At 74.5% G+C, this 110,665-nt stretch carries 99 protein-coding genes and 2 pseudogenes; 50 read left to right on the forward strand and 51 right to left on the reverse strand.

Annotated features, from left to right (window positions below; all coding sequences use genetic code 11):
• Positions 1–178: 178 nt before the first annotated feature.
• Positions 179–1,888, reverse strand: a complete 1,710-nt coding sequence (locus tag ACFVGY_RS03170; protein ID WP_385670107.1) for a SulP family inorganic anion transporter — start codon at positions 1,886–1,888, stop codon at positions 179–181.
• 230 nt (positions 1,889–2,118) lie between these two features.
• On the opposite strand from ACFVGY_RS03170, the gene ACFVGY_RS03175 reads away from it, so the two are divergent.
• Positions 2,119–2,826: a response regulator gene (locus tag ACFVGY_RS03175; RefSeq protein WP_385670110.1), complete on the forward strand. Its 708-nt coding sequence runs from the start codon at positions 2,119–2,121 to the stop codon at positions 2,824–2,826.
• Positions 2,827–2,987: 161 nt separating this feature from the next.
• On the forward strand, positions 2,988–3,653 hold the full coding sequence (locus ACFVGY_RS03180; RefSeq protein WP_385670113.1) for a CBS domain-containing protein: 666 nt from the start codon (positions 2,988–2,990) through the stop codon (positions 3,651–3,653).
• A gap of 107 nt (positions 3,654–3,760) precedes the next feature.
• Here ACFVGY_RS03180 and ACFVGY_RS03185 read toward each other — a convergent pair whose 3' ends face one another.
• The 5 genes from ACFVGY_RS03185 to ACFVGY_RS03205 form a co-directional block, all read right to left on the reverse strand.
• On the reverse strand, positions 3,761–4,210 hold the full coding sequence (locus ACFVGY_RS03185) for a universal stress protein (protein WP_385670115.1): 450 nt from the start codon (positions 4,208–4,210) through the stop codon (positions 3,761–3,763).
• 84 nt (positions 4,211–4,294) lie between these two features.
• Positions 4,295–6,778, reverse strand: a complete 2,484-nt coding sequence (locus tag ACFVGY_RS03190) for a glycoside hydrolase family 65 protein (RefSeq protein ID WP_385670118.1) — start codon at positions 6,776–6,778, stop codon at positions 4,295–4,297.
• Positions 6,775–7,542: an HAD family hydrolase gene (locus tag ACFVGY_RS03195; RefSeq protein WP_385670121.1), complete on the reverse strand. Its 768-nt coding sequence runs from the start codon at positions 7,540–7,542 to the stop codon at positions 6,775–6,777. The genes ACFVGY_RS03190 and ACFVGY_RS03195 overlap by 4 nt, the downstream gene beginning before the upstream one ends.
• Entirely contained in the window at positions 7,542–8,234 is a 693-nt protein-coding gene (locus tag ACFVGY_RS03200; protein WP_385670124.1) for a helix-turn-helix domain-containing protein, read from the reverse strand. The genes ACFVGY_RS03195 and ACFVGY_RS03200 overlap by 1 nt, the downstream gene beginning before the upstream one ends.
• Positions 8,231–9,307, reverse strand: coding sequence for a zinc-dependent alcohol dehydrogenase family protein (locus tag ACFVGY_RS03205; protein WP_385670127.1), 1,077 nt, complete (start codon positions 9,305–9,307; stop codon positions 8,231–8,233). Before ACFVGY_RS03205 ends, ACFVGY_RS03200 begins: the two co-directional genes overlap by 4 nt.
• A 200-nt stretch (positions 9,308–9,507) precedes the next feature.
• Between ACFVGY_RS03205 and ACFVGY_RS03210 the strand changes: the two genes are divergently transcribed.
• Positions 9,508–9,654 (forward strand): hypothetical protein, encoded by a 147-nt coding sequence (locus ACFVGY_RS03210; RefSeq protein WP_385670130.1) that lies wholly within the window; start codon positions 9,508–9,510, stop codon positions 9,652–9,654.
• A complete protein-coding gene (locus ACFVGY_RS03215; protein WP_385670133.1) occupies positions 9,651–10,304 on the forward strand; it encodes a CBS domain-containing protein in 654 nt (217 codons plus the stop codon). The genes ACFVGY_RS03210 and ACFVGY_RS03215 overlap by 4 nt, the downstream gene beginning before the upstream one ends.
• 20 nt (positions 10,305–10,324) lie before the next feature.
• Here the strand turns inward: ACFVGY_RS03215 and ACFVGY_RS03220 are convergent, their stop codons facing one another.
• The gene (locus ACFVGY_RS03220) at positions 10,325–11,515 is read right to left on the reverse strand and encodes an acyl-CoA dehydrogenase family protein (RefSeq protein WP_385670136.1); all 1,191 of its coding nucleotides are present in this window, start codon (positions 11,513–11,515) and stop codon (positions 10,325–10,327) included.
• A 153-nt stretch (positions 11,516–11,668) separates the two neighbouring features.
• On the opposite strand from ACFVGY_RS03220, the gene ACFVGY_RS03225 reads away from it, so the two are divergent.
• Positions 11,669–12,448, forward strand: coding sequence for a hypothetical protein (locus ACFVGY_RS03225; protein WP_385670139.1), 780 nt, complete (start codon positions 11,669–11,671; stop codon positions 12,446–12,448).
• A gap of 37 nt (positions 12,449–12,485) precedes the next feature.
• On the opposite strand, the gene ACFVGY_RS03230 is transcribed toward ACFVGY_RS03225, so the two are convergent.
• Both ACFVGY_RS03230 and ACFVGY_RS03235 read right to left on the reverse strand, forming a co-directional pair.
• Positions 12,486–13,325, reverse strand: a complete 840-nt coding sequence (locus tag ACFVGY_RS03230; protein WP_385670142.1) for a class II fructose-bisphosphate aldolase — start codon at positions 13,323–13,325, stop codon at positions 12,486–12,488.
• Positions 13,322–14,233, reverse strand: a complete 912-nt coding sequence (locus ACFVGY_RS03235) for an SIS domain-containing protein (protein WP_385670145.1) — start codon at positions 14,231–14,233, stop codon at positions 13,322–13,324. The genes ACFVGY_RS03230 and ACFVGY_RS03235 overlap by 4 nt, the downstream gene beginning before the upstream one ends.
• 209 nt (positions 14,234–14,442) lie before the next feature.
• Between ACFVGY_RS03235 and ACFVGY_RS03240 the strand changes: the two genes are divergently transcribed.
• A complete protein-coding gene (locus ACFVGY_RS03240) occupies positions 14,443–15,222 on the forward strand; it encodes a DeoR/GlpR family DNA-binding transcription regulator (RefSeq protein WP_385670857.1) in 780 nt (259 codons plus the stop codon).
• Positions 15,223–15,751: 529 nt separating this feature from the next.
• Here ACFVGY_RS03240 and ACFVGY_RS03245 read toward each other — a convergent pair.
• The 3 genes from ACFVGY_RS03245 to tdh form a co-directional block, all read right to left on the reverse strand.
• Positions 15,752–16,666, reverse strand: a complete 915-nt coding sequence (locus ACFVGY_RS03245; protein WP_385670148.1) for a LysR family transcriptional regulator — start codon at positions 16,664–16,666, stop codon at positions 15,752–15,754.
• Between the two features lie 12 nt (positions 16,667–16,678).
• Positions 16,679–17,887: a glycine C-acetyltransferase gene (locus ACFVGY_RS03250; RefSeq protein WP_385670151.1), complete on the reverse strand. Its 1,209-nt coding sequence runs from the start codon at positions 17,885–17,887 to the stop codon at positions 16,679–16,681.
• Positions 17,888–18,225: 338 nt separating this feature from the next.
• Positions 18,226–19,254, reverse strand: coding sequence for an L-threonine 3-dehydrogenase (gene tdh / locus ACFVGY_RS03255; protein ID WP_385670860.1), 1,029 nt, complete (start codon positions 19,252–19,254; stop codon positions 18,226–18,228).
• A 226-nt stretch (positions 19,255–19,480) separates the two neighbouring features.
• Here tdh and ACFVGY_RS03260 point away from each other — a divergent pair, with 226 nt between their 5' ends.
• Positions 19,481–20,392, forward strand: coding sequence for an alpha/beta hydrolase fold domain-containing protein (locus ACFVGY_RS03260; protein ID WP_385670153.1), 912 nt, complete (start codon positions 19,481–19,483; stop codon positions 20,390–20,392).
• Positions 20,393–20,419: 27 nt separating this feature from the next.
• Here the strand turns inward: ACFVGY_RS03260 and ACFVGY_RS03265 are convergent, their stop codons facing one another.
• Positions 20,420–21,145 (reverse strand): class I SAM-dependent methyltransferase, encoded by a 726-nt coding sequence (locus tag ACFVGY_RS03265; protein WP_385670156.1) that lies wholly within the window; start codon positions 21,143–21,145, stop codon positions 20,420–20,422.
• A gap of 436 nt (positions 21,146–21,581) precedes the next feature.
• Between ACFVGY_RS03265 and ACFVGY_RS03270 the strand changes: the two genes are divergently transcribed.
• Positions 21,582–23,762 carry a SpoIIE family protein phosphatase gene (locus ACFVGY_RS03270; protein WP_385670159.1) on the forward strand — a complete coding sequence of 727 codons (2,181 nt, stop codon included), beginning with the start codon at positions 21,582–21,584 and terminating at the stop codon, positions 23,760–23,762.
• A gap of 203 nt (positions 23,763–23,965) precedes the next feature.
• Here the strand turns inward: ACFVGY_RS03270 and ACFVGY_RS03275 are convergent, their stop codons facing one another.
• Positions 23,966–25,777, reverse strand: coding sequence for a glycoside hydrolase family 15 protein (locus ACFVGY_RS03275; RefSeq protein WP_385670162.1), 1,812 nt, complete (start codon positions 25,775–25,777; stop codon positions 23,966–23,968).
• A gap of 272 nt (positions 25,778–26,049) precedes the next feature.
• Positions 26,050–26,607 carry a DoxX family protein gene (locus tag ACFVGY_RS03280; protein ID WP_385670164.1) on the reverse strand — a complete coding sequence of 186 codons (558 nt, stop codon included), beginning with the start codon at positions 26,605–26,607 and terminating at the stop codon, positions 26,050–26,052.
• Between the two features lie 113 nt (positions 26,608–26,720).
• On the opposite strand from ACFVGY_RS03280, the gene ACFVGY_RS03285 reads away from it, so the two are divergent.
• Positions 26,721–27,182 (forward strand): MarR family winged helix-turn-helix transcriptional regulator, encoded by a 462-nt coding sequence (locus tag ACFVGY_RS03285; protein WP_385670167.1) that lies wholly within the window; start codon positions 26,721–26,723, stop codon positions 27,180–27,182.
• A gap of 48 nt (positions 27,183–27,230) precedes the next feature.
• Positions 27,231–27,530: a YkvA family protein gene (locus ACFVGY_RS03290; RefSeq protein ID WP_385670170.1), complete on the forward strand. Its 300-nt coding sequence runs from the start codon at positions 27,231–27,233 to the stop codon at positions 27,528–27,530.
• Between the two features lie 92 nt (positions 27,531–27,622).
• Here ACFVGY_RS03290 and ACFVGY_RS03295 read toward each other — a convergent pair whose 3' ends face one another.
• The gene (locus tag ACFVGY_RS03295; RefSeq protein ID WP_385670173.1) at positions 27,623–28,267 is read right to left on the reverse strand and encodes an alpha-ketoglutarate-dependent dioxygenase AlkB; all 645 of its coding nucleotides are present in this window, start codon (positions 28,265–28,267) and stop codon (positions 27,623–27,625) included.
• Positions 28,268–28,439: 172 nt separating this feature from the next.
• Here ACFVGY_RS03295 and dhaK point away from each other — a divergent pair, with 172 nt between their 5' ends.
• From dhaK to ACFVGY_RS03310, 3 genes are all read left to right on the forward strand, one after another.
• Positions 28,440–29,438 (forward strand): dihydroxyacetone kinase subunit DhaK, encoded by a 999-nt coding sequence (dhaK, locus tag ACFVGY_RS03300; protein ID WP_385670176.1) that lies wholly within the window; start codon positions 28,440–28,442, stop codon positions 29,436–29,438.
• Between the two features lie 101 nt (positions 29,439–29,539).
• Positions 29,540–30,136: a dihydroxyacetone kinase subunit DhaL gene (gene dhaL / locus ACFVGY_RS03305; protein WP_385670179.1), complete on the forward strand. Its 597-nt coding sequence runs from the start codon at positions 29,540–29,542 to the stop codon at positions 30,134–30,136.
• Entirely contained in the window at positions 30,133–30,537 is a 405-nt protein-coding gene (locus ACFVGY_RS03310) for a PTS-dependent dihydroxyacetone kinase phosphotransferase subunit DhaM (protein ID WP_385670182.1), read from the forward strand. Before dhaL ends, ACFVGY_RS03310 begins: the two co-directional genes overlap by 4 nt.
• A gap of 177 nt (positions 30,538–30,714) precedes the next feature.
• Here ACFVGY_RS03310 and ACFVGY_RS03315 read toward each other — a convergent pair whose 3' ends face one another.
• Entirely contained in the window at positions 30,715–31,098 is a 384-nt protein-coding gene (locus ACFVGY_RS03315) for an RNA-binding S4 domain-containing protein (protein WP_385670185.1), read from the reverse strand.
• Between the two features lie 134 nt (positions 31,099–31,232).
• Between ACFVGY_RS03315 and ACFVGY_RS03320 the strand changes: the two genes are divergently transcribed.
• The 3 genes from ACFVGY_RS03320 (at position 31,233) to ACFVGY_RS03330 (ending at position 34,939) form a co-directional block, all read left to right on the forward strand.
• Complete coding sequence (locus ACFVGY_RS03320) at positions 31,233–31,628, forward strand: molybdopterin-binding protein (protein ID WP_385670188.1); 396 nt, start codon at positions 31,233–31,235, stop codon at positions 31,626–31,628.
• Between the two features lie 169 nt (positions 31,629–31,797).
• Complete coding sequence (gene modA / locus ACFVGY_RS03325) at positions 31,798–32,625, forward strand: molybdate ABC transporter substrate-binding protein (RefSeq protein WP_385670191.1); 828 nt, start codon at positions 31,798–31,800, stop codon at positions 32,623–32,625.
• 253 nt (positions 32,626–32,878) lie between these two features.
• On the forward strand, positions 32,879–34,939 hold the full coding sequence (locus tag ACFVGY_RS03330; RefSeq protein WP_385670194.1) for an ABC transporter permease: 2,061 nt from the start codon (positions 32,879–32,881) through the stop codon (positions 34,937–34,939).
• Between the two features lie 6 nt (positions 34,940–34,945).
• On the opposite strand, the gene ACFVGY_RS03335 is transcribed toward ACFVGY_RS03330, so the two are convergent.
• The 3 genes from ACFVGY_RS03335 to ACFVGY_RS03345 all read right to left on the reverse strand — a co-directional run bounded on the left by ACFVGY_RS03335 (position 34,946) and on the right by ACFVGY_RS03345 (position 40,765).
• Positions 34,946–35,449: an FBP domain-containing protein gene (locus tag ACFVGY_RS03335; protein WP_385670197.1), complete on the reverse strand. Its 504-nt coding sequence runs from the start codon at positions 35,447–35,449 to the stop codon at positions 34,946–34,948.
• 34 nt (positions 35,450–35,483) lie between these two features.
• Complete coding sequence (locus ACFVGY_RS03340) at positions 35,484–38,462, reverse strand: phosphodiester glycosidase family protein (protein ID WP_385670200.1); 2,979 nt, start codon at positions 38,460–38,462, stop codon at positions 35,484–35,486.
• A gap of 221 nt (positions 38,463–38,683) precedes the next feature.
• A complete protein-coding gene (locus ACFVGY_RS03345) occupies positions 38,684–40,765 on the reverse strand; it encodes a SpoIIE family protein phosphatase (protein WP_385670203.1) in 2,082 nt (693 codons plus the stop codon).
• A gap of 62 nt (positions 40,766–40,827) precedes the next feature.
• Between ACFVGY_RS03345 and ACFVGY_RS03350 the strand changes: the two genes are divergently transcribed.
• Positions 40,828–41,328, forward strand: a complete 501-nt coding sequence (locus ACFVGY_RS03350; RefSeq protein WP_385670206.1) for an SRPBCC family protein — start codon at positions 40,828–40,830, stop codon at positions 41,326–41,328.
• A 57-nt stretch (positions 41,329–41,385) separates the two neighbouring features.
• Here ACFVGY_RS03350 and ACFVGY_RS03355 read toward each other — a convergent pair whose 3' ends face one another.
• Complete coding sequence (locus ACFVGY_RS03355) at positions 41,386–42,777, reverse strand: DUF6777 domain-containing protein (protein WP_385670209.1); 1,392 nt, start codon at positions 42,775–42,777, stop codon at positions 41,386–41,388.
• 263 nt (positions 42,778–43,040) lie between these two features.
• On the opposite strand from ACFVGY_RS03355, the gene ACFVGY_RS03360 reads away from it, so the two are divergent.
• Positions 43,041–44,330 (forward strand): streptophobe family protein, encoded by a 1,290-nt coding sequence (locus tag ACFVGY_RS03360; protein ID WP_385670212.1) that lies wholly within the window; start codon positions 43,041–43,043, stop codon positions 44,328–44,330.
• A 43-nt stretch (positions 44,331–44,373) separates the two neighbouring features.
• On the opposite strand, the gene ACFVGY_RS03365 is transcribed toward ACFVGY_RS03360, so the two are convergent.
• From ACFVGY_RS03365 to ACFVGY_RS03375, 3 genes are all read right to left on the reverse strand, one after another.
• Positions 44,374–45,066, reverse strand: coding sequence for a hypothetical protein (locus tag ACFVGY_RS03365; protein WP_385670215.1), 693 nt, complete (start codon positions 45,064–45,066; stop codon positions 44,374–44,376).
• 11 nt (positions 45,067–45,077) lie between these two features.
• Positions 45,078–47,504, reverse strand: a complete 2,427-nt coding sequence (locus tag ACFVGY_RS03370) for an FHA domain-containing protein (RefSeq protein WP_385670217.1) — start codon at positions 47,502–47,504, stop codon at positions 45,078–45,080.
• 118 nt (positions 47,505–47,622) lie between these two features.
• The gene (locus tag ACFVGY_RS03375; RefSeq protein ID WP_385670220.1) at positions 47,623–47,769 is read right to left on the reverse strand and encodes a hypothetical protein; all 147 of its coding nucleotides are present in this window, start codon (positions 47,767–47,769) and stop codon (positions 47,623–47,625) included.
• 3 nt (positions 47,770–47,772) lie between these two features.
• Here ACFVGY_RS03375 and ACFVGY_RS03380 point away from each other — a divergent pair, with 3 nt between their 5' ends.
• From ACFVGY_RS03380 to ACFVGY_RS03400, 5 genes are all read left to right on the forward strand, one after another.
• Positions 47,773–48,717, forward strand: a complete 945-nt coding sequence (locus ACFVGY_RS03380; RefSeq protein ID WP_385670222.1) for a cation diffusion facilitator family transporter — start codon at positions 47,773–47,775, stop codon at positions 48,715–48,717.
• 99 nt (positions 48,718–48,816) lie between these two features.
• Complete coding sequence (locus tag ACFVGY_RS03385) at positions 48,817–49,302, forward strand: NUDIX domain-containing protein (RefSeq protein ID WP_385670225.1); 486 nt, start codon at positions 48,817–48,819, stop codon at positions 49,300–49,302.
• Positions 49,303–49,350: 48 nt separating this feature from the next.
• Positions 49,351–50,610: a Tm-1-like ATP-binding domain-containing protein gene (locus tag ACFVGY_RS03390; protein WP_385670228.1), complete on the forward strand. Its 1,260-nt coding sequence runs from the start codon at positions 49,351–49,353 to the stop codon at positions 50,608–50,610.
• Positions 50,611–50,723: 113 nt separating this feature from the next.
• Entirely contained in the window at positions 50,724–52,418 is a 1,695-nt protein-coding gene (locus tag ACFVGY_RS03395) for a serine/threonine-protein kinase (RefSeq protein WP_385670231.1), read from the forward strand.
• Positions 52,415–52,993, forward strand: coding sequence for a hypothetical protein (locus tag ACFVGY_RS03400; RefSeq protein WP_385670234.1), 579 nt, complete (start codon positions 52,415–52,417; stop codon positions 52,991–52,993). Before ACFVGY_RS03395 ends, ACFVGY_RS03400 begins: the two co-directional genes overlap by 4 nt.
• Positions 52,994–53,081: 88 nt before the next feature.
• On the opposite strand, the gene ACFVGY_RS03405 is transcribed toward ACFVGY_RS03400, so the two are convergent.
• Positions 53,082–54,374, reverse strand: a complete 1,293-nt coding sequence (locus ACFVGY_RS03405; RefSeq protein WP_385670237.1) for an ATP-binding protein — start codon at positions 54,372–54,374, stop codon at positions 53,082–53,084.
• Positions 54,375–54,550: 176 nt separating this feature from the next.
• On the opposite strand from ACFVGY_RS03405, the gene ACFVGY_RS03410 reads away from it, so the two are divergent.
• Together ACFVGY_RS03410 and ACFVGY_RS03415 are read left to right on the forward strand one after the other, a co-directional pair.
• Positions 54,551–56,023 carry a hypothetical protein gene (locus tag ACFVGY_RS03410; protein ID WP_385670240.1) on the forward strand — a complete coding sequence of 491 codons (1,473 nt, stop codon included), beginning with the start codon at positions 54,551–54,553 and terminating at the stop codon, positions 56,021–56,023.
• Between the two features lie 90 nt (positions 56,024–56,113).
• Positions 56,114–56,878 (forward strand): trypsin-like serine peptidase, encoded by a 765-nt coding sequence (locus ACFVGY_RS03415; RefSeq protein WP_385670243.1) that lies wholly within the window; start codon positions 56,114–56,116, stop codon positions 56,876–56,878.
• A 234-nt stretch (positions 56,879–57,112) separates the two neighbouring features.
• Here the strand turns inward: ACFVGY_RS03415 and ACFVGY_RS03420 are convergent.
• From ACFVGY_RS03420 to ACFVGY_RS03430, 3 genes and pseudogenes are all read right to left on the reverse strand, one after another.
• Positions 57,113–57,583 (reverse strand): annotated as a pseudogene (locus ACFVGY_RS03420) (NUDIX domain-containing protein); the annotation flags it as partial.
• 49 nt (positions 57,584–57,632) lie between these two features.
• Positions 57,633–59,285 (reverse strand): apolipoprotein N-acyltransferase, encoded by a 1,653-nt coding sequence (gene lnt / locus ACFVGY_RS03425; RefSeq protein ID WP_385670245.1) that lies wholly within the window; start codon positions 59,283–59,285, stop codon positions 57,633–57,635.
• A 118-nt stretch (positions 59,286–59,403) separates the two neighbouring features.
• Entirely contained in the window at positions 59,404–59,919 is a 516-nt protein-coding gene (locus ACFVGY_RS03430; protein ID WP_385670248.1) for a hypothetical protein, read from the reverse strand.
• Positions 59,920–59,944: 25 nt separating this feature from the next.
• On the opposite strand from ACFVGY_RS03430, the pseudogene ACFVGY_RS03435 reads away from it, so the two are divergent.
• Positions 59,945–60,283, forward strand: a pseudogene (locus ACFVGY_RS03435) (hypothetical protein); the annotation flags it as partial.
• Positions 60,284–60,394: 111 nt separating this feature from the next.
• The gene (locus ACFVGY_RS03440; protein WP_385670863.1) at positions 60,395–61,405 is read left to right on the forward strand and encodes an ADP-ribosylglycohydrolase family protein; all 1,011 of its coding nucleotides are present in this window, start codon (positions 60,395–60,397) and stop codon (positions 61,403–61,405) included.
• Here the strand turns inward: ACFVGY_RS03440 and ACFVGY_RS03445 are convergent.
• Complete coding sequence (locus ACFVGY_RS03445; RefSeq protein WP_385670251.1) at positions 61,345–62,148, reverse strand: glutamate racemase; 804 nt, start codon at positions 62,146–62,148, stop codon at positions 61,345–61,347. The genes ACFVGY_RS03440 and ACFVGY_RS03445 overlap by 61 nt on opposite strands.
• Positions 62,149–62,442: 294 nt before the next feature.
• Here ACFVGY_RS03445 and ACFVGY_RS03450 point away from each other — a divergent pair, with 294 nt between their 5' ends.
• The 5 genes from ACFVGY_RS03450 to ACFVGY_RS03470 all read left to right on the forward strand — a co-directional run bounded on the left by ACFVGY_RS03450 (position 62,443) and on the right by ACFVGY_RS03470 (position 68,748).
• On the forward strand, positions 62,443–63,612 hold the full coding sequence (locus ACFVGY_RS03450) for a glycosyltransferase (RefSeq protein ID WP_385670254.1): 1,170 nt from the start codon (positions 62,443–62,445) through the stop codon (positions 63,610–63,612).
• Positions 63,613–63,859: 247 nt separating this feature from the next.
• On the forward strand, positions 63,860–64,387 hold the full coding sequence (locus ACFVGY_RS03455; protein WP_385670257.1) for a DUF6643 family protein: 528 nt from the start codon (positions 63,860–63,862) through the stop codon (positions 64,385–64,387).
• Between the two features lie 157 nt (positions 64,388–64,544).
• A complete protein-coding gene (locus ACFVGY_RS03460; protein ID WP_385670260.1) occupies positions 64,545–65,369 on the forward strand; it encodes an MOSC domain-containing protein in 825 nt (274 codons plus the stop codon).
• A gap of 132 nt (positions 65,370–65,501) precedes the next feature.
• The gene (locus ACFVGY_RS03465; RefSeq protein ID WP_385670263.1) at positions 65,502–66,122 is read left to right on the forward strand and encodes a hypothetical protein; all 621 of its coding nucleotides are present in this window, start codon (positions 65,502–65,504) and stop codon (positions 66,120–66,122) included.
• Between the two features lie 148 nt (positions 66,123–66,270).
• Entirely contained in the window at positions 66,271–68,748 is a 2,478-nt protein-coding gene (locus ACFVGY_RS03470; protein WP_385670266.1) for a right-handed parallel beta-helix repeat-containing protein, read from the forward strand.
• Here the strand turns inward: ACFVGY_RS03470 and ACFVGY_RS03475 are convergent.
• Positions 68,699–71,281, reverse strand: a complete 2,583-nt coding sequence (locus tag ACFVGY_RS03475; RefSeq protein WP_385670269.1) for a hypothetical protein — start codon at positions 71,279–71,281, stop codon at positions 68,699–68,701. The genes ACFVGY_RS03470 and ACFVGY_RS03475 overlap by 50 nt on opposite strands.
• A 232-nt stretch (positions 71,282–71,513) precedes the next feature.
• Between ACFVGY_RS03475 and ACFVGY_RS03480 the strand changes: the two genes are divergently transcribed.
• The gene (locus tag ACFVGY_RS03480) at positions 71,514–72,008 is read left to right on the forward strand and encodes an SRPBCC family protein (protein ID WP_385670271.1); all 495 of its coding nucleotides are present in this window, start codon (positions 71,514–71,516) and stop codon (positions 72,006–72,008) included.
• Positions 72,009–72,099: 91 nt separating this feature from the next.
• On the opposite strand, the gene ACFVGY_RS03485 is transcribed toward ACFVGY_RS03480, so the two are convergent.
• Complete coding sequence (locus ACFVGY_RS03485) at positions 72,100–73,236, reverse strand: PLP-dependent cysteine synthase family protein (RefSeq protein ID WP_385670274.1); 1,137 nt, start codon at positions 73,234–73,236, stop codon at positions 72,100–72,102.
• A 197-nt stretch (positions 73,237–73,433) separates the two neighbouring features.
• On the opposite strand from ACFVGY_RS03485, the gene ACFVGY_RS03490 reads away from it, so the two are divergent.
• On the forward strand, positions 73,434–74,090 hold the full coding sequence (locus ACFVGY_RS03490; protein ID WP_385670277.1) for an ATP-binding protein: 657 nt from the start codon (positions 73,434–73,436) through the stop codon (positions 74,088–74,090).
• A gap of 142 nt (positions 74,091–74,232) precedes the next feature.
• Here ACFVGY_RS03490 and ACFVGY_RS03495 read toward each other — a convergent pair whose 3' ends face one another.
• Positions 74,233–75,504 carry an ROK family protein gene (locus tag ACFVGY_RS03495; protein ID WP_385670280.1) on the reverse strand — a complete coding sequence of 424 codons (1,272 nt, stop codon included), beginning with the start codon at positions 75,502–75,504 and terminating at the stop codon, positions 74,233–74,235.
• A gap of 110 nt (positions 75,505–75,614) precedes the next feature.
• Positions 75,615–76,301: an alpha-ketoglutarate-dependent dioxygenase AlkB family protein gene (locus tag ACFVGY_RS03500; RefSeq protein ID WP_385670283.1), complete on the reverse strand. Its 687-nt coding sequence runs from the start codon at positions 76,299–76,301 to the stop codon at positions 75,615–75,617.
• A gap of 37 nt (positions 76,302–76,338) precedes the next feature.
• Between ACFVGY_RS03500 and ACFVGY_RS03505 the strand changes: the two genes are divergently transcribed.
• Together ACFVGY_RS03505 and ACFVGY_RS03510 are read left to right on the forward strand one after the other, a co-directional pair.
• Complete coding sequence (locus ACFVGY_RS03505; RefSeq protein WP_385670286.1) at positions 76,339–77,079, forward strand: maleylpyruvate isomerase family mycothiol-dependent enzyme; 741 nt, start codon at positions 76,339–76,341, stop codon at positions 77,077–77,079.
• A gap of 63 nt (positions 77,080–77,142) precedes the next feature.
• Entirely contained in the window at positions 77,143–77,406 is a 264-nt protein-coding gene (locus ACFVGY_RS03510) for a DUF6332 family protein (RefSeq protein WP_385670289.1), read from the forward strand.
• Positions 77,407–77,422: 16 nt separating this feature from the next.
• On the opposite strand, the gene ACFVGY_RS03515 is transcribed toward ACFVGY_RS03510, so the two are convergent.
• Positions 77,423–78,121 carry a TetR/AcrR family transcriptional regulator gene (locus ACFVGY_RS03515; RefSeq protein ID WP_385670292.1) on the reverse strand — a complete coding sequence of 233 codons (699 nt, stop codon included), beginning with the start codon at positions 78,119–78,121 and terminating at the stop codon, positions 77,423–77,425.
• A gap of 128 nt (positions 78,122–78,249) precedes the next feature.
• On the opposite strand from ACFVGY_RS03515, the gene ACFVGY_RS03520 reads away from it, so the two are divergent.
• On the forward strand, positions 78,250–78,711 hold the full coding sequence (locus tag ACFVGY_RS03520) for a nitroreductase/quinone reductase family protein (RefSeq protein ID WP_385670295.1): 462 nt from the start codon (positions 78,250–78,252) through the stop codon (positions 78,709–78,711).
• 25 nt (positions 78,712–78,736) lie between these two features.
• On the opposite strand, the gene ACFVGY_RS03525 is transcribed toward ACFVGY_RS03520, so the two are convergent.
• Both ACFVGY_RS03525 and ACFVGY_RS03530 read right to left on the reverse strand, forming a co-directional pair.
• Positions 78,737–79,048 (reverse strand): hypothetical protein, encoded by a 312-nt coding sequence (locus ACFVGY_RS03525; RefSeq protein WP_385670298.1) that lies wholly within the window; start codon positions 79,046–79,048, stop codon positions 78,737–78,739.
• 249 nt (positions 79,049–79,297) lie between these two features.
• A complete protein-coding gene (locus ACFVGY_RS03530; RefSeq protein WP_385670866.1) occupies positions 79,298–80,515 on the reverse strand; it encodes a geranylgeranyl reductase family protein in 1,218 nt (405 codons plus the stop codon).
• Between the two features lie 266 nt (positions 80,516–80,781).
• Between ACFVGY_RS03530 and ACFVGY_RS03535 the strand changes: the two genes are divergently transcribed.
• Together ACFVGY_RS03535 and ACFVGY_RS03540 are read left to right on the forward strand one after the other, a co-directional pair.
• Positions 80,782–82,146 (forward strand): dipeptidase, encoded by a 1,365-nt coding sequence (locus ACFVGY_RS03535; RefSeq protein WP_385670301.1) that lies wholly within the window; start codon positions 80,782–80,784, stop codon positions 82,144–82,146.
• Between the two features lie 129 nt (positions 82,147–82,275).
• Positions 82,276–82,980 (forward strand): MBL fold metallo-hydrolase, encoded by a 705-nt coding sequence (locus ACFVGY_RS03540; RefSeq protein ID WP_385670304.1) that lies wholly within the window; start codon positions 82,276–82,278, stop codon positions 82,978–82,980.
• A gap of 183 nt (positions 82,981–83,163) precedes the next feature.
• On the opposite strand, the gene ACFVGY_RS03545 is transcribed toward ACFVGY_RS03540, so the two are convergent.
• Positions 83,164–84,204 (reverse strand): NUDIX domain-containing protein, encoded by a 1,041-nt coding sequence (locus ACFVGY_RS03545; protein WP_385670307.1) that lies wholly within the window; start codon positions 84,202–84,204, stop codon positions 83,164–83,166.
• 271 nt (positions 84,205–84,475) lie between these two features.
• Between ACFVGY_RS03545 and ACFVGY_RS03550 the strand changes: the two genes are divergently transcribed.
• The gene (locus tag ACFVGY_RS03550) at positions 84,476–85,468 is read left to right on the forward strand and encodes a LacI family DNA-binding transcriptional regulator (RefSeq protein ID WP_385670869.1); all 993 of its coding nucleotides are present in this window, start codon (positions 84,476–84,478) and stop codon (positions 85,466–85,468) included.
• 3 nt (positions 85,469–85,471) lie between these two features.
• On the opposite strand, the gene ACFVGY_RS03555 is transcribed toward ACFVGY_RS03550, so the two are convergent.
• Positions 85,472–85,678, reverse strand: coding sequence for a hypothetical protein (locus ACFVGY_RS03555; RefSeq protein ID WP_385670310.1), 207 nt, complete (start codon positions 85,676–85,678; stop codon positions 85,472–85,474).
• Positions 85,679–85,877: 199 nt separating this feature from the next.
• Here ACFVGY_RS03555 and ACFVGY_RS03560 point away from each other — a divergent pair, with 199 nt between their 5' ends.
• Positions 85,878–88,331: a PQQ-binding-like beta-propeller repeat protein gene (locus ACFVGY_RS03560; protein WP_385670313.1), complete on the forward strand. Its 2,454-nt coding sequence runs from the start codon at positions 85,878–85,880 to the stop codon at positions 88,329–88,331.
• Between the two features lie 51 nt (positions 88,332–88,382).
• On the opposite strand, the gene ACFVGY_RS03565 is transcribed toward ACFVGY_RS03560, so the two are convergent.
• The 5 genes from ACFVGY_RS03565 to ACFVGY_RS03585 all read right to left on the reverse strand — a co-directional run bounded on the left by ACFVGY_RS03565 (position 88,383) and on the right by ACFVGY_RS03585 (position 93,156).
• The gene (locus ACFVGY_RS03565) at positions 88,383–89,681 is read right to left on the reverse strand and encodes a DUF6986 family protein (protein WP_385670316.1); all 1,299 of its coding nucleotides are present in this window, start codon (positions 89,679–89,681) and stop codon (positions 88,383–88,385) included.
• 185 nt (positions 89,682–89,866) lie between these two features.
• Positions 89,867–90,829 carry an electron transfer flavoprotein subunit alpha/FixB family protein gene (locus ACFVGY_RS03570; RefSeq protein ID WP_385670319.1) on the reverse strand — a complete coding sequence of 321 codons (963 nt, stop codon included), beginning with the start codon at positions 90,827–90,829 and terminating at the stop codon, positions 89,867–89,869.
• 61 nt (positions 90,830–90,890) lie between these two features.
• The gene (locus ACFVGY_RS03575; protein ID WP_385670322.1) at positions 90,891–91,676 is read right to left on the reverse strand and encodes an electron transfer flavoprotein subunit beta/FixA family protein; all 786 of its coding nucleotides are present in this window, start codon (positions 91,674–91,676) and stop codon (positions 90,891–90,893) included.
• Between the two features lie 203 nt (positions 91,677–91,879).
• On the reverse strand, positions 91,880–92,464 hold the full coding sequence (locus tag ACFVGY_RS03580) for a flavin reductase family protein (RefSeq protein WP_385670872.1): 585 nt from the start codon (positions 92,462–92,464) through the stop codon (positions 91,880–91,882).
• A gap of 350 nt (positions 92,465–92,814) precedes the next feature.
• Entirely contained in the window at positions 92,815–93,156 is a 342-nt protein-coding gene (locus ACFVGY_RS03585) for a thioredoxin family protein (RefSeq protein WP_385670325.1), read from the reverse strand.
• Positions 93,157–93,437: 281 nt separating this feature from the next.
• On the opposite strand from ACFVGY_RS03585, the gene ACFVGY_RS03590 reads away from it, so the two are divergent.
• Positions 93,438–94,160: a lysophospholipid acyltransferase family protein gene (locus ACFVGY_RS03590; protein ID WP_385670327.1), complete on the forward strand. Its 723-nt coding sequence runs from the start codon at positions 93,438–93,440 to the stop codon at positions 94,158–94,160.
• A gap of 93 nt (positions 94,161–94,253) precedes the next feature.
• Here ACFVGY_RS03590 and ACFVGY_RS03595 read toward each other — a convergent pair whose 3' ends face one another.
• A complete protein-coding gene (locus ACFVGY_RS03595; RefSeq protein ID WP_385670329.1) occupies positions 94,254–94,871 on the reverse strand; it encodes a CGNR zinc finger domain-containing protein in 618 nt (205 codons plus the stop codon).
• A gap of 99 nt (positions 94,872–94,970) precedes the next feature.
• Between ACFVGY_RS03595 and ACFVGY_RS03600 the strand changes: the two genes are divergently transcribed.
• On the forward strand, positions 94,971–96,248 hold the full coding sequence (locus ACFVGY_RS03600) for an MFS transporter (RefSeq protein ID WP_385670332.1): 1,278 nt from the start codon (positions 94,971–94,973) through the stop codon (positions 96,246–96,248).
• Here the strand turns inward: ACFVGY_RS03600 and ACFVGY_RS03605 are convergent.
• From ACFVGY_RS03605 to ACFVGY_RS03620, 4 genes are all read right to left on the reverse strand, one after another.
• The gene (locus ACFVGY_RS03605) at positions 96,193–96,837 is read right to left on the reverse strand and encodes a transglutaminase family protein (protein ID WP_385670335.1); all 645 of its coding nucleotides are present in this window, start codon (positions 96,835–96,837) and stop codon (positions 96,193–96,195) included. The two genes, ACFVGY_RS03600 and ACFVGY_RS03605, sit on opposite strands and share 56 nt — an antisense overlap.
• 89 nt (positions 96,838–96,926) lie before the next feature.
• Positions 96,927–98,006, reverse strand: a complete 1,080-nt coding sequence (locus ACFVGY_RS03610) for a threonine aldolase family protein (RefSeq protein ID WP_385670338.1) — start codon at positions 98,004–98,006, stop codon at positions 96,927–96,929.
• Positions 97,985–98,755: an SDR family NAD(P)-dependent oxidoreductase gene (locus ACFVGY_RS03615; protein ID WP_360624493.1), complete on the reverse strand. Its 771-nt coding sequence runs from the start codon at positions 98,753–98,755 to the stop codon at positions 97,985–97,987. Before ACFVGY_RS03615 ends, ACFVGY_RS03610 begins: the two co-directional genes overlap by 22 nt.
• Positions 98,756–98,781: 26 nt before the next feature.
• Positions 98,782–100,188, reverse strand: a complete 1,407-nt coding sequence (locus ACFVGY_RS03620; RefSeq protein WP_385670341.1) for a DUF6421 family protein — start codon at positions 100,186–100,188, stop codon at positions 98,782–98,784.
• Positions 100,189–100,570: 382 nt separating this feature from the next.
• Here ACFVGY_RS03620 and ACFVGY_RS03625 point away from each other — a divergent pair, with 382 nt between their 5' ends.
• Positions 100,571–101,263 carry a glycerophosphodiester phosphodiesterase gene (locus ACFVGY_RS03625; protein WP_385670344.1) on the forward strand — a complete coding sequence of 231 codons (693 nt, stop codon included), beginning with the start codon at positions 100,571–100,573 and terminating at the stop codon, positions 101,261–101,263.
• Between the two features lie 113 nt (positions 101,264–101,376).
• Here ACFVGY_RS03625 and ACFVGY_RS03630 read toward each other — a convergent pair whose 3' ends face one another.
• A complete protein-coding gene (locus ACFVGY_RS03630) occupies positions 101,377–101,919 on the reverse strand; it encodes a GNAT family N-acetyltransferase (RefSeq protein WP_385670347.1) in 543 nt (180 codons plus the stop codon).
• A gap of 154 nt (positions 101,920–102,073) precedes the next feature.
• Here ACFVGY_RS03630 and ACFVGY_RS03635 point away from each other — a divergent pair, with 154 nt between their 5' ends.
• From ACFVGY_RS03635 to ACFVGY_RS03650, 4 genes are all read left to right on the forward strand, one after another.
• Entirely contained in the window at positions 102,074–102,598 is a 525-nt protein-coding gene (locus ACFVGY_RS03635; RefSeq protein ID WP_385670350.1) for a DUF5134 domain-containing protein, read from the forward strand.
• Positions 102,599–102,721: 123 nt separating this feature from the next.
• On the forward strand, positions 102,722–103,660 hold the full coding sequence (locus tag ACFVGY_RS03640) for a M56 family metallopeptidase (RefSeq protein WP_385670352.1): 939 nt from the start codon (positions 102,722–102,724) through the stop codon (positions 103,658–103,660).
• 96 nt (positions 103,661–103,756) lie between these two features.
• The gene (locus ACFVGY_RS03645) at positions 103,757–104,404 is read left to right on the forward strand and encodes a phosphatase PAP2 family protein (protein WP_385670355.1); all 648 of its coding nucleotides are present in this window, start codon (positions 103,757–103,759) and stop codon (positions 104,402–104,404) included.
• A gap of 102 nt (positions 104,405–104,506) precedes the next feature.
• Positions 104,507–105,139, forward strand: a complete 633-nt coding sequence (locus tag ACFVGY_RS03650; protein ID WP_385670357.1) for a TetR/AcrR family transcriptional regulator — start codon at positions 104,507–104,509, stop codon at positions 105,137–105,139.
• 38 nt (positions 105,140–105,177) lie between these two features.
• On the opposite strand, the gene ACFVGY_RS03655 is transcribed toward ACFVGY_RS03650, so the two are convergent.
• On the reverse strand, positions 105,178–106,806 hold the full coding sequence (locus ACFVGY_RS03655) for an MFS transporter (protein ID WP_385670360.1): 1,629 nt from the start codon (positions 106,804–106,806) through the stop codon (positions 105,178–105,180).
• A 67-nt stretch (positions 106,807–106,873) separates the two neighbouring features.
• Positions 106,874–108,373 (reverse strand): LVIVD repeat-containing protein, encoded by a 1,500-nt coding sequence (locus ACFVGY_RS03660; protein WP_385670363.1) that lies wholly within the window; start codon positions 108,371–108,373, stop codon positions 106,874–106,876.
• A gap of 77 nt (positions 108,374–108,450) precedes the next feature.
• Between ACFVGY_RS03660 and ACFVGY_RS03665 the strand changes: the two genes are divergently transcribed.
• On the forward strand, positions 108,451–109,149 hold the full coding sequence (locus ACFVGY_RS03665) for a DUF305 domain-containing protein (protein WP_385670366.1): 699 nt from the start codon (positions 108,451–108,453) through the stop codon (positions 109,147–109,149).
• A 52-nt stretch (positions 109,150–109,201) separates the two neighbouring features.
• Complete coding sequence (locus tag ACFVGY_RS03670) at positions 109,202–110,587, forward strand: FAD-dependent oxidoreductase (RefSeq protein WP_385670369.1); 1,386 nt, start codon at positions 109,202–109,204, stop codon at positions 110,585–110,587.
• Positions 110,588–110,665 lie beyond the last annotated feature (78 nt).

Genomic DNA, 110,665 nt, shown 5'->3' on the forward strand with positions numbered 1-110,665 from the left:
TCTCGCGGGCGCGCTCTTCTGTGAACCGCCCCCGCTAGCCCCCCCCCCCCCCGCCGCCCGCCGCGGCGCGCCGCGGCCCCCCCGCCGCCGCCCCCCCGCCGGTGGCGGGCCTGCGCCGCGGCGGCCGGGCGGGCACGGTCGGCGCCGGGCCGCTGACACAGCGCGAGGACGCGGCCCGTCATCCCGGCGGCGAGGACTCCGTGCCCGGGTCGTCCCGCCGGGTGCGGTAGGCGGCGACGGCGGTGGGGAGGGTGGCGAAGATGCGGTCCTCTCCGACGGACGCGGTGAGGCCGTAGGCGTCGAGGGGCGCGCGGAGGTCCTGCTTGACCCGGGCGAGGGCGAAGACGATGCCCCGGTCGGTGAGTTCGGCGCGCAGGGCCTCGACGGCGTCGAGGGCGGTGATGTCGACCTCGACGTTGGCCTCGGTGTTCAGGACGAACCAGCGGACCGGTTCGTCCTGCGCGTCGACTGCGGCCAGGGCCCGGCGGCGGAAGTCGTCCGCGTTGGCGAAGAAGAGCGGGGAGTCGTAGCGGTAGACGAGCAGGCCGGGGATGGTGCGGGCGGTCGGGTAGTCGTCGACGTCGTGCATGCCGGCCAGGCCGGGGACGATGCCCTGGACGGCATCGTGCGGGCGGGCGACCCGGGTGAGCAGTTCGGCGACGGACAGGGCCACGGCGACGAGGACGCCGTACAGGATGCCGAGGGCGAGGACGCCGAGCGTGCAGCCGAGGGCCAGGAGGAGTTCGCGGCGGCGGAAGGCCGCGAGCCGGCGGAACTCGCCGAACTCGACCAGGCGCAGCGCGGCGTAGACGACGATGGCGCCGAGGGCGGCGGACGGGGTGTGGGCGAGCAGGGGGCCGAGGAAGAGCAGGACGGCGACGACGCAGACGGCGCCCACGAGCGAGTACACCTGGGTGCGGGCGCCCGCGGAGTCCGCGAGGGCGGTACGGCTGGCGCTGCTGCTGACAGGGAATCCCTGGACGACGCCGGCGCCGAGGTTGGCCACGCCCAGGCCGAGCAGTTCGCGGTCCGCGTCCAGGGGCTGCGGGTCGCCGCGGCGGGCGAAGGCGCGCGCGGTCAGGACGACGTCCGAGTAGCCGACGAGGAGCACTCCGAGGGCCGGCAGGACCAGGCCGGCGTAGTCGGACGGACGGGGCAGGGCGAAGCCCGGCAGCCCGGTGGGGACGGCGCCGATGACGTCGATGCCGTACCGGGCGTCGAGGCCGAACCCGGCCACCACGGCCGTGGAGAGGACGAGGACGACGAGGGGTCCGGGCACGGTGCGCCCCAGCAGGGGCAGGGTGAACAGCAGAGCCAGGCATCCGGCGGCCAGCACGGCCGTGGGCCGGTGCACGTCGCCGAGGTCGCGGAGGAACGAGAACAGCTGGGGGAAGAACCCCGACCCGCTGCCGCTGACCCCGGTGAGCTTGGGCAGCTGGTCCACGATCATGATGCAGGCGACGCCGGCCATGTAGCCGACGAGCACGGGGTGGGAGAGCAGGTCCGCGAGGAAGCCGAGCCGGACGACCCACGCGACCGTGCAGAGCAGGCCGACCACGACCGCCAGGGCTGCCGCGAGCACCGCGTACCGCGCGGGGTCACCGCCCGCGAGCGGGGCGACGGCCACGGCGGTCATGAGGGCCGTGGTCGACTCCGGTCCGACGGACAGCAGCCGGGACGACCCGACCAGGGTGTAGAGCGCCATGGCCGGAAGGACGGCCCACAGCCCGGTGACCGGCGGCAGGCCGGCCACCCCGGCGTAGGCCATGACCTGGGGCACGAGATAGGCGGCGACCGTGACCCCCGCCAGGAGGTCACCGCGCAGCCATGTCCTGCGGTAGCCGCGGAACACGGGCGGAAGCACAGCGATCGGCCGGCGCTCCGGCATGGCACCTCCGGGACTCCCTGCGGGCGTGTGCCGCACCATCGTGCCGTGCGGGCGGGCGCAGACGCGTGAAGCGCGCGAGCGCGGCCCGACCCGGTGCCCGCCACCGGCTGCTCACGGGGGGCGGGCCGCCGGGACCCCAGGGCCCGTGGCCGCGCTTCCTGAGACAATTCGGGTGAAAGCGCACGGCGCAGACCGAACCAGGGGCGACGCAGACCGAACCAGGGGCGATCATGTCCGACGATCCGGCCACCTCCGCCGGGGCACCGATCAAGGTGTTCCTCCTCGACGACCACGAAGTCGTCCGGCGCGGACTGCGCGACCTCCTCGACGCCGAGCCGGACATCACCGTCGTGGGTGAGGCGGGCACGGCCGAGCAGGCGCTGACCCGCGGGCCGGCGCTGCGCCCGGACGTCGCCGTGCTCGACGTACGGCTGCCCGACGGCGACGGCATCGGCGTCTGCCGGGAGCTGCGGTCGCGCATGCCGGGGCTGGCCTGCCTGATGCTGACGTCGTTCGACGACGAGGACGCCCTGCTGGACGCGATCATGGCGGGTGCCGCCGGCTACGTGCTGAAGCAGATCAAGGGCTCCGACCTGGTGGCCGCCGTGCGGACGGTCGCCACCGGCCAGTCCATGCTGGACCCGGCCACCACCGCCCGTCTGATGCACTCCCTGCGCGACCCGGAGCCGCCCGGGGAGCCGGCGGACCCGCGCCTGGCGGCGCTGTCGGAGCGGGAGCGGGCCGTCCTGGAACTCATCGGCGACGGCCTCACCAACCGGCAGATCGCCAAGCGGCTGTACCTCTCCGAGAAGACGGTCAAGAACCACATCTCCCGGCTCCTGGGCAAACTCGGAGTCGAGCGCCGGGTCCAGGCGGCCGTGATCGCCGCACAGGTCCACGACCACGACCACGACCACGGCCACGGCCACGGCGGCTGACCGCGCGAGGGCCGCCCGGGCCCCCGGACGGGACCGTTCGGCCCTCGTCCCCCTCTCCGCTGCGGCGGATGGTGAGGGGCACACGCACCGGAAATCAGCCACGGGCACGAAACGTCACGGCACGGCGGCGCGGCACGGGCAGGGTGGAGCAGGAGGGCCTCATGAACCGGATCAAGGTGGCGGACCTGATGACCGACGAGGTCGTCTCCGTGACGCCCGGCACCACCTTCAAGGACGTCGCGAAGCTGCTCGCCCAGTACGACATCAGCGGGGTTCCCGTCCTGGACGACGAGGACCGCGTGGTGGGCGTCGTCTCGCAGACCGACGTGCTGGAGCACGCCGCACCGGGCCCGGACGCACCCCGGCAGGATCGGGGTACGGCCCGGCCGCCCACGGCCGGCGGGATCATGACGGCACCCGCGGTCACCGTCCACGCCGAGGCGACGGCCGCCGACGCCGCCCGCCTGATGTCGCGCCGCGGCATCGAACGGCTGCCCGTCGTGGACGTGGAGGACCGGCTCGTCGGCATCGTCACCCGCCGGGACCTGCTCCGCATGTTCCTGCGTCCGGACGCCGAGGTGCGCCGGCGCGTCCAGGACGTCCTCGGGTACGTTCTGGGTGGGTCGGCCGACGCCGTCGACGTTCACGTGGTGGACGGCATCGTGACCCTGGACGGCTGCGTGCCGCTCCGCAGCCAGCTGCACGTGCTCCTCGGCCTCGTCGAACGGCTCGACGGAGTCGTGGCCGTGACCGGGCACGTCAGGGCCCGCACCGACGACGGGGCGAGCGCGCACGCCGGCCGCTCCCGTCACGCGATGCCGTGGTGAGCGCAGCCGAGCACGCGGAGGAACGGCTCGCCGCGCGAGCCGGAGTGCGGCTCTGGTCGTGGTGGGACGCCACCGCCGTCGCTCCCCCCTCGGTGCGCGACGGGGGCTCAGTCGACGGGCACGTCCGGACGGACGATGGTCACCGGGCACGGGGCGTGGAGCGCCACCTGCTGGCTCACCGAACCGAGCAGGGCCCGGCGGAAGCCGCCGCGGCCACGGCTGCCCACGACCAGCACGTCGGCTCCCTCGGCCTCGGCCACCAGGACCTCGGCCGGATGGCCGTGGACCAGGCGCTCGTGGATCAGGGAGGCGCCGTCCTCGCCGAGAACGGTGCGGACCTCCTCGACCAGCTGCCGTTCGGCCTCTTCCTCGTCGAACGTGGCGTCCACCGCCGGAGCCGACCACGACGCGCTGCCGGGTACCTCCCATGCCGTGACCGCCACGACGTGCCCGCCGACGAGGCCGGCGTACCGCACCGCCCAGCGCAGCGCGGCCTGGGAGGAGGGCGATCCGTCGAGGCCCACCACGATCCGCGGCGTCCCGTTCTGCGCGTCCATGCCCTTCACTCCTTCCGGCGCTCTCCCTCCAGCGTGTACGAGGCGCGTACGCCCCGCCACGCGAGGGGGCCGTACGGCGGGGTCTCAGCGTGCCGGCAGGCGGAACCACCGCTCCCCGCCCGCCGCGACCCGCTCCCGCCGGCCGCCGGGCAGGACGAGGGGCACCGGGCCGAGGGGCGACGGCGGGACGCGGATGCCCAGCCGGCCCGGCCGGAAGCGGATGCGGATGTCCCGGTGCCCGAGGTACGAGAAGGAGAACGCGGAGCCGGGGATCTCGGTGAGCGGCACCGGGTCGATGTGCAGCCCGTCGGTACCGGGGTCGAGCCCGGTGATGCCGCGTTCGACGAGGTCGAGGGTGCCGGCCATGGCGCCGAGGTGGATGCCCTCGCCGGTGGTGCCGCCCTGGATGTCGGTGACGTCGCCGATCAGGGCTTCCCGGGAGAACCGCCACGCCTCGGGGCCCTGCTGCCGGGCGAGGACCCAGCCGTGGACGAGGCTGCTGAGCGTCGAGCCGTGACAGGTCCGCCGCAGGTAGTACGCCACCGTCCTCGCCCACAGCTCGTCGTCGAGGGCGTAGCCCAGTCGGCTGAACAGCCGGGCGAGTTCCGCGGGCCGGAAGAGGTAGCCGAGCATCAGGGTGTCGGCCTGCTTGGACGCCTGGTAGCGGTTGGGGGTGTCGCCTTCGGCCTCCAGGATCCGGTCCAGGCGGCGGATGTCGCGGTAGCGGGCGCGGTACGTGTCCCAGTCGAACTCGGCGAGGTCGCCGTAGCCGTGGAACTGGCTGATCACCTCGTGGTGGAAGGGCACGTACATGCGGTGCGAGAGTTCCTCCCAGCTTCCGAGGTCGTCCGCGTCGAGGCCGAGGTGTGCGAGGAGCTCGGTGCGCCGGGCGGCGGGGATCTCGCCGTACAGGTCGAGGGCGCGGGCGAGCACCCAGGCCGCGGTGACGTTGGTGTACGCGTTGTCGTCGATGCCGGGAGCGGCGGCGTCCGGGTAGGCGTCGTGGTATTCGTCGGGGCCGACGACGCCGCGGATCCGGTAGCGGCCAAGGCCGGCGTCCCAGGTGGCGGCGCCGGCCCAGAAGTGGGCGACGTGCAGGAGGAGTTCGGCCCCGGGTCCGTGCATGAAGCCGGTGTCGCCCGTGGCGAGGCCGTACTGCCACGCGTTCCAGGCGACGGCCGAGCCGACGTGGTGCTGGAGGTGGGAGTGGTCGGGCAGCCAGCGGCCGGAGCGGGGGTTGAGGTGGAACCGCTGTGTCTCCTCGGTGCCGGAACTGCCGCTCTGCCAGGGGAACATCGCCCCCTGGGCGCCGGCGCGGCGCGCCGACTCCCGGGCGGCGGGCAGCCGTCGGTACCGGTACATCAGGAGGGCGCGGGCGGTCTCCGGGAAGTGCAGGGCGAGGTAGGGCAGGACGAACAACTCGTCCCAGAAGACGTGCCCCCGGTACGCCTCCCCGTGCAACCCCCGGGCGGGGACGCCGACATCGAGGTCGGCGGTGTGCGGCGAGAGGGTCTGCAGCACGTGGAAGGCGTGCAGGCGCAGGATCCTCCCGGTCTCGCCTTCCGTCCTCAACTCCCCCTCGCTCCAGATCCGCTGCCAGGACGCCCGGTGGGACGCCAGCAGGGACGGGAAGTCCGGGGCGTGCCCGGCGTGCTCGATGCCGCGTCGTACGGGATCGGCGAGGGGACGGTCGAGCGAGGTGAACAGGGCGGCGGTCTTGACGACGACGACCGGCCGCCCCCGCCGGATCGGCACGACGGACGTCTGTGTCGTGGCGGTGGCGGTGGCGGTGACGGCGGACGCCCTGTCCGCGGCCGCCAGGGGCCGCACGGAGGTCCGTACGGCGAGCCCGATCCGGACGTCCGAGGCGGAGGTGCTGCAGGACAACCAGGCGGTGCCTTCCGCTTCCACTCCCGCCCGGTGCGCGACGAGGTGCCGCCCGGCCAGGGCGCGGTAGCGGTCCACTCCCGCGTTGGTGACGTCCCCGTCGAGCACGGCGGCGACCTCGATCCGGCCGCTCCAGCCGTACGCGCGGAAGACGGTGCGCTGCGCGGCCAGGTGCGGGTCTCCCATGTGGACGAGGCGGGTGTGGGTGACGCCGAGGCGGTGGCCTCGGGCATCGTGGAAGAGCATGTGACGGGTGAGCGTGCCGGTGCGCAGGTCGAGCGAGACGCGGTGGTGGCGCAGGGTCGGGTGGTCCGGGCCGAGCCAGTCCCCGGGCGGCGCGTCGCCCGATGCGTCGCCCGCCGGCGCGTCGCCCGATGCGTCGCCCGCCGGCACGTCACCGGGCCGTACGTCGTCGTCGGGCAGGCAGCGGTAGCGCAGGGCGGTCCAGTCCGGCAGCCGGACCATGTCCTCGTTGGAGACCGTCCGTCCGGCGACGGTGGAGGTGAGGCGGTCGTAGCAGCCGGCCAGGTAGGTGGCCGGGTAGTGGACGCCGTCGGCGGTGCTCTCGGGGGCTGATCCGCGGGTGGCGAAGCGGCCGTTGCCGAGGGTGCACAAGGACTCGGCCAGCCGCTCGGTCTCGGGGGCGTAGGCCCGGTACTCCCAGCGCCAGGAGGTGGTCACGGCCGGTCGCCTTCGAGGGCGGCAAGGGCGGCGGGCAGCCCGCCGAGGTCGGGCAGGACGAGGTGGGCGCCGTGCGCCCGCAGGGCGTCCCCGGTGTGCGGGTCACCGTCGCGGTCGATTCCCACGACGAAGCGGAAGCCGCCCCGCCGTCCCGCGTCGACGCCGACGAGCGCGTCCTCCACCACGGCGGTGTGTTCGGGGCCGGAGCCGAGCCGGTCGGCCGCCTCGAGGAAGAGGGCGGGCGCGGGCTTGCCGGGGAGGGCCAGCGCTTCCGCGTCCGTCCCGTCCACCAGGACGGCGAAGAGGCCGGTGATGTCTGCGGTTGCCAGGAGGGAGCGGGCGTGCCGCGAGGCCGAGGCGGCCGCGCATCCGACCTGCATCTCCCGGAGGCGCAGGAGCGCGGGCCGGACGTCTTCAAAGACCTCCACGCCTTCGGCCCGCACCATCGCGGAGAAGATCTGCTCCTTGCGGGCGGCGACCGCGTGCGCACTGCCGCACCCCGGCGGGTCCTGCGGGCTTCCGCCGGGGAGGTCGATGCGGCGCGCCGTGAGGAAGGCCCGTACGCCGTCGAGCCGGGACCGGCCGTCCACCAGCTCCCGGTAGTCGCGGACGGCGTCGAACGCGCGCGGCGGTCCACCGGTGTCCCGGTGCTGCCATGCGGCGAGGCACCCGTCGAAGGTCTCCTTCCAGGCGGCCGCGTGACGGGCCGCCGTGGCCAGCAGCACCCCGTCGGTGTCGAAGACGACCGCGCGGACGGCGTCCATCAGCCGTGCACCACGCGGCGGCCGGTGAGCCGGACGGGGGTGAGCTTCATCCAGTGGGTGCGGTCGCCGCCGGCCCACGGGTGGGACCGGGTCTCGGCGCTCAGGTGCCGGAGTTCGTCGGCGTCGGTGACGGCCGCGAGTTCGCCGACGGCCAGGACGCTCCAGCCTTCGGCGGTCACGTCGTCGATGCGGTCGATCTCGAAGGCGGCCTCGGTTCCCGCGGCTCTGGCGGCAACGGCGTGCGCGTGCGTACGGAAGGCGATTCCGGTCCCCGTGACCAGGTAGTTGACGGGGAGGACGGCCGGGCCGTCGGGGGTGAAGACGGCGATGCGGCCCACGCCGTGCGTGCCCAGCAGCCGCCGGCACGCGGCCTCGTCCAGCGGCACGAGCGCGGTGTCGCGCCGGGCGGTTGCCCGGCCGGGGGCCCGCTCGGCGCTGGCGCCGGTCAGGTCGTCGACCGTGACGCCGAGGGCGTCAGCGACGCGGACGAGGGTGCCGATGGACGGCGAGGCCGCCCGCTCCTCCAGGTAGGCGATGTAGTTGCCGTCCGCTCCGCACTGCCGGCCCAGTTCCTCGCGGCTCAGGCCGAGGGCCTCGCGGCGGGCCGCCAGGCGGCGCCCCAGGTCGGTGCGTCCGCCCGTCCCGCCGGACGGTCGGGGCGTGGTGTGCGGGCTGCTCTTCACGGTGATCACTGCTCCTGGTGCGGTACGGCGAGCGTGTCGTGCTGCGGTCCGCCGAGCACGACCTTGAGGGCGCCGGTGTCGGCGGCGCGGGAGAAGACGTCGTACGCCTCTTCCATGCGGTCCAGCTCGAACCGGTGGGTGACCATCGCCGCCACGGGCAGCCGGCCCGCGGCCGTCATCCGCAGCAGCATGGGGGTCGAATAGGTGTCGACGAGACCGGTGGTGAGGGTGACGTCCTTGATCCACAGGTCTTCGAGGTGGAGCGTGGCGGGCTTGCCGTGGACGCCGATGTTGGCGACCCGGCCGCCGGGACGGACCATGCGGGTGCACAGCTCGAACGCCTCCGGCACCCCGACGGCCTCGATGACGACGTCCGCCCCGAGCCCCTCGGTCAGGTCCTCCACCAGCCGCTCGGGCTCCTCCCGCGCGCTCACGGTGGCATCGGCACCGAGCTCGCGGGCGGCTGCCAGCCGGGAGACGGCGAGGTCGACGGCGATGGTCCGGAACGGGCTGTACAGCCCTGCGGTCGCGATGGCCGCCAGACCGATGGGGCCGGCGCCGACCACGACCACCGTGTCGCCGGGGCGTACGGTGCCGTTGAGGACGCCCACCTCGTACGAGGTCGGGAAGATGTCCGCGAGCAGGACCGCCTCGTGGCCCGCCAGGGTGCTGGGCAGCGGGTGGACGGAGAGGTCGGCGAAGGGAACGCGCACGTACTCGGCCTGGGTGCCGTCGATGGTGTGGCCCAGGACCCAGCCGCCGCCCCCGCGGCACTGACCGTAGCGGGCTTCGCGGCAGAAGCCGCAGCGGCCGCAGGCGGAGATGCACGAGATCAGGACGCGGTCGCCGGGGCGGACGGTGCGGACGTCGCCGCCGGTCTCGACGACGGTGCCGACGGCCTCGTGGCCCAGGATCCGGCCGGGGGTCACGTCGGGCACGTCGCCCTTGATGATGTGCAGGTCGGTGCCGCAGATGGTGACGTCGTCGACCCGTACGATCGCGTCGGCTGCGTCCTTGATCGAAGGGTCCGGGACGTCCTGCCAGGAGGTCTGCCCGGGCCCGTGGAAGACGAGAGCCTTCATGACGGGGCCTTCTCTCTGTGTGCGGTGCCCTGTGTGCGGGACGGGGTGCCGTGCGAAGGGGGCACCGCCAGGCTGCGCCCGCGCCCCTCCGCCCCGCTTGGGCCGGTCGGCCCCGGGCGGGGACCGGTCGGGCCCTGCCGGAGGGCCCGGCCGGTGCGATGGTGAAGGCACGGGATCCGTTCCGAGAGGAGGCTGCCGCCATGTCCCGGTCAGCACCGGTCACCTGCGGGCTCTTCCAGGGTGTCGCGGACCTGCGCCGCCGCAACCGGGCCGAGCTGCCCTGCGACGGATCGAGCACGAGCCGGGCTGGACGGCCGTCGTACCCGCACGCCGAGGAGCCGCCATGACCTCCACCCCGTACACCGTCGCCGACGTCATGACGACCAAGGTCATCGCCGTCACCCCCGCCACCGGCTTCAAGGACATCGTCTCCGCGATGCAACGGTGGAAGGTGTCCGCCCTGCCCGTCATCGAAGGCGAGGGCCGCGTCGTCGGCGTGGTCTCCGAGGCCGACCTCCTTCACGAGGGGGAGTTCCACGAGCAGCACCCCCGTCTGATCGACCGGATGCGCCGCCTCGGCGACACCGCCGGGTCCGGCTCCACCCGCGCCGAGGACCTCATGACCACGCCGGCCATCACGATCCGCCCGGACGCCACCCTCCCCCGGGCCGCCCGCCTCATGGCCGACCGGCACGTCAAGCGGCTCCCGGTCGTCGACGCCGACGGCACCCTCAGGGGCATCGTCAGCCGCGCCGACCTCCTCAGGGTCTTCCTCCGCTCCGACGAGGACCTGGCCACCGAGATCCGCCGGACCGTCGTCGAGCACCTGTTCCCGCTCTCCCACGACTCGGTCGAGGTGTCGGTGTCCCGGGGCATCGCCACCCTCACGGGCCGGGTGGCGGACGGGGAGCTGATCCCCCTGGCCGAACGCCTCACCCACTCCGTCGAGGGCGTCATCGACGTCCACTGCCGGCTCGAGGCACCGTCCGCCCCATGACCCGTGCGCCGGGCACGCGGTCAGCGGCGGACGCGGGGCATGCCCAGGCCGATCCAGGAGATGATCTCGCGCTGGATCTCGTTGTTGCCGCCTCCGAAGGTGAAGATGACCGCGCTGCGGTAGCCGCGCTCCAGTTCGCCGTGCAGGACGGCGCCCGCCGAGCCGTCCTTGAGGGGGCCGGCTGCGGCCACCACCTCCATCAGCCAGGCGTACGCGTCCCTGCGCGCCTCGGAGCCGTACACCTTGACGGCGGAGGCGTCCTGCGGGGTGAGGGTGCCGTCCTGGACCGCGCTCACCATCTGCCAGTTCAGCAGCTTCATCGCGTCGAGCCGGGCGTGGGTGCGGGCGAGGCGGCCGCGGACCCAGGAGAGGTCGATGACACGGCGCCCGTCCACGAGCTTGGTCTCGGCCGCCCAGCGCTGGACGTCGTGCAGCGCCCGGATCGCCATGGTGCCGTGGGCGGCGAGGGTGACCCGCTCGTGGTTGAGCTGGTTGGTGATCAGCCGCCAGCCCTTGTTCTCCTGTCCGACGCGGCGGCCGGCCGGGACCCGGACGTCCTCGTAGTAGCTGGCCGTGGTGTCGTGCGAGGCCAGGGTGTTGATGAGGGTGTACGAGTAGCCGGGGTCGTCCGTCGGTACGAGGAGCATGGTGATGCCCTTGTGCGCGGGGGCGTCCGGGTCGGTGCGGACCGCGAGCCACACCCAGTCGGCGGTGTCCCCGTTGGTGGTCCAGATCTTCTGGCCGTTGACGACGTAGGTGCCGGTCTCCTCGTCGCCCTCGCGGACGGCCCGGCACTTGAGGGCGGCGAGGTCGGTGCCGGCGTCGGGCTCGCTGTAGCCGATGGCGAAGTCGACCTCGCCGGAGAGGATCCTGGGCAGGAAGTACGCCTTCTGCTCGTCGGTGCCGAACTGCATGAGGGTGGGCCCGACCGTGTTGAGGGCCATCAGCGGCAGCGGGACGACGGCCTGCGCGGCCTCGTCGAAGAAGATGAACTGGTCCATGGCCGACATGCCGCGCCCGCCGTACTCCTCGGGCCAGCCCACCCCGAGCCAGCCGTCCGCCCCGAGCCGGCGGATGGTCTGCCGGTAGAAGCGCTTCTGCGCGGCGGGGTCCGCGTAGCGGGCGTGGACGTCCTGCGGGACCAGCTCGGCGAAGTAGGCGCGCAGCTCGCTGCGCAACTGCTGCTGCTCAGGCGTGTATTCGAGGTGCACGGCCCCTCCGGGTGGTCTGCTGTCGGGTGTGCGGCAGAGTAGAACCTGTTTCAAGAATCCGGAAGGGTCGGTGATGTGAGGTCTGGTCATGGACGCACGGGAGGTGACGCCGAACGCCTGACAGGCCGGACCGCCCTGGCCGACAATGGCGGGATGGACAGGGACGAGGCATGGCGGCGCGAGTTCGCCGGGCGGGACCGGCTGCCGGCACGAGGACCGTCTCAGGACCGGCCCGCCGCCCGGGCGGAGCAGCCCGAAGGACTGACGCAGATCCACGAGCCCGGTCCGCTGCCCGTCGACCCGGAGCTGCCCGCCCGGGACGTCTGCTGGGAGCGGCTGCCGGACGACGTACGGGCCAGGACCCTGGAGAAGGCCGGCACGGTCCTGCTCTGGTGGGCCCACCTCACCGAGGACGGCGCCCCGTTCGCCGTGGTGCTCGGCGACCGCGGGCTCTGCCGGGTCCGGCCGAGGCCGGCCGAGCGGCTCGGCGGCGGGTCGTCCGCCCCGGCCTGGGAGTACCGGGGCGAACGCGTACGGCTGGAACCCGGGACGCTGCGGAGCCGGTCCTTCGGCAGTGGTCCGGCAGCGGCGGGGAGCGGTCCCGCTGCGCCCGGCCGGCCCGGCGCGCCGGTGGAACGGCTCGTCCTGGACCCCGCCGAGGCCCAGGACGTCCTCGGCCACTTCCCGTTGGACGTACAGGACTTCCTCCAGCGCCCGTTCCTCGCCGGCAACCGGGCCGTCCGGGCCGACTGGTACTACCTCGAGACGACCGAGCCGGAGCACACGGGGCTGTTCCTCGTCATGTGCCTCACCGACGACCGCCACGTCACGGCCATCGAGGCCCGGCGGACCCTGGCCCGGGGCGCCACCCCGGACCGGGCCCGCTGGCACGACGTCACCTGCCACCAGGCCCGGCTGGTGGCACCGCGCTGAGCCGGGGAACCACTGGGGACCCGGCTTCGTCAGCGGATCAGCGGATCAACGCGCCGATCATTGCCGCCGCCGTCGCGGCCATCGCCGTACGGGCCGCCGTCAGATACGGGCGCGGGTCCGCCGGGGTGAGGTGGGAACGGATGGCGTCGGTCATGGCCACGTTCAACGCCGTACCGATGTTGACCTTGCGGATGCCGCCCGCCACGGCGGCCGCGAGCTCCGAGTCCGGCAGCCCCGAGGACCCGTGCAGCACCAGTGGCACGCCCACGGTCTTGGCCAGCCGGTCCAGCAGCGCGTGGTCCAGGGCGGCGGTACGGCTGGTCATCGCATGGGTGCTGCCGACCGCCACCGCGAGGGCGTCCACCCCGGAGTCGGCCACGAACCGGCGCGCCTCGTCCGGATCGGTACGGGCCCCGGGTGCGTGCGGATCGAGCGGCGCCTCTCCGTTCTTCCCGCCCACCTCCCCCAACTCGGCTTCCACCCACAGGCCGTTGGTGTGCGCCCAGTCGGCGGCCGAGCGGGTCGCCTCCAGGTTCTCCGCGTACGGCAGCTGCGCGGCGTCGTACATCACCGAGCTGAAGCCGGCGTCCACGGCCTGCCGGAGCAGGTCGGGGCTCTTGACGTGGTCGAGGTGCAGGCCGACCCGGACCGCGGCGGCCTCCGCGCACGCGGCGGCGGCCCGCGAGATCGGCAGCAGCGCGCCACCACGGAACTTCACCGCGTTCTCGCTCAGTTGGAGGATGACGGGCACACCCGCCTGCTCCGCGCCGGCGACGACGGCCTCGGCGTGCTCCAGCGTGATGATGTTGAACGCGGCCACGGCCCGCCCGGTGGCGGCCGCCTCCAGGACGAGCTCACCGGCGGCGGCCAGGCTCATCGGACCGCCCCCTCGCCCGCGGTGAGGACCACCGAGCGGGTGAGGTTCCGCGGCCGGTCCGGATCCAGCTGCCGGTGGGCGGCGGCGGCGAGGGCCAGCCGGTGGACCCGCACGAGCTCGGCGAGCGGGTCGAGCCGCCCGGCCGCCACCCACTCGCCGCCGGCCGCGCGTACTTGCTCGGCGAGCCCGTCGGGGGCCTCGCCCAGGCACCACGTGACGGTGCCCGGGCCGGTGATGCTGATGGGGCCGTGCCGGTACTCCATCGCCGGGTAGGACTCGGCCCAGGACAGTGACGCCTCGCGCATCTTGAGCGCGGCCTCGTGCGCCAGCCCCACGCTCCAGCCGCGGCCGAGGAAGGTGAACTGGCGGTGCTGTGCGAGGTGTTCGGGCAGCGGCTCGGCGAGGGCGGTGCGCGCGTCGGCCACCGCTGCGGGGGTGTGCCGGCCGACATGGGCGCGGAGGAGGGTCAGGGCGGTCGTTGCGAAGCGGGTCTGCACGACGGACTGCTCGTCCGCGAAGTCCAGGACCACCAGCGCGTCGGCGAGCCCCATCACCGGAGTCGCCGGGTCCCCGACCACCGCGGTCGTGGGCACGCCCGTCTCCCGCAGCCCGGCGAGCAGGTCCAGCACCTCGGTGGTCGTACCGGAACGGGTCAGGGCGACGACCCGGTCGTAGCGGCGGTGCAGCGGGAACTCGGAGGCGGGGAACGCGTCCGTCTCCCCCTCACCGGACTCCTCGCGCAGCACGGCGGCCGCCTGCGCCATGTAGTACGAGGTCCCGCACCCGACGATCGCGGCCCGTTCCCCCGGCTGCGGAAGCACCGTCCGCCGGGCCGGGGCCAGCTCGGCCGCCCGCTCCCAGCAATCGGGCTGTGTGCCCAACTCGTATGCGACGTGGCTCTGGCTCATTTGACGGCTCCCGCTTCCTGGCCCGGCTTGTGCGCTCACTTGCTTCATTGCGGTTTGCTGCACGGTATCGGGCACTTTCGCGCAACTTCAAGCATCTTGGGGGTGATCGGGTCGGCTAGTGTCGGAGGAACGAGGGTGTGGGGGCGGCCGCTTCGGACGGACGGCTGACCGGTTCGGAGCGAGCGGAGGGGGCGTACGCCATGGGGTCCATGACCCGCAAGGAACGCTGGCAGACACTGCTGGACCTGTTGGTGGAGCGGGGCGAGCTGGAGGTCGAGCCCGCGGCGGAATCCCTCGGAGTCTCCGCCGCGACGATCCGCCGCGACCTCGACCGGCTGGCCGAACAGCAGCTACTGGTCCGCACCCGCGGAGGGGCCGCGGTGCACGGGGTCTCGTACGAACTCCCGCTGCGCTACCGCACCTCCCGCCGGGCCGCCGAGAAACACCGCATCAGCGGGGCGGTGGCCGCCCTGGTCACACCGGGCGAGGTGATCGGCCTGACCGGCGGCACCACGACCACGGAGGTGGCCCGGGCCTTGGCGGGCCGTCAGGACCTGGCGTCGGGGGCGCCGGCGCTGACGGTGGTGACCAATGCGCTCAACATCGCGGGAGAGCTCGTCATCAGACCGCAGTTCAAAATCGTCCTGACCGGCGGGGTCGCCCGCGCCCAGTCGTACGAGCTGACCGGCCCCCTGGCCCAGCAGGTGCTGGGCCAGCTCACCGTGGACACCGCGATCGTGGGCGTCGACGCCTTCGACCCGGCCGACGGGGCAGCGACCCGGCACGAGGACGAGGCCGCGATGAACCGCCTCCTGTGCGAGCGCGCCCGCCGCGTGGTCGTCGCGGCCGACTCCAGCAAACTCGGAGTCCGCGCCTTCGCCCGCATCTGCCCGCCGGAATCGGTCCACACCCTGGTCACGGACACGGGCCTCCCGGACGCCGTGGCGAACGCCTTCGAGACAGCGGGGGTGAACGTGCTGCGGGTGTGAGGGAAACCCGCCCACCAGCCCCAAACGGGGGCCGGACGGGCGGGTGTGAGGGCACGAAACCCGCCCACCAGCCCCAGACGGGGGCGGGACGCCGAGAAAAGAGGAGCGCGTAGCGATCTGGGGCGGTCGGCGTGTCCCGATGGGCTTCTGATCGACATGTGCTGCAGGTCGGGGCCGCGTCGCTGCCGAGCGGGCTCGAGGTGGGCCTTGGGGGCGGCTTTCGTGCCCGCACGCCCGGCACGGGTGGGCCTGGTGGTCCTGAGGGCATGGGACCTTGCGGGGCGGAGCCAGGGGCGGCTGCTCCGACGAGGGCCGTCCCTTGAACTGTCCCCCTGGCCATCCTTCGGGGGCTTCCCGGCAGCTCTTTGGCATTCCGGGGCGGGTCGGCCGGTCAAGGGTGGCCGCAGGCCATCGCGCAGCGACGCGACGACGAAGGCGCCCTTGATGGGCCGGCCCGCCCCGGAAGGACGATGGGCTGCCGGGAAGCCCCCGGACACCCCCCGACCCCGAAACCGGGGATCCCCCCGCCCTAATGCGTCGGCAACCGGTTCGCCTCCCGCGACAGGGCCGCCAGGACCGGAGCGATCAGGGGATGGGTTTCCGCGCCCCGCCGGGTTGCGGCGAAGACGCGGCGGGTTGCCGCCGGGCCGGCGACCGGGCGGACCTGGACCTCCTTGAGGTCCATGCCCCGCAGCGCCGAGCGCGGTACGAGGGCGACCCCCACCCCTGCGCCCACCAGCGCCGTGACGGCCCGGAAGTCGTCGGACGAGTGCCGGAACCGCGGCTGGAACCCGGCCAGCTCGCACGCCAGCAGGGTCACGTCGTGGCACGGGTTCCCGGGATACTGCCCCACCCAGTCCGAGCCCGAGAGGTCGGCCAGGGCCACCTCGGGCAGGTCGGCCAGGGGATGCCCCGACGGGAGCACCGCGTCGAAGGGTTCGGCGTACAGCGGCAGGACGGACAGGCGGCCGTCGTCGGCGCCCGGGGCGCCCCGGTACTCGACGGCCAGCGCGAGGTCGGCTTCGCCGTCGAGCAGCATGGGCAGGCTCTCGTCGCCCTCCGCGTCCCGGACCCGCAGCCGGATGCCGGGGTGGGAGCGGGCGAGGCCGGCGATCGCGGGGGCGAGCACCTCGGCGATGCCCGTGGCGAATGCGGCCACGGTGACCTCGCCGGCCGTCCCTTCCGCGTAGGCGGCGAGCTCGGCTTCGGCCCGTTCGAGCTGGGCCAGGACCTCGTGGGCGTGGCCGAGCAGGATCTCACCGGCGGCCGTCAGCCGGACTCCCCGCCCGCTGCGGGTCAGGAGCGCGTGCCCGGTCTCCTGTTCCAGCGCCGCGAGCTGCTGCGAGACGGCGGACGGGGTGAGGTACAGGGCTGCGGCCGCGGCGGTCACCGTACGGTGGTCCGCCACGGCTCGCAGGATGCGCAGCCGGCGGGGGTCGATCACCCCTCCATGATGTCAGCCCTGGTCAGCGGCGAGCGCCGCGCGAGCGTCGACGAAGGCGGCGACGGCGCGCTCGACGTCGGCCGTGGAGTGCGCGGCCGAGAGCTGCACGCGGATCCGGGCCTGGCCCATCGGCACGACCGGGTAGGAGAAGCCGATCACGTAGACGCCGCGCTCGAGGAGCAGCTCGGCCATGCGGCCCGCCTCCGCGGCGTCGCCGATCATCACGGGGGCGATGGCGTGGTCGCCGGGGAGGATCTCGAAGCCGGCCTCGGTCATCTTCGTGCGGAAGAGGGCCGTGTTGGCGGCGAGGCGCTCGCGCAGGTCGCCCGCGGACTCCAGCAGGTCGAGGACCTTGAGGGAGGCGGCCGCGATGACCGGGGCGAGGGAGTTGGAGAAGAGGTACGGGCGGGAGCGCTGACGCAGCAGCTCGACGATCTCGGCGCGGGCGGCGACGTAGCCGCCGGAGGCACCGCCGAGGGCCTTGCCGAGCGTGCCCGTGATGATATCGACGCGGTCCATGACGCCGTGCAGTTCGGGGGTGCCGCGGCCGCCGGGGCCGACGAAGCCCACCGCGTGCGAGTCGTCGACCATGACCATGGCGTCGTAGCGGTCGGCGAGGTCGCAGATCTCGGTCAGGGGGGCGACGTAGCCGTCCATGGAGAAGACGCCGTCGGTGACGATCAGCTTGCGGCGGGCGCCGCCCTCGGTGGCCTCCTTCAGGCGCGCTTCCAGCTCGGCCATGTCGCGGTTGGCGTAGCGGAAGCGGCGGGCCTTGGAGAGGCGGATGCCGTCGATGATCGAGGCGTGGTTGAGGGCGTCGGAGATGACCGCGTCCTCGGCGCCCAGGATGGTCTCGAAGACGCCGCCGTTGGCGTCGAAGCAGGAGGAGTAGAGGATCGTGTCCTCCTGGCCGAGGAAGGAGGACAGGCGCGCCTCCAGCTCCTTGTGCACCTCCTGCGTGCCGCAGATGAAACGGACGGATGCCATGCCGTAGCCCCAGCGGTCGAGGGCGTCCTTGGCAGCGGCGATGACCTCGGGGTGGTCCGCGAGGCCGAGGTAGTTGTTGGCGCAGAAGTTGAGGACCTCGCCGGGGGTGCCGCCGGCGGTCACGGCGACGGCCGCGCTCTGCGGGGTGCCGATGACGCGCTCGGGCTTGTGCAGGCCGGCGGAGCGGATCTCGTCGAGGGTGGCGCGAAGGTCGTCGCGGGTGGTCTCGAACATGCTGTGGTGCTCTCTTTCTCCTCGCGCGGCGGAGGGAGACGAAGAAAGGGGGCCGGGCCCCGCGGAGGGGGAGGGTGGGCGGGGCCCGGCCGGAGGAAATGGTCTACGAAGAAGGGACTACGGGGTAACGGGACCGAAACCAGGACCGGGACCGAAACCAGGACCGGACCCGAAACCAAGACCGGACCCGAAACCAGGACCGGACCCGAAACCAGGACCGGACCCGAAACCAGGACCGGGTTCCCGGACCGGGACCCGAGGCCGCCACGGACCACGGATTCACCCGAGTCCACTCGCCCGTCCGACCGAATGCCCGGTCACCCGTCCGGCCCGGCCGGTTACGCCGTCCAGTCCAGGATGATCTTGCCGCTGCGGGCCGTGGCCGCCTCGTCGAACGCGGCCTCGAAGTCGCGGTGCGAGTAGCGGCCGGTGATGACCGGGCTGAGGTCGAGCCCGCCTTCCAGCAGCACCGTCATCGCGTACCAGGTCTCGAACATCTCGCGGCCGTAGATGCCCTTGATCGTGATCATCGAGGTGACGATCTTCGCCCAGTCGACCGGGAACTCCTGCGCGGGCAGGCCGAGCATGGCGATCTTGCCGCCGTGCGTCATGTTGTCGATCATGTCACGCATCGCCTCGGGGCGGCCGGACATCTCCAGGCCGACGTCGAAGCCCTCGCGCAGCCCCAGCTGGGCCTGCGCGTCGGCGATCGTCGCGTTCGAGACGTTCAGCGCGATGGTGGCGCCCGCCTTGCGGGCGATCTCCAGGCGCTCCGGGCTGACGTCGGTGATGACGACGTTGCGCGCGCCGGCGTGCCGGGCGACGGCCGCCGCCATGATGCCGATCGGGCCCGCGCCCGTGATCAGGACGTCCTCGCCGACCAGGGGGAAGGACAGGGCGGTGTGGACGGCGTTGCCGAACGGGTCGAAGATCGCCGCGACGTCCAGGTCCACGGTGGTGCGGTGCACCCACACGTTCTGCGCGGGCAGGACCACGTACTCGGCGAAGGCGCCGTCACGCCCGACGCCGAGGCCGACGGTGCTGCGGCACAGGTGGCGGCGGCCGGCGAGGCAGTTGCGGCACTTGCCGCAGACGAGGTGGCCCTCGCCGCTGACGAGCGCGCCGACCTCGATGTCGTCGACGTCGGCGCCGACCGCGGCGACCTCGCCCACGAACTCGTGGCCGAGGACGAGCGGGGTCTTGACGGCGCCCTGCGCCCAGCCGTCCCAGGAGCGGATGTGCAGGTCGGTGCCGCAGATGCCGGTGCGCAGCACCTTGATCAGCACGTCGCCGGGGCCGTGGTCCGGCTCCGGTACGTCCATCAGCCACAGCCCCGGTTCGGCTTTGTGCTTGACGAGTGCCTTCATGGTGTGGCTCCAGGCATGTGCAGAGGACACCGCAACCACAGTGACCGGTGCGGCGAGTTGATGGGACCAATCTGCCGACCGGGCGGTGATCGGTCCATCGAGGATTTCTTAAGCGGGTCGACAGCACAGCTTCACGAGCCGGGCTTCCAGCCTATGCTCCTTCCGTACAGGGCTGTGGCCTGGGCATGGGCCGTCAGTCGGGGAAGGGAATGGGGAGGTGCCGAGCGTGCCGAGTCTGCGCAGCAGGGCGCTGTCGGTCGCGCTGATCGCGGCGGGGCGGCGAAGACGGTTCGCGAGCGCGGAGGCGGTGCACGCACGGGTGGCCGAGTCGGCCCGCCGGCCGGCGTCGCACCTGCCGCCGCGGTCGCTGGGCCGGGTCGCGGAGGTGTCGCGCACCTTCGTGGGGGCGTGGCCGGTGTACGACGTGTCGCCGCGCGGGGCGGAGCCGGCCGCCCGGGTGCTGTACGTGCACGGTGGCGGCTACATCCACGAGCTGGTCCGGCCGCACTGGGCGATGATCCGGACGCTGGTGATGCAGGCGCAGGCCCGGGTGGTCGTGCCGGCGTACATACTCGCGCCGCGGGGCACCGCGGACCGGACGGTTCCGGTGGCTGCGGACCTGCTCAGCGGCCTGATCGAGGGCGGGGGCGACGGCGGCACGGTACTCATCGGGGATTCTGCCGGGGCCGGGCTGGCGCTGGCCGCCGCGCAGCGGCTGCGCGACCGTACGGGGGCCCAGCCGTCCCGGATCGTACTGATCTCGCCCTGGCTGGACCTGACCATGAGCCACCCGGACCAGGCGGCCCTGGAGGCCGACGATCCGGTGCTGGCCCGGCCGGGGCTGCGGGAGGCGGGCCGGCTGTACGCGGGCACCCTGGCTGCGGACGACCCGCGGGTGAGCCCGCTGCACGGCTCGTTCGCGGGGCTCGCCCCGATGACGGTGTTCACGGGCACCCGGGACGTCCTGAGCCCGGACAGCCGCGAGCTGTTGCGCAGGGCGCGCGAGGCGGGCGCGGAGGTGGAGTTCCACGAGGAGCCGGGGCTCCCGCACGCGTACCCGCTGCTTCCGGTGCCGGAGGGGCGGGCCGCCCGGGACCGGATCGTGGAGCTGATCAGGGCTGCGTCCACGGAGGAGTGACCGTCGGCGCTCACGGGGCGTCACGGGTCAGGCCGTGCAGGTCATCAGGGAGCTGATGGGCCAGGCGCGGTATCCGGTCCAGTAGGCCTCGTCACGTGCCGCGTCCGCGGGCGGGGTGCGGTTGGGCTGCCAGGCGACGGTGCTGAAGCCTGCCTCGACGGCCGCTTCGGCGAAGTCGGAGTGGGCCCATTCGCGGTACTCGAAGTCGATGGCGGGCTCGGTGAGGAGCTGCGCCTTCAGCAGGGGTGCGTCGCCCTCCGGTACGCGCCCGGTGATCCGGACGCCGTACGGCGACCAGTCGACGTGCGGGTACGCGCCGGCGTTGAGGACGATGGCCAGCAGGCGGCCGCCTTCGCGCAGGTTGGCGCGGATGGAGCGGAACATGGCGTGCAGGGAGTGCCGGTCGGGGGCGTGGTTGAACAGGTGCACGGCCGTCGCCAGGTCGAAGGGGCCCATCTGCGGCAGTTCTGCGGCGTCGGCGACGACGTACTCGATGGCGGCGGTGTCGTGGGTGCGGGCCAGGCGGATCATTTCCGCGGAGATGTCGACGCCGACGGTGCGGCGGGCTCCGCCGCGGGCCAGCAGTCGGGTGTTGTGCCCGTAGCCGCAGGCCAGGTCCAGGGTGTCGAGTCCGTGGACCCCGCCGAGCGCGTCGAGCGCCCCGAGCAGGGTGTGGGTGTCGGCCGCCGAGAACGCCGCCGTGGTCTTGGACTCCACGAAGCGTTCGCCGATGGTGTCGTACTGGAACCGCATGGTCTGCCTTCCGGGGCGGGGTGGGACGCGTGCGTATCGTGCCCCGGGGCGCGGCGGGCGGCGCCGCGGACGCGGGCCTCTCCCCCGGACGGGTCGGCGTTCGGATCAGTGCGTACGGCGTCCGGGCTGCGCGGGCTCGCCGGACGGGGGCGAGGAGGCGCCGGACCGGGCGGGGAGGCGGGGCGCGCCGGGCGCGATCTCCAGCCCCAGCGCGACGGCGAGCGGCCAGGCCTGGGTGGTGACGAGGCCAACGAAGCCAACGAAACCAACGAAGCCAACGAAGCCGACGAGGCCGACGAGGCCGACGAAGCCGACGAGGCCGCTCTCAGGCAGGACGAACAGGGCTACCGGGGGCGGCCGGGCCCGGGGCGGGGCGGGCGCGGGGGCAGCGCGCTGACGTCCGTCCGGGCCGCCGCCGGCGCGGGCCGGCGCCGGGATGCAGCTCCGCGCGTGCCGGGGGCATGCTGACTGTGTGACGGCGAGACCCGACAGCGGCCCCGCCCGCGACGCCACGGCCCGGGTGCTGGTACGGGCGGCGGGCGAGGCGGTGCAGGCCGTCGGCGGGTTCGCGGGCGGGGTCTACCTGCGGTCGGGGACCACGGGGCTCCTGTTGCTGGCCGTGCTGACGGGGCTGCCGGGGCCGCTGTACCGGCCGTGGTGGCGGATGCACGTCAACCGCCCGTTCCCGGTCGCCGAGGCCTACCGCAGCGGCCGGTCGGTCCACCTGCCGGACGCGGAGTCGGCCATGCGGCGGTTCCCGCAGCTGATGGCCGGGCTGCCGTTCCCGTTCGGATCACTGTACGAGCCGGTGGGCGCCGGCCCGGAGCGGTTCGGGGTGCTGTTCGTGCTGCGGCCCGCGACGCCGGGGACCGGCGTGGGGTCCGCCGAGGGGAAGCGGCTGCAGGCCGTCGCGGACGGGCTGGCCGCGGAGCTCGCGGAGCTGGAGGCGGCCGGGGAGCCGGTCTCCTGGTGCGGCGACCCGGTGCTGGTTCCCGCGCCCGGGCGGGCGCACGGGGCCCGGGAGGCCCTGGACCGGCTCCCGCAGGCGGTGGTGTCCGTGGACCGCGGGGGCAGGATCCGCCACGCCAACGCGGCCGCCGGCCGGCTCGGCCTGGGCGGGCCGGAGCTGCGCGGGCGGGTGCTGTGGGAGGCGGTGCCGTGGCTCGGGCGTCCCGCGTACGAGGACCACTTCCGGGCGGTGTTCATGTCCGGGGACCCGGTGCGTTTCGCGGCCCTGCGCGGCCGGCAGGCGTCCGACGAGTGGGTGTCGGTGGACCTGTACCCCACCGACGACGGGGTGACCGTGGTGATCGGCACGGCCGAGCAGCCCGCGTCCGCGCCCGAGCCGGCCGTCCGGCCGGGCGCGGGGCTGGGTACCGCCGCCGACCGGGCCGCCCCGGCGCTGTACCGGCCGGTGGCGCTGGCGATCGCGCTGACGGAGGCGGTGACGGCCCGGCAGGTGTCGGCGGTGGTGACGCAGGAGCTGCTGCCCGCCTTCGGCGGCCGCCAGCTGGCGATCTACCTGCTCAGCGAGCGGCACCTCTACTTGGCGTGGGAGACGGGCTTCCCCCAGGGCTTCCTCGACCGGTTCGACGGGGTGGGGCTCGACGTCCCGCTGCCGGGCGTGGAGACCCTGACCACGGGCCGGCCGATGTTCTTCGAGTCGATGGAGCGCCTGGCGGCCGCGTACCCGGGGATCCCGCTGGACGCGCACGTCGGGGCGCGCGCGTTCCTACCGCTGATCGCCTCGGGCCGGCCGGTGGGCTCGTGCATCCTCGGCTTCGACGCGCCGCGCGGGTTCAGCCCGGAGGAGCGTACGGTGCTGACGGCGCTGGCCGGGCTGATCGCCCAGGCCCTGGAGCGGGCCCAGCGGTACGACTCGGAGACGGCGCTGGCGCGGGGGCTGCAGTCGGCGCTGCTCCCGCACCGGCTGCCGGTGCGGGAGAACGTGGTGACGGTGGGCCGCTACCTACCGGGCACGGTCGGCATGGACGTGGGCGGCGACTGGTACGACGTGATCGAGGCGGGCGCGGGCCTGCTGGCCCTGGTCATCGGGGACGTACAGGGGCACGGGGTGGCGGCCGCGGCCACGATGGGCCAGCTGCGCAGCGCGGTACGGGCGTTCGCGCTCAGCGGGAACGCCCCGCAGGAGGTGATGGCCGGCACCAACCGGCTGCTGATCGACCTGGACCCCGGGCAGTTCGCAAGCTGCTGCTACGTGGCCCTCGACCCGGACTCGGGCAGTGCGCTGGCGGTGCGGGCGGGGCATCCGCAGCCGCTGCTGCGCCATCCCGGAGGGCGGACGGAGGTGCTGGACCTGCCGGGCGGGGTGGTGCTGGGGGTGGATGCCGACGCGGTGTACCCGGTGGCGCAGCTGCAGCTGGAGGAGGGGGCGGTGTTCGCCCTGTACACGGACGGGCTGGTGGAGAAGCCGGGAACGGACTTCGACGCCGGGGTGGACCGGCTGCGGGTGGCACTGGCGGCGGCCCGGCCGTCCCCGCTGGCGGAGACGGCGGACCGGCTGGTGGCCGAGGCGGGGGGCAGCGTCGAACGGCCGGACGACATCGCCCTGCTGCTGGCCGCCCGTACGGCGGCGAACGGGGCGGCGTCGGGTTGACCGTGGCGTGCCGCGACAGCGCGGCGCTCGGCACGGCGTTTCGGCAGGACGCTCGGCACCGCGCTCGGCACGGCGTTTCGCCAGGACGCTCGGCACGGCGCTCGGCAAGACGCTCGGCAGGACCCTCGGCACCGCGCTCGGCAAGACGCTCGGCAGGGCGTTTCGGCACGGCTGGCGGCCGGAGCTGCCCCGCCCCGGTCGCCTCACCGGGGGCGTGCCGGGTGTCCGCCGTCGGGGCCCAGGGTGAGGGCGGTGTTCACCAGGCCGATGTGGCTGAAGGCCTGCGGGAAGTTGCCGAGCTGGCGCCCGGCGGCGGGGTCGTACTCCTCGGCGAGCAGTCCGACGTCGTTGCGGACGGCCAGCAGTCGTTCGAACAGCTCCCGGGCCTCTTTCTCTCGGCCGGTCATGTGCAGGGCGTCGGCGAGCCAGAACGAGCAGGCCAGGAAGGCCCCTTCGGCGCCCGGCAGCCCGTCCACGGAAGGGCCCTCGGTGCTGTAGCGGCGGACCATGCCGCTGCTGCCGAGTTCGGCGCGGACCGCGTCGACGGTGCCGATCACGCGCGGGTCGTCGGGCGGCAGGAAGCCGACCCTGGGGATGAGGAGGGTGGCCGCGTCCAGTTCGCGGGAGCCGTAGTACTGGGTGAACGTGTTGCGGTCGGGGTCGTAGCCCTTTTCGCACACGTCGGCGTGGACGGCGTCCCGCATGGCCCGGAAGCGTTCCACGTCGCCCTGCTGCGTGGGGTCGCCCTCCAGGGTGCGTACGGCCCGGTCGGCGGCGACCCACGCCATCACCTTGGAGTGGACGAAGTGTCGGCGGGGGCCGCGCACCTCCCACAGCCCCTCGTCCGGCCGGTGCCAGTTCTGCTCCAGGAAGTCGAGGAGCGCGAGCTGGATCTGCCAGCCGTGCCGCTCGGCGGGCAGGCCGGCCGAGCGGGCCAGGTACAGGCTGTCGAGGACCTCCCCGTACACGTCGAGCTGGAGCTGGTCGACGGCCGCGTTGCCGACCCGGACGGGGGCGGAGCCGGCGTAGCCGCGCAGCCAGGGCAGTTCGGCCTCGGGGATCCGCCGCTCGCCGCCGATCCCGTACATGATCTGCAGGTCGGCGGGGTCGCCGGCGATGGCGCGCAGCAGCCACTCCCGCCATGCACGGGCCTCGTCGAGGAAGCCGGTGGCGAGCAGGGAACCGAGGGTGAGGGTCGCGTCGCGCAGCCAGCAGAAGCGGTAGTCCCAGTTGCGGATGCCGCCGATCTGCTCCGGCAGGGAGGTGGTGGCGGCTGCGGCGATGCCCCCGGTGGGGGCGTAGGTGAGGGCTTTGAGGGTGACCAGGGAGCGGGTCACGGCCTCCCGGTGGGGACCTTCGTAGCGGCATTGGTCGGACCACTCCCGCCAGTCGGCGAGGGTCTGCTGCAGGGCCTCGTACGGGTCGACGCGCTCGGGGCGCGCGTGGTGCGAGGGGTGCCAGGTGAGGACGAAGGCGACGCGTTCGCCGGGGCCGACGGTGAACTCGGAGCGAGTGCTCTTGGCCTGGCCCCAGGTGGGTACGGGCGGCTCGCTGCGGAACCACGCGGAGTCGGGTCCGGCGACGGCGACGCGCTCGACGCCGCCGGAGCGGCGGACCCAGGGGACGACGTGCCCGTAGTCGAAACGCAGGCGCAGGGTGCTGCCCATGGTGACCTGGCCGGAGACTCCCTCGACGATCCGCATCAGGTCGGGGGCGGCGTCGCGCTGCGGCATGAAGTCGATGACCTTGACGGAGCCACCGTCGCGGGTGTCCCAGTGGCTCTCCAGGACGAGGGTGCCGTCGGCGTAGGCGCGCCGGGTGCACTGCTCGTCCTCGGCGGCGTCGGCCGGGGCGATGCGCCAGTGGCCGTTCTCCCGGTCGCCGAGGAGGGCGGCGAAGCAGGCGGCGGAGTCGAAGCGCGGCAGGCACAACCAGTCGACGGACCCGTCGCGGCCGACGAGCCCACAGGTCATCAGGTCGCCGATGATGGCGTAGTCCTCAATGCGTTGCATCATTTGTGCGCTTTTCCCCCGGATGTGCGGGGCCAATCAGCGCGGTGGCGGAGGGCCGCCCGCCTGCTGCTGCGGGCCGACCATCAAGCCGGGGCCGCCGGGCCCGCGGCCGCCGGCCGGGGCCGCCGGGCCGGTCCTGCGTGCCTCGTGAAGGACGACCCCGCGCCCCCGCACGTCGACACCCGGACGTGCAGGGCGTGTGGGGCCGCCCGCCACCGCGGCCTGCAACGGCGCGCGGCGGGCGGGAGTCGGCCCCGGGCACGGGGGCGAGGGCGTCACGTGCGGATGAGGAGCGTCACGACCGCGAGGACGACGCCGAGGACGAGGGCGAGGGCGCCGTGCGCCAGGCGGTGGCCGCGCAGCACGGGCAGCATGCGGTCGGCGGCGTACCGGCCGGGGCCGGTGAGGGTGAGGGCGGCGGCGCCGACCGTCAGGAGGAGCTCGTACTCGATGCCCTTGGGGGCGAAGAACGAGCCGGTGCCGTGCACGGCGATCGCGTTGATCATGGTGCCGACGACCGCGGCGCCGGCCAGCGGGGTGAGCAGGCCGACGACGAGGCCGAGCCCGCCGAGGGTTTCGGTCAGGCCGGCGACGACGGCCATGGCCTCGCCGGCCGGGTAGCCGCTGGCCGTGAAGAACTTGCCGGTGCCGCTGATACCACCGCCGCCGAACCAGCCGAAGAGCTTCTGGCTGCCGTGCGCGGCCATGGTGAGCCCGAGGACGATGCGCAGGAGCAGGAGGCCGGTGTCGTGGGCGGGGGTGGAGAGGGCCGGGGCGGCGCCGGCCGGCGCGGCGGCCGCCGGCTTCGTCGCGGTGACGGAGGGGCTGGTCATGGGGGGATCCTTCCGGTCGGGCTGCCCTCGGCGGAGAGGGAGTAGTTCAAATTCGAACGTGACCGACACTAAACCATTGATTCAAATTGGAACAACCCGTGTACGCTGGAGACATGGCTGAAACGAGATGGCTGGACGATCGCGAGATGCGCGCATGGAGGGCCTTCCTGGCCGCGTCAGCCCTGGTGAACCGGCATCTCGACCAGCAGCTGAAGGACGACTCCGGGCTCTCGCACCCGCAGTACGAGATCCTCGTGCGACTCTCCGCGGCCCCGGACCGGGAGCTGCGGATGACGGAACTCGCCAATGGCCTGATCAATTCGAAGAGCGGGCTGACCTACCAGGTCACCCAGCTGGAGAAGGCCGGACTGGTCCGGCGCCGCAGCTGCCCGTCCGACGTGCGCGGCATCTTCGCCGTCCTCACGGAGGCGGGCATGGCCCGCCTGGAGGACGCCGCCCCCGGTCATGTGGCCGCGGTCCGGGAGGCACTCATCGACGTCCTCACCCCCGAACAGCTGGACGCGATCGCCGACGGCCTGGGCGAAGTCGGCAGTCGCCTGCGCGCACAGGACTGACGCCCCCGACGACGGGACAGGACCGGGAGGAAGGGGTATAGAGGGGTCATGGACGCTTCGGTCTGGCTGACGATCGCCGCGGTGCTCGCCCTCGCTCTGGCAGCCGCGGCCGCCGTGCTGCTCGTACGGGTCTTCAAGACGCGGCGCCTGCTGCTCGACGCGGGTGTTCCGCTGCGCGACAAGGCACTGTTCTGGCTCGCCGTCGTCTACACCGTCTCACCGGTGGACCTGGTCCCGGACCCCGTATATCTGGACGACATCGGCGTGCTGCTGCTCGCCCTGCGCTCTTTGCAGGCGGCGGCGTCCGCGGTGCGGGCCGGCGGCCCGGCCGGGACCAAGGAGGCCTGAGCCGCCGGGCGTGGCGTCCGCACGCCCCGTGACGATCTCGACGTCCCGGCCGCCCCCGCCGCCCTGCTGGTGCCGGCCCCGGGCCGGCTTTCTCAGCGCACGCCCCGTGGGCGGTACTGGATGCTGATGCGGGGCCCCACGGCGCGGGTGGACTTGGGCACCGCGTGCTCCATCGTCCGCTGACAGGAGCCGCCCATCACGACGAGGTCGCCGTGCCCGAGCGGCAGCCGCAGGAGGATGGGGCCGCCGCCGCGCGGACGGAAGGCCAGATCGCGCGGGTCGCCGACGGAGACGATCGCGACCATGGTGTCCTGCGTGGCGGAGCGCCCGATGCGGTCGCCGTGCCAGGCGACGCTGTCCCGGCCGTCGCGGTAGAGGCACAGCCCGGCGGTGGTGAAGGGCTCGCCGAGCTCGGCGGCGTAGTGCCGGGTGAGGACGTCACGCGCCTCGGCGAGCACCGGGTCCGGGAGGGCCTCGCCCTCGTCGTAGAACGCGAGCAGGCGCGGCACGTCCACCTCGCGCTCGTACATCTGCCGGCGCTCGGCCCGCCAGGGCACGCCCGCGGCGAGCCGCTCGAAGAGGGTGTCGGCGCCGGAGAGCCAGCCGGGCAGGTGGTCGACCCACGCCCCGGCCCCGAGCGGGGTGCGCTCCAGGCGCCCGAGCCGGCCCAGGCGGATCTCGTCCCCCTGGTCGAAGAGGGAGCCCTGGAGCGGGGGCAGGCCCTGGATCGCGCGCATGGGTCCAGCGTAGCGCGCCACTCGAACATGCGCTCGATTGACGCACGCGCGGGCCGGAAGGGTGCGTCGGGTGCGTCACCCTCCGCGCCCGGTCGGTGACGAGGTGCGCTCCGGGCGCATAGGCTCGCCTCCGGTCCGACCTGCTCCGCCACTCCTATACCGGGGAGACGCCATGAGGATGCTGATCAACAGTCCCGAGACCGTCGTCGCCGACGCCCTGCGCGGCATGGCGGCCGCCCATCCCGAGCTGGACGTCGACGTGGAGCGGCGCGTCGTCGTACGGCGTGACGCGCGCGAGGGTGGCCGGGTCGGGCTGGTGTCCGGCGGGGGCTCCGGGCACGAGCCGCTGCACGGCGGCTTCGTCGGGTACGGGATGCTGTCGGCGGCCTGCCCCGGGGAGGTGTTCACCTCGCCGGTGCCCGACCAGATGGTGCGGGCGGCCTCCGCCGTGCACGCGGGGCAAGGGGTGCTGTTCGTCGTCAAGAACTACACCGGGGACGTGCTGAACTTCGAGATGGCCGCCGAGCTGGCCGAGGAGGAGGGCCTGCGGATCGAGCGGGTGCTGGTCAACGACGACGTCGCCGTCACCGGGAGCCCGGCGGAGCGGCGGGGCACCGGGGCCACCCTGTTCGTCGAGAAGATCGCCGGGGCGGCCGCGGAGGAGGGCGCCCCGCTGGAGCGGGTCGCGGCGATCGCCCGGCGGGTGGCCGAGTCCTCGCGGAGCTTCGGGGTGGCGCTCAGCGCGTGCACGACGCCGGCGAAGGGCAGTCCGACGTTCGAGCTCCCGGACGGGGAGCTGGAGTTGGGGATCGGCATCCACGGCGAGCCGGGCCGCGAGCGGCGGCCGATGATGCCTGCGCGGGAGATCGCGCGGGTCGCGGTGGACGCCGTCCTGGCGGAGCTGGCGGAGGTCGGGCCGGCCGACGGGCCGGTGCTCGCGCTCGTCAACGGGATGGGGGCGACGCCGTTGCTGGAGCTGTACGGGTTCCATGCGGAGGTGGCCGCGGTCCTGGCGGAGCGGGGGGTGCCGGTGGCGCGGGCCCTGGTCGGAAACTACGTCACCTCCCTGGACATGGCGGGGTGTTCGGTCACGCTGTGCCGGGCGGACGAGGAGTTGCTGCGACTGTGGGACGCGCCCGTGCAGACCGCGGCCCTGCGCTGGGGCCGCTGACCGTGGGGTGGCCGGGACCGGCATGTGGCGTGTTGGGTGCGAGTGTTGGGTGTGAGTGTTGGGTGTGACGTATGCGGCAAGTCGAGGCGAGGAGAACCGGGTTGCGTGACGCAGACTTCTTCCGGCGCTGGATGGCGGCCACCGCGGCGGTGGTGGAACAGGAGGCGGACCGGCTGACCGAGCTCGACTCCCCCATCGGGGACGCCGACCACGGGGCCAACCTGCTGCGCGGGTTCACCGCCGTACGGCAGGTCCTGGAGGCGGAGGAGCCCGGGACACCCGGGGCGGTGCTCCAGACGGCAGGCCGGACCCTGATCTCCACGGTCGGCGGGGCCTCCGGCCCGCTGTACGGGACGCTGCTGCGACGGGCCGGGAAGGAGCTCGGGGAGGCCGCCGAGGTGTCCGACGAGGCCCTGCGCGATGCGCTGTACGCGGGCGTCGGCGCCGTGGCGCAGCTGGGTGGGTCCGCGCCCGGGGACAAGACGATGCTGGACGCGCTGGTACCGGGGGTGGCGGCGCTGAGCACCTCGTACCGTGCGGCCGGGGACGCGGCGCAGGACGGCGCGCAGGCCACGGTGCCGATGCTGGCCCGCAAGGGCCGGGCCCGCTACCTCGGCGAGCGGAGCATCGGCCACCAGGACCCGGGGGCGACCTCGGCCGCACTGCTGCTGGGAGCCCTCGCGGAGGTGGCCGGGTGACCGCGGGGACGGTGGGCATCGTGCTGGTGTCGCACAGCGCCCGGGTCGCGGAGTCCGTGGCGGAGCTGGCGGCGGGCCTGGCCGCCGGGGGACCGGTGGCCCCGGTTGCCGCGGCCGGCGGCACCGCGGACGGCGGGCTCGGCACGAGCGCGGAGCGGATCGCGGCGGCCGTACGGGAGGTGGACCGCGGGGCAGGGGTCGCGCTGCTCGCGGACCTGGGCAGCGCGGTGCTGACGGTGAAGGCGCTGCTGGCCGAGGAGGAACTGCCGCCGGGAGCCCGGCTGGTGGACGCGCCGTTCGTGGAGGGGGCGGTGGCGGCGGTCGTCGCCGCGTCGGCGGGCGCGCCCCTGGACGCCGTCGCCCTGGCCGCGTCGGAGGCCTACACCTACCGCAAGACCTGACCCACCGGCCGACCGCGGCACGGCTAGGGGGCCCGCGCCCACGGGATCGGCCCGGCCAACGAGCCACGCCGGGCCGACCGGTACCTGGGCCGCCCGGGCCCGCGGCTGCGGGCCGGGCGGCGGGGAGGGCGGGGGCGGTGGGTAGGGCGGGGGCCGGGGCGGCGGGGACGGGCCGGCCTAGCGGCCGCGGAGCAGGTCGAGTTCGCGGCGGTCCCGCTTCGTCGGGCGGCCCGTACCACGGTCCCGGATGCCCACGACGGCGGCCTCGACGGTGGTCGGGGCCGGCGGGCTGTTGTCGATGAAGCACTCGGCGGCCACCGGCGCGCCCACCCGCTTCGTCACCGGCCGCTTGACCACGACGACACGCTCGCGCCCCGCATGGAACAGCCGCACCTCGTCGCCCGCCTTCACCGACTGGGCCGGCTTCGCGCGTTCCCCGTTGACCTTCACGTGCCCCGCGCGGCAGGCCGTCGCCGCGATCGAGCGGGTCTTGGTCAGGCGGACCGACCAGATCCAGGCGTCCACCCGCGCGGTTCCCGTTTCGGTAGTTTCAGCTGCCATGCCTCGACTCTAGCGATCTGTCACCCGGGATGCGGAGCACATTTCGGCAGAACAGCCAATCGAACAGGCATCTGCCATGTAGATCATCCCAAGAGAATTGCAAATGCGCGTCGCGTGCGCCTACCTTGTCGCACATGCAGTCCTACACCATCGGCCAAGCGGCGCGGCTGTTGGGCGTCAGCCCGGACACCGCCCGCCGCTGGGCCGACGCCGGCCGGGTCGCGACCCATCGCGACGAGGCCGGCCGACGGCTGATCGACGGCCGCGACCTGGCCGCGTTCTCCGTCGAGGTCGGCCAGGGGGCCCACGCCGAGGACGACGAGCCGCACACCTCGACCCGCAACGCCTTCCCGGGCATCGTCACCGCCGTGACGCTCGGCGACGTGTCCGCCCAGGTCGAGATCCAGGCGGGCTCGCACCGGCTGGTCTCCCTGCTCACCCGCGAGGCCGTCGAGGAACTCGGGCTGGAGGTCGGCATGCGGGCCACCGCCCGCGTGAAGTCGACCAGCGTGCACATCGACCGCGGCTGACCGGCCGCCGCCCCTTTCCCCGCCCCCGTCCAGTCCGCCGCCGTCACCCGCCCGGCCCCGCCCCGCCCCTTCGCCTTTCGCCACCGCCCGCTCCGCCGTCACCGGCGCGGGTCGCCACCCCGTGCAGCCGGGCACGTCCGGCCGCCGGTCCGACCGAGGAGCACCCACCATGTCCTTCCCCCTGAACCACCGCCGCACCGCGCTGGCCGCCGCGGCCTTCGCCGCAGCCCTGCTCGTCCCCGCCCTGTCGTCCTGTGCCGGCAGCGACCAGAAGGCCGGCGACGGCGGAGCCAGCACGGGCACCTCCGCTCCGTCCGGCGCCGCACCCAAGGCCGCGAACCTCACCGTGCTCGCCGCGTCCTCACTCACCGACGTGTTCAAGACCGCGGGCTCCGCGTACGAGAAGGCCCACCCCGGCACGAAGATCACGTTTTCCTTCGCGGGTTCCCAGGAGCTCGCCGCCCAGGTCAAGCAGGGCTCCCCGGCGGACGCACTCGTGACGGCCGACACCAAGACCATGGACGGCCTGAAGGGCGAGACCGGCGAACCGGCGATCATCGCCAAGAACCGCCTGGTCATCGCGACCGGCGAGGGCAACCCGTTCAAGATCGCCGCGCTCAAGGACCTGGCCGACACCAAGGTCAAGGTCGTGCTCGCCGCGCCCGAGGTGCCGGTCGGCCGCTACAGCAAGCAGATCCTCGACGCCCAGAAGATCGAGGTGAAGCCGGTCTCCCAGGAGCCGAACGTCCGCGCCGTGCTGAGCAAGGTCGAGCTCGGCGAGGCCGACGCCGGCCTGGTCTACAAGACCGACTCCGCCAAGTCCGCGGACAAGGTCGAGACCGTGGAGATCCCGGACGAGCAGAACGCCGTGGCCTCGTACCCGGCCGCCACGCTCAAGCAGTCCAAGAACGCCGAGGCCGCGGCCGCCTTCGTCACCTGGCTGAGCAGCCCGGAGGCCCAGAAGATCCTCCAGGACGCGGGCTTCCAGAAGGCCTGAGCCGGCACCCGGGCCGGCCGCCGGCCGCTTGGCCCGGGATCGAGAGGGACTGCCTGAACCGGGGGGACAGGCAGTCCCTCTCCCGTCTCCAGCAGCCGGCTCCCGTCCCCCCGGCTTCCCCGCGCGTCCCGCCCTCCCCGCGTTCCCCGCGCGTCTCGCCCTCCCCCGCGTTCCTCGCGCGCCTCCCCCGTCCGGCGCTCCCGTTACCGGCGCCTCGCACCCCCGCCCCCGTACGCTTCAGCCAGGAACCCGCATGAGCAGACATCGCACCGGCAACCGTGCCGGCACCCGCACCCGGCCGCCCGTCGCCCTGGCGCTGCCCGCGCTCGTTGCCGTCGCCTTCCTGCTGCTCCCGCTCGTCGGCATCCTCGTCCGCACCGAGTGGAACGACCTCGGCACGCACCTCACCAGCCCGGGTGTGGTCGAGGCCCTGCGGCTCTCGCTCGTCGTGTCGTTCTGGGCCCTCGGCCTCTCCCTGCTCCTCGGGGTGCCCCTCGCCTGGCTGCTGGCCCGCGTCGAGTTCAAGGGCAAGGCGTTCGTCCGCTCGCTGGTCCTGCTGCCGATGGTGCTCCCGCCGACGGTGGGCGGGGTGGCGCTGCTGCTCGGCTTCGGGCGGCGCGGGCTGCTCGGGCCGTGGCTGGAGGACACCTTCGGGATCACCCTCCCGTTCCACACCTCCGGTGCCGTCCTCGCGGCGACCTTCGTGGCGATGCCGTTCCTCGTCATCAGCCTGGAGGGCGCGCTCGGCGGCCTGAAACGGAGCTACGAGGACACCGCGGCCTCGCTCGGGGCCTCACCGGTGCGGGTGTTCTTCACCGTGACGATGCCCATGGTGGGTCCCGGCCTGGTGGCCGGCGCCGCGCTCACCTGGGCACGGGCGCTGGGCGAGTTCGGCGCGACCATCACCTTCGCGGGGAACCTGCCCGGCACCACCCAGACCCTGCCCCTGCAGGTCTACCTGCTGCTCCAGGACAGCCCGGAGGCGGCGACCTCCGTCTCCCTGCTGCTGCTGGCGATCGCCATGGCCGTACTGATCGCCCTGCGCGGCCGTTGGACCGGCACCCCGGCCGCCCGCGCGGCCGCCGCGGCCCGGCCGGCGGAACCCGAGGAAGCCCCTCCGGCCCCGCCCTCGCCGACCCCGGCCGTGGCGGCCCCGCCCGTCACGGCCCCGCCCGGCGCAGACCCGCGTGACCCGGCTCCGGACGAGGCCCCGGACGAGGCCGAGGCGGGGGCCGGGGCCGGGGCCGGGGGCACCGGGAGCGGCCCGCACGGCGGGGGGCGCTGGCCCCTGCACGCCTCGGTCACCGGCTTCACCGAGCTCACCCTCGACGCCCCGCCCGGCACCACCATCGCCGTCGTCGGCGAGAACGGCGCCGGCAAGACCACCCTGCTCCGCGCCCTGCTCGGCCTGACCCCGCGCGCCCACGCCGAGCTCCGGCTCGGCGCCGACGACGTCACCGCGCTGCCTCCGCACCGGCGCCAGGTCGCCTGGGTCCCGCAGGACGGTGCCCTCTTCCCGCACCTCAGCGCGCTGGCCAACACGGCGTACGGGCTGCGGGCGCGCCGGGTGCCGCGGGCCGAGGCCCGCCGCGAGGCCCGGCTGTGGCTGGACCGGCTCGGCGTCGGCCACCTCGCCCACCGCAAGCCCGGCCAGCTCTCCGGCGGCCAGGCCCAGCGGGTCGCGCTGGCCCGGGCGCTCGCCGCCCGGCCGCGCCTGCTCCTGCTCGACGAGCCGCTGGCCTCCCTCGACCAGGCCACCCGGGCCCACGTGCGGCACATGCTGCGCACGCACCTGGCCGGCTTCGGCGGGGTCTGCCTGATCGTCACGCACGATCCGGTCGAGGCGGTGTCGCTGGCCGACCGGGTGCTCGTCCTCGCCGAGGGGCGGGCCCTGCAGGACGCACCGCCCGCCGAGGTGACCCGCCATCCGCGCTCCCCGTGGGTGGCCAGGATGCTGGGCCGCAACGCCTGGCCGGGCACCGCGTCCTCCGACGGGCTCGTCCTGCCGTACGGGGGCCGGCTGGTGGTGGCCGAGACGCTGCCTGGGGGCACCGAAGCCCTGGCGATCATCGGCCCGGAGGCGGTGTCCGTGCACCGCGAACGGCCGGGCGGCAGCCCCCGCAACGTGTGGCCGGGCACCGTACGGGAGATCACCTCGGTCGGCAGCCGGCTGCGCGTGCTGGTGGACTCGGCCGCGGTGCCGGACCTGGTCGCGGAGATCACCCCCGAGGCGGCCGCCGAACTGGGCCTGGCCGACGGCTCCGCGGTGTGGACCAGCGTGAAGGCCACCGAGGTGACCCTCGTCAGGCTGTGAGGGCCGTCAGCCGGTGACCTTCGCGGTGAGGACGTCGAGGTTGTCCATGGCACGCCCGACGCGCTCGTCCAGGGTCAGCGTCTCCTCGTACCGCCGGCCCCGGAGCTTCGGCTGCCGCTTGCCCCGCATGTAGAGGGAGCAGGCGAGGTCCGCGCAGACGTAGAAGCCGACGCTGTTGCCCTCCCGCCCGCGCGGGCCGGCCAGCGGGGCGACCAGCAGGGAGACCCCGGAGGCGGCGTGCCCGGTCAGGCATATCTGGCAGACGCTGGACTTCAGGGCGCTGGTGCGGTTCGTCCCCGGGACGCGGAGACTGATGCCGACGGCGGACCCGTCGGCCGCCGGGCGTACCAGGTGGGCGCGCAGCGGGGCGCCCGGGTCGATCCAGCCGAGGAAGTCGAGGTCCTCCCAGGGGAGTGCGTCGAAGTCCGGCGGGAGCTTCAGCCGGGCCGCCTCGCCCTTGGTGCAGTTCACGAAGGACGAACGGATCTGCTGCTCGGTCAATGGGTCCATGGGGCGCAACGCTACGTGCCGGTACGCTCCGGGTTCATCCGGTTTTCTCCTGGACCGAGAGCCAGTCCCCCGCGGCGAAGGCGTCCACCCCCACGAGGACGCGGCCCGCGGCGGCCGGGAGCGCGACCGCGGGCACGCCCTCGGAGCGGCCGACCGCGAGGGCGGGGGCGTCGACGGTGAACAGCGCGGCGCGTTTGCCGGTGGTGCGCCGGAACTCGGCGAGCAGGCGTGCCGACAGGACCGCCTCCTTGCGGTCGACGGTCTGCGGCGCGTGGCGCTGTACGACGGCCAGCGCGCCGGTGTCCGGATCCTCGGCGGTGGCCGCCAGGGCGGTGCGCAGGGCGCGCAGCCGGCTCAGGCCGCCCCCGGCCAGGGTGCGGCGGGTGGTGTCGAGGGTGAGGAAGCGGACGCCGCGGTGGACGAAGGGGGCGCGGGGGGCGCCGGTGAGGACGAGGTCGGCGCGCAGGCCCGCGTCTCCGACGGTGCGTGCCGTGGTAGGGGCGGCGGGTTCGACGGCGAACCGCCAGGACCGGGCCCGGACCGCGGCCTCGGCGGTCAGGATGGGGTCCCGGGGGGCATCCGGTTCCGTGACCCGCGCGGTGGGCGGGGTCCGGGCGCCGAGCGTGTCCAGGAGCAGCCTGGCGGGGCGGTCGGCGGCGACCGCGGAGAGCCGGGTGACGGTGAGCGGGGGCTGCGCCGTCGCGGGCAGCGGCAGAGTCAGCTCCCGCCAGCCGGTCCAGTCGACGGCGGGCCCGGGCACGCTGACGGCGGCTCCGTCGGCGTCGGTCAGCTCCACGGTCGGCCGGGCCCCGGAGCCGTCCCCGCCGACCCAGAGCGTCAGCGAACGGGCGAGCTCCGGGACGGGGAGCGGCCGGGGCGGGGCGGCGGACCCGCGGCCGGCGGGGCCGGGGAGCGCCAGTGCGAGTCCGCGCCCCCGGTGTCCGTCGGTCGGGCTCGCGCCGGGCCCGGTCCAGGCCGCGGCGTCGTCGAGCCCGGCCAGGGGCTGGGTCGCCAGCCCGACGCCGAGGGCGACTTCGGCGACGGCCGCCGTGCCGGCGGGCGGCTGCCCCGCGGCAGCGCGGGCGGCAGCAGGCCCCGGCCCGAAGGCCCTCGGCCCGGCGGAACCCGCCCGGGCCGGGTCCGGTCCGCCGCGACCCGCGCCGGTGGGGCCTCGGTCAGCGGGACCTCGGTCAGCGGGGCCCGCGCCGGCGGGGCCCGCGCCGGCGGGGCTTCGTCCGGTGCGGCCCGGACCGGTGGGGCTCCGCCCGGCGGGGTCCGCGCCCACGGGTGGGCGGGGGACGGCCCGGAGGGTGCCGGTGGCCCGGGGGGTGAGGGCGGTGACCGTGAAGCCGCCGCGGCCGTCGTCCTGGACGCTCCACTGCGACCGGTCGAACCGCAGGACCACGTCCCGGGGTTCGACCAGCGCGGACGCCCCCTGCGTGTCCTGGCCGAGCAGCCGGAACCCGCTGCTCTCCCCCCGTACGGCGAGGCCGATGCGGGGCCGGGTGGGCCGGATCCGGGTGAGCGGGCCGAGTACGTCCAGGCGTAGCTCCCCCTGCGCCTGCGCGTGCCGGGCGTGCACCGTCGCGCCGCCGGGGCGTGCGGCCGCCCGGAACACGCCGGTGGGGCCGATCGTGCCGTTGCCGTCGGCGGACCAGGCCGGTTCGCCCGCGGCCGGGCCGAGCGCGGCGTCGTATCCGGTGGCGGTCAGGGTCCGGCTCAGGCCGGGGAAGACCCGGGTCAGGGCGGGGTCCCCGGTGCTGCCGCCGGTGGGTTCGACGCGGTAGCCGGCGGGCCGGCCGGAGCCCGTCGGGGCCGTGAGGACGAGGCCGTTGGCGACCGGGCGGGGGAACCCGTCCGACGGGGCGTTCTCCAGCGTCGGGGCCACCGCCCCGGCCTGTGCGGCGAGCAGGGTCGAGGAGCCGCCGCCGTCGAGGTTCAGGGCCTCGTACGCGCCGTTGCGGTGCATCAGCCGGCCGAGGCCGGTCAGGGTGAGGCCGCCGCTGTCGCGCTGGCGGCCGTCCACGGTGAGGATTCGCAGCTGCCGCCCGTCGCGCGAGAACCCGACGGCGGTCCGCGGGGCGGCGGTGTTGTTCGCCTTGCCCCCGTGGTCCTGCGGGACTCCGGCCACGACGAGGGGCTCCCGCCCGCCGAGGGCGGTCACCGGGGCCGGACCGGCCTTGGGCAGGGGGCGGGCGGACACGGTCACGGCGTCCCGGGGGCGCAGGGCGACGAGTTCGCTGACGGCGGCGGCGCCGGTGGCGGTGAGCAGGGTGGTTCCGGGTTCGGGGCGGCCGGGTCGTCGGCGCCGCTCGGGGCGCTCGGCCTGCCGTGGCCACGTGGGGGCGTCGGCCGTGACCCGGCCGTCCCGTACGGTCACGGCCGCGCTGACGGCGGGCAGCGCGGCCCCGGGCCAGTCGGCGGTGTACGCGGCGAAGCCGGCGGCGGGCGGCCGGGCCGCGTTGTACCCGGCCAGCGGGCGTACCGCGCCGCCGGGGAGGGTGATGCGGCCGTCGAGGCCGATGCGCTGGATCCGGCCGGTGGCGTCGGCGCCGAAGGCCACGGCGCGGGCGGGGCCGGGCCCGGGGCCCGCGGAGTGCAGCAGCCGGCCCGCGGCGATCCCGGGGCCGAGGGGGGCGCCCGTGCCGCGGGCGTCGAAGAAGTCGCCGTTGACGGCGGCGACGACACGCCGCCCGGGTCCGGCGGGGTGCGCGGCGGCGGCCTGCGCGACGGTGGCCGCGCCGTGCCCGCCGAGGTATTCGGCCCGCACACCGCCACCGCCACCGCCACCGCCCGCGCCGAGTTCGACGACGAGTTCGTCGATCCGCAACCAGCGGTCGGCCTCCAGCCGCTCGTAGGACTCCAGCCGGACCCCGGGGACGACCTGGCGGACGGCCCGCGCGGTCTCGATCCCGTCCCCGGCGGCCGCACCGGCTGCCCGGGCGGAACCGGCGCTCCAGGCGAGGGAGGGGACGACGAGCAGCGTCAACAACGAACGGACGGCGTTCGGCACGCAGGCAGCATCGCCCGCCCCGCCCCAGCCGCGGCCCAAGCCCCCCGCCCCGCCCCGGAGTCCACCCGTCCGGAGGCCACCGTCCGGCCCCGACCGCCGGCCGGCGCTGCCCCGCCCGGCGCTGCCCCCGCCCGGCGCTGCCCCGGCCGGAACGGCAGCGGCGGGTACGGCAGCGGCGGGTACGGCAGCAGTCGGAGCGGCGGGAGGCGTGCGCCCCGGGGTTACAGCGCCGGCGGGGACTCCGGGAGGGGGAACTCGCACCACACGCACTTGCCGCCGCCGCGCGGTTCCACGCCCCACTCCCGGGCCAGGCGTTCCACCAGCAGGAGGCCGCGGCCCGAGACCGCCCAGTCGCCCGCCTCCCGCCGGTGCGGCAGGGCGCTGCTGGAGTCTTCCACCTCGACGCGGATCCGGCCCTCCGCGGTCATGCGGAGGCTGACGCGGCCGCCGCCGTCCGTGTGCACGAGGGCGTTGGTCATGAGCTCGTCCGCCGCCAGTTCGATCTCGTCCGCGAGTTCCTTCGCCCCCCAGGCGGTCACGGCCGCCCGGATCAAGTGGCGGGCCGTCGCCGGTCCGTCGGGGTCTCCGGGGGTGAGGCGCAGCCTCAGGGGGCCGCCGCCGCGGGGGGTGGGGGTGCCGCGGCGGCGGAGCAGGAGCAGGGCCATGTCGTCCCTGCCGCCTTGGTCGCCGACCAGGTCGCACAGGGCGTCGGCGAGTTCTTCCACGTCGACCGGTCCGGCGCAGACCGCCTCCATGAGGGCGCGCATGCCGTCCTCGCGGTCCCTCGTGCCGGGCAGTTCCAGCAGGCCGTCCGTGCACAGGACGAGGGTGTCGCCGGGGTGCAGTTCGAGGCTGGTGACGGGGTAGCCCGCACCGCCGGTGCCGGGTGACGACGGTGCGTCCGACGGGAGTCCGAGCGGGGCCCCGCCGGCCACCGCAACGGGGTGGCAACTGCCGTCGCCGCGCCGCACGACCGGGTCGTGGTGGCCGGCGCGGACCAGTTGCAGCATGCCGGTGCTCAGGTCCATCTCGGCGTACGTGCAGGAGGCGAGGCGGTCGGTGGCGAGGTCCCGCAGGAAGGCGGAGGCACGGGCCATGGCCGTGCCGGGGGTGTGGCCCTCGGCGGCGTAGGCCCGCATGACGATCCGCAACTGCCCCATGATCACGGCCGCGTCCGTGTCGTGCCCCTGCACGTCCCCGATCATGACGCCGACCCGGCCGTCGCCGAGCGGGACCACGTCGTACCAGTCCCCGCCGATCTGCCGCCCGGCCCGCGCGGCCCGGTACCGCACGGCGATCCGTGTGCCGGGCACGTCGGGGATCCGGCGCGGCAGCATGGCCCGCTGGAGGCCCTCCGCCAGGTCGTGCTCCTGCTCGAAGAGGATGGCCCGCTGGAGGCTCTGCGCGATGCCGCTGCCCAGCGCGACGAGCACGTTGCGCTCCTCGTCGGTGAAGTCGCCCTCCCGCTCGTACAGCAGGCCGAGGGCGCCGATGGCCCGGCCCTGGGCGATCAGCGGCAGGTAGACCCCGCTGTGCACGGTCAGCGGCTCGATGTACTGCCACAGGTCGGGGTAGCGGACGCGGAACTCGTCGCGCGAGCCGATGAACACCGGCTGGAGGTTCCGTACGGCCTCGCTCATCGGGAACCGCGCCTCGATGCGGGTGTACTCGATCTCCGGTACGTACGCGCCCAGCCTTCCCTCGGCGACCAGGTGGATGCGGCCCCCGTCGACGATGCCCAGCATCACGCTGACGGCGCCGAGGTGGCTGAGGGCCTCGGGGTCCTTGAGGACGTCCGTCACGTCGTTGACGGTGCGGGCGTGGGCCAGGATGGCGGTGGTGCGCTCGACGACGCCGGTCATCCGGCGCCGGCCCTCGGCCCGCTCCCCGCCGGCGCCGGGGTCGCCGGGGTCGTGGGCGGCGTCGCGGAGGATCCCGATGATCCGGTACGGGCGCCCGTCCTGGTTCCGCAGGATGTGGCCCTGGATGTGGGCCCAGGCCCGGGATCCGTCGCGCCGGCGGATGCGTACGTAGGCCCCGTAGTGGCTGCGCCCGTCCTTGAGCGCCTGCGCCACGCGGGCGTCGAGCCGTGCCTCCTCGGGCGGTGCCATGCGTCTGCGGAGCCCGGCGGGGGTGCCGCTGAACTCGTCCGGGCGCAGGTCGAGCACTCCGAGGGCGGTGGAGTCGAGGTACATCCGTCCACTGTCGAGGTCCCAGTCGAAGGTGCCCATGTGGTTGAGCGCGAGGCTCATGTCCGGTTGTGCGGGCCAGTCGACCTCGGGGCTCGTTCCCCTTTCGGCCATGCAGCCAGGGTCTCACCAAACGGCGCCGCGCGCGGGCGCGGCACGGGCGCGACAATCCGGGTATGAGTGAGCCCCGGGTTGTGGTGGAGCGCGAGATGGCGGCCCCCGTCGAACGGGTGTGGCGGGCGCTGACGGATCTGGAGTCGATGCCGGACGTGGTGTCGGGCGTGGACGCGGTGGAGGTGCTCACTCCCGGACCGTTCCGGGTCGGCACGCGGTGGCGCGAGACCCGGCGGATGTTCGGCAAGCGGGCCACCGAGGAGATGTACGTGACGGTGTGCGACGCGCCGGAACGCTATGTCGCCGAGGCCGACAACGCGGGCATGCACTACGTGTCGGAGTTCCGGCTCACCGAACGGTCGCCGTCGCGGACGGCGGTGACGATGACGTTCTCGGCGGCCCCGGCGGCGCGCGGGAAGCAGCCGGGCGTCGTCATGCGGCTCCTGAACCGGCTGGGGACGAAGGCCGTGGCCAAGGCGGTGATGAAGGACCTGTCGGACGTGGCGGCGTCGGTCGAGCGGGATGCGGGGCCGGCGGCGGGGCCGCCGCCCGTGGCGGGCTGAGCCCGGGCGGGGCCCGCCGCGTGGTGCGGGGGCACCGGCGTGACCGCCGGCCGGCGGTCACGGGGGCGACGCGGCCGGCGAGGGGACGACCGGGGGTGCGGAGGGGGCGACCGGCGGCGGGGGCGGGGGCGGCGGCGGGGGCGGGACGGCGGGAGGCTGGGTGGGGGCCACCGCGGGCGGGGGCGGCGGAGTGGCTACCGGTGCGGGTCCGGACGGGGCGGGGGTCGGTTCGGGCGGGGCGGGCGGGGACGCGGTGTCCGCGGGCCTGCCGGTGTCCTTCGGGGTGGGGATGCCTTCGGGGGTGGGGGTGGGGGTGCCCTTGGGGGTGCCGGTGGGCTTGGGGGTGCCCGTGTCGGTGGGCTTGCCGGTTTCGGTGGGCTTGCCGGTTTCGGTGGGCTTGCCGGTGCCGGTGGGCTTGCCGGTGCCGGTCGGTGTACCCGTACGCGTGGGGGTGCGCGGGGGCGCGGGGCTCAGGGAGGTCTCCGGTGTCGCGGGGGGTGGGGGAGGCAGCGGCGGAGGCGGGACGGGCCGGTCCCGGTCCTTGGGTCCCTCCGGCGCGCCGGGTCCACGCTCGTACCAGCGTCCGGTGCGCTGGTCGTAGATGATGATCACGTTGATGATCTTGACCGTGGGTCGGACCACCACCACGTTCTGCGGCTGGTACGCCGCCCACGGCGTCCCCTGGCGCACCGAACCGGCCCGCAACGGCACCGGCTCGCCCAGCGGGTTGCCCGAGGCGCAGCGCACCCGGGGCACGCCGCGGCTGTCCACGAGGACGGCGGTGCCGGCCTGGAGCACGGCCTGGTAGGCGTTCGACCTCCCGTCCCGGAAGCCGTGGTTGGTGACCCGGGTGTCGCTGCGCAGGATCACCGGCGTGAGCGAGCGCAGGTAGGCGGGCACGGTCGACGGTTGGATGCCGAGCGCCCCGGCGAAGGCCTGGTTCTTGTCGGGCTCGGCGGACAGCAGCCGGACCTGCTTCTCGATGTCACAGCTGGCGACGTTCCGGGTGCCGCCGTAGAGGGTCGGGGACGAACCGGTGACGGCCCGCGCGGTGATCGGGCCCGTGATGGTGGCCTGGGGCTGGGGCGGCGGGGTCACGGCCGGCGGCGCGGGCTCGGTGACCGTGGACGCGGTGTACGGGTCCTGGCCCTGGGCCGATGTGGACTCCAGGAAGAGCTCGCCGTCCGCCCGGGGCGAGCCCGGCGGGCGGGTCAGCACCACGGCGAGCGCCACGACGGCGGCCACTGCCACCGCGGCGGTGACCAGCCGGGGTATGGAGCGCCACCAGGGCGCGGGCGGCTCACCGCCCCCGAAACCGGAGCCGGGGCCGGGGCCGGGACCGGGGCCCGAGCCACCGGAACCGCCGCCGGAACCACCCCGGCGCCCGCCACCGCCGGTTCCGCCGGCGCCCGGACCGCCGGCCCCGGTCCCGGCGGGGGTGTCGATCACGGTGGGCGGGCCCTCCCGGCCCCGCGGTTCCGCGAGCGGGCCGGCGGGAGGGCCGGTGGGGCGTTCTGACGGCGGTGTGCCGGAAGGTTGTGTGGTCACGGGCGTTCCCTGTCCCGGGCGGAGGGGACCTGGGCTCGGTCCCCGGGTCGGCGTTCCACGTTGACCTTCTTCATCAGGAAATATCCGTACATCAGTCACTCCTGCGGACCATTGTGCGCGGCCTCCCGGTGGTGCCCGCAAGCCGGGCTGCCTACCGTGGCGCTGTGAGCCGTACGTCCCGGGGTCCCCTGCGGACTTGGCGCGACGCCCTCGTCGCGGTCGTGGCGGGGTTCGCCGCGATGGCCGCGGTGTCCGCCGCCGGCCTGGCGTGCGCGGGTGCCGCGGACCTGCCCGGCGGCGCGTTCCCGCGCGTGGTGGCGGCCGTCGTGGTGCTGGCGGCCGGCGGCTCCGTCGAGGTGACCGGCGGGGCCGGCTTCCTGGCCGACGCCGACGCGAGCCTGTCCGTGCTCCCCCTCTCCGTGAGCCTGGCCGGGGCGCTCACGGCCGGCTCGCTGTTCCTGCACCCCCTGCACAACCGGGCCGTGGCCCGGCCGCGCGAACTCCTCGCCCACGCCGTGCCGCTGGTGCTGCTGTGGCTGCTCGCCCTGACCGGCACGGCGCTCCTGGCCCGGCAGTCGTTCGCCGTCTCCACCGGCGACTCCCCGATCGGGGACCTCGCCGAGATCTTCGACGCCGCCCCGACGGTCGGATTCCGGGCCGCCGTCCCCGCGACCCTCTTCTTCGGACTGCTGTGGATCCTGGGCCTGTTGCTGGTGGCCCTGCTGGTCTCGCGGCGGGCGCCGCTCCCGGCCGGGCTCGTCCGCTTCCACACCGCGGTGCGGCCCGTCGCCTTCGCCACCGTGGCCCTGCTCCTCGCGTACGTCGCCCTGGGTGTCGTGGTCGGCCTGGTGGTGGCCGCCACGCGCGGTCACGCCGACCGGACGGTCGCCGTGATGCTGCTCGGCCTGCCGAACCTCGCCTGGCTCGGGCTCACGCTGGGTTTCGGCGGGGCCTGGGACGGCAAGGTCGAGGGGCCCTTCGGCCTGCCCGTGCCGCAGGTGCTGGACGCGGTGCTGCGCGCCTCCGGGTCGGGATCCGCCGCGGACGCCTCCGCGGTCGACGTGGCCGCGCTCGCCGAGCACGCGACGTGGGTGTGGTGGCTGGTGCCGATCGCCGCCGTCCTGCTGCTCGGTACGGGGTTCCTGGCCGCCGTTCGCTCCCCCGCCCACGTCCGGGCCTGGCAGCACGCCCTCCACCTGGGCACCGCCTTCGGGCTCGCCGTCCTGGTGGTGTGTCTGCTGGTATCGATGGAAGCCCGGTTCGGCCTGTCCCTGCTGGGCCTCGGCGACGTGTCCGGGCTCGGCGGCACGGTGGAACTGCGGGCGGTGCTGTGGCGTACCGTCGGCCTCGCGCTGCTCTGGGGGGCACTCGCGGGGTTCCTCGGCGGTCTGCTGGCCCGCCCCGTCCACCGCCGGGGGCTCGTCGAACCGCCGTCTGCGGCCACGGGCCGCTGACCGCCGCTGACGACCACCGCAGGGCCCGTGCCCGCCGCGGCCGTCACTCTCCGTCGTCGGCCGGGGGGATGACCCGCGTCGGATCGAGGTCGGGGTCGTGAGGGCTCCCGCCCGCGGCCCCGGCCGCGGCGTCCGCCCGCACGCCGCCTCCGCCGCGTCCCCCGCTTCCGCCTCTGCCCGGGCCGGCACCGGCGTCCGCGCCCGCGCTCGCATCCGCATCCGCGTCCGGTTCGCCGGTGGCCGCGTACGGCGCCAGGCGCGTCCCGTCGCCGTACATCCAGTGCCCGGTGGACTCGTCGTACAGCCAGACGTCCTCCCCGTCGACCACCACCCCGGCCCGCAGCCCCTTCGTCCCGCTGCGGAAGCCCTCGCCGTCCAGCCGCCCCACGGCCAGCTCCTCGACCGCGCGCCGGTAGCGGTCGAGGACACCCGCGCTGCGCGCGATCAGCGGGCGCGGGTCGTCGGTGCGCGCCCGCGGCTGCCCGCCGGTCGGCGGCGGCTGCGGTACGGAGACCAGCAGCCGGCCGTCCACCCAGGCGGACCACCCGTTGGCGCAGAGGACCTCCGCCCACTCCCCGCGCCGGGAGAGCAGTTGGACGGGGAGGAAGGCGTCCAGTGACGCGGTGGGTCGGGAGACGTCGGGCGTCTCCCAGGCGGGCATTCCGTCCTGGGGCACGACGTGGGTGGGCCGGAAGCCGGCGACGGGGGCGTAGTCCTCGGGGGCGGGGATGCTCATGGCGCCCACCGCTACTTCCGCATGATCGCGGGCTCGTGACGGCGCAGCAGCCGCGCGACCAGGACGCCGAACAGCACGGACAGGGCGACCAGCATGCCGAGGTCGAGCAGCCACACGCCGGTGCTGTGCGCGAAGAGCGGGTCGTCGGTGAGGCCGCCGGGGACGAGCGCCCCGAGGTCGATGGTGCTGGCCATAGCGCCGAGGGCCCAGCGGGAGGGGACCAGCCAGGCGAGCTGGCCGATCACGGGGACGCCGTCGAGCTGGAGCAGGGCGCCGCAGAAGACGACCTGGACGATGGCGAGGAGGACCAGCAGCGGCATGGTGACCTCCTCCTTCCTGACCAGGGCGGAGACGAGCAGGCCGAGCATCATCGCGGTGAAGGACAGCAGGGCGACGGCGAGGGTGATCTCGGCGAGCGGCGGCAGCAGCACCCCTCGGCCGCCGGGGGCGTTGGTGTCGACGCCGTACAGCCCGACGAGGGTCAGGACGACGGCCTGGGCGGCGGTGACCGCGCCGAGCACCAGCACCTTGGACATCAGGTAGGCGGATCTGGACAGGCCGACGGCCCGTTCGCGCTGGTAGATGACGCGCTCCTTGACGAGTTCGCGGACGGCGTTGGCGGCGCCGGTGAGGACTCCGCCGACGCAGAGGATCAGCAGGGCGTTGATCGCGGTCTCCCGGGTGAGGGAGCCGCCGGCCAGGGCGCGGGCCATGGCGCCCATCACGAACGGCAGCGCGATCATGATGACGAGGAAGGTGCGGTCGGCGCTGAGCGCGGCGGCGTAGCGGCGCATCAGGATGGCCAGCTGGGCGCCCCAGCTCTGGGCCTTGGGCGGGGCGGCGGCGAAGCCGGACGGCAGCTCGGCGGTGTGGTGCCCGTCGACGCCGGGGCGGTGGGCGGGATTCTGCACGTAGCGTCGGTGGTGGGCGGAGGCGCGGTACTCGCCCGCCCAGTCGCGGCCGTGCTGGGTCTCGAACGCCTCGAAGGCCTCGGGCCACTGGTCGAAGCCGAAGAAGGCGAGGGTCTCCTGCGGGGGCCCGTAGTAGGCGATGCGTCCGCCGGGGGCGAGGACCAGCAGCCGGTCGCAGACGTCGAGGCTGAGGACGCTGTGCGTGACGACGATGACGGTGCGGCCGTCGTCGGCGAGGCCGCGCAGCATGTGCATCACGGAGCGGTCCATGCCGGGGTCGAGGCCGGAGGTGGGTTCGTCGAGGAAGAGCAGCGAGGGCTTGGTCAGCAGTTCGAGCGCGACGGAGACGCGTTTGCGCTGGCCCCCGGAGAGGCTGTGGATGGGCTGGTCGGCGCGCTGCCGCAGGCCGAGTTCGTCGATGACCTCGTCGACGCGGGCCTGGCGTTCGGCCGGGGCGGTGTCCTGTGGGAAGCGCAGCCCGGCGGCGTAGGTGAGGGCGTGGCGGACGGTGAGCTGGGTGTGCAGGATGTCGTCCTGGGGGACGAGGCCGATGCGGCCGCGCAGTTCGGCGTAGTCGCGGTAGAGGTCGCGGCCGTCGTAGAGGACGGTGCCGCGGTCGGCGGGGCGCAGTCCGGTGAGGGCGCCGAGGAGGGTGGACTTGCCGGCGCCGCTGGGTCCGACGACGGCGAGCAGGCATCTGGCGCCGACGGGGAAGGAGACGTCGTCGAGGAGGACCTTGCGGCCGCGGTCGACGGCGACGGCGAGGTCCTGGACGTCCAGGGAGACCTCGCCGGTGTCGACGTACTCCTGGAGCCGGTCGCCGACCAGGCAGAGCGCGATGTGGCCGATGCCGATGATGTCGCCCTCCGTGACGGGGGCGGCGGTGATGCGGGCGCCGTTGAGGTAGGTGCCGTTGTGGCTGCCGAGATCGGCGATCTCGTGGCTGCCGTCGGCGAGCGCCCGCAGTTCGGCGTGCCGGCGGGAGACGATCAGGTCCTCGATGACCAGGTCGTTGTCCTGGTCGCGGCCGATGCGCACGACGGTGCGCGGGGGAAGCGGGTGGACGCTGACGGGTTCGCGGAAAGTGCTGGTCAGGGACGGTTCGGAGACGGAGTCGGGGCGCCGGGTGGCGTCCGCGGGTCGGGCCCCGGGCGGGCGCAATGCCGGCGGGATCGGGATCGGGAACGTGGACGGCCCGGCGGGCGGGGTGCGGCCGAGGACACGGACGAGGGGGCCGTCGAAGGCGTTGCCGAAGCGGAGTTCGCTGCCGGCGCCGATGCTCCGTTCGTGGATGCGGTGGCCGTCCGCCCAGGTGCCGTTGGTGCTGTTGTCGTCCTCGACGGTCCAGTGGTCGCCGTCGGTGCGCAGGACCGCGTGGTGCCAGGAGACGCGGGCGTCCTCGAACCAGATGTCGCAGTGGGGGTCACGGCCGACGTGGTAGGTCCGGCCCGGGCTCATCGTGGTGGAGCCCGTGGCGGTTTCCAGGACGAGCTCGGGCGCGGTCGGCACACCGCGGCGCTGGACCATGAGCCGATTCTGACACGGCCCGAACCGGCCGGCATAACCGCAGGTCAGCGCGGCGTTATGGGTAATGACAACGGTCCCCGTTGCAGCCTTTGCCCATTGCTTCACAGTGCGCTTCACTTCACGCGTCGGAACCGAACAGACGGGGGACGCCATGGGCGTGCACGACCACGATCAGGATCACGCGGGGCGGGGCCACGAGGCGGCCCACGACCACGACGGGGGCCACGACCACGGCCACGGCCACGGCCACGCCGGACACAGCCACGGCGTGTCCGCGGACGCCGACCGGCGCTGGCTGGCCATCGCGCTCGGCCTGATCGGCGGGTTCATGGCGATCGAGGTGTCCATCGGCGTCATCGCGCAGTCGCTGGCCCTGATCTCCGACGCCGCGCACATGCTGACGGACGCCGTCTCCATCGTCCTCGCCCTGATCGCGATGCGGCTCGCGGCCCGCCCGGCGCGCGGCGGCTACACCTTCGGCCTCAAGCGCGCGGAGATACTGTCCGCCCAGGCCAACGGGCTCACCCTGTTGCTGCTCGCGGTCTGGCTGGCGTACGAGGCGGTCCAGCGGCTGGTCGACCCGCCGGAGGTGGCGGGCGGGCTGGTCCTGGTCACGGCGCTCGCGGGCATCGTCGTCAACGTGGCCGCGGCCTGGTGCATCTCCCGGGCGAACCGCTCCTCGCTCGCCGTCGAGGGGGCCTACCAGCACATCCTGAACGACCTGTTCGCCTTCATCGGCACCGCCGTCTCCGGTCTGATCGTGCTGACCACCGGTTTCGTACAGGCCGACGCGATCGCCACGCTCGTGGTGGTGGTACTGATGGTGAAGGCGGGCTACGGGCTGGTCCGCGAATCCGGCCGGATCTTCCTGGAGGCCGCCCCGGCGCACGTGGACCCGGACGCGGTCGGCGACCGGCTGGTCGCGCACCCCCCGGTGACCGAGGTCCACGACCTGCACATCTGGACCATCACCTCGGGCCAGGCGGCCCTGTCGGCGCACGTGCTCGTCGAGCCGGCCGGCGACTGCCACGCCGTGCGCCGGGACCTGGAGCGGCTGCTGGCGAAGGAGTACGCGATCACGCACACCACCCTCCAGGTGGACCACGCGCAGGAGGCCCTGCTCACGGTCGGCCGCGCGGGCGAGGACCCGGCCGACCCGCACTGCGCCGAGGCGCACGGCCCGGTGCACCGGGAGGGCCCGCACGACCACTGAGCCGCGCGCGCCGGCGCACCGACGTAGCAGCGCGGGACCGGCGCACGGGCACGGATGTGCGGGCCGTGACCGGTAGCCCGGCTGGGCATACATCCGGCCATGACGAACAAACGAAGCGCCGGGCTGCTCCTGTTCCGCGAGGCGGCCGGCCCCCCAGCCCCCGGGGCGGGGGTCGAGGTGCTCCTCGGGCACATGGGCGGCCCGTACTGGGCGCACAAGGACGACGGTGGCTGGGCGATCCCCAAGGGGGAGTACGAGGAGGGCGAGGCCCCGCTGGACGCGGCCCGGCGGGAGTTCACCGAGGAGATCGGGCAGCCCCCACCGCAGGGCCCGTACCTGCCGCTGGGTGAGGCCAGGATGCCCGGCGGGAAGCAGGTGGTGATATGGGCCGTGCGGGCCGACCTGGACCCGGCGCTGATGGTGCCCGGGACCTTCACGATGGAGTGGCCGCCCCGCTCGGGCCGGGTGCAGGAGTTCCCGGAGCTGGACCAGGTGGCCTGGTTCGCGCCGGAGGTGGCCCGGACCAAGCTGATTGCCTCTCAAGTCGTCTTCCTGGACCGGCTGTTCGGGTTACTGGAAGGTTGACTTGACCTTGACTTGCCAACAAACCCCACCCGAGCGGACATTGCACATATGACGAACGTCGTGCTGGTGGGAACCCTGGACACCAAGGGTGTCGAGTACGGCTGGCTGCGCGAGGGGCTGCTGCGCGCCGGTATCGAAGTGGTCATGGTCGACACGGGCATCATGGGCGAGCCCCGCGTGCCCGCCGACGTGCCGCGCGCCGAGGTGGCCCGAGCGGCGGGAGCGGACCTGGCGGAGCTACGGGCGACCGCCGACCGGGGAGCGGCCGTGACGGCGATGGCCAGAGGTGCGGAGGCGACCCTGTTACGCCTGCACGTCGAGGGCCGGCTGCACGCGGTGCTCGCCATCGGCGGCAGCGGCGGCACCTCCATCGCCACTCGGGCGATGCGCGCACTGCCGCTGGGCGTGCCGAAGGTGATGGTCTCCTCCATGGCGTCCGGGGACGTGTCCCCGTACGTCGGATCTTCGGACATCACGATGATGTACAGCGTCGTGGACATCGCCGGGCTCAACACCATCTCGGAGCCGATCCTGGCGAACGCCGTGGCGGCGGCCGCCGGCATGGCCCGGGCCCACGAGCGGGCCGGCTGCCTGGAGCTGCGCCGCCCGGCCCGGCCGGGCTCCGACGCGCGCCCGCTGGTCGCGGCGAGCATGGCGGGCGTGACCACCACCGGCGTGGACGCGGCCCGGGAGCGGCTGACCGAACTCGGCTACGAGGTACTGGTCTTCCACGTCAGCGGCACCGGGGGCCGCACCCTGGAGACCCTCGCCGGGCAGGGCGTCTTCGCGGGCGTCCTCGACCTCACGCTCAGCGAGATCGCGGACGACCTGTGCGGCGGCATCCTGACCGCCGGCCCCGACCGGCTGACCGCGGCAGGCCGGGCCGGGGTCCCCCAGGTGGTCAGCCTCGGGGCGCTGGACATGGTGAAGTTCGGGCCGCTGGACTCGCTCCCCGAACGGGCGCGCTACCGGCGGGTCCGCGTGCACAACCCGTCCATCACCGTGATCCGCACGACCGAGGCGGAGTGCACGGAGCTCGGCCGCCGGGTAGCGGACAAGCTCCGCACGGCGACCGGTCCGACCGAGGTCTGCGTCCCGCTGCAAGGCCTGTCCACCCTCGGCGCGCCGGGCGGCCCGTACCACGACCCGGCCGCGGACCGGGCGCTGTTCTCGGCGCTGCGGCAGGGGCTGCGGGGCAGCGCCGCCGCCGTCCGCGACTACGACACCCACATCAACGACCCGGTCTTCGGGCGCGCGGCCGCCGACCGGCTGCACGCCATGATCCGGGCGGAGCGGGCCGCGGCCTGAGGGACCGGCCGGATTGGGAACCGGCCTCAGCGGAAACCGTGTCCCTGGGGGTGGCCGATCGCGCCGCGGCCGGGCCTCGGGGCTCGGCGACGCGGGCGGACAGGGGGCAGACGATGACGAACGGCTGGACGGTGCCCGGGTACCTGCACGTCCGGGAGCTCGGATCCGGCGCCAGCGGACTGGTGGTCCTCGCCGTCCACGAGGCGACCGGCACACCGGTCGCGGTGAAGTACCTCGCCGACCGGCTGCGCCGGGACCCGGCGTTCGTCGCCGAGTTCCGCGGGGAGGCCCGGCTGCTCGGCGGGCTGGACTCCCCGTACGTGGTCCGGCTGTACGAGTACGTGGAGGCGCCCGGCGGCGCCGCCATCGTGATGGAGCTGGTCGACGGGATCTCGCTGCGCGCCGTGCTCAAGCAGTCCGGGCAGACCGATCCCGAGGCCGCGCTGGTCGTGCTGAAGGGGTCGCTGCTGGGTCTGGCGGCGGCACACCGGGCGGGCGTCGTCCACCGCGACTACAAGCCGGAGAACGTGCTGGTCGCGGCGGACGGCCTGTCCAAGCTGGTGGACTTCGGGATCGCGGTGCGCCGCGACACCACCCCCGGGGTCGCCGGCACGCCGGCGTACATGGCGCCCGAACAGTGGCAGGGCCGTCCGGCCACACCCGCGGCCGACGTGTACGCGGCGACGGCCACCTTCTTCGAGTGCCTGACCGGGCACAAGCCGTTCCCCGGGCAGAACCTCGCGGAGCTCGCGGTCCAGCACGTCGAGGCACCCGTACCGGAGGACGAAGCCCCCGAACCGGTCCGCCCGCTGATCCGGCGGGGCCTGGCCAAGGCCCCCGAGCAGCGGCCGGAGAACGCCGAGGCGTTCGTCGCGGAGCTGGAGCAGGCGGCACTGGCCGGGTACGGGCCCGAATGGGAGGAGCGCGGCCAGCGCAAACTCGCGGCGCTGGCAGCATTGTTACCCCTGCTGTTCCCCTCCGCGGGCGGCCCGGCATCCGGGACCACGGCGGTGGCGACGACCTCACTGGGGCGGGGCTCCGGCTGGGCGCCGGGGCGGCGGGGCACGATCGCGGCGGGTGCGGCGCTGGTGCTGGGCGTCGTGGCCGGGCTGACGGCGAGCGCGTCGGGAGGCGAGCCGGGCGGCGCCCGCGCGGTCAACTCGTTCGCCACGTCGAGCCCCGCGCCCTCGGGCACCGGCTCCGGCCCCGGCTCCGGCACCGGCGGCCCGGGGCCGAGCACCTCCGGCCCGCCGAGTCCGTCGCCGGCCGCTTCGGACTCCCCGTCGCCCCCGCCCTCGCCCCCGCCCTCGCCGTCGCTGTCGCCGTCGCCGTCGCCGACCCCGACGCGTTCCACGAAGCCGGGCCCGAGCCCGACCCGCGCGGTGACGGCGCCGCCGAGGACCACTGCGCCGCGGACCACTCCCCCGACGAAACCGCCGACCTCGCCGCCCACCCCGGCTCCCGCCCCGGTCGTGTACGCGGTCGGGGTGAGCCTGTCCCAGACCGACGACGAGACCGGCCGGGCCGACATCACGATCAAGGCCTCCGGCACGGGCAAGGTGAAGGTCACCGTGCAGTGGTTCACCGGTAACGACGACGACGCGTTCTCCGAGCTGGACGGCACGACGCAGTACGACCACACCGTGGGTGGCGCGGGAATGCTGGCGGCCCTGGCGGCGGACGCACCGGTGACGCACACCTTCAAGGGCGACGGCTGCGCCTGGGGGGTCCGGGTCACGACGTCCCCCGCCGCCGGCGAGGGCCCGGCGACCGACAGCCTGCTCCTGAGGAGGTGCTCCAACGAATGAGCGACGACGAGTACAGCGCGACGGTCCTCGGCAGCCACTGGATCAGCGGGCCACCGCAGCCGCAGGACGCCGCCCCGGACCGGGTCGAGGGCTCGGTGATGCGGTTCGGGCCCGGGGTGACGGCGGCCGTGCCGGCCCCGTTCCCCGTGGTCGTCCCACCGCGGCGGCCGCGGCGGCGGCGCGCATGGCGCCGCTACGGTCTGGCCGGTGCCGTGCTGCTCGCCGTGCTGGCCTACCTGGCCTGGCAGCGGTTCGGCCCGGGGCTGGAGGTGCGGGGCCTCGCGGTGGGGACCGCCACCGGGGAGAGCCCCGGCTGCGGCGCCACGGCCGACGTGGTGGCCGTCGTACGGACCAACGGGCGCCCGGGGACGGTCGCGTACCGGTGGATCCGCAGCGACGGAACCCACTCGGAGCAGCTCACGGAACAGGTGCCCCGGGGCCGGGACGAGGCCCGGATCCACCTGCTGTGGACCTTCCGGGGCCAGGGCACCTACCCGGCCGCGGCCGAGATCCAGATCCTCTCCCCCACCCGGCGCACGGCGACGACGCAGTTCACATACCACTGCGCCGGCTGAGGCGTCGGCGTGGGGCCCGCGTTCCGGGATCCGGTCCGTACGTGTCGCGGGTCCGTTCGCCGACCCGCTCGTGCCGCCCGAGGGGCGGTCAGAAACGGGCGTGGGCCGTGATGTCGGCCTCGAACTCGCCGGTCATGGCCGGGGTGACGGTCGGGCGGCACTGGGCGACCGCGGCCAGGTAGTCCTCGGTGGTGGCACCGGGCCGGTCCCCCGCCGCGCCGTGGGCGACGCCGACCGCCTCCAGGTCCCGTTCGAACGACACCTGCGCCGCGATCCGCGCCGCGTGTTCGATGTCGGCTGGGGTGAACAACTCGCTGGCCTCCACGAGGGCGGCCACGTCGACGTCCGTCCTCCCCGCCGTGTACCGGGACCAGATCGCGGCGCGCGCGGCGGCGTCCGGGGTGCCGATCGGGATGAGGTAGTCGAAGCGTCCGGGCCGCAGGAAGGCCGGGTCCAGCGAGCGGACGGAGTTGGTGGCGCAGACCAGCAGCCGCTCGTCGCCCTCCCGGAATCCGGGGATCAGCTTGAGGAGCTCGTTGGTGACCCCGTGGATGCCGCCGGGCTGCGCGGGCTCGGTGCGGACGGGGGCGATCTCCTCGACCTCGTCGATGAAGACGAGCACCCGCTCCAGCTCGGCGATCCGGGCGAAGGCGTCGCGCAGCGCGGCGGCGAGGTTGCCCTCGTCGGCGAGCCGGGAGGGCAGCAGTTCCACGAAGGGCCAGCCGAGGCGGGAGGCGATGGCGCGGGCGAAGGTGGTCTTTCCGGTGCCGGGCGGGCCGAAGAGGGCGATGGCGCGCGGTGGGCGCACACCGTGCGCGGCGGCCCGCTCGGGCTCGGCGAGCGGGAGGACGACGCGCCGCTCGATGAGGTCCTTCTCCCGTTCCATGCCGGCGACCCCGGCCCACAGGCCGTTCGGCAGGAACCTGCCGCCGAGGTCGGCGAGGAGGCCGGCGGCGGGTCCGTGGAGGGGCTCGCTCTTCTCGAAGTAGGCGACGGCGGGCTGCCGGGTGTAGCCGGCGTTGAGGAGGCCCTCCCCGAGCAGGTCCTCCTCGGGCAGGACGTACGCGATGCGGCCGACGCGGGCGGCGACGAGCCGCCGCTCCAGCTCGACGAGGAGCGCGCTGGCCAGTCCCCGGCCGCGCCAGCCGGCGGCGATCGCGATCCGCATCACCCAGGCCCGCTCGCCGGTGACGCAGGCGAGGGCCGCCCCGATCGGGATGCCCTGGTGGACGGCGACGACGCAGGGCTGGCGGTCGGTCAGGGCGCTGATGCACTCGGCCAGCGAGAAGACGGACTCCTGGCCGAGTTCTGCCGTGCTGTCGATCAGGTGGACGACCGCGGCGAGATCGCTCTCGCGGTAGTCGTGGATCAGCCAGTTCACGCGGTGCCACCCCTCGTTGTTGCTCTGCCTCGTTCGTGATGCTGCGGTGAGGTTAGGGGCGGTCGGGGTCCGTGCTCTCGCTCCGCGGTGCACAACAGCAGGTCGGGAAACCGTCCGTGTCGTCCATAGACTGGTGCCTTCCGCCCGAGGCGCCCAGCGAGGATCCGATCCGTTTCATGACTTCCGACATAAGCGCAGGCCGCCGGCGGATCCTCGGATGGCTCGTTCCCGTCCTGTGGACGCTGGGGTTCGGGCTGTGGGGGCTGTCCCGGCAGGACAGCGTGTGGCGCGACGAGGCGGCGACCTGGCAGGTGGCGGCCGGGCGCTCGGCCGGCGAGATCTGGCGGATGCTCGGGAACGTGGACGCCGTGCACGGGCTGTACTACCTGCTGATGCACGGCCTCTTCGAGGTGTTCGGGGCGAGCACCGCGACGCTGCGGCTGCCGTCGGTGCTGGCGGTCGCGGTCGCCGCGGCGTGCACGGCACTGATCGGCCGGAGGCTGGCCGGGTTCTGGGCGGGGCTGGGCGGCGGGCTGGCACTGCCGCTGCTGCCGGCCGTGCAGTTCTACCTCCAGGAGGGCCGCCCGTACGCGCTGGTCGCGGCCGGGGCCGCGGTGTCGACGCTGCTGCTGGTGTCCCTGCTGTCGGACGGGGCGGGCGGGCCCGGCGGGCAGCGGCGGCGGGTGTGGCCGCGCTGGACGGCGTACGGGCTGACCGTGCTGGTGTGCGCGCTGCTGAACTGGCTGTCGCTGCTCGTCCTGCCCGCGCACGCCGCGACGCTGTGGTGGGCGGGCGCGGGGCGCGGGCCGCTCGGGCGCTGGGCGGCCGCCGCGACGGGGGCGGTGGCGGGCGCACTGCCGCTGGTCCTGTTCAGCCGGAGCCAGTCCGACCAGGTGTCGTGGATTCCGCCGCTGACCTGGCACATGATGATCGGCCCGGGGATCCTGCTGGCGATCGGCGGGCTGGGCGCGTTGCTGGACCGGCCGCGGGCGGGCCGGCTGTCGTCGGCGGCGGTGGGCCTGCCGCTGCTGGCGGTGCCGCAGCTGGCCCTGATCGGGATCTCGCTGGTCCAGCCCCTGTTCCTGGACCGGTACGTGCTGTTCAGCATGGTCGGCCTCGCGCTGCTGATCGGCGCCGCGCTGGGCGCCGCCGTACGGGCGGCCGCGCCCCGGTTCCCGCGGGCGGCGCGGCTGCTGGTGCCGGGTGTGGTCGGGATCGCGGTGGTGGCGCTGCTGCCGGTGGAGCTGGCCAAGCGGGCTCCGGCGAGCCGGGTCGACGACGTACTGGCGGTGGCCGGCGAGGTGGCCCGGCTGAAGCGGCCGGGGGACGCGGTGCTGTTCGTCCCGGCGGCCCGCCGGGACACGGCGCTGGTCTCCCCCGGCGCCTTCGCGGGGCTGGCGGACGTCGCCCTGGAGCGGGATCCCGTCGCCTCGGCGACGCTCAAGGGCGAGGAGGCGGAGCCGGCACGGATCCGGGCGGCGCTGCTGGGGCAGCGCCGGGTGCTGCTGGTGACGGACTCGGCGAAGGTGGCCAAGCCGTATGGCGCGGCACGGGACGCGGCCAAGGCGGCCGTGTTGGAGGAGCGCTTCAGGGTGGTGGAGGACCGGCAGGTCCGGGGCCGCAGGGTGACGGTCTACGAGCGCCGGTAGCGCGGCCGGCCGGGATTCACAGCGGATTCATATGGAATAACGGGCTCCGGTCATAGTTTCGGCGGGGAGGCTCGGAACATGATCCAGCGCATGCCCCTCCGACCGGCCCGCCGCTCCGCCGTCCGCCGGACCTCCCGGACGCTTGCGGCGCTGGCCGCGATGGCCACCCTGCTGAGCCTGAACGTGCCGGACGCCGGCGCCGTTCCGCCGCTGGGCGTGACGGCGCGGGCGATGCCCGACGCGACGGCGGACCGGGTGGGACCGCTGTTCGCCGGGGGCCTGGACGGGGGCCACTTCTGTACCGCCGCCGTGGTCCGCAGCGGCGGCCGCGATGTGATCGCCACGGCCGCGCACTGCCTGGGCGACCCGCAGAACACGGTCTTCGCGCCGGGATACCGCGACGGCCGGGCCCCGAACGGGCTGTGGCGGCTCACCGGCGTGTTCGTGGCCCCGGACTGGACGGACGGCGAGGATCCGGACGCCGACCTGGCCTTCGCCACGGTGGTCCCGGTGGACGGCGGGCACGGCACGTCCGTCGAGGACGCGGTGGGCGGGTTCCCGGTGGCCGCCGCACAGCCGGACGACGCGGCGGTGACGGTCATCGGCTACCCGAGCACCGAGGACGCCCCCTTGCGCTGCGGGAACACCACCGCCCTGTACTCGGGGACCCAGCGCCGCATCGACTGCCCCGACCTCAGCGGAGGCACGAGCGGCAGCCCGTGGCTGGTGGACGGGGCCGTGGCCGGGGTGCTCGGCGGCCACGAGGGCGGGGGCACGGACCCGGACGTCTCGTACAGCGCGGTGATGGGCGACCGGGCCGTGGAGCTGTACCGGGAGGCGGCCGACGCGGGCTGAGCCGCCCGCCGGGACCGGGGCGCCACAGCCCTGCCCGTCGCATCCCCGGGCCCGGCGCCCGGCCGCCGGGGCCGCGGCCGAGGACGGCGGCTCGAGGGCGGCGGCTCGAGGGCGGCCGGACTACTCCGGAATGCCCTCCGGCACCCACGCCGGGGCACCGACCCCGCCCCTGCGGTCGGCCGGGACCGCCGCTCCCCCGGCCGGGACCTCCGCCGGGAGCTCCGCCGGGAGCTCCCCGGCGGGTGCGAACCAGGTCGGCTCGTCACCCAGGGCCCGGCGGACGCGGTTCAGCCCGAACCGGTCCAGCGGGGGCAGCGCGTCCGGCGCGAACCAGGCCACTTCCAGCGACTCCTCGTCATTGGCCCGCGCCTCCCCGCCGGTCGCCCGGCAGCGGAAGGTGATGTCCTGGAACTGGCAGACGTCGCCGTTCGGGTAGGTGACGGGTTGCAGCATCTCGACCAGCACCACGCGCTCCGGGACGCACCGCACGGCCGTCTCCTCGTACACCTCGCGCACGGCGGTGTCGGCGGGCTGCTCGCCCGGTTCCGCGATCCCGCCGACCACGGCCCACCGGCCGGTGTCGGAGCGCCGCCCGAGCAGCACGTGACCGCGGTCGTCGACGACGATCGCGGTCACGGCGGGGAGCAGCAGCAGCCGGTTCCCGGCGTGGGCTCGGATCTCGCGGATGAACTCAGGTGTGGTCATGCCCCGACCTTACGAGGCCCGTCCTGCGGGGCCGACGCCGCCGCACCGCTCAGGCGGCGCTGCGGCGGGCGTGGACGCGGCGTGCGAGGACCCAGCCGAAACCGCCTGCGGCCAGCGCGAGCAGCGCGTACTCGGGCAGCGGGCCGAGGCGGGTCGCGGGGGTCTCGGTGGAGCGCAGCGGGACCTCGGCGACGAGCGCGTCCGCGGTGAACATCTCGGTCTGCTGCACGATCTTGCCGTCAGGGCGGATGACCGCGCTGACGCCGCTGGTGACCGGGACGAGGACGGTGCGGCTGTGCTCGACGGCGCGGACCCGGTCCATGGCGAGCTGCTGGTAGGTCATCTGGGTCCGGCCGAACGTGGCGTTGTTGCTCGGTACGGCGATCACCTGGGCGCCGGCGCGGACGGTGGAGCGGACGGCGTCGTCGAAGGCGGCCTCGTAGCAGGTGACCATGCCGATGCCGCTGCCGGCCATGTCGAAGACGCCCGGCTCCTTGCCGGGGCCGAAGTCGCGCTGCACGCGGTCCACGTCGGCGCTGAAGATCCGGACGAAGGACCGCATCGGGATGCGCTCGCCGAAGGGCTGGATCTTGCGCTTGTCGTAGGTTTCCGTGGGGCCCTTGACCGGGTCCCACAGGATCATCGTGTTGCGCAGGGGGCCGGTCTCGGGGGCCAGCACGGAGCCGATCGCGACGGGCACGCCGACGGCTCTGACCGCGTTGTCGATGACCCGGTGGGCGTCGGGCTGGGTGAAGGGGTCGATGTCGGAGGAGTTCTCCGGCCAGACCACGAAGTCGGGCCGGGGGACACGGCCGGCCCGGACGTCCTCGGCGAGCTGGACCGTGCGCTTGGCGTGGTTGTCGAGGACGGCCCGGCGCTGGGAGTTGAAGTCGAAGCCGGCGCGCGGGACGTTGCCCTGGATCACGGCGGCCACGGCGGTGCCGTCCTCGGCCGCGTCGGAGACCAGCGGGCGGGCGGCCAGGGCCGTGCCGACGGGAGCGGCGACGGCGAGGGCGGCGAGGGCGGCGGCACTGCGGCGAGGGTGCTGGAGGGCGGTGCGCAGGGCCTCGTACAGGCCGAATCCGCACAGGACGATGCCGAAGGACAGCAGGGGGGTGCCGCCGAGGGCGGCGAGCGGCAGGAAGAAGCCGTCGGCCTGCCCGAAGGCGAGCTTGCCCCAGGGGAAGCCGCCGAAGGGGGCGCGGGCGCGCAGGGCCTCGCCGGCGACCCAGACGGCGGCCCCCCACAGCGGCCAGGCGGGCAGCCTGCTGACGAGGGAGACGCCGAGGGTGGTGAGGCCGATGAGGAGGGCTTCGAGGGTGGACAGGGCGATCCACGGGACCGGCCCGACCCCCTCGCTGGTCCACACGAGCAGCGGCAGGAGGAAGCCGAGCCCGTGCAGGAGGCCCAGGCCGAAGCCGGCGCGGGCGCGGCGGCCGTGGAGACAGCCGGCGAGCAGGGCGAGGGCGAAGGGTGCCAGCCACCACAGGGGGCGGGGCGGGAAGCTGAGGTAGAGCAGCACGCCGGAAGCGGCGGCGAGGGCCGCGCGTACGGCAGCGGCGGCCTTCCCCCGCGGCGGGCGGTCGCCCGCGGGCGCGCCGGCTCCGGCTCCGGTGGCGGATTCCGCTCCGGTGACGGCGTCCGCTCCGGTGGAGGCTTCTGCTCCGGTGGCGCGGGGCTCTTCGGTGACACTGCTGCTCATCTGGCGGAGTGTACGTGGCCGATTCCGGGAGCCCCGCACATGCGGGTCGGGCGCAGGCTTCGCAGGGGCGGTGGACCGGCTGTCGGCGGCCGGGGCGGGGCCGTCCGACCCGGGAGGCTCAGCCGGCCAGGGCGCGCAGGTGGGCGCGGATGACACGGACCGCGTTCTCGGCGTCGTCGACGGTGACCGTGAACAGCTTGCCGTCCCCGAGGCGGAGGGCGAGGCCCTCGCCGCGGCGGACGATGATGGCGGTGCCCTTCTCGGGGCGCCAGCGGTGGCCCCAGCCGCCCCACTGCTGCGGGGCGATGTCGGGGAGGTAGTCGGCGGAGGTGATCTCCGCGAGGCGGACCCTGCGGCGGGGCAGCCCGATGTGGCCGCAGCGCACCTCGATGGCCTCTGCGTCGATGGTGACGGCGACCTGTACGAAGGCGAGGGTGCCGTAGAGGATGAGGACGCCGACGGCGAGGCAGCCGACCACCGACATCAGCAGGGGCACGATGCCCGAGTTCCAGGGGGAGTCGACGGCCAGGTGGATGCCGAGGGCCAGGGCGGCCGCGCCGGCCGCGGCCAGGACCCACTGCACGCGATTGGTTGCCCGGCCCGTCCAGAGCGGACCAGGAGGGTGACCCGTCATGAGTAGCAGCGTACTCACGTTCCGCATGTGCGCCACCGCCTCGCGTCCGCCCCCCGTTCGTGGTCGGCCCGAAGGCCCGATCGTCGGACCGGCCTCTGTGCTGGGCACCTGTCCGCGGTGGCCCCTGGGCAAACCCGGGGCGGCGGGCGGACCGGCCCGCCTCAGCCGGCAGGAGGCCGAGGAGCGCGTTCCGCAGGACCGGGCGGCGCGGCGGCCGTGGCTGGCCGCATTGCTGGACCCCATCGGCGCGGCGGACTCCGCGGCGCACCGGCAGCTGCTCGGCGCGGCCGGGCTCCCGGACGGGCCCGCACGGGCCCGCACCCTCACCCTCGGGGTGCAGGGGGCGGTGTGGCACCTGCTGGCCGGGGCGTCGGACGCGCTGACGGCGGCCGGGCCGGGCTGGACGACCCGGACGCATTCGCGAGGGACGTGCTGGCCGGCGTATACCCCGAACCATCAGGGGAGGAACAGTGACATGACCGACCCATTCACCCCGAGGGACCGTATCGACCGCGCCGTCGGCGCCGTGCTCGGCTCGGCCGTGGGCGACGCCCTCGGCGCGCCCTACGAGTTCGGGCCCGCGGGGGAACTGAGCGCACGCGGCGCGGAGATGCGCGGGGGCGGCGGCTGGGATCCGGGCGAGGCGACGGACGACACGCAGATGGCCGTGCTCGTCGGCGAGTCGCTGCTTGAGCACGGCGGCCTGGAACTCCCCGACGTCTTCGAACGGTTCCGGCGCTGGGCAGCGGCCGGGCCGAAGGACATCGGGCTCCAGACCGAGGCCGTGCTGACCAGCGGCGAGCCGTGGGACCTGGCCGCGGCGCTGCACTTCCAGGTGAACGCGCGGGCGGCCGGCAACGGTTCCCTCATGCGGGCGGCGACGTCCGCGGTGTACTTCGCCGCCGGGGGACGTGCGGCGACCATGGCCGCGGCCCGGCGGATCGCGGCACTGACCCACGGCGACCCCGCGGCCTGGGAGGGCACGGCCGTCCTGCACGAGCTCGTACGGGTCGGTCTGGCCGGCGCCGATCCGCTGACCGGCATTCCGGAAGCCCTCGCGGCGGTGGACCCGGAGCAGCGCGAGCGGTACGCCCGGGTCCTCGCCCCGGACTGGCACCCGGACCTGGCCACCGAGTTCAACGGCGCGGTGTGGCCCTGCCTGGGGTCGGCGGTGTGGGCGCTGCGGACCACGACCGGCTTCGCGCAGGCCGTGCGGGCCGCCGTGGACCTGGGCGGGGACACCGACACGGTCGCCGCGGTCACGGGGACGCTGGCCGGCGTCCACTACGGCGCGGTGGCGATCCCGGCGGAGTGGACGGCCCCGCTGCACGTACCGCTGCCCGGCTCCGGGGACCGCGTGCTCGACGCCGAGGGCCTGCGCACCCTGGCCCGGCGCCTTGCGGCGGGGGCGGCCGGGCCGGGGCCTCAGCCGCGGACGGGCCCGAGGGCCGCGCCCTCCCCGACGAGCAGCCGGCCCTCGGCATAACCGAGCGCGGCGGCGGGCAGCGCCCCCTCGTCCCCGCTGAGCAGCACGGTCAGCGCGCCGGTGGCGGGCAGTCCGGGCTCCGGGGCCGCGCCGATGCGGCGCAGCGCCTGGAGGGCAACGGCTTCGGCGGAGCCGTGGTAGACCGGCCCGGTCCCGCCCGTCCGCTCGGCGAGGGCGGCCCGGATCGGCGCCTCGACGAGCTCGTAGTGCGTGCACCCGAGCACGACGTCGGTGACGTCGGCCGGGGTCAGCGCGGCGGCGGCCGCGACGGCGGCGGCGATGGCCGCCTCGTCCGCCGCCTCGACGGCGTCGGCGAGCCCCGGGCAGGGCACCTCGGTGACCCGCGCCCCGGAGGCGAAGTCACGGATGAGTCCGCGCTGGTAGGGGCTGCCGGTGGTAGCGGGGGTGGCCCAGATCGCCACGCGCCCCCGGGTGGCCGCGGCGGGCTTGATCGCCGGCACGGTGCCGATCACGGGGATCGCGGGCTCCAGCTCCGCCCGGACGGTGGGCAGGGCGTGGACGCTGGCGGTGTTGCAGGCGATGATCAGCGCGTCCGGGCAGAGCGCGGCGGCGGCACGGGCGACACCGAGCGCACGCCCGGTGAGGTCCTCGGGGGTACGCGGCCCCCAGGGCATGCCGACGGGGTCGGAGGACAGGACCAGGTCGACGTCCGGCCGCAGCCGCCGCATCGCGGCGGCAGCCGCGAGGAGGCCGATTCCGGAGTCCATGAGCGCGATCTTCACCCGGTCACCTTAATCGACGGACCCCCTCCAGCACCCCCGACGAGCCCCCGCCTGTGCCCCGCGCCACACCCCTCCGGGCCGCGCCGCGGCGGCCCCGCGCGGCCCGGACCGACGGCGTCGGGCGGCCGGGCGGGCCGGGCGAGCGGGCGGGGCGCGGGCGGTCGGGCGGGCGGCAGGCAACGGGCAAAGGGCAGCCGGGCAGCCGGGCAGCGGGCGACACGCGGTCAGGCCGGCGAGTGCGGTCGGACGAGCGGGGTGCGGGACAGGGGGCCTCGGGTTCGGCACACTGCCCGCATGGGCCTTCTCGGCGTCGCGTGCGCCTCCCTCGCCGCCTGGATCTGGCTGACGCTCGCCCAGGGCATGTTCTGGCGGACCGATGTCCGCCTCCCCCCGCGCACCGCCCCCGCCCGCTGGCCGTCCGTCGCCATCGTCGTCCCGGCCCGCGACGAGGCCGAGGTGCTCCCCTGCAGCCTCCCCTCCCTCCTCGCGCAGGACTATCCCGGTGAGGCCGAGGTCATCCTGGTCGACGACGGCAGCACGGACGGCACGGCGGCGCTCGCCCGCCGCCTGGCCCGCGCGCAGCCCGGGCTGCCGCTGACCGTCGTCTCCCCCGGCGAGCCGGAGCCCGGCTGGACCGGGAAGCTGTGGGCGCTGCGCCACGGCATCGCGTTCGCCCGGACCGCCCGCGGCACCGAGCCCGACTACCTCCTGCTCACCGACGCCGACATCGCGCACGAGCCCGACAGCCTGCGCGAGCTCGTCGCGGCCGCGACCTCCGCCGGCCTCGACCTGGTCTCGCAGATGGCCCGGCTGCGCGTCGCCGGCTTCTGGGAGCGGCTCGTCGTGCCGGCGTTCGTCTACTTCTTCGCCCAGCTCTACCCCTTCCGCCGGATCAACCGCCCCACCGGCCGGACCGCCGCCGCGGCCGGCGGCTGCGTCCTGCTGCGCACCGGGGCGGCGGTTCGGGCCGGCGTTCCGGATGCGATCCGTCAGGCCGTCATCGACGACGTCTCCCTCGCCCGGGCCGTCCGGGACTCCGGCGGCCGGATCTGGCTGGGACTGGCGGAGCGGGTGGACAGCGTGCGCCCGTACCCGGCCCTCGCGGACCTGTGGCGGATGGTCTCGCGCAGCGCGTACGCCCAACTGCGGCACCAGCCGATGCTCCTGGTGGGGACGGTGGCCGGGCTCGTCCTGGTGTACCTCGTCCCCCCGGCCGCCCTCTTCGCCGGGGTCGCCGCCGGACGGCCCGCCACCGCCTGGGCCGGCGGCCTCGCCTGGCTGCTGATGACCGGAACGTACCTGCCGATGCTGCGCTACTACCGGCAGCCGGCCGCGCTCGCGCCACTGCTTCCGCTCACGGCGCTGCTGTACCTGCTGATGACGGTGGATTCGGCGGTGCAGCACTACCGGGGGCGCGGCGCTGCCTGGAAGGGCCGCACGTACGCCCGCCCCAGCGATGCCTGAAACGGTACATTTCCCCCTCGGCCTGATGTCATCCCAGGTCACTGAGTTGTGACGCTGCGTCAACGGCAAGTCGGTGCAACACCCAACCGTCAAGCACGAGTAGGGACAAGGGGGTGCGGAAGTGACGAATCGTGCACGTGAACGTGAAGTGAATGGTGTGGCGCTGACCTGCGAAGATGCAGGTCAGCGCGGCGTTCGTCACACCTCGCTATGGACCCCGTGAAGCGGTGGGCTTAACTTAGGTCCCATGACCTCCCCCCGCTCCACTTATGGCGGCGGTTACTACTCCGCGCCCTCCTTCCCGGACACTCCCATCTACGACTCGCTCGTGGCGGAACGCGGCACTCCGCAGATCGCCCCGATCCGTGTTCCGGCCGCCTACGATTCGCCGAGCTCCGGCTACTCGAGCGGTGGGTACCTGCCGGCCCTCTCCTCCGCGCTGCCCGCGCTTCCGGCCGCGCTGCCCCCGGCACCGACGCCCCCGCAGGCGCAGCCACAGCATTCCGGCGGGTACGGCTACCCGTACCCGGGCCAGGGCGCACCCTCCCCGGTGCCCCTGCAGAACGCGCCCGCGCCCTACATCCCGCAACAGCAGCCGGTCGCGGCCCGCGCGGGGTACATGCAGCAGGCGCAGCCGCCCCGCCCGGTCGCCGCGGGCACCGGGTACGAGGCGATGCGCCCGGCGGCACCGCGTCCGATGCAGGTGGCGGCGCCGGCCACGGGCCCCTCGTACGAGGACCCGTACGGCCGCCCCTACCAGGGACGCGCCTACTGACGCACGCACGGCACGCGTGCGGGCCCTTCCCGAGTGGGCACGGCACGCGTGCCGACACGCCGCCGGGCGGACGCGGCCGGCCCCGGTCCTGACCGACCCGGGCCCGGCCCGCCGATACCCGCTGGGGCGGCGGAGGGGCGCCTGGCAGGATGCCCCCATGTCGAACTTGTATGTCCAGTCGCTGCACGTCCATCCCGTCAAATCGGTGGCGGGGGCAGCTCCCGACGAGGTGGCCGTGGAGCCCTGGGGGCTGTCCGCTGACCGGCGCTGGGCGCTGGTCGATCCAGCGGGCAAGGTCATCACGCAACGCGAGCAGCCGCGGCTGGCGTTGGCTTCGGCGCGCCCGCTGGAGGGAGGCGGCGTCGCGGTGGCGGCGCCGGGCATGGCCGACCTGGTCGTGGAAGTCCCGGAGCCGGGACCCCTGGAGCCGGTCGCACTGTTCGGCAAGAAGGTCGAGACGGTGGTCGCGGCGCGCGCCGCGGGCGACTGGTTCAGCGCGTACCTCGGGGCTCCGGTACGACTGGTGCACATGGACGACCCGGCCGTACGCCGTCCGGTGGACCCCGACTACGCGCTGCCCGGCGAGACGGTGAGCCTCGCCGACGGCTATCCGGTGCTGCTCGCCACGCAGGCGTCGCTGGACGCGCTCAACTCGCTGATCGCGCAGGGGGACCATCCCGAGGAGGGGCCGCTGCCGATGAACCGGTTCCGGCCGAACGTCGTGGTCGCCGGGGCCGAGGCCTGGGCGGAGGACGCGTGGCGGCGCATCGCGATCGGCGACGCGGTCTTCCGCGGGGCACGGGAGTGCGGGCGGTGCATCGTGACCACGACCGACCAGGGGACGGCGCAGCGCGGCAAGGAGCCGCTGAAGACCCTGGCCCGGCACCGGCGGATCGGCAAGTCGCTGGCGTTCGGGCGGCTGCTGGTGCCGGTACGGACGGGCACCGTACGCGTCGGCGACGAGGTCCACGTCCTGGAATGACCCCCGGAATGACACCTTCGGGGGGCTCTGACGGATCCCTGGAACCAACCGCCGCGAGAAGGCCGTTGGATCATCCGGAACGTGCCTTGCAGGCAGACGGAGGCAAGGGGGTGCCGGACCGTGTGGGCAGCAATGGGTGTGTGGCGATGGCGGTGCAATCCGCTGCGCCGGCCGACCGATCTCTTCGAGGCCTGGGTGGCGTTCGCCGCGCTGGTGTGCGTCCTGCTGGTGGCCCCGGCCGTCGGATGCGTGACGGGCTTGCGGGTGGACGGCACGCTGCAGCGGGCCGCGCGCGAACAGCGGCAGGAGCGGTACCTCGTCCCGGCGGTGGTGGTCCGGCCGGCGGCCGCCGAAGGCTCTGAGGGCTCCGAAGGCTCCGAGAGCTCGGGCAGCGCGCCTGCTCCGCAGCGGCAGGCCCCGCAGCGCACGCAGATCGTGGCCGCCTGGACCGCGCCGGACGGCAGCAGCCACCAGGGGACGGTCCCGGCGGCCGAGGAACCGCCGCGGGCCGGCGACCGGTTCCGGATATGGACCGACCTGCGCGGGCGGCTCGTGACCCGTCCGCTCGACCCCGGCTCCGCCAGCACGCACGCGGCGGTGGTGGGCCTGGCCGCCGCCGTCAGCGCAGCGGCACTGGCGGAAACCGCGCGCCGGCTCGTCGTACGCAGGCTCCTGCACCGGCGGTACCTGCTCCTCGACCGGGCCTGGGCCGAGGTGGGACCGGACTGGGGTCGGGCGGGCGCGGGCAGTTGACTGGCCTCCCATCGGCTCCCCGCGCGCTACGGTGGAGCCGCCGGAGCGGTTGCCGTCAGCCGCTTCGGGCGGCTCCGGCGGGCGGCTTCGGCCGGTCAGCCGGTTCGGCAGGCGATGACGAGAACGAGGGCGGGGGCACGACAGCACCATGGCACAGGGCACGGTCCAGCTGACGCACGGCGGGTCTTCGCGGTGGCGGCGCCGCTCCGGTGAGTATCCGACGCTGGCCGCCGCGCTCGCCGCCGCGGGCGACGGCGACGTGCTGACCCTCGCTCCGGGCACCTACCGGGAGAACCTGGTGCTGCAGCACGCCGTCACGCTGCGCGGGCCCGAGGGCGCCCCGGGGTCGGTGCGGATCGCCCCGCCGGACGGGGTCGCGCTCACCCTGCGCGCCTCGGCGGTGGTCCAGGACCTGCACCTGGAGGGCCAGGACCGGGCGACTCCCGCCCTGCTCGTCGAGGCGGGCACCCCGGAACTGGCCGGCCTGCGGGTGAGCACCCGCTCGGCAGCCGGGATCGAGGTGCGCGGCGGGGCCCGGCCGCTGGTGCGCCGGTGCACGGTGGAGAACCCGACGGGCGTCGGGATCGCCGTACTGGACGGCGGTGGCGGGGTGTTCGAGGAGTGCGAGGTGGTCGCCGCCGGCCAGACAGGGGTCTCCGTCCGCGGGGGCGGGCATCCGCGGCTGGAGCGGTGCCGGATCCACCATGCCGCGGGCGCCGGCATCGCCGTCACCGGCGAGGGCTCGGGGCTGGAGGCGCTGGGCTGCGAGGTGTACGAGATCAAGGGGACCGGTGTGCAGATCGCCGCCCGTGCGGCGGCCCGCCTCACCGACTGCACGGTGCACCGCACCACGGCCGACGGGGTCACCCTCGACACGGACGCCGTCCTCGACCTCTCCGGCTGCGACATCCACGACGTCCCGGAGAACGCGGTGGACCTACGGGCCCGTTCGGTGCTCACCCTCGCCCGCACCACCGTGCGCCGCTTCGGCCGCAACGGGCTGTCGGTATGGGATCCGGGCACCCGGGTCGAGGCCGATGCCTGCGAGATCCACGACAGCACGGGCGACTATCCCGCGGTGTGGATCAGTGACGGGGCCACCGTCTCGCTGCACAGCTGCCGGGTGCACGACGTGCCCGACGCGGTGTTCGTGCTGGACCGGGGCTCGCGGGCGGAGGTGGTCGACAGCGACCTGTTCCAGGTCCGCAACACGGCCGTGTCGGTGAGTGACGGCGCGACCGCGCAGGTCGAGGACTGCCGGATCCGGGAAGCCGGCACCGGTGCCTGGTTCCGCGACCACGGAAGCGGCGGCACCCTGACCGATTGCACGATCGACGCCGCCCAGACGGGGGTGATCGTCACCAAGGGGGCCGATCCCTCGGTCCGGCGGTGCACGGTCACCGCCCCGGCCGAAGCCGGGTTCTACGTGTCGGCCGCCGGCCGCGGGAGTTTCGACTCCTGCCGGGTCACCGGCAGCTTCGGCTTCGGCTTCCACATCCTCGACGGCTGCCGGGCCGCACTGACCCGCTGCCACACCGAGCGCTGCGCACGCGGGGGCTACGAGTTCGCCGAGGACGGCCCGGTCGCCGAGGGCTGCACCTCCGACGAGTCCGCGGCCCGGCCCGCCGCCCGGCCGGCCCCCGGCGGCGCACCCGCCGGGGAGCGCCCGGGCGTCGGTACGCTCGCCGGGCAGCGCAGCGCAGCGGGGCACGCGCAGGCGGGCCCGGCCGCACCGACCGCGGCGCCAGCAGCGGCGGCCGGGGCGGCCCGCCCGGCGGAGGGGGCCGACCGGAGTGCGCCGGGGCCGCGCGGGTCCGGGGAGGTGCTGGGGCGGCTCGAAGCGCTGGTCGGTCTGGAGAGCGTCAAGCGCGAGGTACGCGCGCTCACCGACATGATCGAGGTGGGGCGGCGCCGCCAGCAGGCCGGCCTGAAAGCGGCGTCGGTCCGTCGCCATCTGGTCTTCACCGGCTCCCCCGGCACCGGCAAGACCACCGTGGCCCGGCTCTACGGGGAGATCCTCGCCTCGCTCGGCGTCCTGGAGCGCGGCCACCTGGTCGAGGTGTCGCGCGTGGACCTGGTCGGCGAGCACATCGGATCGACGGCGATCCGCACCCAGGAAGCGTTCGAACGAGCCCGCGGCGGGGTGCTGTTCATCGACGAGGCGTACGCGCTGGCACCCGAGGACTCCGGGCGGGACTTCGGGCGCGAGGCGATCGACACGCTGGTGAAGCTGATGGAGGACCACCGGGACGCGGTCGTGGTGATCGTCGCCGGGTACACGGAGGAGATGGACCGCTTCCTCACCGTCAACCCGGGGGTGGCCTCCCGGTTCTCACGGACCATCACCTTCGGCGACTACGGGCCCGGGGAACTGCTGCGGATCGTGGAGCAGCAGGCGGAGGAGCACGAGTACCGGCTCGGCGAGGGCACGGCCGAGGCGCTGCTGGCGTACTTCACGGAGCTGCCGAAGGGGCCGGCGTTCGGCAACGGCCGTACCGCACGCCAGACGTTCGAGGCGATGGTCGAACGCCATGCGGGGCGGGTGGCGCAGCTGGCGGACGCGGGGACGGACGAGCTCACCCTGCTGTTTCCGGAGGATCTGCCGGCGCTGCCGGCTCCCTGCTGACCCTCGGCGCCGGCACGCCGGGCCCGGACCGGGGCTCCGGGGCGGCGTCCGGCCGTGCGGAGGCGGCCGGCCGGCCCGGAGCGGGCGCCCGTACCGGGAAGGCCGGCCCGGCCGGATCGGTTGCCCGGCCCGGGGCCCCGCCCAGGTCCGGGCGGGACGGGCCGGCCAGGCGGGCGAGCAGGGCGTCGCGTTCGGCCGTGAAGGCGGGATCGGACGGGTAGTCGAAGTGGCCCAGGACGGGTGCCGGCAGGGGGTGCCGCGTACTGCGGCCGTAGGCGAGCGGGTCGGCGAGCGGGCCCCGGTCCACGTGCTCCGCGGGGTCCGGGCTGACGGGGCCGCCGATCGGGTCGGTCGCCCGCCACAGGTTGCGCCAGCAGTCGACCTGCCCGTGCAGGGCCGCGAGGGGGCCCGGACCGAAGTAGGCCGGGAACCAACGCCCGTAGAGCCGGCGCAGCGGGGACCCGTACGTGAGGAGGGCGACGCGTTGGCGCGCGTGCGGCGGGAGCTGCCATACGGCGGCGGCCGCGAGGACGCTGCCCTGGGAGTGGCCGGAGATCACCAGACGGCCGCCGGTCCGGCCGGTCCAGGCGGTCATCCGCCAGGTCAGGTCGGGCACGGCGCGCTCGGCGTAGCAGGGCGGGGCGAAGGGGTGGGCGGCGCGCGGCCAGAAGGTGCCGACGTCCCACAGCACGCCGATGGTGCGCCGGGCGGCGGGATCCCGGTAGGCGCGGCGGCCCCAGGTGACGAACAGCAGGAAGCCGAAGCCGATCAGCCACGAGCCGGCGTCCTGTGCGGCGCGGGCGGCGGTTTCCAGCAGCGGGTGGCTGCCGCGGGCGGCTTCGCCGGGGACCTGCCCGCTCAGCCACGCCCCGGCCAGGGCGCCCGCCCCGAGCAGCAGGGTGACCCCGGAGACGGCGGCGACGAACCAGGGCGCGGAGTCGGTGAGCGCGGCGGCGGCCCGGGCCCCGGCAATGCGGCGGCTGCGGTCCGCGTCCGGGGTCTCCCCCGGGTACTCGGCGGCGACCCGGGCGGCGAGGCGGCGCCGGTCGAGCACACCGCGCACCGCGAACACGGCGGCGAGCAGCGCCAGTACGAGGAGCAGCGGGGGCAGGACGGCGGCCTGCCAGGACAGCAGCACGGGCGGTAGGGGCGGGCCGGGCGGGCCGGCTCCGCCGTCGAGCCGGCCGGAGACCCACTGGGCGACCCCGCCGGACATCACACCGCCGAGCGCGCAGCCGAGCAGGGCGACGGCGGGCCCCCCGAGGCCGCGCAGGGCGGTCGCCCCGTCGGGGGCGCGCCGGTACAGGCGGGCGGCGACGGCGGCGAGAACGAGGACCAGCACGCCCTGGCCGAGCATCAGCAGCCCGAACGCGAAGTCGCCGGGCAGCCGGCCGGAGGAGGTCCAGCCGGGACGCGACCAGGAGGCGTGGAGCAGCACGGCGGCGAGCAGGACGAGGGCGGCGCCGGGCAGCAGGGTGACGGCGGCCCGGTCGGAGCGGTGGTCGGCGCGGACCTCGGTCCGGCCGCGCCGGCAGACGACCCAGGCGACGGCGGCGGCCGCGGCCGCGAGCAGCACCTCCAGGGCCCAGCCGAGGGCTTCGAGGGCGGGGGTGCCGGCGCGGCGGTCGTAGCGGGCGGCGGGCGCGGCGACGGCGGCGGCGACGGTGAGCAGCCCGGCGGCGGTGTGCGCGGCACGCAGCCGGGCCACGATCCGCCGCCCGTACCAGAATCCGGGCCGGCCGAGCGCGGGGGCGGCCGGGTCGGGGCGCTCGGGAGCGGGGACGGCGGGGACGGCGGGGGCGGGCTCGGGGGCGGACCTGGGGGCGGGCTCGGGGGCGGCCGTACCGGCTGCCTCCCGGGGCGGGGGCTGGGACTCGTACGCGCTCCACGTCCGCTTCGACAGGAACCACAGCAGCCCGGTCAACGCGACCGGGACCACGGCGCCGAGCGCGAGCCGCCGCCCGGGCTGGCCCCACCAGCCGCCGGGCTCCGCGAACCGCAACCAGGAGGCGGAGGCCGTGCACGCGGCAGTGCCCGCGCACTGCCAGGCGAGGAGGTCGAGGGCGACCTCGCAGGCGGCCGCGATCAGCAGCAGGGTGAGGCTGAGGGCGAGCAGCCGGACGAGCAAGCCGTACGCCCGGACCGCGCGCGGCGGCCGCGCACCGTCGGCACCGTCGGGAGCGGGCGGTGCGGCGGGCCGGGCCCAGTGGGCGAGGTTGACCACCATGAAGGGCAGGAGCAGCAGCCACAGGGCGCGGGAGCCGTTCCCGGAGGTGAGCCGGGACCAGCAGTAGGCCTCCACGACGGGCCGGCCGGCGTACCGCTCGGGGTGGGACTCGGCGTCGGCGTCGGCGGCGCGGCGGAACACGGCGGCGGTCGCGTCGCCGGTGACCCGGACGGTGCGTGGATCGTCGAGCAGCTCCTCGGGGGCCGCGCCATGGACGCCGTGGACGCGGAGTTCGAGGGCCGGGGGACGCGGCGGGACGAGGAGTTCGAGGGCGAGGGGATGCGGGGGCTGGGGGACGTCTGGCACGGCGGCCTCCGCTCGCGGGGCGGGATCAGCGCAGGTCCTGCATCCAGCATCCCGCGCACGGGAGCGCACGCATAGCCCCTGTACGGGCGATCCGCGTACGCACGCACCGCAGATACCTGACGGCCCATCAACTACCCTTCGGGCGCGCACCCCCCTTCCAGCAAGCCGCACCGGCACCGCAGCACACCCACACCCACACCCACACCCACACCCGCATCCCAGGAGCTACCGCATGACTCGTCGACTCCACCCGGTGGGGCTGGACTTCATCGAGAACGCCCCGGTCCGCCTCACCTTCGAGGCCCACATGGCCGCACCGCCCGAGGAGGTCTACCGGGCGCTGGCCGAGGAGGTCGAGGGCTGGCCGGACTGGTTCGGGGCGGTGACGCTGGCCCGGCCGACGCGCGGCGGCGCCGGCCGGGAAATCGGGCTGCGGGGCGGGATCCGCTTCCAGGAGACGATCACGGCGGCTGATGCCGGGCTGCTGCGCTACGCCTACCGGATCGACGAGACCAACGCCCCGGGCGTCCGAGCCCTGTTGGAGGAGTGGCGGCTCGCCCCCGCCGGCGCGGGTCCGGGAACCCGGGTCCGCTGGACGTTCGCGGCGGACGGTCCGGCCGTGTTCCGGCTGGCGCTCGGCGGCGCCCGTCCGGGGCTGGGCCGCTCGTTCCGCGGCGCGGTCCGCGCCCTGGACGCCCGCCTGACGACGCGGCGCTGGACGGCTTGACGGCTCGACGGCTTGACGGCGGGTCCGATCCGGCGGCGACCGCGTCGGGCAGGAGCCACCCGGGCGTCAGACGCCGGGCTCGCGCCAGGCGTCAGGCGCCGGGCTCGCGCCAGACGCCGGTCGCCAACAGGGTCTCGATGGTCTCGGCGTACGGGGCGATGTCCAGGCCCTGCGCGGCGACCCATTCGTCCGAGTAGTACTTGTCGAGGTAGCGGTCGCCCGGGTCGCAGAAGAGGGTGACGACGCTGCCGGTTCGCCCCTCCGCCACCATCTCCGAGATGATCTTCAGTGCGCTCCACACCCCCGTACCGGTGGAACCGCCCGCCTTGCGCCCGATGGCCGCCTCCAGGGCACGGCACGCGGCGATGCTCGCCGCGTCCGGCACCTTCATCATCCGGTCGATGGCGCCCGGAACGAAGCTCGGCTCCATCCGCGGCCGCCCGATGCCCTCGATGCGCGAGCCGCAGTCGCTGCTCGCGTGCGGGTCGTTGTTGGTCCAGCCGTCGAAGAAGCAGGAGTTCTCCGGGTCCGGGACGCAGACGCGGGTGTCGTGCTGCATGTAGTGGACGTAGCGGGCGATGGTCGCCGAGGTTCCGCCCGTGCCGGCGGTCGCCACGATCCACGCGGGCTCGGGGTACCGCTCCAGCCGCAGCTGCTGGTAAATCGATTCTGCAATGTTGTTGTTGCCCCGCCAGTCCGTGGCCCGCTCCGCGTACGTGAACTGGTCCATGTAGTGGCCGCCGGTGCGGGCCGCGAGGTCCGCCGACTCCTCGTACATCTTCATCGGGTCGTCCACGAAGTGGCATTCGCCGCCGTGGAATTCGATCAGCCGGCACTTCTCCCGGCTGGTCGTGCGCGGCATGACCGCGATGAACGGGACGCCGATCAGCTTGGCGAAGTACGCCTCGGAGACGGCCGTCGAGCCGGACGAGGCCTCGATGACGGGGCGGCCGGGGCGGATCCAGCCGTTGCAGAGGGCGTACAGGAACAGCGACCGGGCGAGCCGGTGCTTGAGCGAGCCGGTCGGGTGCGTGGACTCGTCCTTGAGGTAGAGGTCTATGCCCCATTCCTCGGGGAGCGGGAAGCGCAGGAGGTGGGTGTCGGCGGAGCGGTTCGCGTCGGCCTGCACCTTGCGGACGGCTTCTTTCAGCCAGGCGCGGTACTCCGCGTCGCTGCGGTCGACGTCAATCGTCGTAGCCGTCGTACCGGAGGTACGGGTGGTGCTCATGCGCCTTGCTCCTTCGTGCGTTGCTGTCCCCCTGCTTTCGCAATGTACCTCTCTCACCTGCGCAAACAGTCACTTTGGGTTTCTATGAGGATCGCTTTCGATCGCGTTCGGTTGCATCGACGGGCACCGTGGGTGACCCTGGTGGGGCATTACCGAGGGTGCAGCACCCGTAACACTCATGTCGGGGAGTCGCAGCCGTGATCAGTCACTCACGCAGGCACTGCGTCGTCGAACTGCAGGCCTTGCCGTCCCGGATCGGCCAGATCCGGAGGATCGTTTCCGCACAATTGCGCCACTGGCAGCTGGACCCGCTCATAGACCGGGCTGCGCTCGGAGTGACGGAGCTGCTCAGCAACGTCCACCGGCACGCGCAGCCGGACAAGAGATGCACGGTCGAGATCGAGCTGCGGCTGGGCCGGCTCACGGTCTCGGTCTACGACAGCGATCCGCGGCTCCCCGTCCGCCGGACGGCGTTCGCGGAGCCACCGGACGGACCGGGCGCACCGTCCGCACCGGACACGGCAGGAGTGCCGGGAGCGGCGAGGGCGCCCGACCTGATGGCCCCGGTGGCTCCACTGGCCCCGCTGGACACCCTGGAGACCTGCGGGCGCGGCCTCGCCCTCGTCGAGGCGGTCAGCGAGGCCTGGGGGGCCCGCCCCCAGGAGGACCGCCCCGGCAAGGTGGTGTGGTTCTCGCTCCGCGCCGCCCCCGCGACCCCGGCCCGACCGCGCCCCGTGCGCAGCCGTCCCGCGCCGGTACGGGAGCCCGCCCCGGCCGTGTCCCTCGCCGCGGCCGCCGACCCCGGACCGGTGAGCCTGTCCGTGGCCGCCACCACCGCGATCAGGCCCGGGTGACGGCCCCGCCGCCCGGCCCCCTGACCCGGTAGCCCGACAGCTGCGTCGGGCCGGGGCCACAGGGGGCTCGGGGCTGCACGGCAGCACGCCCGCCAGCCCACCGACCCCGCCAGCCCCACCCCGCGCCACACGGCGGCCCGTGCTACGCGGCGGCCCCGAGAGCCCCCAGCGGGTCGTCCAGGACCGGCTGCCAGGCCAGCTCCGCCGCCCCCACCAGGCTGTTGTGGTCGAGCGTGCACGGCAGGATCGGCACCCCCCCGCTGCGCCCCCACAGGCTCCGGTCGGCGACCACGGCGCGCAGCCGCTCCGGGTTCGCGTGGAGCAGCTCCCGGTGCAGCCCGCCCAGAATGATCCGGTCCGGGTTCAGGATGTTCACCAGGCCCGCGAGACCCAGGCCGAGCCGGTCGATGAGCTCCGCCGCGGCCGCCCGTACCGCGGGCTGCGCGTACTCCTCGCGCAGCAGGTCGCGGGCCTGCTGCAGCAGCGACCCCTCCGGCCCCGGCGTCCGGCCCGCCGCCGTCAGGAACGCCAGCGGGTCCGCCTCCACGTCCAGGCAGCCTCGGCCGCCGCAGTGGCAGGCCCGTCCCTCCGGGTTGACGGTGAGGTGGCCGACCTCCAGCGCCAGGCCCGAACTGCCGCTGTGCAGACGGCCGTCCAGCACCAGCGCCCCGCCCACCCCGCGGTGCCCGGTCGCCACGCACAGCAGGTGCTGGGCGCTGCGGCCAGCGCCGTGCCGGTGCTCGGCCAGTGCGGCGAGGTTGACGTCGTTCCCCGCGAGAGCCGGGCCGTCGATGCCGGCCGCCTTCACGCACTGCTCGAAGATGGCCCGTACGGGAGAACCGGCCGGCCAGGCCAGGTGCAGCGGGTTCAGTGCCGTACCGTCCGGCTCGGCAACGGCCGACGGAACCGCGAGCCCGGCGCCGATGCAGCGGCGCCCCGTCCCGGCGAGCAGTGCGGCGCCCGCCTCGACGACCGCGCCCAGCACCTGCGCCGGATCCTCCGACACCGTGATCTTGCCGGGGGCGGTGGCCACGATCCGGCCGCCGAGACCGACGAGGGCGGCACGGAAGCCGTCCGGGTGGACCTGGGCCGCCAGGGCCACGGGGCCGTTCTCGTCGATGGCGAGGCGGTGCGAGGGCCGGCCCTGGGCGCCTCCCGCCCGGCCGGGGCTGGAGTCGACGCGGATCAGCCCGAGCGCCTCCAGCTCGGCCGCGACGGCCCCCGCCGTGGCGCGGGTCACGCCGAGCTCGGCCGTCAGGACCGCGCGGGTCGGGGCCCGACCGGTGTGGACGAGCTCCAGCGCCGGCCCGAGGGCGCCGCGGCCCCGCTCCAGCTTGGTCTTCGCCGATGCCGCGGAGGCGGTGGACGCCGTCGTCACGTCCCCCACCCGCCGCGGGGCCCCGTTGCCGTTCATGACAGCGATCCTCGCATGATCCGCGGGCTGCGCGGCGCCGCCGGTCGATCACCGACGGGTCTCGGCCACGGGCCGACCCGCGGCCGGCGGTCCACCCGCCCTGCGGCCCGTCAGCCGGGGGGCAGGTCCAGCCCGCCGACCCGCAGCGTGATGTTCAGCCTGCCGGTCAGCCCGAGCCAGGGTGGAGAGGTCCCGGGCAGCACCTTCGGCACCCCGTGGTAGGCCGCCCTGGCCGGGCCGCCGAAGACGAACAGGTCCCCGCTGCACAGCCGTACGTCCTGGTAGAGGCGGCCCCGCGACTCCGCGTTGCCGAACCGGAAGACGCACGTATCGCCGAGGCTGAGGGAGACCACGGGCGCCGGGGACTCCTCCTCGGCGTCGCGGTGCATGCCCATGCGCGCGTCCCCGCCGTAGAAGTTGATCAGCGCGATGTCGTAGACCTCACCCGCCGGAAGTCCGCCACGCCCAGCACCCGCCCCGTCCCCGTACGCGGCGGCCACCGCCTCCCGCCCCAGCTCGGCCAGCCAGGAGGGCATCGGCTTGACGGGGGCACCGTCCCCGTCGACGGCGGTGCGGGCGTACCCGTACGGATACCAGTGCAGGCCGAGACACACCTGGCGGGCGGTCATCGTGCCCCCGCCCGGCGTCCGGACCGTACGCAGCCCGGCGGGCGGGCGCGCCCACACCCGGCAGGCGGCCAGCAGCTCCCGCTGCCGCTCCGGACCGAGCCAGTCGGGCACGTGCACGGCGCCGGGGGCGACCTCGGCCCGCTCGCGCGGGAAGAGTTCCCCGTTCATGACCCCATTGTCCGGGCTCGGCTGGGAGACTGCCCACATGAAGATCACCGAGTACGTTGAGGCGTTGGAGCGGGAAGGCGAGTTGCTCGCCGAGACGGCCGAACGGGCCGGCATGGACACCATCGTCCCCAGCTGCCCCACCTGGCGCATCACCGATCTGCTGCGGCACACGGGGGCGGTGCACCGGTGGGCGGCCTCGTTCGTCCAGGACGCGGTCGTGGAGCCGACCCCGATCCCGGACGGACCCGAGCTCGTCGGCGCCGAACTGCTGGCCTGGTTCCGGGAGGGGCACGCGGCGCTGGTCCGGACGCTGACCCGGGCGCCGGCCGACGTGCAGTGCTGGACCTTCCTGCCGACGGCCCCGCCGTCGCCGCTGGCGTTCTGGGCGCGGCGGCAGGCGCACGAGACGACCGTCCACCGCATGGACGCGGAGGCGGCGCTCGGCACCGCCTTCGCCCCGGTGTCCCCGGAGTTCGCGGAGGACGGCGTGGACGAGCTGCTGACCGGCTTCCACGCGCGGCCGCGCAGCCGGGTGCGGGCCGAGCAGCCGCGGGTGCTGCGGATCCGGGCCGCCGACACGGGCGCGGTGTGGACCGTGCACCTGTCGCCGGAGCCGCCCCGCGCGGTGCTCGGCGACGCCGGCCCGGCGGACTGCGAGGTGACGGGCGAGGCGGCCTGGCTGTACGCGGCCCTGTGGAACCGCCTCCCGCTGACGGGCCCCGGGGTGACGGGCGACGAGGCGCTGGCCCGCCTGTGGGTGGAGACGGCCGGTATCTGACACACCCGGCGGACGACGGAAAGACTCCTTGTGACGATGCGCGACCCCCACGACACTGCACGTATGGGGCGGCACACAGGACGGCGTACGCAGGCAGACCGCGACGCGATCACCATCGAGATCGGCTACGCCTTCGTCAGCGCGTGCTTCGCCGCCGCCCTGGTGTTCGGCGCGGTGTACGGACCCGCCCTGGCCTTCGACCTCTCCCCGGCCGTCGAGGACGCCCTGGCCGTGGCGGGTTGGCTGCTGGCCGCGGTGGTGTTCGTACTCCGCGTCACCCACCTGCTGTGGCGCTTCGCCCGCCGCCCGGAGAACGACGGCCGGTAGCGGGGGCGGCCCGGGATCACACGGCGGGCAACCCGACCGCCTGGGCCAGCTGCCCGGCCGCGTGCGAGAAGAACCCGTCCCGGTCCTCGACGACCCGGTTGAACTGGCCGAACAGCTCGAAGGAGACCATCCCGGCCAGCTGCGCCCAGGCGGCGACCAGGGCCGCCGTGACCTCCGGCGGCAGCCCCTCGGCGAAGTCCGCGGTCATCCGCACGGCCTCGGGCCGCAGGGCGGCGGGAAGCGCCGGAAGGGCGAGCCCGTGGCCCTCGTGGGCGGCGCGGGCGATACCGATGAAGACGTTGCCCACCCGTGCGGCCGGCCCGACGGTGTCCGGGGGGGCGCTGTAGCCGGGGACCGGAGAGCCGTGGATGAGGGCGTACTCGTGCGGGTGCTCCAGCGCCCACCCGCGGAACGCCCGGCAGGCGGCGACCCAGCGCGCGCGGGGCGGTTCGCCGGCGGCGACGGCACGGGCGTCGGCCTCCTCGACCGCCGCGCCCACGCTGTCGTAGGCGTCGACGATGAGCGCGGTGAGCAGGTCGTCGCGGCTGGGGAAGTAGCGGTAGAGGGCCGAGGAGACCATGCCGAGTTCGCGGGCGACGGCCCGCAGCGACAGCTTGGCGGCGCCCTCCGCCGCGAGCATGCGCCGGGCCTCGTCCTTGATGGCTGCGGTGACCTCGATACGGGCCCGCTCCCGGGCCCCGCGCACGCTAGTCATGGCGGCCAGTGTGCCACACGACGAGATCACCGCCCCATTCCGAGAGCACTGCTCTTGCTCGGCCGCACCCACTCGTGCACACTGCTCTCAAACGAGAGCACCGCTCTCCCTCTGCCGCCGGAGGCCCCATGTCCACGCCCGCCAGCCCGTACTACGTCAAGGCCGGCCCCTTCGCCGTCCGCTTCAACTCCCTGATGGGCAAGCTCGCCCGCGTCGGCATCAGCCTGGCCGGCACCGCCGAGCTGTCGGTCCGCGGCCGCACGTCCGGCCGGATACAGCGGATCCCGGTCAACCCGCACGCGTTCGAGGGCGAGCAGTACCTGGTGTCGGCGCGCGGCCACTCCCAGTGGGTCCGCAACATGCGGGTGGCGGGCGCCGGCGAGCTGCGCGTGGGCCGCGAGGTCCGCACGTTCACGGTCACCGACCTCACCGACCCGGCGGAGAAGGCCCGCGTCCTGCGCGCCTACCTGAAGCGGTGGGGGTGGGAGGTCAACGCGTTCTTCAACGGCGTCAACGCGGAATCCCCCGAGGCGGACCTCCGGGCAGCATCGGCCGACCACCCGGTCTTCCGCCTGACCCCGTCCCCGTGAACAGGCGCCTCAGGTCAGCGCTGTTTCAGCTGGCCGGGTTGGCGGCAGGGCACCCGTAGTCGTCCGGGTAGAACTCGTTGCCCTCCCGGTCGCAGATGTGGAAACAGTGGCCGTTGGCCCACACCGTGACCGAATCGGGCCGGTGGTCGACCTCGAACGGCTCGTCCTCGTACGAGGTCGAGGGCCGATCGCCGTCCCCCGCAGGCGCGTGGGTGACGACGACGCACGCCTCTTTCGGCGGGATCTCGTGGATCTCCGCCCAAGGCTCCACGGTCAGCTCCAACGGCTCCTCGCCGTCGTTGTGGACCACCAGCCGCGCGACCCTCACTGCGCACATCCCAGCACCATCTCCTCGGCCTCGTGCCGTCATCCGTTCGCTGCACCACGTGCGGGAACCCGGCAGGATCCTCACACAAGTGATCGTCTGACCCGACGTCACGACGGCCGAGTCGACGACCACCCCGCCGGGGCCCGAGGCACAGCGCCGCGGCCCCGGAGTCGGGGGCGGGGGCGGGCCGACCCGGGCCGTCTGCGTCACGCAGCAGCCGGCCGGGAGGAACCCCGACAACCCCGGAGCCGGGCGGGGTCAGCGGGGCCGGCCCGGACGGGAGTTCCTGTCGTCGAGGGCGTGGAGGGCCTTGCGGGCCAGGGGGTACGTCCGGACCAGGTCGGCCAGCGTCGTCGCGCCCCGCGTGATCCGGGCGAACGCCCGCCACGCCGGGCGGAGGCCCGTGATCGCCGCGTGCAGGAGCCCCGGCTTCGCCTCGAAGGCGGTCAGCATCCGCTTGCCGACGGCCATCTCCACCCCCAGCCCGGCCTTGATGGCGAAGGCGTAGTTCAGGGCCTGCCGCCGTGCGTCCACCGCGTCCTGCGCCTCGGCGATCTTCACCGCCCACTCCCCGGCGAGCCGGCCGGACCGCAGCGCGTACGAGATGCCCTCCCGCGTCCACGGCTCCAGCAGCCCGGCCGCGTCGCCCGCCACCAGCACCCGGCCCCGCGACAGCGGCGAATCCGGCGTGCGGCAGCGCGTCAGGTGCCCCGAGGACACGGACGGCTCGAAGCCGGCGAGCCCCAGGCGGGCGATGAAGTCCTCCAAGTACCGCTTGGTGGCGGCACCTTCACCCTTCGCCGAAATGACCCCGACCGTGAGGGTGTCGCCCTTGGGGAAGACCCAGCCGTAACTACCGGGCAGCGGCCCCCAGTCGATGAGGACGCGGCCCTTCCAGTCCTCGGCCACCGTCTGCGGAACAGGGATCTCCGCCTCCAGGCCGAGGTCCACCTGGTCCATCTCCACGCCGACGTGCGCACCGATCCGGCTGGCGCTGCCGTCGGCACCGACCACCGCCCGGGCCAGGACCGTCTCGCCGTCGGCGAGCACCACGGCGACCGTGCGCCGGTCCGGCACCGCCGCCCCGTGCTGCTCGACACGGGAGACGGCCGTGCCCGTACGCACCGTCACGCCCGCCTTCTCCGCCTCCGCCACCAGTCCGGCGTCGAACTCGGGCCGGTTGACGAGCCCGAACAGCATGTGCTTCGACCGACGCGTGCGGGTCAGCCTGCCGTTCAGGGTGAACGTGACCGCATGGATCCGGTCCTGCAGCGGCAGCTGGAAGCCGGGCGGCAGCGCGTCGCGCGAGGGCCCGATGATCCCGCCGCCGCACGTCTTGTACCGGGGCAGCTCCGCCTTCTCCAGCAGCAGCACCCGCCGCCCCGCGCTCGCCGCCGCACGGGCCGCCGAGGCGCCGGCCGGGCCGGCACCGACCACGACCACGTCCCACACCTCGCCGGTCCCCCCGGCCACCACGTCCCCCGCCCCGTCAGCGGCCTGTCCTGCTGCGTCGCGTACGTCGTCGTCGCTGCTCACGATGTGCTGCTGCTCCTGATCATGGTTGCTCCGATGCCATGGAAATCCTACGGCGCGTGTTCGGCCCGCCCTGCTGTGCGAGGATCGGACTGCCTTGCGCCGTGCCCGGCCGCCGTACCCGGGCGACCGGATCCGGCACATGCCCACCAGGCGGGTGCCGGCAGGCGTACACGTGACACAACGTCGCACCCAGGAGGAGCGTGCCCATGTCCCAGAACCCGATCGCCGAGACCATCGCCTCGCTGATGCCCCGCGCCAAGCAGGAGCTGACCGAGCTGGTGGCCTTCCAGTCGGTGGCGGACTGGGCGCAGTTCCCCCGGAGCGAGAGCGAGGGGGCGGCGAACTGGGTGGCCGACGCGCTGCGCGCCGAGGGCTTCCAGGACGTGGCCCTGCTCGACACCCCCGACGGCACCCAGTCGGTGTACGGCTTCCTGCCCGGTCCCGAGGGCGCGCCCACGGTCCTCCTGTACGCGCACTACGACGTGCAGCCCCCGCTGGACGACGACGCCTGGATCTCCCCGGCCTTCGAGCTGACCGAGCGGGACGGCCGCTGGTACGGCCGCGGCGCCGCGGACTGCAAGGGCGGCTTCATCATGCACCTGCTGGCCCTGCGGGCACTGAAGGCCAACGGGGGCGTCCCCGTCAGCGTGAAGGTGATCGTCGAGGGCTCGGAGGAGCAGGGCACCGGCGGCCTCCAGCAGTACGCGGAGGCCAACCCGGAGCTGCTGGCCGCCGACACCATCGTCATCGGCGACGCGGGCAACTTCCGCCTCGGCCTGCCGACCGTGACCGCGACGCTGCGCGGCATGTGCCTGCTGAAGGTGAAGATCGACACGCTGGGCGGCAACCTGCACTCCGGCATGTTCGGCGGCGTGGCCCCCGACGCCCTGGCCGCACTGATCCGCCTGCTGGACTCGCTGCGCGCAGCGGACGGCTCGACGACCGTCGACGGCCTGGCCTCGGACGCGGTGTGGGAGGGCCTGCAGTACCCGGAGGAGGACTTCCGTGCCGACGCGAAGGTCCTCGACGGGGTCGAGCTGATCGGCGAGGGCACCATCGCGGACCGCCTGTGGGCCCGCCCGGCCGTCACCGTGCTCGGCATCGACTGCCCGCCGGTGGTCGGCGCCACCCCGTCGGTGCACGCGAGCGCGGCCGCCCTGATCAGCCTGCGCGTGCCGCCGGGCGTGGACACCGCCGAGGCCGTCAAGCTGCTGGAGGCCCACCTGGTCGCGCACACCCCGTGGAAGGCCCGCCTCGAACTGGAGGTGGTGGGCCAGGGCCAGCCGTTCCAGGCGGACACGACCAGCCCCGCCTACGCCTCCATGGCCGCCGCCATGGAGATCGCCTACCCGGGCCAGGAAATGCAGGTCAGCGGCATGGGCGGCTCCATCCCTCTGTGCAACACGCTGACGTCGCTCTACCCGAACGCGGAGATGCTGCTGATCGGCCTGAGCGAGCCGGAAGCACAGATCCACGCGGTCAACGAGAGCGTCTCCCCCGAGGAGCTGGAACGCCTCTCCGTCGCCGAGGCCCTCTTCCTCGTCAACTACGCCGCCTCCAAGCGCGCCTGACGCCCCGGGCGGCCCGGCTCCGGCCGGGCCGCCCGCGCGACGGCCGGGCCGGCCGCCTGCGCCACGGGCGAACTCCGCTCCGGGTGAAATCCGTTCCAACCCGCCCACGACGGCCGTAGGTTCGGGCGCATGGATCTTGTCGAAGTGCTTCCCGAACGACTTCACATGCTCCGCTTCCCGATAGGCCAGGCCTATCTGTGGCGGGACACCGACGGCTCCCTGGCGCTCATCGACGCGGGCCACGCCGGATCCGCCCCCGCGATCGAGCAGGCGATCCGCTCCCTCGGCGACACTCCGGACCGACTCGGCCGGATCGTCCTGACCCACTGCCACCGCGACCACATCGGCGCGGCGGACGAACTCGCCGGCCGCTACGGCGCACGCGTACTGGCCCACCGCCTGGAAGCCCCCGTCATCCGGGGCGAACAGCCCGTCCCGGACCCGGCACTCCTCGACTGGGAAATCCCGCTGTACGAGCACGGCCTGACGGTCCCCGAGGCACCACCGACACGGGTCGACCACGAGGTGGAGGACGGCGACGTCCTGCCGTTCGGCGACGGCGCGGTGGTGGTCCACTCCCCCGGGCACACACCCGGCAGCATCGGCATCCACCTCCCCCACCACGGCGTGCTGTTCACGGGCGACTGCGTCGCCGGCGTCGGCCAGGTCATGCTCGGGGTGTTCAACGTGGACCGCGAGCAGGCCCAGGCGTCCTTCCGCCGCCTGGCGGCACTGGCCCCGTCGGTGGCCTGCTTCGGCCACGGAGACCCCCTGACCGAGAACACGGCGAGTGTCCTCCTGACCGCAACGACGTCCGAGCCGGTCCTCCCCTGACCACGCGCCGCCCCGGTCGGCAGGCGGCCGCCGACGCACGAGAGGCGCACAGTGATCCGGGGCGCCCCCGACGGTGGGTCCTGGCGGCCCCGGCTGCGCAACGCCCCTGCGAGGCGCAGCCGGGCCCCTGCATCTCCGACGGCCCCGCCCCGCCCCCGGCCCGCCCCGCCCCTCCTGCCCCGCCTACGGCGTAGGCCGCCCCGACTCCAGATACAACGCCCGCCCCCGCTCACGGGCCCGCAAGGCCCACCTCAGTCGCTCGTACCGGACCGGCGGCAGCAGCTCCGCGGCCTCCGCCTCCGTCACGAACCGCCAGGCCCGCAGCTCCGGCCCCGGGAGCCGCAGTCGGGCCGCCGTCCCCGCATCCAGCCGGCCCCCGTCGAAGAGCATCCGGAGCCCGCCGTAAGCCGGTCGCACCGGAGGCTCCCAATCCACGACCAGCAGCCCGGGCACATCGCCCAACTCGATGCCGAGTTCCTCGGCGACCTCCCGCACCCCAGCCCGCGCCGGTGCCTCTCCCGCCTCGACGACCCCGCCCGGGAACTCCCACCCCGCCTTGTACGTCGGGTCGACCAACAACACCCGGTCCTCGTCGTCGAACAGCAGCACCCCGGCCGCCACGGTCTCGCGCGTCGGCTCCGGGGTCTGAACGATGTCGCACACCCCGGCCGCCTCCGTGCGCACGGCTTCGGCGATCCGCTCCGCCGTCTCCCGTACGCTCAGCTCGCCGTTGTCGATGACGTGCGCGTCGGCCGCGAGCCAGTTGCCCAGCGCCTGCCGGTAGACCGGGATGTGGTCGTACGACCACTGCCGCACCCGCAGATCCACGTCGTGCGGATCCCCCGGCTCGTTGCGGGTCGCGATCCGACCGCGCAGGATCGTTTCCTCCGGCGCCAGCAGCACGTGTCGCACCGGGATCCGCCGCGCCGCCAGCCCGCCGAATATCTCGTCCCGGTACTCCTGGCGCAGCAGCGTCATCGGTACGACGAGCACCCCACCCACCTCGGCGAGCATCGCGGCGGCCGTGTCCACCACCAGTCGCCGCCAGCTCGGCAGGTCCTGGTAGTCGCTCACCTCCGCGAGGCGTTTGCGCGGCAGCAGCCTGCGCAGTGCGTCGCCGACGAGCTCAGGGTCGTACAGGGTGCTGTCCGGCAGGATGCCGGTCAGTTCGCGGGCCGTGCTGGTCTTCCCGGCGCCGAATGTGCCGTTGATCCAGACAATCACGTCTATCCCTCTCCCCACGGCTCGTCCCAAGCCCCCTGTGGCTTGCCCCGATCACCCTGCCACGGAAACCCGCGCACCGGCGCAGTGCTTATCCTCGGGATCACGGCGCCGCCCCACCACCCACCCGTTCCGGCCCACGACCGTAGCCGCACGCCCCCGCACCCCGACACCCGACATCCGCCCCCCGACCCCCGACCCCCGATCCGGAGGATTCCGTCCCGTGCCGCAGAGCCGCCGCCCACCCGAGTCCCGCTACGGCCACCGGCCGACCATGAAGGACGTGGCGGCCCGCGCCGGGGTGGGCTTGAAGACGGTGTCCCGGGTCGTCAACGGGGAGCCGGGGGTCACCCCCGCGACGGTCAGCCGCGTCCAGCAGGCCATCGAGGCGCTCGGCTTCCGCCGCAACGACAGTGCGCGCGTGCTCCGCAAGGGCCGTACCGCCACCGTCGGTCTGGTCCTGGAGGACCTCGCCGACCCGTTCTACGGGCCGCTCAACCGGGCCGTGGAGGAGGTGGCCCGATCCCACGGCGCCCTGCTCATCAACGGGTCGAGCGCCGAGGACCCGGAGCGGGAACGGGAGCTGGCGCTGGCGCTGTGCGCCCGCCGCGTGGACGGTCTGATCGTGATCCCGGCCGGTGACGACCACCGGTACCTGGAGCCGGAGATCCGAGCCGGTGTGGCCACGGTGTTCGTGGACCGGCCGCCGGGCCGCATCGAAGCGGACGTCGTGCTCTCGGACGGCTTCGCCGGCGCCCGCGAGGGCGTGGCGCACCTGATCGTCGCCGGCCACCGCCGCATCGGGTTCATCGGCGACCAGCCGCACATCCACACGGCGGCGGAACGCCTGCGCGGATACCGGGCGGCCATGGCGGAGGCGGGCCTGCCGGTGGCGCCGTCCTGGGTCTCGCTCGGCCTGACGGCCCCGGACAACGTCGCGGCGACGGCGCGGGCGATGCTGGCGGGCCCGGAGCGGGTCACGGCGCTCTTCGCGGGCAACAACCGGGTGACGGTCACGGTGGTACGGGTCCTGGCCGGACATCCGGACCCGCACCCGGTGGCGCTGGTCGGCTTCGACGACTTCGAGCTGGCCGACCTGCTGCGTCCCGGGGTGACGGTGGTCGCGCAGGACGCGGCGGCCCTGGGCCGGGTGGCCACGGACCGCCTCTTCCAACGGCTGGGGGGCGCCGCGCTCCCCCCGACCCGCATCGAGTTGCCGACCCGCCTCATCCCGCGCGGCTCGGGCGAACTCCCGCCGCCCGCCTGACGGCTACCGGATCAGGCCGTGCAGTACGGGCACGGCCCCTCCGGCGGCGCCGAGCCCGGCGAGCACGGCGAGGGCGGTGGGCACGCCGCCGAGGTGGCTGAGCCCGCCGACGACGCATCCCATGACGAGGGCGGTCAGCAGAACGAAAGCTGCGTGCAGCGACAGGAGCGGCCGGTCCTGGTCGCCGGTCTGGTGCGGTGAAGTGGTCATGGCTCGATTCCACCCCCTCCGGGGCCGCCCCCGGGCAGCGACGGAACGAAGTGCTCCGATCCGGATCGCAGCGGAACTCCCCTGAACAGCAGGGGTGTTCCACGGAACGCGGACCGTGTTCCGCGGTGTTCCGCAAAGTTCGGGACCGTTCCGCGGACCATGCCCTAGCCTGGTCGGCCACACCAGGTCAAGGGGGGACATGGAGGCGCAGGAGCACGGCGCGTTCGAGGCGGGACTCTCGTCCCTCGCAGGCGATCTGACGCGGTTACGGATCCAGCGGGGCAGGCCCTCGTACCGGGACCTGGTGACCCGCGCCGAGGCCTCCGGCACCGGGATCCGGCTGTCGGTCGCCACCCAGAGCGATGCCTTCAACGGCAGGCGGCTCGTCCGCGCCGACACCTTCATGGGGCTCGTACGGATGCTGTACGCGTACGACGAGTACGGCCGCGAGACCGCGGTCCCCTCGCACACCGCACCCGAACTGGTGGCCTGGCGCCGCCGCTGGCAGGAACTGGCCGCCCTCCAACCCGCGGCCCAGCCCCGCTCGGCCCCGGCCGTCCGCTCGGGGACGACCGCCGAGCAGTCGGACCCGCCGGCGCCGCACGCCGACCCGGCCGGGACTCCACCCGCGGAACCCCGCACGCACGGATCTGACGAGCCGCTCGGCGCAGCCGCGTACGACACACCCCACGGGCACCCCACGCCACGCGAACCCCACCACCCGAACCCGCACCCCACCCCGACCCCGACCGACCACCCCACCACTGCCCCGAAGGCCCACCCCGAGCCCGCCGCAGGCCCGGATCCGGGCCCCGCCCCCTACGCCCTGCGCCACCGGATCGGCGGGGACTCGGCGCCGGCCTCGGCCGTGGTGTTCTCCCCCGACGGGCGGCTCCTGGCCTCGGGCGGGCCCGACGCGGTCCGGCTGTGGGACACCGTCACCGGCCGGACCACCGTCTCGCTCGCCGCGCGGCCCCCACTCGCCTTCACGCCGGACGGCCTGCTGATCGCCGCGGGCCGGAACCCACAGGAACTCCAGTGGTTCGACCCCGCCACCGGCAGCGTGTGCCGACCGCCCCTGACCTTCTACGTCAGCGGGGTCGCCGGAATCAGCTGCGCTCCTTCCGGAAGCACGGCCGCCGCCGTGGAGAACGACGGGACCGTGCACCTCTGCAGCCCCGACGCCGGGCGCCGCCCGGTCACCCTCGCGCACGGCTGGGAGAAGGACCCGTTCCGCTACGTGGCGTTCGCCCGCGACGGACGCGTCCTGGCCGCCACCGACAGCGGACGCGTCAAGGACCTGGTCGACAAGGAGGAGCTGCCCCGCGCGGCGCTCGCCCCCGGAGCCGGCGCGCCCGAGGCGTTCTCGTTCTCCGCGGACGGGCGGCTCCTCGCCCTCGGGTACCGCGACGGCCGGGCCACGTTGTGGGAGACGGCCGACGGCCGTGACGGCCCGGCGCTTCCCGGCCACGCCGACGCCGTCTTCGCGTTGGCCTTCTCCCCCGACGGCCGGCTCCTCGCCACCGGCTCCCGGGACGCAACGGTACGGCTGTGGGACACCGCCACGGGCCGGCCCGTCGGGCCGCCGCTCGCCGGCCACACCACCGGCGTCGAGGCCGTCGCGTTCTCCCCCGACGGCCGGCTGCTGGCCACCGCCTCCGACGACGGGGTCCTGCTGTACGAACGCGCCACCGCACCCCGCAGGGCACCCCTCGCGACCAGGGCCCTGGCGGCCGCATTGCGCGAGCGGCGGGCGGTCCGGCTCCCGCCCGTCCAGGTGAGCGGCCGCGGGCTCGTGCGCGTCGCGTTCTCGCCCCACGGCCGCGTCCTCGCGACGACGTCCGCGGACGGTACGCTGCGCCTGTGGGATCCGGCCACCCGGGCTCACCTTGGGCCGTCGGCGGCCGAGCCGCGGTCCGTGCCCCACTGCCTGGCGTTCTCGCCGGACGGCGCGCTCCTGGCCACCGGATCCCCCGACGGGGCCGTCTGCCTGCGCGATCCCGAGACCGGCGCGGTCCGGCAGCAGTGGCCGGCCGATCCCCCGGCCGCGGCGAGTCAGCTCCTGTTCTCCCCGGACGGCCTGCTGCTGGCGGCGGTGGCCGGCAACGGCTCGGTGCAGCTGCGCCGCCTGCCGGACGGGTTGCCCGTCGGCGAATCGCCGCCGCGCCCCGTCGGCCGGGCCGAGACGGTCTCGGCGATCGCGTTCTCCCCTGACGGGCTGGCACTGGCAGCAGCCGCCGAGGACGGCACCCGCCTCTGGCGTACGGGCACCCGCCACCCGCTCGGCGGACCGTACGCGGGGCACCGGGCCGTGGCCTTCTCGCCGGACGGGCGGGTCCTGGCCACGGCCTCCGGGGACACCACGGTACGGCTGTGGGACCTCGAAGGCGGCCGTCGGAACGCCAGGCTGCTGACCGGTCAGCTCTCACAGGTCGGCACCCTGGCGTTCGCCCCGGACGGCAGCCTCCTCGCCACCGCGGGGCACGACGGCGTGGTCCTCCTGTGGGACCCGGCGACCGGGCAGCGGGTCGACTCCGCGTTGACGGGTCATGACGGGGCCGTCCACGGCCTGGCGTTCTCGCCCGACGGCAGCCTCCTCGCCACTGCCGGCGCGGACGGCGTCCTGCACCTGTGGGCCATCGGCCCCCTGTGAACGTGACCGGCACGTGACCGGTCGCGGACCCGGCGCCGGGCGGCCGCCCCCTCAGGCGGTGGCCGTCAGCGTCGCCGACCGGCGCGGGATCGCGAAGGCGTCGAGTTCGGCGCGGGTCAGGCCGGTCAGGGCGGTGACCTCGTCGGTGCCGACCGCCCCGCAGTCCAGGCCGCGGACCAGGTAGCCGGCCAGGGCCTTCGCGGTGGCGGGCTCGTCCATGACGTCGCCCTCGATCTTGGCGACGTACGCCTTCAGCCGGGCCGCGGCGGCTTCCAGGCCCTCTCGGTAGAAGGCGAACACGGCCGCGTAGCGGGTCGGCAGGTGCCCCGGGTGCATGTCCCAGCCCTGGTAGTAGGCGCGGGCGAGGGCGCGGCGGGTGAGGCCGTAGTGCAGCTTCCACGCCTCGTGGACCTGCTCGGTGGTGCCGACCGGCTTGACGTTGGTCGAGCCGTCGGACACGCGTACGCCGGTGCCCGCGGCCGCGACCTGCATGATCGCCTTGGCGTGGTCGGCCGCCGGGTGGTCGCTGGACTGGTAGGCGGCGGACACGCCGACGCAGGCGCTGTAGTCGAAGGTGCCGTAGTGCAGGCCCGTGGCACGACCCTTGGCGGCCTCGATCATCCGGGCCACGGTGGCGGTGCCGTCGGAGGCGAGGATGGACTGGCTGGTCTCGATCTGGATCTCGAAGCCGATGCGTCCGGGGCGCAGGCCGCGGGTGGACTCGAAAGCCTCCAGGAGCTTGACGAAGGCACTGACCTGCTCGGCGTACGTGACCTTGGGGAGGGTCAGGACGAGGCCGTCGGGCAGGCCGCCGTGCTCCAGGAGCCCGGACAGGAAGACGTCGGTGGTGCGGATGCCGCGGTCGCGGACGTTGGCCTCCATGCACTTCATGCGGATGCCCATGTACGGGGCGTTGGTGCCGTTGGAGAAGGCCTCGGAGACGAGCCGGGCGGCGCGGGCGGCCGCCTGGTCCTCCTCCTCGTCGGAGCGGACTCCGAAGCCGTCCTCGAAGTCGACGCGGAGGTCCTCGACGGGCTCGCGCTGCAGCTTGGCGCGGACCCGCTCGTAGACGGGGCCGGCGAGCTCGTCGCCGATGCCGAGGACCTTGGCGAAGGTGGCGGCGTCGGGGGCGTGCTCATCGAGCGCAGCGAGGGCCTGGTCGCCCCAGGAGCGGATGGTGTCCGCGGCGAAGACGTCGCCGGGCACGTAGACGGTGTGGACGGGCTGGCGGGTGCCGGGGTCGCCCGGGTAGTGGCGGGCGAGTTCCGCGTCCACCGGGGCGAGGGAGGCGCTGATGCCCTCGCTGACCGCGCCTGCGAGGCTCGTCGCCACCTTCTCCTGCTGACCCATTCCCACACTCTCCTCTTTCCGCTTCACGGAATCGCAGATCCGCATAGCAGAATTTAGTCATGGGGTTCCGCTCCGTCAATGGTCCCGCCGACCGGCTGCGGAAACGACTCGGCGCCCCGCCCGGAAACGACTCGGGGCCGTGTGGTGACAACACCACACGGCCCCGTGACGGAGAGGAGCGCAGGTCAGCCCTTGCGCGTCTGGATCTCCTGGGTCAGCTGCGGGACGACCTCGAACAGGTCACCCACGACGCCGTAGTCGACGAGCTCGAAGATCGGGGCCTCGGCGTCCTTGTTGATGGCCACGATGGTCTTCGAGGTCTGCATACCGGCCCGGTGCTGGATCGCGCCGGAGATGCCGGTGGCGATGTACAGCTGCGGGGAGACCGACTTGCCGGTCTGGCCGACCTGGTTGGTGTGCGGGTACCAACCGGCGTCGACGGCGGCGCGCGAGGCACCGACGGCCGCACCGAGGGAGTCGGCCAGCGCCTCGATGATCGCGAAGTTCTCGGCGCCGTTGACGCCGCGGCCGCCGGAGACCACGATCGCGGCCTCGGTCAGCTCGGGGCGGCCGGTCGACTCGCGCGGGGTGCGCGAGGTGACCTTGGTGCCGGTGGCCAGGGCGCCGAAGGTGACGGCGAGCGCCTCGACGGCGCCGGCGGCCGGGGCGGCCTCGACCGGGGCCGAGTTCGGCTTGACGGTGATGACCGGGGTGCCCTTGGAGACACGGGACTTGGTGGTGAAGGACGCGGCGAACGCGGACTGCGTCGCGACCGGACCCTCGTCACCGGCCTCCAGGTCCACGGCGTCGGTGATGATGCCGGAGCCGATGCGGACGGCGAGGCGGGCCGCGATCTCCTTGCCCTCGGCGGAGGACGGGACGAGCACGGCGATCGGGGAAACGGCCTCGTGGGCGGCCTGCAGCGCGTCCACCTTCGGTACGACGAGGTACTCGGCGAACTCGGGGGCGTCGGCGGTGAGGACCTTGACCGCACCGTGCTCGGCGAGCACGGCGGCGGTGTTCTCGGCCCCGGCACCGAGGGCGACCGCGACGGGCTCGCCGATGCGACGGGCCAGGGTCAGCAGCTCGAGGGTGGGCTTGCGGACGGCGCCGTCCACGTGGTCGACGTAGACGAGGACTTCAGCCATGGGTTGCTCCTGCGAAAGCGAAGTAATCAGGGGGCGATGTGGGAAGTGCTGGCTGAAGCTCTTAGATGAACTTCTGGCCGGCCAGGAACTCGGCCAGCTGCTTGCCGCCCTCGCCCTCGTCCTTGACGATCGTGCCGGCGGTGCGCGCCGGACGCTGCGCCGCGGAGTCCACCGCGGTCCAGGCGCCCTCCAGGCCGACCTCGTCCGCCTCGATGTCGAGGTCCGACAGGTCCCAGGACGCCACCGGCTTCTTCTTGGCCGCCATGATGCCCTTGAAGGACGGGTAGCGGGCCTCGCCCGACTGGTCCGTCACGGAGACGACCGCCGGGAGGGAGGCCTCGAGCTGCTCGCTCGCGGTGTCGCCGTCGCGGCGGCCCGTCACGGTGCCGTCCTCGACGCTGACCTCGGAGAGCAGGGTGACCTGCGGGACGCCCAGGCGCTCGGCCAGGAGGGCCGGGAGGACACCCATGGTGCCGTCGGTCGACGCCATACCCGTGATGACCAGGTCGTAACCGGCCTTCTCGATGGCCTTGGCCAGCACCAGGGAGGTGCCGATCACGTCGGTGCCGTGCAGGTCGTCGTCCTCGACGTGGACGGCCTTGTCGGCACCCATGGACAGCGCCTTGCGCAGGGCGTCCTTGGCGTCCTCCGGACCCACCGTCAGGACGGTGATCTCGGCGTCGTCGGCGTCCTCGGCGATCTGCAGCGCCTGCTCGACGGCGTACTCGTCGAGCTCCGACAGCAGACCGTCGACGTCGTCGCGGTCCACCGTCAGGTCATCGGCGAAGTGCCGGTCGCCAGTGGCGTCGGGCACGTACTTCACACAGACAACGATCCTCAGGCTCACGCCGGCTCTCCTACCGCATCGTCTTGTTTCTGATACCGCCTTATGCAGGCAGCATAGGCGCCTTGTCGGGCGGATCCCGGTCGGGGCGGCCCGCGCCCCGATCAGAATGTTACTCGCCAGTACATCGTGGGTCCTGCCCGGAGGCAAGGCTGCTGAACTGTGATCTGTCCAACGCCACCCCAACCCTCCCCAGCAGGGACGATTCAGTCACGCAACCCGTTGAAGCGCCCCTGGTGGTACAGCAGCGGACGGCCCTGCCCCGCAGGGTCCCCCACCACGGCCTCCGCGATGATCACCCGGTGCTCGCCGGCCGGCACCCGCGCCACCACCCGGCACACCACCCACGCCAGCACTCCGTCCAGCAGCGGAACCCCGTGCGGGCCCCGCGACCAGCCGGTGCCGGGACCGAAGCGGTCCACTCCGCTACGGGCGAACAGACCCGCCAGCTCCCGCTGGTGCTCGCCCAGTATGTGCACGCCGAGGTACTCGCGGTCGCGCAGGGCGGGCCAGGTGGAAGAGCCGGTGCCGGTGGTGAACGAGAGCAACGGCGGGTCGGCGGAGACCGAGTTGAGCGAGGTCGCGGTGAAGCCGACCGGGCGGTCGCCGTCCGCGGAGGTGATCACGGCGACGCCCGCGGCGTGCTGCCGGAAGACCGAGCGCAGCAGCTCGGGCGAGCCGGGCCGGGCAGAGGCGAACGGGTCGGCAGGTGCGGCCGGTTCCGCCTGCACGCGTCGGGCGGCCTCGTCGGCCGGGCCGGGCTGTCCCGGCCGACCGGACTGCGGAGGCAGACCGTGCTGCGGAGGCAGACCGTGCTGCGCGGTCACAGCGGACCGCAGGGACGCAGTGGCGGAGGCGGGGGCGGGCTGGGCCGTCGAGGCCGTCATCGGGAGGCCTTCCTTCTCTTCTGCCGCAGGGCGGCGGGCGCGAGCGCGTCGGACATCGGGTCAGGGCGGGGTCGTTCAGTGATCCTGACAGCGCGCACTCGCGTGACGGACGAGGTCCACATGGACGCGCCCGTACAGCAGAAGTTCGTACCGCATGCCGCCAGCCTGTCGATCTCTGCTGTACACAGTCAAGCCGGGGCGGGAAGATGCGAGGCGCGTCACGCTGTGTGCGGGCGCATGTACCGGCGCACCCGTCACACCGCGGCGCCCAGGGCGGCGATCACATCGGCCTTGCGCGGCAGCCCCACGGCGCGCCGGACGATCCGGCCGCCCGCGTCCAGGACGAGCACGGTCGGGGTCTTCTCGATGCCCAGGGCGCGCACCAGGTCGAGGTTCCGCTCGGCGTCGACCTCGATGTGCACCACGCCGTCGACCATGCCCGCGACCTCGGCCAGGATCCGCCGGGTGGCCCGGCAGGGCTGGCAGAAGGCGGTGGAGAACTGCACCAGGCTCGCCCGCTCCCCCGGCTCCACACCCAGCTGTGCGGCATCCAGCCGCCCGGCGCCGGCCCTCTGTCCCGCCGCGTCCCCGTGCACTCCCGCTCCCTCGCCGTCATCGTGTCCGTCCGGACGCCCGCCGTCACCGGCGGACCCGCGTCCGTCATCATTGAAGTACGTTCGTACGGCGATCCGAGCGTCCGCACGGTGCGCCGCATTCCCCGGGTGGTTCCCCGCGTGACGAGAATCTCCCCGAGGGCGGGCGTCTGGGCTGGCCAGCGGGCGTCGAATACGGCACGATCCGCAGTGGCCGCGTACCTACGCAGCCGTAACTTACGGCCGGGAGAACCTCCCCAGGCAGAAAGCGGGGTCTCCCCCTCATGGCTGAGCTCGTCTACCCCCCGGTGATCGGCGCCGCGCACGCGCTGTTCCGGGCGCTGGACATCCGGATCGACATGAAGGGCGCCGAGAACATCCCGCGCAAGGGCGGAGCGGTCCTGGTGTCGAACCACATCGGCTACCTGGACTTCATCTTCGCCGGGCTGACGGCCCGGCCGCAGAAGCGCCTGGTGCGGTTCATGGCGAAGGAGTCGGTGTTCCGCCACAAGGTGTCCGGTCCGCTGATGCGCGCGATGAAGCACATCCCGGTGGACCGGGCGCAGGGTGAGACCGCCTACCAGCACGCCCTCGACTCGCTGCGCTCGGGCGAGATCATCGGGGTGTTCCCGGAGGCGACGATCTCCCAGTCCTTCACGCTGAAGAGCTTCAAGTCGGGTGCGGCGCGGATGGCGCAGGAGGCCGGGGTGCCGCTGATCCCGGTGGCCCTGTGGGGCACGCAGCGGCTGTGGACCAAGGGCAAGCCGCGCAGCCTCAAGCGCAGCCACATCCCGGTGACGCTGCGGGTGGGCGAGCCGATCGAGGCGCCGACGGACCAGTACGCCGGAGCGATCACGCGGCGGCTGCGGGGGCGCGTCCAGGAGCTGCTGGATGCTGCGCAGGGCGCCTACCCGGTCTCCCAGAAGGACGCCGAGGGCGCCTGGTGGCAGCCGGCGCACCTGGGCGGTTCGGCACCGACGCCGGCCCAGGTCAAGGAAGCGGGCTGATCCGGCACCACCGGGTCGGGTGAAATCTCGGGCCCGTGCGGCCCCGCCCCCTGCGGCGGACCGCACGGGCTTTCGGCTGCCGTCCTGCGGGGGCTACCGCCCGGTGCCGGACGACCGCGCAGGCCCCGCCGCCCCGCTCTCCGCCGCCCCGGTCCCCGCCGCCTCCGCGCGCTTGCGCCGACGGTGGGCGGCGACGCGTTCGCGCGTGGCGCAGGTGCCGGAGCAGTAGCGGCGGGCGCTGCCGGGGCCGCCGCCGAGGAAGAGCCGGCCGCAGCTGGCGGCGGCGCAGGCGCCCCAGGCGATCCGGCCGTGTTCGGTGAGCAGCTGGGCGAGGGCCAGGGCGCCGGAGGCCAGGAACCACTCGCCCCAGCCGGCCTCGTCGCCCCGGTCCACGTGCAGGTGCCAGGGGTGGCCGTCGTGCCGGGTCAGGCGGGGCCGGGTGGCGTACCGCGCGAACAGGGCGTTGAGGGCTTCCGCGGCGCGGTCCTCGTCCGGCTCGGCGAGGAGGTCCGCCATCCGCCGGGCGGCGGCGCGCAGGTCGGTGGCGTCGGCCTCGGTGAAGGCCTCGGCCGTGAGGTCGGCCGGGTTCTCCCCGTGCCGGGCGAGCAGTGCGGTGAGGCCGGCCCGCGGGAGCCCCGGGTCGGTGCGGACCGCCTCGGCGACGTCGACGAGCCGCCTGGCGGCCGAGAAGCCCGGTGCGGAGTCGGTCATGCCCCAGTTTCCTTTCGCCGTACACGCTTTCGCCGTGCACCCGCGTCACGTAACGTCTTGTTCGGCCATGACGTTACACGAACCGGGGGAGGGTCCTGGATGGGCGGGTTCGGGCGGTACTTGGCGGCGGCGGTGGCCGCGCGCTTCGCCTCGGAGGGCATGAGCCTGGCGGTGGTCCTGCTCGCGCTGGAGCGCACCGGCAGCGCTGCGTACGGGGCGTTCGTGCTGACGGCATGGCTGGCCCCGCACGTCCTGGCGGCTCCGCTCGCCGGGGTGGCCGCGGGCAGGACCCGGCGGCCCCGGCTCTTCCACGTCGGCGCGCTGGCGGGGTTCACGTTCGCGGTGGCGGCGCTGGCCGTGCTGCTGGGGCGGGCGCCGCTGCCGGTGGTGCTCGCGGCGGCGGTGCTCGGCGGGAGCTGCGGGCCGATGGTGACGGGCGGGATGTCCAGCCTGGTCGCCGGGCTGGTGCCGGCGGGGGCCCGGCGCGACCGGGCGTACGGCTGGGACGCGAGCACCTACAACGCCGCGGCGGTGACGGCTCCGGCGGCGGTCGGCCTGGTCGCGGCGGCGGGTTCGGCGGCACCCGCGATGGCGGTGCTGGCGCTGGCCGGCGCGCTCGCGGCGGTGCTGGCCGCCACCCTCCCGTTCGGCGTGGCTCCTCCGGCCGGGCCCGGGCACACCCGGGCGGCCGGCCCGGCGGGGGCGTCCCAGGGCGGGCCCGGAGGGACCCGGGCGGGGCTCGGGGGCGGGCTGGCGGCCCTCTGGCGGATCCGGGAGCTGCGGGCGATCACCTCGGCGACGACGCTGGCCTTTGCGGGCCTGGGTTCACTCACCACCACGTCGGTGCTGCTGGCCGGGCGGCTCGGCAGTCCGGGCGCCGGGGGCGTGCTGATGACGGCGTTCGCGGTGGGGGCGCTGGCGGGTTCGCTGACACTGGGCCGGCTCGCGGCGGTGGAGCCGGGGCGGCTGGCGCGCTGGGCGATGGCGGGCACGGGGGTGGCGCTCGGCGCGGCCGCGTTCTCCCCGTCCGTGACCGTGGGGGCGGTGCTGTTCGCCGTGGCGGGCGTGTGCGACGGGCCGCTGCTGACGGCCACGCTGCGGATCCGGGCCGACCACGCCCCCGAAGCCGTGCGGACGCAGGTGTTCACGCTGGGGGCGGGGCTCAAGATGACCGCGGCCTCGACCGGCGCCGCCCTCGTGGGGCTGGCCGCCGACGCGGCGCCGCAACTGTTGCTGTCCGGGGTCGCGGCACTGGTTCTGGCGTCGGCCCTGCTGCACCTCCTGGTGGCGCCGCGCGGTGCGGGGGCGGGTGCGGCCGCCGCTACAGGGCTTCCGGCAGGTTCCGCCACAGCTGCGCCCGGTCGGCGGAGCCCCTGAGCGCCGTGAGTACGGCCGGGTGCGGGGCGGCGTACAGCCCTGGGTAGTCGGTCTCGCCGAGTTCCGGGCGTACGGGGAAGGCGAGGCGTTCGGCGTCGAGGGAGAAGCGGGCGTCGACGCCGGGCCCGTTGCCGCGCGGGTCCTGGCGGGCCCAGACCGCAGTGCCGGGCAGCCGGAGGGCGATCAGCCCGTGGACCATGCGCCGGGAGCCTCCGGGGCACGCCCCGGCTCTCCCGGAGCAGCTGTCGCCGCATTCATGATCGTCCGCGAGTCGCTGGTAGCAGAGGCCGGCCGGAATGCCGCGGGCCCGGAGCAGGGCGACGAGTGCGTGGGCCTTGGCATGACAGATGCCGTTGCGGGTGGCGAGCACGTCCGAGGCGCGCCAGGAGACGCGCGGGTCGCCGGAGTCGGCGGAGTGCGGGATGGTGTCGCGGACGAACTCATAGGCCGATTCCGCGTATGAGTATGCGTTGCGGGTGGTGGCCCAGAGGGCGTCGGCGGCTTCCCGGACGAGCGCGTGTTCGTGGTCGATGACCTCACAGGCCGCCAAGTAGGCGGCAGGGTTGGGGTCGTTCGGGATCGGCTGCACGACCCGGAGCATAGGCATACCCCCGACCGCAATTCAATGAAATTACGGTCGGGGGTATATCCATACAGTCCGGGGGGCGGCTGGACCGGCTAGCGGGCCAGCTCCTCCTTCAGTGCCTGGAGGAAGCCGTCGACGTCCTCCTCCGTGGTGTCGAAACCGCACATCCAGCGCACGTGGCCGGCGGCCTCGTCCCAGAAGTAGAAGCGGTAGCGCTTCTGCAGCCGCAGGGACACCTCGTGCGGCAGCTTCGCGAACACCGCGTTCGCCTGGACCGGGTAGAGGATCTCCACCCCGTCGGTCTCGCGCACGCCCGCGGCGAGCCGCTGCGCCATCCCGTTGGCGTGCCGGGCGTTGCGCAGCCACAGGTCCTTCGCGAGCAGCGCCTCCAGCTGGACGGAGACGAAGCGCATCTTCGACGCGAGCTGCATCGACATCTTGCGGATGTGCTTCATCTGCCGGACCGCGTCCGGGTTGACCACGACCACGGCCTCGCCGAACATCATGCCGTTCTTGGTGCCGCCGTACGAGAGCACGTCGACGCCGACCGCGTTGGTGAACGTGCGCATCGGCACGTCGAGCGAGGCCGCGGCGTTGGCTATCCGGGCGCCGTCGAGGTGCACCTTCATGCCGAGCCCGTGGGCGTGCTCGCAGATCGCCCGGATCTCGTCCGGGGTGTAGACCGTGCCCAGCTCGGTGTTCTGGGTGATCGACACGACCTGCGGCATCGCCCGGTGCTCGTCCTCGAAGCCCCAGGCCTCCTGGTCGATGAGCTCGGGGGTGAGCTTGCCGTCCGGGGTGGGGACGGCCAGCAGCTTGAGGCCGGCCATCCGCTCCGGTGCGCCGCCCTCGTCCACGTTGATGTGGGCGGTCTTGGCGCAGATCACGGCGCCCCAGCGGTCGGTCATGGCCTGGAGGGCCGTGACGTTCGCGCCGGTGCCGTTGAAGACCGGGAAGGCCTCCGCGTACGGACCGAAGTGGCTGCGGATGATCTTCTGCAGGTGCTCGGTGTACTCGTCCTCGCCGTAGGCGACCTGGTGGCCGCCGTTGGCCAGGGCAAGGGCCTCCAGGATCTCCGGGTGGACCCCTGCGTAGTTGTCGCTCGCGAAACCGCGTACCGCCGGATCGTGGTGGCGGCGGGCATCGGTCTTCACGGTTGCGGAGTGAGCCACAGACGCTGTCCGTTCACATCGATGGCGGGCCGCTCCCACACGCCGGCGATGGCCTCGGCCAGCTCCTTGACGTCGGTGAAGCCCGCGAACTTCGCATTGGGGCGCTCCGCGCGCATCGCGTCGTGCACCAGTGCCTTGATCACCAGGATCGCAGCCGCGGCGCCCGGGCCCTCCTCGCCCCCCGCCTTGCGGAAGGAGTCGGCCATGGCGAGGGTCCACGCCTCGGCGGCCGCCTTGCCCGCGTTGTACGCGGCGTTGTTGGCGACGGGCTTGTGCGCACCGGACTGGCTGACCAGGACGTAGCGGCCCCGGTCGCTGCGCAGCAGGGCGTCGTGGAAGGCGATCGACGTGTGCTGGACGGTGCGGATCAGGAGCTTCTCCAGGAAGTCCCAGTCGCCGAGGTCGGTCTCGGTGAACGAGGTGCTGCCGCGCCAGCCGCCGACGAGGTGGACGAGGCCGTCCACGCGGCCGAACTCCTTCTCGGTCCGCGCGGCCCATTCCTTGGTCGCGTCGAGGTCGAGCAGGTCCACGGTGTCACCGGTGACGGTGGCGCCGCCGTGGGCGTAGCGCGCCGCGTCCACGGCCTCGGCCAGGCGCGCCGGGTCGGCGTCGGACGCCACGACCACGGCACCGGCCTCGGCGAGGCGGAGCAGGGCTGCGCGCCCGGCGGGGCCGCCGGCGCCGGCCACGGCGACGACGGCTCCCTTCAGGCTGCCGCCGGCGATCCCGGTCTCGTTTCCGCTGTTCATCTGTGCAGCCTCCAGTGGGCGAGTGCTCACGCGGCGGCCCGCTCGGCCGTGTCGGCGTTCTGGGCGGTGATGCCCTTGCAGGAGGCGATCACGGTCTTGAGCTTCTTGGCGAGCGCCTCATAGAACATGCTGAGCGGAAACTCGTCGGGAAGCACGTCGTCCACGAGCTTGCGCGGCGGCTGCGTCAGGTCGAGGGCGTCGGGGCCCTTCGCCCACTTGGAGCCCGGGTGCGGGGCGAGGTAGGTGGACACCAGCTCGTAGGCCTTGAACCAGTGCACGAGCTTCGGGCGGTCGATGCCGTCGCGGTACAGCTTCTCGATATCGGCGCACAGCTGGTTGGTGACCTGCGGGGCACGCATCCAGTCGATCTTCAGCTTGTTGTCCGTCCAGCGCACGACGTCGTGCTTGTGGAGGTACGCGAAGAGGAGCTGGCCGCCGAGGCCGTCGTAGTTGCGGGTGCGGTCGCCCGAGACCGGGAAGCGGAACATCCGGTCGAAGAGGACGGCGTACTGCACGTCGCGGCCGTGCTCGTTGCCCTCCGACTCCAGCTTCACGGCCTCCTTGAAGGCGGTGAGGTCGCAGCGCAGCTCCTCCAGGCCGTACATCCAGAACGGCTGGCGCTGCTTGATCATGAAGGGGTCGAACGGCAGGTCGCCGTGGCTGTGGGTGCGGTCGTGGACCATGTCCCACAGGACGAAGGCCTTCTCGCAGCGCTCCTGGTCCTCGACCATGCGGGCGATGTCCTCGGGCAGCTCGATGCCGAGGATGTCGACGGCGGCCTCGGTGACCTTGCGGTAGCGGGCGGCCTCGCGGTCGCAGAAGATGCCGCCCCAGGTGAAGCGCTCGGGGGCCTCGCGGACGGCGATGGTCTCCGGGAACAGCACGGCGGAGTGGGTGTCGTAGCCCGGGGTGAAGTCCTCGAGGGTGATGCCGAGGAACAGCGGGTTGTCGTACCGGGTGCGCTCCAGCTCGGAGAGCCACTCGGGCCACACCATCTTCAGGACGACGGCCTCGAAGTTGCGGTCGGGGTTGCCGTTCTGCGTGTACATGGGGAAGACGACCAGGTGCTGGAGGCCGTCGGCGCGCTCGGCGGCCGGGTGGAAGGCCATCAGCGAGTCGAGGAAGTCCGGCACGCGGAAGCCGTCGGCGACCCACTTGCGCAGGTCGGCGACGAGGGCCTTGTGGTAGGCGGTGGCGTGCGGCAGGAGCGGCGAGAGCTGCTCGACGGCGGCGACCGCCCGCTCGACGGCGGCCTCGACCTGCCCGGCGGAGGGTGCGCCCTCGGCCTCGAAGTCGATCGAGCCGTCCTTGGACTGCCAGGGGCGGATCTCCTCCACGGCGGCCTTGAGCTCGGGCCACGCCGGGTGGTCGACCACCCGCGCAACGGCGGTTATCGCGGCCCCGCCGGTACCCGGCACAAGAGTTTCCGTCATGTCACTTCCTCCACAGGAGAACCTCACGTAAAGACAGCGTATGCATGTGAGGGCGTCCCGCTCAAGGGGTTGTCCAGGAAATTATGCGGCTGTACCCCTATCGAAACCGCAATTCTTCCCGCCGTCCACCGTTCGGGCGCGCGCTTCGCCGTCGTGTCAAGGCCCTGGGGGCGCGCCCACGCACGGGTGAGGCGGAACGGGGCCGCGGGCCGCGGAGCGGGGCCACGGCCCCGGCGGGAACCGGCCACCGGGCGGATCCGGGGCCCTGCACGGGCGGTCTCATCGCGGCCGGGGCGCACTAGCATGCGTCCTCACCGCGCGCGGCCGGGCCTGGGACGCCGCGACCGCGCGGGGAGCCGCCGTCGACGGAAGCGAGAGAACCTTGACTTTCCTCACCATCGGTCATCGCGGGGTCATGGGTGTCGAGCCGGAGAACACCCTGCGGTCGTTCGTCCGCGCGGAACGTACCGGTATGGACGCCATCGCGCTGGACCTGCGCCGGAGCAAGGACGGTGCGCTCGTCGTCCTGCACGACGCCGAGGTCGACCGGACCACCGACGGCTCGGGCGCCGTCGCCGATCTGACCCTGGACGAGCTGCTCGGGCTGGACGCGGGGCAGGGCGAGCGCGTTCCGGTCTTCGAGGAGGTCCTGGACGCCGTACGGACCCCGCTGGAGGTGTCGGTCCAGGACGGCCCCGCGGCGGCGGCGCTGGCGGAGCTGGTGGTGGGCCGCGACCTCACCGCGCGGGTGGCGGTGGCCTCCTTCCACGACGCGGTGCTCGCCGAGGCGGCCCGGCTCGCGCCGGGCGTACGGACCGTCCTCCACTCGGACCTGGGCGGGGACGCGGCCGACGACATCGTGGACCGGGCCCTGGCCGCGGGGGTGCGGACGCTCGCCCTGAACCTGCGGCGGCTCACCCTGGAGACGGTCGACGCGGCGCACCGCGCGGGGTTGCAGGTGACGGGCTGGACGGTCAACTCCCTGGAGCACCTGCGGCTCGCGCGGGCGCTCGAACTGGACGGGGTGGCCACCGACTTCCCCGAGATCCGCAGCACCGGCCGGTTCACGGCCTGACTTGGATCCGGGCTGACCCGGATCCCGGCTGACCCGGATCCGGTCCGAGGACACCGGTCCGAGGACACCGGTCCGACGGGCCGGGCCGGGGCCGGCGCGCCGGTGGACCGCTCCTACAGCGTCTTGACCAGGAGTTCGAAGGCCAGGTCGTCGCGGAGCGGGACGCCGAAGCGCGGGTCGCCGTACGGGAAGGGGCTCAGCTCGCCGGTGCGGCGGTACCCGCGGCGCTCGTAGTAGGCGATGAGCTCCTCCCGGATGTGCACCACCGTCATCCGCATCTCCCGGGCGCCCCACGTCTCCCGGGCCCGGCGCTCCGCCTCGGCGATGACCTCCTTGCCGAGGCCGCCGCCCTGGAGCCCGGGGCGGACGGCGAACATCCCGAAGTACGCGTGGTCGCCGCGGTGTTCGAGCTGGCAGCAGGCGACGAGCTCGCCCGCGCGCTCCACGACGAGCAGGATGCCGTCCGGGCTCTCGATGACGGCGCGCACCCCGTCCGGGTCGGTGCGCTGCCCCTCCAGGAAGTCCGCCTCCGTGGTCCAGCCGGCCCGGCTGGCGTCCCCGCGGTACGCCGACTCGACGAGCTCCACGAGGGCCGGCACGTCCGCCTCGACGGCATTGCGGAAGGCGAGTGCGGCGGGCTGGGCGGCGGTCGACATGGGGGCTCCGTTCTGCTGTGTGCTCAGCGGCATATGACATGCCCGGTGCTGCACGCACAGCCTAACGCGGCGCCGCGTGCGGGACCGTGGGCCGGGGCATCTGTTCACCGTGACGCCGTCGAACCGGGGGGTTCCCGCCGTGCACGGTCCCGCGATGTCCTCATGGTCCGCTCCCGCCGCCCTCCCCGGCTGGCTGCTCGTCGTGCTGTGCGCGGTGAGCGGCGCGTACTGCCTGGGACGCGTGCGCAGAGCGGACCGGCGGGCGCGCGGCGCGGCGGCGGGCGAGGCGCTGATGGGGCTCGGGATGGCGGTGATGGCCGTGCCGCCGGGCATCGGACCGTGGGGGCCGGAGGTGCTGCTGGTGGTCTTCTGCGGGGCCGCGCTGCACGCGCTGTGGCTGCTTCGGGACGGCCTGCACCACGCCCACCACCTGGTCGGCTCGCTGGCGATGACGTACATGGCACTGGCGATGGCCTCGGGCCACGGGACCGGGGCGGCCGCCTGGGCGGGCGGGCCGCTCGTCACCGCCGCGCTCCTCGTCTACTTCGCGGGGTACGTCCTGCGGGGCGGGTCGGCGGCGGCGGGCGGGCGCGGGGCCGCGGCACAGTCGGCGGAGCTGGCGCGGGCGTGCCGACTCGCCATGGGGATCGGGATGTTGGCGATGCTGCTCGGGATGTGACCGGCCGTCGGAAGGCCCCCGTCACGAGGTCGGCGCCCCGCGCGGCACCGGGAAACGTGTCCTGCGTCACCAATCGCCCGAGTCCGTACCAGCAGGTAGTCCGACGCTCATAGGCTGGCCGGCATGATGGTCCCCGCCGTTCTCCTGCTGCTCGGCGCCGTGACCGCCGTGCTCGCCCCCCGGCTGCTGGCCGGGGCCGGATGGCCCGAGCGTGAACCCGTCGTCGCCCTGTGGGTGTGGCAGTGCGTGGTGGGTGCGGTCCTGCTGTGCTTCGCCCTGTCGATGCTGCTCAGTGCGGCCGCCGCCTGGCACGCCGTGCGGGGCCGGCTCTTCGCGGCCGCCCCGCACGGGGTGGTCGACGCGTACGCCCTGGGCCCGACCGGCGGCCCGTGGGCTGCCGGCACCGCGCTGCTGCTCGCGGGCGGCGGGCTGTGGACCGGGGTCCGACTGGCCCGCGAGGTGCTGCGGGCCCGGGCCGGACGGCGGGCGCGGGGCGCCGAACTGCTGGTGCGGGCGCCGCTGCTGCCCGGGGAGGATCCGGCCGGGGCGCGGCTCGTGGTCCTGGAGGGGCCGCGGCCCGAGGCGTGGTGGCTGCCGGGTGCGGCGCCGCAGCTGGTGGTGACCACGGCCGCGCTCGGGCGGCTGAAGGGCAGCCAGCTGGATGCCGTGCTGGCGCACGAGCAGGGGCACGCGGCGGCCCGCCACGACTGGCTGTTGCACTGCTCGCGGGCACTGGCCGGCGGTTTCCCGCAGGTGCCCGTGTTCGCGGCGTTCGAGGCGGAGATCGTCCGGCTCGTCGAACTGGCCGCGGACGACGTGGCCTCGCGCCGCTACGGGCGGCTGACCATCGCCCTCGCGCTGGTCGGGCTCAACGAGGACCGGGGGGTCTTCGGTCCCTCCCCCGCGCCGCAGCCGCACGTCCCGGAGCGGGTGCGGCGGCTGCTGACGGCGCCGCCGCGGATGTCCCCGGGCCGCCGGCTGCGGCTGACGGCGCTGGCCACGCTGGTGCCGGCGGTTCCCCTGCTGGTGGCGTTCGTACCCGGGTTGAGCGCGCTGACCTGAACGCGGGGGCGGACCGCGACCCGGGCGTGGCCTCCCGGGCGCGCCTCCCGGACCGCGGTGCGGCCTCCGGACCGCCGGGGTGCAAGGATCTTCCGCATGCGAAGCGGGCGGGTGTGGCAGGTGGGAATCGGCTGCGCCGTGCTCGCGGCCCTGCTGACGGCGTTGGTCGCGGCCCGGTGGCTACCGCTCCTGCGGCTCGACGTGCTGGTCGCGCGGGACCTGCACGCGAGCGCCGTCACCAGCCCGGGGACCACCGGGCTCATGCGGGTGCTCAGCAACTGGGTCTGGGACCCGTGGACGATGCGCGCCCTGGCGGTGTTGGCCTGCGCAGTGCTGTGGCGGCGGGGCGACCGGCCGCGCGCCGTGCGCGTCGCCGTGGTCACGGTGGCCGCCGCGGTGGTGTCGCAGGGGATGAAGGGCGCGGTGGGCCGGGACCGGCCGCTGTGGCCGGACCCGGTGGACGCGGCGCACTTCGCGGCCTTCCCCTCCGGGCATGCCATGACGGCGGCGGCGGTGTGCGGGATGCTGCTGTGGCTACTGCCCCCGTCCGCTCCGAAGGCGTGGGCGCGGGGAGCGTGGGTGCTGGCCGCCGTCTCGGTGCTCGGGGTCGGCTTCACCCGGGTCTACCTGGGAGTGCACTGGCCTTCCGACGTGCTGGCGGGCTGGCTGCTGGGCGTGGCCCTGGCGGCTCTGGCGATCGGCTGGCCGGGGCGGCGGAACCGGCCGGAAGCCGCCGCGCGCTGAGGTGGGGGCGTGACTGCCCTGCGCGATCCCCCGCGTCGCGCAGAGCAGCGCTCCCCGTGCGCTGAGTATATTGGCTGGAAGCCAGTCAACGCAGGAGTAAGCATGTCCCCGCGCAGCGCATCGGTCAATGAAGAATTGCGCAGACGTTCCCGGGAGCGGCTGCTCCAGGCCACGGTCGAACTCGTGGCCGAGCGCGGCTACGAGGCCACGACCCTCGGCGACATCGCCGACCGCGCGGGCACGGCCCGCGGCCTGGTCTCCTACTACTTCCCCGGCAAGCGGCACCTGCTGCAGTCGGCGGTGCACCGGCTGATGCACCGCACCATCGAGGCCGCCCTGGAGCGGGAGCCGCGCACCGACGACGGCCGCGAGCGGCTGGCCCGCGCCATCGACGCGGTGCTGGGGCTGGCGCGGGACGAGCCGCTGCTGATGCGGACGCACATGGCGGGCATCCTCCAGGCCGAGGGGTTCGTGCAGTGCCCGGAGCAGCAGCGGCTGGCGGCACTGCTCCGGGACACCGTGGCGCGGTACGGGTCGGCCGACGTGGACGCCGACTACCCGTTGCTGCGGGCGCTGCTGATGGGCGCGGTGGTGGCGGTCCTGCTGCCGGGTGCGCCGATGCCGGCGGCGCGGCTGCGGGCCGAGCTGTTCCAGCGGTACGGGCTGGACTGGGGTTTGGGTGTTCCGCCGGAGGCCGGCCCGCCCGAGGGCGCGGTCCGCCTCGCACCGGCCTGACCGGACCGCCGTCCGGCCGCATCGGGTGCCGGCCGGGGCTACGGCGCCGGCGCCACGGCCGGGGTTCCGGGCCGGCGGGTGGGGATCCGCGGGGTGAAGAAGAGGGCGAGGACGGTCGTGAGGCCGAGGACGCCGAGCGCGGCCCGCAGCCCGTCGAGGCGTGCGGCTGTGTTCGCGTCCATGGCGGCCTGGGCGACCTCGGGGCTGGTGCCGGCCTCGGCCAGGGCGCTCTCCAGTTGGGCGTCGGACAGGAAGGGCGCACCGCTTTCGAGCTCGACGACCGCTCGGGCCGCGACCTGGTCCGGGACCGCCGGGTTCTCCTGGACGGCGGTCAGGAACGAGGTCGTGAGCGCGGCGATCATGATCGCTCCGGCGAGCGCCGTGCCGAGCGAGGAGCCGAGGTTGGTGACGGCGTTCTGTACGCCGCCGACCTCCGCGGCCTGCTCGTCCGGCACCGCGGAGACGGTGATCGCGCCGAGCTGGGACGCGAGCGCCCCCATCCCGAGCCCGATCAGCAGCAGCGGCACCGTCACCACCTCCGCGCCCGCGTCCTCGTCCAGCGCGAAGAGGAGGACGACCGCGCCGGCCAGCAGGGCCAGGAGGCCCAGGCTGACCACGCGCCGCGGCGAGACCCGCGGGAGCAGCCTGGGGATCAGGGTCGCCGCGGCGAGCAGGGACAGCGAGAGCGGCAGGAGCCGCACGCCGGTCGCGAGGGCGGACAGGCCGAGGGCGACGGACAGGTAGAGCGGTACGACGAAGAACACTCCCATCTGCACGAAGTACTGGAAGAAGAACATCGTCAGGCCCCCGGTGAGCTGCCGGTTCCCGAGCAGCCCGGGGTTCAGGAGGGGATCCCCACCGTGTTCGGCGACGCGGGCTTCCCAGTGGAGGAACAGCCGGACGAGCAGCACGCCGGCCAGCATGAGCCACGCGGCGAGGGAGATGCCCAGCCACGAGGGCGCGTCGGGCCTGGGGGCGAACCATCCCCAGGCGCTGGATCGCAGGACGCCGTAGACGAAGGCGCCGAGGCCGAGCGCGGACAGGACCGCGCCGACGAGGTCGATGCGGGACCGGGCCTCGGGCGGGGCGTCGGCGAAGCGGCGGGCGAAGACGAGGATGACGAGGACGAGGACGACCTCGCCGGCGAAGACCCAGCGCCAGGAGAAGTAGGTGGTCGCGAGTCCACCGATGAGCGGCCCGACGGCGATCGCGACGGCGCCGGCGGCAGCGACGAGCCCGTAGGCGGCGGGCCGGCGCTCGGGGGCGAAGTTGCCCGCGACCAGTGCGACGATCGCGGGCAGGATCAGCGCGGCTCCGATGCCTTCGAGGAGCGACCAGCCGAGCAGGAGCACGGTGAGGTTGGGCGCGAGCGAGGTCGTCAGGGATCCGCAGCCGTAGACGGCGCAGCCGGTCATGAAGGCCCGCTTGCGGCCGATGAGCACACCGATCTTGCCGCCGGGGATCATGCACATGGCCATGACCAGGGTGTAGGCGGTGATCGCCCCCTGGATCCCCGTCACCGTGGTTCCCACGTCCTCGGCCACCGACGCGATCGAGACGTTCATCACCGAGCTGTCCAGCGCCATCAGGAACTGTCCCGAGGCGAAGGTCAGCAGCAGGACCCCCGGCTTCGCCGCCCTCCCCGGGACCTCGGTGCTGGATGCCATGGGCGCATCCTGCCCGCAGCCCGCCGGGACGGGCCTTGCGACCCGCCCCGGTGTCAGCCGGTTGGCGTCAGCGGTACTCGGGCTGGGTCTGGACGTTGAGCCGGTCCAGCCGTACCCACTTCGCGCTCTCGGTGCGCCAGTCGTCGATCCGGAGCACGTCGAGGCCCTTGGCGATGTCGTTCGAATAGACGTGCCCGTTGTAGTAGTACGCCGACCAGGAGCCGCCGATCGGCAGGGAGCCGGGGGCGAGCGGACCGCGTTCGAAGTAACCGATCTCCTTGGGCCGGTCCGAGTCGGTGAAGTCCCAGACGGAGACACCGCCCTGGTACCAGGCCTGGACCATGATGTCGCGGCCGAGGGCCGGGACCAGGGAGCCGTTGTGGGCGACGCAGTTCTCGGTGTCGGCCTGGTGGCGCGGGATCTTGAAGTAGCTGCGGAAGACGAGCTTGCGCTGGTCGCCGCTGCCGGTGATGTCGTAGATGCCGTCGGCTCCGCGGTGGGGGCCGGTGGCCTCGTTGCAGGTGGCACCGCCACCGCCGCCGAGCTCGTCGGTGAACACCACCTTGTCGGCCCGCTGGTTGAAGGTCGCCGAGTGCCAGAACGCGAAGTTCACGTTGTCCTGCACCCGGTCGATGACCCGCGGCCGCTCGGGGTCGGCGAGGTCGAAGAGGATGCCGTCGCCCATGCAGGCGCCCGCCGCCAGCTTCTTCGAGGGCAGCACGGTGATGTCGTGGCAGCCCGTGGTCTTGGAGACGCCGGGGTTGGTGGGTGCGCCCGGGTTGCCGCCGTCCGGGAAGAGGACGGGGAACGCGACGACGGCCGCCTTCGTCGGGGCCTTGCGCGGGACCTTGATCACGGAGATGCCGTCGTGCGGGGGCTGGCAGTCCGGGAAGGCCTCGTTCGGCGAGTACGAGGCGACGTACACGTAGACGTCCGGGCCGCTCGGCACCAGCGTGTGGGTGTGCGAACCGCAGGCGGTCTCGACGGACTTGATGTACTTCGGGTGCTTCTTGTCCTTGATGTCGAAGATCTTGATGCCCTCCCACGAGGACTTCTCCGTGGCGGGCTGCGACACGCTGTTGCAGGAGTCGTCGCTGCGGGAGGAGTCGGTGGAGAGGAAGAGCAGGTCGCCGTGGACCGAGACGTCGTTCTGGCCGCCGGGGCAGAGCACCGTGCTGACGGTCCTCGGCGCCTTGGGGTCGGCGATGTCGTAGATCGTGAAGCCGCTGTAGTTGCCGGCGTAGGCGTACCGGCCCTGGAAGGCCAGGTCGGAGTTGACGGTGTCGGGGAACGAACTGGGGATGTTGGTCAGCGGCTTGACGTTGCCGCTGTGGACGACCTGGTCCTGGCCCGGGATCTCGCCGGGGACCGGTTCGCGTCCGGTGGAGGGGGACGAGCTGCGGGGGAAGTCGCCCCCGGGCAGTAACTCGCCCGGGTCGGGGGTGGCGGACGCGGGCCCGGCGGACAGGAACGCCGCGAGCAGTCCGGCCGCGACGGCGAGCACCCCGGGGACGCGCCGGCCGGCGCGCCGTCTGCGGGGCAGCCCGCTGGTGTGGTGCGAGGTCACTGTGGCCTCCCATGGGGTCCGGTCGATTCCGCTCCGGGTGGGAACGGAATGAGGACCCACGCAGTATGTTCCTTACCATGGACATGGCAAAGGGGTTACCCGGTCGAATCATCCGGGCGGTCGCCGCCGCAGGAGTCCTGCTCGCCCTCGCCGGCTGCCGGGGCGGCCCCGACGGAGGGGGCCGGGCCGACGGACCCGCGGTCATCGCCCCCGGAAAGCCGGGCGAGCAGGCCCGCACCCTCTCCCCGGAGGAAGCGGCCCGCAGTCGGCCGGACGACAGCCCCAACGCTGCCGACCGTTCCTACGTCCAGCGCATGGTCGAGCACCACCGACAGGCCCTCGACATGACCGCCCTCGCCCCTGACCGCGCCTTGGCCGACGGAGTCAAACGGCTCGCCGAACGCATCGCGGCCGCCCAGCAGCCGGAGATCGCCGTCATGCAGGCGTGGCTGGCCCGGCACCCGGCACCCGCCGCGAGCCCGCCCGCGGGCGGCCACGACCACGGCAACGGCAACGGCAACGGCAACGGCAACGGCAACGCCCACGGCGCCATGCCCGGCATGGCCACCGGGCAGCAGCTGAAGGACCTGGCCGGCGCCCGGGGCACCGACTTCGACCGGCTCTTCCTCACCCTGATGACCGCCCACCACGAGGGCGCCCTCAAGATGGCCGGCGAGGTCCTGGCCGGCGGCAACAACACGGCCGTGGAGGAGATGGCCAACGAGGTCGTGGCCACCCAGAGCGCCGAGGTCCACCGAATGCGCGCGATGGGCTGACGCCCGCCCCGCCCGGTGCCATGCTGGAGTCCCCGCGGGAGGGAGTTCCGCCGTGCTTCGTGTCGCCGTCGTCGGTTCGGGCCCGAGCGGGGTCTACGCCGCCCAGACCCTGGTCCAGCAGCGCGAGGTGCCGGGCGTCCGCATCGACGTCCTGGACCGGCTGCCGGCCCCGTACGGGCTCGTGCGGTACGGGGTGGCCCCCGACCACGAGAAGATCAAATCGCTGCAGGGGAACCTGCGCACCGTCCTGGAGGACGAGCGGATCCGCTTCCTCGGCAACGTCGAGGTCGGCGGGGCGCAGCTGCCCACCGAGCGGATGCTGGAGCTGTACCACGCGGTGGTGTACTGCGTGGGCGCCGCGCGCGACCGACTGCTCGGCATCCCCGGCGAGGAGCTGGCCGGGGTGCACTCCGCGACCGCCTTCGTGGCCTGGTACAGCGGGCACCCGGACGCGTCGGGCGAGGACTTCGACCTGTCCGGGGTCGGCTCGGCGGTGGTCGTCGGGGCCGGCAACGTGGCCGTGGACGTGACGCGGATGCTGGCCCGCGGCGAACCGGAGCTCGCGCCCACCGACATGCCGCAGCCGGCGCTCGGCGTGCTCGCGGACAGCACGGTGCGCTCGGTGTCGATGGTGGCCCGGCGCGGCCCCTCGCAGGGCAAGTTCACCACCAAGGAGCTGCGGGAGCTGGGCACGCTGCCCGGCGTGGCCGTCCGGGTCGACCCGGCCGAGCTGGCGATCGACCCCGCGTACGCGGGCGGTGCGGCGGCTGCCGCCGCACTTCCCGCGGTGGCCCGGCGCAACGTCGAGGTGCTGCGGGGCTGGGCGGAGCAGGACCCCGGTCCCGCCGGCGACGCGGGGCGGCGGATCGCGCTCCGGTTCCACCTGCGCCCGGTCGAGGTGCTCGGCGGCCCCGACGGCCGCGTCAGCGCGGTGCGCTTCGAACGGACCGCCCCGGACGGCCGCGGCGGGGTGACCGGAACCGGAGTGTACGAGGACGTCGAGGCGCAGCTGGTGCTGCGCTCGGTCGGGTACCAGGGCGTCCCGCTGCCCGGCCTGCCCTTCGACCCGGCCACCGCCACCGTCCCGCACGCGGCCGGCCGTGTGGTGCGGGCCGGCCGGGCCTCGGTCGGCGAGTACGTGGCCGGCTGGATCAAGCGCGGCCCGACCGGCGTGATCGGCACCAACCGGCCCTGCGCGAAGGAGACGGCCTCCTCGCTGCTCCAGGACGCGGGCGCGCTGGCCCGGCGGGACCTCCCGGACGACCCGCTGGAGGCGCTGCGGGCGGCCGGGCTCCGGCCGGTGGAGTGGCCGGGATGGCTGGCGATCGAGGCGGCCGAGACCGAGCTGGGGCGTTCGCTGGGCCGGCACTCGGTGAAGATCCCGGACTGGGCAGGGCTCCTCGGCGCGGCCGGCGCCGCCGCGGGCACCACCGGCTGACCCATTCACCGCTACGGCCGACACCTGCGACCCGGGCAGCCGACCTCCCGAAGCCGGTGCTCCGAGCCCGACCGCCGC

It is taken from the genome of Streptomyces sp. NPDC127106 (genome assembly GCF_042677605.1).
In the GTDB taxonomy this organism is placed as follows: domain Bacteria; phylum Actinomycetota; class Actinomycetes; order Streptomycetales; family Streptomycetaceae; genus Streptomyces.

What these genes read in the sequence shown, in the direction of transcription:
- ACFVGY_RS03185 (WP_385670115.1), bottom strand. Translation starts at nt 4,210, where the DNA reads ATGGACGCGCAGAACGGGACGCCGCGGATCGTGGTGGGCCTCGACGGA.
- ACFVGY_RS03485 (WP_385670274.1), bottom strand. Translation starts at nt 73,236, where the DNA reads ATGAGCACCACCCGTACCTCCGGTACGACGGCTACGACGATTGACGTC.
- ACFVGY_RS03330 (WP_385670194.1), top strand. Translation starts at nt 32,879, where the DNA reads ATGAGCAGACATCGCACCGGCAACCGTGCCGGCACCCGCACCCGGCCG.
- ACFVGY_RS03225 (WP_385670139.1), top strand. Translation starts at nt 11,669, where the DNA reads ATGGACAGGGACGAGGCATGGCGGCGCGAGTTCGCCGGGCGGGACCGG.
- ACFVGY_RS03480 (WP_385670271.1), top strand. Translation starts at nt 71,514, where the DNA reads ATGACTCGTCGACTCCACCCGGTGGGGCTGGACTTCATCGAGAACGCC.
- ACFVGY_RS03615 (WP_360624493.1), bottom strand. Translation starts at nt 98,755, where the DNA reads ATGAACAGCGGAAACGAGACCGGGATCGCCGGCGGCAGCCTGAAGGGA.
- ACFVGY_RS03650 (WP_385670357.1), top strand. Translation starts at nt 104,507, where the DNA reads ATGTCCCCGCGCAGCGCATCGGTCAATGAAGAATTGCGCAGACGTTCC.
- ACFVGY_RS03215 (WP_385670133.1), top strand. Translation starts at nt 9,651, where the DNA reads ATGACCTCCACCCCGTACACCGTCGCCGACGTCATGACGACCAAGGTC.
- tdh (WP_385670860.1), bottom strand. Translation starts at nt 19,254, where the DNA reads ATGAAGGCACTCGTCAAGCACAAAGCCGAACCGGGGCTGTGGCTGATG.
- ACFVGY_RS03205 (WP_385670127.1), bottom strand. Translation starts at nt 9,307, where the DNA reads ATGAAGGCTCTCGTCTTCCACGGGCCCGGGCAGACCTCCTGGCAGGAC.
- ACFVGY_RS03410 (WP_385670240.1), top strand. Translation starts at nt 54,551, where the DNA reads ATGACTTCCGACATAAGCGCAGGCCGCCGGCGGATCCTCGGATGGCTC.
- ACFVGY_RS03320 (WP_385670188.1), top strand. Translation starts at nt 31,233, where the DNA reads ATGCAGTCCTACACCATCGGCCAAGCGGCGCGGCTGTTGGGCGTCAGC.
- ACFVGY_RS03350 (WP_385670206.1), top strand. Translation starts at nt 40,828, where the DNA reads ATGAGTGAGCCCCGGGTTGTGGTGGAGCGCGAGATGGCGGCCCCCGTC.
- ACFVGY_RS03630 (WP_385670347.1), bottom strand. Translation starts at nt 101,919, where the DNA reads ATGTCGACCGCCGCCCAGCCCGCCGCACTCGCCTTCCGCAATGCCGTC.
- ACFVGY_RS03555 (WP_385670310.1), bottom strand. Translation starts at nt 85,678, where the DNA reads ATGACCACTTCACCGCACCAGACCGGCGACCAGGACCGGCCGCTCCTG.
- ACFVGY_RS03495 (WP_385670280.1), bottom strand. Translation starts at nt 75,504, where the DNA reads ATGAACGGCAACGGGGCCCCGCGGCGGGTGGGGGACGTGACGACGGCG.
- ACFVGY_RS03645 (WP_385670355.1), top strand. Translation starts at nt 103,757, where the DNA reads ATGCGAAGCGGGCGGGTGTGGCAGGTGGGAATCGGCTGCGCCGTGCTC.
- ACFVGY_RS03210 (WP_385670130.1), top strand. Translation starts at nt 9,508, where the DNA reads ATGTCCCGGTCAGCACCGGTCACCTGCGGGCTCTTCCAGGGTGTCGCG.
- ACFVGY_RS03620 (WP_385670341.1), bottom strand. Translation starts at nt 100,188, where the DNA reads ATGACGGAAACTCTTGTGCCGGGTACCGGCGGGGCCGCGATAACCGCC.
- ACFVGY_RS03520 (WP_385670295.1), top strand. Translation starts at nt 78,250, where the DNA reads ATGTCCACGCCCGCCAGCCCGTACTACGTCAAGGCCGGCCCCTTCGCC.
- ACFVGY_RS03460 (WP_385670260.1), top strand. Translation starts at nt 64,545, where the DNA reads ATGTCGAACTTGTATGTCCAGTCGCTGCACGTCCATCCCGTCAAATCG.
- ACFVGY_RS03275 (WP_385670162.1), bottom strand. Translation starts at nt 25,777, where the DNA reads ATGATGCAACGCATTGAGGACTACGCCATCATCGGCGACCTGATGACC.
- modA (WP_385670191.1), top strand. Translation starts at nt 31,798, where the DNA reads ATGTCCTTCCCCCTGAACCACCGCCGCACCGCGCTGGCCGCCGCGGCC.
- ACFVGY_RS03295 (WP_385670173.1), bottom strand. Translation starts at nt 28,267, where the DNA reads ATGCGCGCGATCCAGGGCCTGCCCCCGCTCCAGGGCTCCCTCTTCGAC.
- ACFVGY_RS03550 (WP_385670869.1), top strand. Translation starts at nt 84,476, where the DNA reads ATGAAGGACGTGGCGGCCCGCGCCGGGGTGGGCTTGAAGACGGTGTCC.
- ACFVGY_RS03290 (WP_385670170.1), top strand. Translation starts at nt 27,231, where the DNA reads ATGGACGCTTCGGTCTGGCTGACGATCGCCGCGGTGCTCGCCCTCGCT.
- ACFVGY_RS03450 (WP_385670254.1), top strand. Translation starts at nt 62,443, where the DNA reads ATGGGCCTTCTCGGCGTCGCGTGCGCCTCCCTCGCCGCCTGGATCTGG.
- ACFVGY_RS03195 (WP_385670121.1), bottom strand. Translation starts at nt 7,542, where the DNA reads ATGGACGCCGTCCGCGCGGTCGTCTTCGACACCGACGGGGTGCTGCTG.
- ACFVGY_RS03265 (WP_385670156.1), bottom strand. Translation starts at nt 21,145, where the DNA reads ATGCGGTTCCAGTACGACACCATCGGCGAACGCTTCGTGGAGTCCAAG.
- ACFVGY_RS03390 (WP_385670228.1), top strand. Translation starts at nt 49,351, where the DNA reads ATGACGAACGTCGTGCTGGTGGGAACCCTGGACACCAAGGGTGTCGAG.
- ACFVGY_RS03535 (WP_385670301.1), top strand. Translation starts at nt 80,782, where the DNA reads ATGTCCCAGAACCCGATCGCCGAGACCATCGCCTCGCTGATGCCCCGC.
- ACFVGY_RS03240 (WP_385670857.1), top strand. Translation starts at nt 14,443, where the DNA reads ATGACCCGCAAGGAACGCTGGCAGACACTGCTGGACCTGTTGGTGGAG.
- ACFVGY_RS03440 (WP_385670863.1), top strand. Translation starts at nt 60,395, where the DNA reads ATGACCGACCCATTCACCCCGAGGGACCGTATCGACCGCGCCGTCGGC.
- ACFVGY_RS03590 (WP_385670327.1), top strand. Translation starts at nt 93,438, where the DNA reads ATGGCTGAGCTCGTCTACCCCCCGGTGATCGGCGCCGCGCACGCGCTG.
- dhaK (WP_385670176.1), top strand. Translation starts at nt 28,440, where the DNA reads ATGAGGATGCTGATCAACAGTCCCGAGACCGTCGTCGCCGACGCCCTG.
- ACFVGY_RS03230 (WP_385670142.1), bottom strand. Translation starts at nt 13,325, where the DNA reads ATGAGCCTGGCCGCCGCCGGTGAGCTCGTCCTGGAGGCGGCCGCCACC.
- ACFVGY_RS03385 (WP_385670225.1), top strand. Translation starts at nt 48,817, where the DNA reads ATGACGAACAAACGAAGCGCCGGGCTGCTCCTGTTCCGCGAGGCGGCC.
- ACFVGY_RS03285 (WP_385670167.1), top strand. Translation starts at nt 26,721, where the DNA reads ATGGCTGAAACGAGATGGCTGGACGATCGCGAGATGCGCGCATGGAGG.
- ACFVGY_RS03180 (WP_385670113.1), top strand. Translation starts at nt 2,988, where the DNA reads ATGAACCGGATCAAGGTGGCGGACCTGATGACCGACGAGGTCGTCTCC.
- ACFVGY_RS03635 (WP_385670350.1), top strand. Translation starts at nt 102,074, where the DNA reads ATGTCCTCATGGTCCGCTCCCGCCGCCCTCCCCGGCTGGCTGCTCGTC.
- ACFVGY_RS03400 (WP_385670234.1), top strand. Translation starts at nt 52,415, where the DNA reads ATGAGCGACGACGAGTACAGCGCGACGGTCCTCGGCAGCCACTGGATC.
- ACFVGY_RS03510 (WP_385670289.1), top strand. Translation starts at nt 77,143, where the DNA reads ATGGGGCGGCACACAGGACGGCGTACGCAGGCAGACCGCGACGCGATC.
- ACFVGY_RS03640 (WP_385670352.1), top strand. Translation starts at nt 102,722, where the DNA reads ATGATGGTCCCCGCCGTTCTCCTGCTGCTCGGCGCCGTGACCGCCGTG.
- ACFVGY_RS03415 (WP_385670243.1), top strand. Translation starts at nt 56,114, where the DNA reads ATGCCCCTCCGACCGGCCCGCCGCTCCGCCGTCCGCCGGACCTCCCGG.
- lnt (WP_385670245.1), bottom strand. Translation starts at nt 59,285, where the DNA reads ATGAGCAGCAGTGTCACCGAAGAGCCCCGCGCCACCGGAGCAGAAGCC.
- ACFVGY_RS03175 (WP_385670110.1), top strand. Translation starts at nt 2,119, where the DNA reads ATGTCCGACGATCCGGCCACCTCCGCCGGGGCACCGATCAAGGTGTTC.
- ACFVGY_RS03515 (WP_385670292.1), bottom strand. Translation starts at nt 78,121, where the DNA reads ATGACTAGCGTGCGCGGGGCCCGGGAGCGGGCCCGTATCGAGGTCACC.
- ACFVGY_RS03280 (WP_385670164.1), bottom strand. Translation starts at nt 26,607, where the DNA reads ATGACCAGCCCCTCCGTCACCGCGACGAAGCCGGCGGCCGCCGCGCCG.
- ACFVGY_RS03595 (WP_385670329.1), bottom strand. Translation starts at nt 94,871, where the DNA reads ATGACCGACTCCGCACCGGGCTTCTCGGCCGCCAGGCGGCTCGTCGAC.
- ACFVGY_RS03430 (WP_385670248.1), bottom strand. Translation starts at nt 59,919, where the DNA reads ATGACGGGTCACCCTCCTGGTCCGCTCTGGACGGGCCGGGCAACCAAT.
- ACFVGY_RS03570 (WP_385670319.1), bottom strand. Translation starts at nt 90,829, where the DNA reads ATGGCTGAAGTCCTCGTCTACGTCGACCACGTGGACGGCGCCGTCCGC.
- ACFVGY_RS03335 (WP_385670197.1), bottom strand. Translation starts at nt 35,449, where the DNA reads ATGGACCCATTGACCGAGCAGCAGATCCGTTCGTCCTTCGTGAACTGC.
- ACFVGY_RS03565 (WP_385670316.1), bottom strand. Translation starts at nt 89,681, where the DNA reads ATGGGTCAGCAGGAGAAGGTGGCGACGAGCCTCGCAGGCGCGGTCAGC.
- ACFVGY_RS03395 (WP_385670231.1), top strand. Translation starts at nt 50,724, where the DNA reads ATGACGAACGGCTGGACGGTGCCCGGGTACCTGCACGTCCGGGAGCTC.
- ACFVGY_RS03370 (WP_385670217.1), bottom strand. Translation starts at nt 47,504, where the DNA reads ATGGTCCAGCGCCGCGGTGTGCCGACCGCGCCCGAGCTCGTCCTGGAA.
- ACFVGY_RS03455 (WP_385670257.1), top strand. Translation starts at nt 63,860, where the DNA reads ATGACCTCCCCCCGCTCCACTTATGGCGGCGGTTACTACTCCGCGCCC.
- ACFVGY_RS03500 (WP_385670283.1), bottom strand. Translation starts at nt 76,301, where the DNA reads ATGAACGGGGAACTCTTCCCGCGCGAGCGGGCCGAGGTCGCCCCCGGC.
- ACFVGY_RS03250 (WP_385670151.1), bottom strand. Translation starts at nt 17,887, where the DNA reads ATGTTCGAGACCACCCGCGACGACCTTCGCGCCACCCTCGACGAGATC.
- ACFVGY_RS03600 (WP_385670332.1), top strand. Translation starts at nt 94,971, where the DNA reads ATGGGCGGGTTCGGGCGGTACTTGGCGGCGGCGGTGGCCGCGCGCTTC.
- ACFVGY_RS03560 (WP_385670313.1), top strand. Translation starts at nt 85,878, where the DNA reads ATGGAGGCGCAGGAGCACGGCGCGTTCGAGGCGGGACTCTCGTCCCTC.
- ACFVGY_RS03665 (WP_385670366.1), top strand. Translation starts at nt 108,451, where the DNA reads ATGGACATGGCAAAGGGGTTACCCGGTCGAATCATCCGGGCGGTCGCC.
- ACFVGY_RS03345 (WP_385670203.1), bottom strand. Translation starts at nt 40,765, where the DNA reads ATGGCCGAAAGGGGAACGAGCCCCGAGGTCGACTGGCCCGCACAACCG.
- ACFVGY_RS03470 (WP_385670266.1), top strand. Translation starts at nt 66,271, where the DNA reads ATGGCACAGGGCACGGTCCAGCTGACGCACGGCGGGTCTTCGCGGTGG.
- ACFVGY_RS03315 (WP_385670185.1), bottom strand. Translation starts at nt 31,098, where the DNA reads ATGGCAGCTGAAACTACCGAAACGGGAACCGCGCGGGTGGACGCCTGG.
- ACFVGY_RS03270 (WP_385670159.1), top strand. Translation starts at nt 21,582, where the DNA reads ATGCAGCTCCGCGCGTGCCGGGGGCATGCTGACTGTGTGACGGCGAGA.
- ACFVGY_RS03655 (WP_385670360.1), bottom strand. Translation starts at nt 106,806, where the DNA reads ATGGCATCCAGCACCGAGGTCCCGGGGAGGGCGGCGAAGCCGGGGGTC.
- ACFVGY_RS03365 (WP_385670215.1), bottom strand. Translation starts at nt 45,066, where the DNA reads ATGAGCATCCCCGCCCCCGAGGACTACGCCCCCGTCGCCGGCTTCCGG.
- ACFVGY_RS03235 (WP_385670145.1), bottom strand. Translation starts at nt 14,233, where the DNA reads ATGAGCCAGAGCCACGTCGCATACGAGTTGGGCACACAGCCCGATTGC.
- ACFVGY_RS03540 (WP_385670304.1), top strand. Translation starts at nt 82,276, where the DNA reads ATGGATCTTGTCGAAGTGCTTCCCGAACGACTTCACATGCTCCGCTTC.
- ACFVGY_RS03505 (WP_385670286.1), top strand. Translation starts at nt 76,339, where the DNA reads ATGAAGATCACCGAGTACGTTGAGGCGTTGGAGCGGGAAGGCGAGTTG.
- ACFVGY_RS03170 (WP_385670107.1), bottom strand. Translation starts at nt 1,888, where the DNA reads ATGCCGGAGCGCCGGCCGATCGCTGTGCTTCCGCCCGTGTTCCGCGGC.
- ACFVGY_RS03525 (WP_385670298.1), bottom strand. Translation starts at nt 79,048, where the DNA reads ATGTGCGCAGTGAGGGTCGCGCGGCTGGTGGTCCACAACGACGGCGAG.
- ACFVGY_RS03465 (WP_385670263.1), top strand. Translation starts at nt 65,502, where the DNA reads ATGGGTGTGTGGCGATGGCGGTGCAATCCGCTGCGCCGGCCGACCGAT.